The following is a 115,343-nucleotide window of genomic DNA, read 5'->3' on the forward strand; positions in this document are numbered from 1 at the left end:
TGTTTTTTGAATCAAAAATTTGTGTTTGAATTTGAATGCTTTTGGGTTGATCACTATCGTTTTTAACTGTAGTATTAACTTCAATAGTTGCTGAATTGTTTTTAACTGACGGTGAAGTAATGGCTATTCCATCATTATCAAAATGTACTTTCCCCTTTGATTCTAACCAAACGTGACGATAAATTCCAGAGCCGCTGTACCATCTGCAATTTTTTTGCTTTGAATTATCTACTCGTACTGCAATAACATTCTCTTTTTCAAAGTTCAAATAAGGTGTTATGTTATAACTAAACGAAGAATATCCGTACGGATAAATACCTAAAGATTTTCCGTTGATGAAAACTTCGGAGTTCATATAGACTCCTTCAAAATTAATGATGACTACTTTATTTTTACTTTCTTTTGGCATTTGAAATGTTTTTCTATACCATCCTATTCCTGTTGGCAAATACGCTCCATCATTTCCTGCTGGATTCTTTGGCGAAAAATTTCCTTCGATACTCCAATCGTGTGGTAAATCTAAAGTTCTCCAATTGGCATCGTCAAAATTAATTTCACTCGCTAGATTGTTATCACCTAAATAAAATTTCCAATCATAATCAAATAATTCCTTACTACTTGTTATTTTATTTTGGGCATTCAATATTATTCCTACTGGAAAAAGCACCGCAATCAGTAGCCAAAGTTTAAAGTAATTGATTATGCTGTATTTCATAGATGTTTAAATGATTGAAAGTTGAAATCTACTTTTACTTTTGAATGCCTTCAGAAGTCATAATTACTCTTTTCATAGTTCCATCTTGATTATAATAAAGTCTATCTACGCACACAGAGCGTCTAAAACTTCCTCCCTCAGTTGGAATGGAGCCATTGTGATAAATAAAATAAGACTTGCCTTTAAAATCAATTATCGCTTGATGATTGGTATTCGAATTTCCAGCCACTTCATTTAATATGCCTTTATATTCCCATGGCCCAGTAACGGATTTGCTCATAGCGTAGGCAATTTTTTCTGGAAATTCATAGGCATAGGATAAATAATACCAATCTTTATGTTTGTGAATCCAAGGTGCCTCGGTAAAATTAGGCAACTCAATAGTTTGAATTGGACCATCCATTTCAATCATGTTTTCCTTTAATTTAACATAATTACAAACGGTATTGCCCCAAATAAGATAAGCTTGACCATTATCAACAATAACCGTAGGATCAATATCATCCCAACTAATAGTTGCTTTAGTGGTCATATCATTGGTAATAATTGCTTTGCCTAAAGCATCTTTAAAAGGGCCTGTAGGACTGTCAGCAACTGCAATTCCGATAGATTTTCCGTGAATGGTTCCGTGTGAAATGGCTACATACCAATAAAATTTTCCGTTTCGTTCAATTACTTGTCCTGCCCAAGCATCTCCTTTTGCCCAAGCAAAATCGGAAGTTTTCAATGGAATTGGATGTTCTTCCCAATGTATCATATCGGAAGTTGAAAATACTAACCAATCGTTCATTCTATAAGATTGAACTCCTTTTTCGGGAACATCATGTCCTGTATATAAATAGACTTTGTCTTTGTAAACTAAAGCTGCAGGATCGGCTGTGTATTTGTCTTTAATAATGGGATTGTTGAATTGAACTTCATTAGCAGAAGTCTTTACTTTTTGCGCAATTATTGTTTTGCAAGATAATAGCAAGACAAAAAGTGATAAAATAGTGAGTCTGTTTTTCATAAATTTTAGGTTTCTTAAACCTTTTGTTTTAAAAAAATGCTCTTCCTAAAAGAAGAAAGAGCATTTTTTCTAACTAACCAAATATTAAAAAATTAATTAATTTTTTTACCCCAAATAGGAACACCCGAAGCTGTAAGTCCTGAATAGGTTAAAGTAACTACTCTAGTTGCGGCTTCCCAATCCCAAGCATCGCTTACTTTACATTTCACACCATTTACGGTAAGTGTTTTAGCGGTACTATCATAGGACCAAGTTCCGGTAACTGCACCGCTAACTTTTTTGTCTGCGGTTAAATATATAGTAGCCGATTTTTGAATAGTTGAATATTGATAATTCATTGTAATTTGTTCCCAAGTTCCAATAAAAGAAGTTTCTGTAATTGTTGTAGCCGGCACTCCTGCATAACGCTCTGGATCTACTACTGGCCAACCATCTTCTGTCCAATTAATGGCTCGAACATGTCCCATCATAAGAGCATTTGATGCATTTACACCTGGTACGTCTTTTGGCAAACGAGCCTGAGACGTATAATACCATTGCTTGGTGTCTGGATTTTGAAATACTGCACAGTGCGAAAATCCAACCCAGCCTGTGTGCCCATTAAACCCATAAGGATGTGTCAGCATTGGCCAAGCATCGGCACCATTGGTTACGTTGGCTCCGTTGATTCCTACGAAAGGTCCGGTGATACTTTTTGAACGACAAACTCTAGTGTTGTAAGGAACATCAAGACCATCATAAGCTAAAAATAAATAGTAATATTGAGTGTCTGGATTGTAAATAATCTCAGGTCCTTCAGAACCTTGCCAACGGCTGGTAGCGCTTCTCGATGCGATGCGAGTTCCGTAATCGGCCAATGTTTTTAGTTGATAGGGTTTTCCTGTTGTTGGATTTAATTTTACAGCAACAATACCTGAATGCCACGACCCATAGATTAGGTATTGATCTCCTTCGGGAGTTTCGATAAAACTTGGATCAATGGCGTTGTATTTGTAATAGGCATTTTCCCAAACTGTATTACCTGTAAAAGAAAAGGGTTTAAGTCCATCAGGTATAGAGCAGACTACCATTCCTTTGTCTGTCCAAACATTGGTGGCTAAATCGTCGGTTTCGGCTAAACCAATATAAGATCTATTGCCCCAAGTACCAGTATCACCAGCTGGATCAAAAACCACAATACTATAATACATACGATATTTGCTTCCCACTTTTCGAACACAAGGTGCCCAATATCCATAATTAGGATTAATTGCGGGTAGAGCAGGAATCATTTTTGCTCTTTGACTATTGGTAGAATCTTTTACCCAAGCAGGAGCGGCAGCCATAGATGATCCTTTAAATTCCCAATTGATTAAATCTTTTGATCTTCTGTACATAAAATGTCCGTGACCATCATGTGCATTTCCATAGGAAGCATCAGTTTGATACATATAATAATAATCGCCACATTTTTCTACAGATGGATCGTGTACATTGACTAAATTCCATTGCGAATTTGATCCCCATGAAGAAATTGAAATATAATTATCCGCATAGCTAGGTCCTGCAAAAGAAGTCGGTGGAACTACAACTGGAGGAACCACAACTGGAGGTGTTGGTGTTGGTGCTGGATCATCACTTCCTGAACAGCTAGTTATTGATACAACCAACAAAAACAATCCCAGAAAAGGAACTAATTTTAAGATGTAATTTATTTTTTTCATCACTTATATTTTTTATTTTCCTTCTAAAGTTACTACAGAAAAAGGAGGAATTACTACTTGTAGCTTGCCTTTTTTATTTTCGAATCCTTTAAAAGCAGTTATTTGAATTTTTGTTGGATTATCAAACGTATTGTGATCTTGTAGTTTTGGCGAAGCAATAATGGTACCAGTTACCGATTTGACCCCTAATTCATCAAGGTTAATTTCTACAGAATTTGAATTTTTAGTATCAATATTTACTAACGAAATATGCACTAACCCATTTTTATCTTTTGAAGCCGAAGCCGATAAAGCAGGAAGATTTTGCCCATTAAATGTGTACAAAGGCGAATTTATTGTAAGCGGTAACAATTTGGCATCTTGATGTACATTGTACATTTGCATTACATAATAAGTTGGAGTCAAAATCATTTTGGTTTTGTCGGTAAGGATAACCGCTTGCAAAACATTAACACATTGCGCTAAATTGGCCATACGAACTCGCTCGGCATGATTATTGAAAATATTAAGAGTTGCTCCAGCCAAAACTGCATCTCTCATTGTGTTTTGTTGGTATAAAAACCCTGGATTGCTTCCTTTTTCAACTTCATACCATCCTCCCCATTCATCTACTACCAAAGCAATTTTTTTCTTTGGATCGTATTTGTCCATAATGGCCGAATGTTTGGTAACCAATTCTTCCATTTTCAGGGCCTGTTGCATGGTTTTGAAATAAATTTCTTCTGAAAAATCTACAGCGTCTCCTTTTTTGCCCCAATCAATTACTGAATAATGATGCAAAGCTACTCCACCAAGCATACTACCTGGAATGTTTTTCATTACTGTTTCGGTCCAATTGTAATCTTCGCTATTGGCACCTGAAGCTACACGCATCAGTCCTCCAGAATTAGTCCAATCTGACATGAATGTGGCATATTTTCGGTATTCTCCTGCGTAATATTCGGGTGTCATGTTACCACCACAACCCCAAGCTTCGTTACCTACTCCCCAGATTTTTACTTTCCAAGGCTCTTTTCTTCCGTTTTTAACACGTAAATCACTCATTGGACTTTTGCCTGCAAAGTTTACATATTGCACCCAGTCTGCCATTTCTTGAACTGTACCCGTCGCTAAGTTTCCTGCCAAATAAGGCTCGGCTCCTAATGCTTCGCACAGGTTTAAGAAATCGTGAGTTCCAAAACTGTTGTCTTCTGTTACTCCGCCCCACCATTGGTTTACAATAGTTGGTCTATTTTCTTTTGGACCAATTCCATCTTTCCAATGATAGGTATCAGCAAAACATCCGCCTGGCCATCTAAGATTTGGTACTTTTAATTTTTTAAGCGCATCAATAATATCGTTTCTTACTCCATTCGTATTGGGAATTTTTGAAGTATCACCCACAAAAAAACCTCCATAAATACATCTCCCTAAATGTTCGGCAAAGTGCCCATAGATGTTTTTATTAATGACAGGTGCATTTTCATTGCTTTTTATGTCAACTACTGTGTTCCCTTTTTGAGAAAAAACACTTTGACTACACAAAAGTAAAACGGATACTACTAATACAATTTTTTTCATAATTACTTTAATTTATAATATCACATGGCAAGCCCTTTATTAGGCTTACCACATGATACTAACTTCTAACTAACTTCTATTTACTAATTCAACCAAACTTACTAATAACCAGTATTTTGAATTGTGCCTGGATTGTTATCCATTTCTAATTGTGGGATTGGGAAAAATTCTCTACCCGCTGCATAAGAATTAAATTCAACATCTCTTGATTTTAACCAAGCTAATTTTACTGGATCTTGTAACCAACCCCAACGACGAATGTCATCAAAACGGTGTCCTTCAAGAGGAAATTCTAAGAATCTTTCGTGACCTATTTGTTCTCTCATTTGAGCTTGAGACATTCCTGGTTTTGTTGTGGCTAAGTTAGGCAATCCTACTCTATTTCTAACCATTTGAATGTAAGTATAAGCACCAGGAGTGTCAGATGTTTCATTCAAACATTCGGCATACATCAATAAAATATCTGCATAACGCAACAAACGCTCGTTGATTCCTGAACGCCAGTCGAATTCATTGGCATAGGCTCCGTCTGAATTTTGATATTTTCTACAAAACAAATCGTTTAAATCTCCTGCATTTCCGCCATAAAAAGTAGCAAAATTTTGTCCATAAAGCATCATTCCTGGTTTGTTATAGAACATTGTTGCATCTAAACGAGGGTCGTCTTGATTGGTTGTGGTTTTTTCTAGTTTGTATTCATTAAACAAAGTGAATGTAGGTTGAACATCAGTCCATCCAAAAGCTCTTGGTCCATAAGTAATGGCTCTAGCTGAAGTTTTTCCCCAACCAGTGGCTGGAGCACCACCCCATCCTAAGTCAACACCACCTGCACTTCTACTAAATTGAACTTCAAAAAGTGATTCTGAATTGTTTTCGTTAGTATCTGTAAAATTATCGCGATAATTAGACACCAATGAATAAACACCTAAATCGATTACTTGTTTGAATGTAATTTTTGCATTTGGAAAATCTTTGGTAAACAAATAAGCTTTTCCTAAATATCCTAAAGCAGCCCCTTTTGTAGCGCGTCCTTTATCATTGGCATTTGAATATGAAACAGGAAGAAATTCAGCAGCTGATTTAAAATCGGCAATTACTTGAGCCCATCCTTCAGCTTCTGTTTTTTGTGGATAAATTGCAGCTATTTGTGTTGGAACAGGTACATTTTTGAACATATTTACTGCGTGAAACAAATACAATCCTCTTAAAAAATAAGCTTCTCCCAAGATTCTGTTTTTTAATGCAGAATCTGTTATACTAATTTTTGGTACATTTTCAAGTACTTGATTAGCACGATAAATACCTTGATAGTACGTTTCATATGCCCAACCATAAATAGCTGCGTTAGAAACATTAGAATTAAATCGTCCTACATTGTACATAGCATCCCAAGGGCTGTTACTTCTAGTATCATCTCCTTTTAAGTCTAATAGTAAAGGAGTACTACGCATATATGTTCCGTCGGTAAGTAAACTTCCATAGGCTGCATTTACACCTTCAATAGCATCTTGATCTGTTTTCCAAAAGGAGTCAACTGCATCATTGTTTGGGTCAACTTGAATTAAATCATCGTCGGTAACACAACTAGTGGTTACGATTGCTAGTGAAAAGAAACCAGCTAAATAATTATATATTTTATGTTTCATTTTGATTCGTTTTTAATGGTTTGCTAATTTTAAAAATTTACTTCAACTCCTAAAGAAATCGTTCTAGGGTTAGGGAACGAACCATTGTCATACCCTCTAGAAAAAGATCCATCGTTACTGTTGAAATCAGGATCGGCACCAGTGTATTTAGTTAAAGTCCAAAGATTTTGACCATTCACAAATACTTTTGCTTTTTGAACAATATTGTTTACAGGAATTGGAATTTCATAACCAATTTCCATAGTTTGCAATCTTAAGTAATCTCCTTTTTGAATAAATCTATTAGAATCTCTTCCGTTAGCATTAGGGTCACCAATAATTGGTCGAGGAACATCTGTATTGGTATTTGTAGTTGACCAATAATTTAACATATCAGTATGATGATTTCCATATTGTCCAGACATTAAGTTACGGTAAATGCTATTGAAAACTTTGTTTCCACCAGCTCCTTGCCAAAACATAGAGAAATCCCAGTTTTTATAATTCGCGCTAAAGTTCATACCATAACTGTATTTCGGGATTGTAACTCCTTGATAGGTTCTATCAAGATCACTAATCATTCCATCTTCGTTTACATCTCTAAATTTAATATCACCCACTCCTGCGTTAGTTTGTGTTGGTGAAGCAGCTAAATCGGCAGCATTTTGAAAAATACCCACTGTTTCGTATGCATAGATTTCGCCCATTGATCGTCCCACTTCTGTTTTTGAAGCAGCACCATAGATTGGATTTCCATTAAGACCAATTTGTTTTACTTCATTTTTTAAAGTACCTAAATTGGCAGAGATACTGTATTTGAATGCATGGTGATTGTTGTTGTAAGTGGCAGAAAATTCAAATCCTTTGTTTTCCATCGCACCTGCATTGGTTGTAATACTTGCAGGAAAAGCACCTGTAGAGTATGGCAACGGAACTCCAATCAAAAGATTGGTTGAGTTTTTTACAAAATACTCAGCGGTAAATTGCAAATCATTGTCAAACAATCCAATTTCTACAGCTACATCGGAAGTTTCATTGTCTTCCCATTTTACATTTGGATCTAATGAAGCTACAACAGTAGTTCCAGGAGCCAAAGCATTATTGAAATCGTATCCAGCGAAGCTATTAATTGTTGTTGCGAAAAAGTAAGGAGGAATTGTATTGTTTCCTAATTTACCATAACTAGCTCTTAATTTGATATTGCTTACCCATTTTGGCAAGTGAATGAATTTTTCGTTACTTAACTTCCAAGCTCCTGAGAAAGAGTAATTGTTAGAAGAGTTATTGTTTTCACTAAACAAAGAAGATTTATCTTGTCTGAAGTTAGCTTGTAATAAATAGCGATCATCAAATGAATAATTAATTCTACTAATATAAGATTTACCTGTTATTGTAGTATTGGATTCACCTGTACTTGTTGCATCAGCATATTGCAATTTGCTTATTTCGCCATAATCATATCCTACACCTCTTGACCAGTGATTGTATGAGTCGCTACGTTCTTGAACTAAACCTGCCAAAACATCAAATTTATGTTTATTGATATCCAATGAGTATGATAAGGTGTTGTTAAAGAATGTTTTATCATTACTTCCTGTCGAAACATCTAAGGATGCTTCATCTTTAGTGGTGATATAATACCAACCCAAATCACTTTGCGGAATGTATCTTCTGTTTTCATAATCCAATCGGTCGAAACTGGCATCAATTTTATATTTCAACCCTTTTACGATCTCAACTTCACCCCAAATATCTCCAATAAAACGATTTCTTTTGCCACTATTATTGATTAAGTTGTTAAAACCTATCACATTAAGAGATATAGCTCTTTGAGTCAAGTTATCTGTTCCGCCATATCCACCCAAACGGTTGGCATCATAAACTGGCATTGTAGGAACAGCACCTACTAAAGCACCAATAGCCGTTTCGCCTACATAACTATTGAAATTTTCTTTATCAGATTGAGTGTATCCAATTTTTGTTCCGTATTTGAAAATTCCTTTTTTACCATTCAGATTCAAATTCATAGACAATCTTTCATAATCTTGAGGCGATTTGATATAACTACTGTTATTGAAATAATCCAAATTCATGTTGTAAGCCATAGTTTCAGCTCCACCATTAAAAGATAAGGAATGATTTTTAATGACTCCTGTTTCATAAGCTTCTTTCTGCCAATCCGTATTTACATTAGTTATATAACTACTGCTTGTTGGGTCATTTCCAGGAGCAATTGTTAATCCTGCATTTTTTTCGGCTGCACTAGTAATTGTTTGATACCCTACTCTATCAGTTACATCCCAAGTTTTGGCTACATTTTGAAAACCTACAAGTGATTTGTATTTCACATCTAGTTTTCCTAATTTTCCTTTTTTAGTTGTAATAATCACAACACCATTTGCACCTCGAACACCATAAATAGCGGCAGAAGAGGCATCTTTCAACACTTGCATCGACTCTACATCACCTGGTGCAAAATCAAAAGGCGCATCTACAATCATTCCGTCAATTACAAAAAGTGGATTATTGTTACTAAACGAACTAAGCCCTCTAATTTTAATGTTTACAAAACCACCAGGCTCTCCAGAAGATTGTACAGTAACACCCGCCACTTGTCCTTGAAGCATTTTGGCAGTATCATAAGTAATTGTTTTTTTAGCCGATTCCATATTTACAACACTCACAGCACCAGAAAGGTCTGATTTCTTTTGTGTACCGTATCCAATAACAACTACTTCGTCTAATTTGTTTACATCCTCTTTCAAAGACACATTTATCTTATCTTGATTACCAACAGTAACTTGCTGGGATGCATACCCTATATAAGAAAAGATTAAAACTTCACCTGGATTTGCTTGAACTGCAAAGTTACCATCAAAATCGGCATTGGCAGATCTTGTAGTCCCTTTTACAATCACATTTACACCTGGCAAAGTCATTCCGTCTTTTGCAGACGTCACAACTCCTTTAATAACCTTATCTTGAGCAATAAGATTAAAAGAAGAAAATAACATTACTACCATAGTCAAAAGCCACGCTTTTCTTGGTAATAAAAAATTACAATAATAAAATAATCGTTTGTTTGTCATAATACTGTTTTTTGGTTGGTTAATAAGTGTTGATTTTACATTTGTAAATATAATTAAAAAAAAAGCATATAAACAAATTAATATCATAAAAAAAGCAATATATAACAGCACATCTCATAATTTAAGTGTAAAACAAACATTTAATAATTTGCGATTTTAGCATAAATCTTAACGTTTTCACAAATAACACGTGTAAAATCTACACTTTTTAATCAAAAATCAACATTATATCAAAATTCACTGTTTTTAAAACAAAAAGTAAAGTTGTAAAACAAAGAGCATTTTCGTCATTTTTTATTACAAAAAAACAGCGGTCAATTATATAAATACAATCAATCAACGGTCGATTATGTAAAAAAAGCTCTCGTTTAGAACTGAAAAAACGATCAAAAAACTACTAAAACGATTGAAATTAAAAAAAACTCGAAAAAAATTTCTCTTAATTATCATTAAAAAGGGAGTGATAAAGAATTAAAAAAAACTTTTAATAGATATGAATTCAACAAAGCAAACATAAAAATCTATTTTTTACTCTATGTTTGTGAAATATTTACAATAAAAAATATAGGATAACTTTTATTTGTGTTGAAATAACACTAAATAATTATTTAAAATTTAAGGAAGTTTATATATTTACAATAAAATTAAAAAACATGTTAAATAGTTATACCTCTGCCGATAAAGTGCTACTTGCGGTAGATTGCATCATTTTTGGGTTTGACAATGAGGATTTGAAAATACTTTTAATCAAAAGGGATTTTGAACCCGAAAAAGGCAAATGGTCGTTGATAGGAGGCTTTTTGAAAAAAGATGAAGTATTAAATGATTCGGCAACTAGAATACTGAATCGATATACTGGTTTTCATGACATTTATATGGAACAATTATATACTTTTAGTGAAATTGACCGTGACCCAGTTGAAAGAACCATTTCTGTTGCTTATTATGCTTTAATTAATGTAGAAAATCACAACGAAGAATTAATTCAGAATTACAACGCCAAATGGTTTAGTATTAATGAAGCTCCAAAACTAATTTTTGACCACGACAAAATGCTAAAACATGCCATTAGCAGATTGCGTTACAGAACTTCAACAAAACCAATTGGTTTCGAACTATTGCCTGAAAAATTCACCATGCGCCAACTTCAAAAATTATACGAAGCCATTTTGAGCAAAGAATTAGACAAAAGAAATTTCATTAGCAAAATCAATTCTTTGGACATTCTAATAAAATTAGACGAAAAAGACATGCTGTCATCCAGAAAAGGATCCTACTTATACACTTTCGATAAAGAAAAATACGAAGAAAAATTAATGAATGATTTTGTTTTGAATTTGTAAACCCAATTATCATATAAAAAGAAAGCCTCGCAATTACACGAGGCTTTCTTTTTAGGTAAAAATTTATAGAATTAATAAATTATTTATTGGCACTTTGCCTAGGTACAAAATTCAAAAAAGTTTTAAAACCCTCGCTGTATTTATTTACGTCAACCCTATAATAAAAAGCGCCTTTTTTGGAGTTCAATTTGTCTTTATCTTTCAATTTCAACAATAATTTTGTGGACTGCAACTTTCTATTAAAATTCCCTTTATCAAATTCGGTGTTATAAACAGCCTCATACAAACTTTGCAACTGTGGCATTGTAAATTTATCTGGTAATAATTCGAACAAGAGTGGATGCAAGGCTGCTTTGTATCTCAATTTTTCTTTAGCCAATTCGACAATTTTTGAATGATCAAAAATTAAATCAGGCAATTGATTAATCGAAAACCAAGCAGGATGATAGTCCTCATTAATTTGCTCATTGTATTTTTGAATATCTATAAGAGCAAAATAAGCTATAGAAATGGTTCTTTCGGCGGTATCTCTATCGGGTTCCGAAAAACCGTGAAGTTGCTCCATATACAAACCATCTAATCCTGTAAGATCTCTCAATACACGAACTGCGGCTGTTTCAGAGCTTTCATTTTCGTCTATCAATCCTCCAACAAGGCTCCATTTTCCTTTTTCTGGTTCTAATCCTCTTTTTATAACTAACAATTTCAATTCCTGTCCGTCATACCCAAAAATGATACAATCGACTGCAACTAAAAATCGTTTTTGTTGAGAATAAATTTGCATACTAATAATAATAAAGCTCTTATGACTTTGTGTGAAAATTGAAAACAGTTAATGTATATTAAAAAATAAACCATTAAGAAAATTAAGAAAATTAAGAGTAAAACTTAATGAACTTAAATTTCTTAATGGTTTAAAGGTAGGATACTATTATCCTGACAACCTAGATTTTAAATCACTTATTTACCAAAACTTAACATATAAAGCTGCAATAACCAATAGTGTTATTACAATCATTACAGTAGTTTGTGGTTTCACTTTAAACATTTCAGTATCTAATTCGAAAGCTTTAGGATTCACTTTTGGACCTGCAAAACTTACTGCAACCATCAACAACATTGTAAAGAAAAAGGACAATCCCATACAAATGTGGAACGGAATTTCGAATCCACCTTTACCATTAGGCCAAGCTGTATATAATAAAGTTTCGTTTCCGAATAAAGCAGGTGCAAATTCGTTGAATAAAACTGATAATACAAAACCAGCAATAACTCCAACAATTGCAGCTGTACCTGTTGTTCTTTTCCAGAACATACCCAAAATAAACATGGCAAATACACCAGGACTAATGAAACCTGTATATTTTTGGATATAGGTAAATCCTCCAACTCCACCAATTCCTAGTAAGTCATTCCAAGTAAATAAAACTGCTAAAAGCATAGAAGCAAAAACAGCAAATCTTCCTACGTTTACTTGTTGTTTTTCACCTGCCTCTTTTTGAATGTATTTTTTATGAACATCAAGTGTATAAATGGTAGAAATACTATTTACTTTTCCTGCTAAAGACGCTACAATGGCTGCTGTCAAAGCGGCTACTGATAATCCTTTTAAACCTGTTGGCAAGAATGTTAATACTGCAGAATAAGCACCATCTTTTCCTCCAACTAATTGTGGTAAATGTCCATTTTCATACAAAACAAATGCAGCAATACCTGGCAACATTACAATTACTGGCATTAATAATTTCAAGAATCCTGCGAATAAAATACCTGTTCTTGCAGTTTGCAAATCAGCTCCTAAAGCTCTTTGAGTGATGTATTGATTACAACCCCAATAATTCAAATTGATAATCCAGATACCAGCTAAATAAGACAATAACCCTGGAAAAGTAAGGTATTTATTGATTTCTAACTGTGACGATGCTTCTGTCGGTCTTGGAATAATCATTTTGAAATGCTCAGGTGCTTTCTCCATCAACACGTTAAAACCAGCAATTGCATCTTCACCAACTCCAAAATAACGTCCAACAGTAATCAAAGCGATATAAGTTGTTACTAAACCTCCAATGATTAAAACTGCTACTTGAATTACGTCGGTATAAGCAACCACTTTCATACCTCCTAATGAAATTAGTAAAGCAAAAACAGCTAGACCAATCATAATAGCATGAAAATATTCTCCTCCAGCCAATCCGTTAATGGCTACAGCTCCTAAATACAAAATAGACGTTAAATTCACAAAAACATATAAAAACAACCAAAAAACAGCCATAATCAAAGCAGTAGATTCATTGTATCTTGTTTTTAGAAACTGAGGCATGGTGTAAATCTTGTTTTTAAGATAAACAGGAATAAACCAAATGGCGATAATAATTAAGGCAATAGCGGCAATCCACTCATAAGCTGCAACTGCAACTCCAAGAAAGAAACCTTCACCACTCATTCCGATAAATTGTTCGGCCGAAATATTTGAGGCAATCAAAGAAGCTCCAATAGCCCACCAAGTTAATGTTCCTTCAGCCAAAAAATAAGCTTTGGCATCGTGTTCGTTTTTTTCTCTTTTACGATAAATAGTGTATCCATAAACGGATACAACTACAAAATAGACAATAAATACTGCATAATCTGCAAAGGCTAAGTGCGGGTTCTGATTCATTTTTAATGGGTCTTTTTAATAATTTTAGTATAACAATTAATTGATTATTTACTCGAATGTTAAAATAAATTTAAAATTTAATTCCAAATATATTATTATTTGTTAATATGACAATTATTTTTTAAAACAAATTGTTAGGAAGAAGTCATTTAAATGAATAATGCAACAAAAAAGCATTATTCATTATTTTTTTATATTATAAATCGATTTTTCTTGGTATTACAATAGAGTAATTAGCAAAATGAAAATCTATCGATTACAAGAAAAATAAAATTGACATACTAATAATCACAAAAATAACACTTCAATCTTGCATTTCATTATAAAGACAATTCTAAAACAAAAGGATTATCCATTGCCAAAAGTTCAGATACTCCAAAAGTTAAATTCTAATTCACGAAATTCAAAATTGAGATAAAAAAGATGCCAAAAACACTTAATCTACATTAAACATTTTCGACATCTCTATTGAAACTAAATCTAAAAGAAGTTCTTCAACTAAATATATTGGTTGATAATATTTTCAAACAATTCTTGTTTGCCACTTTTCAAGGTCAATTCGCCATTTTCTTTGGCAATTTCATACAAGGCTTTGAAATCTAATTTTCCTTCTTCAAATTCTTTTCCTTTTCCAGAATCGAATGAGCTGTAACGTGCTGTTCTCAATTTATCATAAGCAGATGAAGTAATGATTTTATCCGCAGTCAACAAAGCTCTTGCAAATGTATCTGCTCCGCCAATGTGTGCTAAGAAAACATCTTCCATATCAGTTGAATTTCTTCTGATTTTAGCATCAAAATTAATTCCTCCACCTTGAAGACCACCTGCTTTCAAGAATACCAACATCGCTTCGGTAGTTTCTTGAATGTTATTTGGAAATTGGTCTGTATCCCATCCGTTTTGATAATCACCACGGTTAGCATCTAAACTTCCTAACATTCCTGCTTGTGCAGCCACGTCAATTTCGTGTTGAAATGTGTGTTGTGCCAATGTTGCGTGGTTTACTTCGATATTCATTTTGAAATCATTCTCCAAACCTTGTGCACGTAAAAATCCGATGGCTGTAGCACAATCAAAATCATATTGATGTTTCATTGGTTCCATAGGTTTTGGTTCAATGAAGAAATTTCCTTTGAATCCTTGCGCACGAGCATAATCACGAGCCATTCTCAAAAATTGCCCCATATGATCTAATTCTCTTCCCATATCAGTGTTTAACAAGGACATATATCCTTCACGTCCTCCCCAGAAAACATAATTCTCCCCACCTAAAGCAATTGTAGCATCTAAAGCTAATTTTACTTGTCCACCAGCTCTTGCTACTACGTTGAAGTCAGGATTGGTAGCAGCACCATTCATATAACGAGGGTTCGAAAAGGCATTAGCAGTTCCCCAAAGTAATTTCACTCCAGAAGCTGCTTGTTTTTCTTTTAAATACTCGGTGATTGTAAGCAATCTTTTTTCAGATTCTGCAAAAGTCGCCCCTTCTCTAATTAAATCATAATCGTGAAAACAGTAATAACCGAATCCCATTTTGGTAATAAATTCAAAAGCTGCGTCTGCTTTGTCTTTAGCAGCTTGCACTGCATCTGATGATTGATCCCAAGCAAAATTTTGTGTTCCAGGTCCGAATGGGTCAGAACCTTGTCCACAGAAAGTGTGCCAGTATGCAATTGCAAATTTAAAATGCTCACGCATTGTTTTTCCAGCTACAATTTGATCTGGATTGTAATATTTGAATGCTAAAGGATTGTCTGATTCTTTTCCTTCAAATTTAATTTCGCTAATACCTTTAAAGTATTCTGTATTGCCTAAAGTTGCCATTTTTTTATTATTTATTAATTATTAATTCTAATTCATTTTTCCAAAGTTGATATGCTTCTAAATACGGTTGTTTGTCTTTAAAAGGCATATAAGTCATCACGTGATCGTTGTCTGTAATGTTTGCACCAAATTTATCAAAATCACCTTCGTGAAGTCCAGATGCTCTTGCGGCTCCGATGGCTCCAGTAGTATTGTAGATTTCAATTTCGTGTCCGATAAGTGTTGCTACGGTATTCGAAAAAATCTCCGAGCGGAACAAATTATCGTTTCCGGCACGCATCACTTTCACTTCGATGCCATCAGATTTCATAATTTCCATTCCATATACGAACGAAAAGGCAATCCCTTCCAAGGCTGCACGACAAATATGTGCTTTGCCATGATTGTTGAGATTAATGTTGACCAATCTTGTTCCAATATCTTTGCTGTTCAACATTCTCTCTGCTCCGTTTCCAAAAGGAATCATACAAACTCCGTCAGAACCAACAGGAATGTCAGCAGCGAGGCTGTTCATTTCTTCATAAGAGGAAACCGAAAGGTTATTCAGCAACCAGCGGTATTGAATTCCGGCACCATTGATGCACAACAATTTTCCAATTCTTGGGTCATTCCCTTTTTTATAGTTGACGTGTGCAAAATTATTCACTCTTGAACTTTCTTTTACCGACAAACTATTGGTCATTGCGTAAACCACACCCGATGTACCGCCTGTTGCAGCTACTTCTCCTGGATTGAAAACATTCAACGAAAGTGCATTATTAGGTTGATCACCTGCTCTATAAAATATAGGAGTTCCTTCGGCCAAACCGCTTTCTTCAGCTCCTTTTTTATCTACTTTAGATTGAAGGCAAAAAGTATCTACAATATCTGGAACAAGTTCATTTGAAATGCCATAATGTTCGAACAAGAAATTGGCGAAGTTGTCATTTTTAAAATCCCACATAATCCCTTCGGACAATCCTGAAATCGTGGTATTGATTACATTGGATAATTTATAAGCGATATAATCACCCGGCAACATAAATTTATGAATCTGGCTGTAAATTTCTGGCTCGTTTTCTTTGACCCATTTCAATTTTGAAGCGGTAAAATTCCCCGGAGAATTCAGCAAATGTTCGTTGCATTTTTGATTTCCAATGGCTGCAAATGCAGTATTTCCTATTTCTACAGCTCGACTGTCGCACCAGATTATCGATTTTCTTAAAGGTTGACCTGCTTTGTCAACCAAAACCAATCCGTGCATTTGATAGGAAATTCCAATTCCTTTTATTTGTGTTCTAGAAATATTAAATTTCTTTTTCAATTTGGCCACAGCATTGCAAGAATGTTGCCACCAATCTTCGGGTTTTTGTTCGGCCCAACCATTTTTTAAGGCTAGCATACTCATTTCGGTTTCTGGCTCTTGAACCACGCCAATGCTTTTTCCGGTTGCTATTTCTACGATAGCTACTTTCACTGAAGAGCTACCTATATCAAATCCAATGTAATACATAATTTATAATGATTCTCTTAATATTAAATTTGTCGATACATAATATTGCATCGGTTCGTCTTTCGTAATAAATTCGGCCCCTTTAGTTCCTAATTCCTTAAAATCGGTCGAAACCACCGAAATCCCTTTGTAAATAAATTTCTTCATTGGAGTTTCATTGTAGGATAAAAATCCAACGTCTTTTCCGGGTTCAAAATCCTTTTCTCGACATTGTTCTAAAAATATCCCAAGCATTCTGTCACTTACTCCTATATAGGCAATATCTTTCTCAATATCAAAGTCTTTTGGATTGGTAATAACTTTAAAATCAAACTCAAATTCTTTGCAAAATTTCTTAAAAAAAGTAACAGTCTCAATCGGATGATTGGTGAAATTGGGATATACAAAATGAATGGCTTTGTATTTTCTAAACAAATCTACAGCCTGTTTCAAAGAGTCTAAAAAGGCTATTCCAAAATCCTGAAAAACATAATTATTCTTTGGTTTTGAATGAATATTCCAATCAATCAACAACAGTTTTTCATTAGAAATATTGGTCAAAACCGAAGCCACTTCTTTGTGGTCAAAATTCATTACCACATATTTATAATATTTGCCCTTACTATTATTGATAATGGTTTTGAAATTATCTATATTATAGTGATGAAACTGTACGTCTGTAATAATATTATCGGGCAAATTGTTTACAAACGAATGATATAAAACTTCTTTATAGGCTTTAAAAGTATCTAAAACCAAAAGCACTTTTCTGGTTTCGCCAGCCACAAAATAGCCTTTATTCGGAACCGATTCAATCACTCTTTGATCTTTCAAAATAGAATAAGCCTTGAAAACGGTATCTCTTGAAAGCTTATTTTCTTTGCAAATACTATTTACCGAAGGCAACAAATCGCCTTTATTCAAAAGATGTTTAGCAATAGCATCATTAATAGAATTGACTAATTGCTGATACTTCGGAACATCACTTTCGTGATTAATACTAAAGGCAAAATTTTGTTCATTCATAACTATCGTACTGTTCTGTTCCGGTATGCTAAATTACTAATTATTTCAACATAAAAAATTATTTTTGAAAAAAAATCACCCTTTTTTACGCAACCGATTTAGTTAGAATAAAACAGATTGTATTCATCCCAAATTACAGGATTTGTTTACCAATTCAATTGTTAAAAAAAATAGTATATTTGTGTATAATATTTTATAAAATGGAAGAAAATAAAGACGTTACCATATATGATTTAGCCGAGAAATTAAAACTTGCCACCTCCACTATCTCAAGAGCTTTAAAAGATCACCCAACCATTAGTAGCAAAACCATAAAAAAAGTAAAGAAAATGGCCGAAGAAATGGGCTACGTTCCCAATACTTTAGCAGCAGGATTGCGTGGCAACAAAACCAATACTATTGGCGTTTTGATACCAACTGTCACCCAACCCTTTCTTTCATCATTGATTAGCGGTATCGAAATTGCAGCTCGAAAATCGGGTTATAATGTAATTATTATGCAATCTCATGACTCCTATGAAGAGGAAGTTAGCATGGCAAAATCACTTTACAGCAGTAGAGTAAGTGGAATAATTTGTTCGTTAGGAATGAAAACCGTTGACACTACTCATTTTCAACAATTTGTAAACAATAATATTCCAATAGTTTTTGTAGATAGGGTTCCCAAAGATTTTAATACTTTTAGAGTTATCATTGACAATCATGCCGCTGCGTACAAGGCAACTGTTCATCTTATAGAACAAGGATGCAAACGAATTGCACACATTACTGCGGGTTCTGAATTTGGAAATTTATACAACGAAAGAAAAAGAGGCTACATTGATGCTTTGACCAAATACAATTTACCTGTCGAAAAAGAACTCATTGCCGACTTAAAGACAGTTACTTACAACGAAGCTTTAAAAGCAAGTGACAAACTATTGGATTTAAAAAACAGACCTGATGGATTATTTGCTTCGGGCGATATTATGGCGGTGAGTGCCATTCAATCTGCCAAAAAAAGAGGCATTAGAGTTCCTGAAGACCTGAAAGTTATTGGTTTTAATAACGACCCTATTTCAGAAATTATAGATCCAAACTTATCGACAATTACACATCCAGCCGCAAAAATGGGACAAATGTCGGCTGAAATTATTTTGAAAAGCATCAAATTTCCTAACAAAGACGAAGTGAAAGAGATTACCTTTTTGAATACAGAAGTACTGGTTCGAGAATCTTCGAAGAAAATATAAGTTGTTATTTTAAAAAAATAAGACCTAACCCGTTTTTGAAACCTGTTAGATCCATATGATTACTTCTTTTTTACCTCAAAAGGAGTTGCTGGCAATCCTTCTTTCGAAAATAAATTAGCAGCAGCAGGATTATTGTCCCAAGCATAACGAACCACCGTTGGATTACTGATTTTTTCGTTCCAAACCTCTACTTTATTTCCTGAAATTTTGGCTTTTGCCCAAACAAAATGTATCCCGTCATTCGAAATGGCAAATGATTTTAATTCCGTTCCCTTTTTAATCGTTAATCCACCTCCCACATTGGCAAAAGAAATAATTGCTTTGTCATTTTCGAATGTAGCAGTACTTGGCATCGGACTTGAAGCCGTAATTTTAGTTTCTCCATAAGTCATTTTGCGAGCCAATAAAGCCAACCGATGTCCCACCGCTTCTTTATTCAACGGATGAATATCGTTCCATTCGCCAACGTCAATTGTAACAGCCATTCCAGTATTGGGAACACTCAAAGTTTCCAATTGAGATTGTCTTAAAGCTGCCCAATTGCTTTCTCTTGGTTCAGGATATTCTTCCATATAATTCGTCAATTGAACAAATAGAAAAAGAAAATTTCCTTGTCCCCATTTGGTTCGCCAATCTGTAATCATCGTCGAAAATGCTTCTTTGTAACCAAACGGATTTCCCGTGTTTGATTCTCCTTGATACCACAAAACACCTTTGATTTTTAAATTCAACAACGGAGCAATCATAGCATTGTACAATCCTTCGGGTTTCCAACGAATGAATGTTGGTCCTTGTAACGGCTTCATTTCGATACCTAACTTATATTTCCATTCTCCTTTCAAATCAATAGTATCATTGCCCACGGCCAAATAATAGGGTTTTTCCAATACAAATCCACCGCTGCCACTATTATTGATTACTCGAACGGCAATGGTATTTTTTCCTTCCTTTAAAACGGTTGATTTTACTTCATAACGTCGTGGCGGATATTGATAGCCTGTAGTTCCAACAAATTCGCCATTGACATACACAAAATCCTGATCAACAATGCGTCCCATAAACAATTTGGCTGGTTTTCCGACCATAGATTTGGGCACATTTATCTCTTTTCGAAACCAAACCGCTCCGTTTACTTTTCCAATGGATTGTTCTGCCCAATACCCAGGAATCGCCATTTTCGACCAATTATTATCATCAATATTCGCTTGATTCCATTGTTCATTTTTATCTAACAAACCTTTATCACTGGCGTTTACAAACGCATACCAATCGTCGTTTCGCTTTTTGTCACTGTCTTCAATTTGCTTAATCAAATCGTCATTTTTGAATTTCTGTGCTTCATCAAATGCTTTTGGAAATGCTTTCAAAGCTCTTTCGCTCATCCAAGATTCTACTGGAGAACCACCCAAAGCTGTATTGATTAACCCAATTGGAACTTGTGTTTTTTCATTAATTTCTTTGGCAAAAAAATAGGCTACAGCCGAAAATTGAAGCACATTTTCAGGATTGGCAGATAACCAATTTCCTGAATCCAAATCGGTTTGTGGCTGTTTGAAATCGTATTTATCGGGCACTAAAAATTGTCGAATGTTATCGTTTTTAGATTTTTTGATAATTTCTCCATATTTTTCTTTGACACGTTCCATTGGAAGTTCCATATTCGATTGACCAGAACAAATCCAAACATCACCAAATAGAATGTCCTTTACTTTTATTTCGTTGCTGGCTTTGAGAACCATTTCATAAGGCCCTCCCGCTTTTTGGGCTGGCAACAAAATAGCCCAATTGCCTTCTTTATCAGCTTCTGTCAAGTAATTTTTGGATTTGAAATTCAATGTTATTTTTTCGTTTGGCGAAGCCCATCCCCAAATTTTCACTTTTTCATTTCGTTGTAAAACCACTCCATCGCTAATTAATTTTGGCAATTTTATTTGAGAAAACACTCCATTCGACTGAATGAAAAACATGACAATTACTGCGATTTTTAATTTATTCATTTTGGATATTTTATACTATTTTATTGTTATTATAGCCTCTGCCATTTTTGGTGCACCCAATTCAAAACTTCTTTTCATCGGACTGGAACCACCTACATACATTTTGAATTCCCCAGACTCAACAACTCTGGTTCCATCATTTTTAACGATTTCGAATGCTTTTGGTGTCAACTGGAATGAAACTTCTGTAGATTCTCCGGGTTCTAATGTGATCCGTTTCATATTGATTAATTGAAAATTAGGCACTTCAACAGATGCTGCCAAATCCGAGACATACAACTGCACCACTTCATCTGATTTTACTTTGCCCGAATTAGTTACTTTGACCGAAACCACGAGATTGTCTTTTTTTGAAATTTTGGTTGAAGAAACTTTGACTTCACCATAAGTAAAATTGGTATAACTCAATCCAAAACCAAACGGATATAATGGATCTACGTTCATATATTTATACGTTCTTCCTTTCATCGAATAATTTTCATAAGGAGGCAATTGATCCAAAGATTTTGGAAAGGTAACCGGCAATTTTCCCGAAGGTGATATTTTTCCGAAAATTATATCCGCCACGGCAGTTCCGCCTTCTTCACCGGGATACCAAACCAATAAAACGGCATCGGCCAATTCCTGTACTTCTGCCAAATTCATTGGGCTTCCTCCTGTAACAACTGCAATTATGGGTTTTTTATTTTCGGGATTTTTGTCGGCCGATTTTCTTAATTTCCTTAGATATTCGATTTGATTTTGAGGCAAATTATAATCCAGTCTGTCTCCAGCTGTTGGCGATGCAATTGATTCTCCTTCTTCTCCTTCAATCAATCCTGAAATCCCTAAAGCAACGATGGTCGCATCACTATTTGAGGCATTTCCAGTTGACCAATCTATTGGATTCACAGGGGCTTGATTTAGCATTGTTCCCAAAGTATAATTCAATTGACTGGCTTTGTCAATTGCGCCTGCCACTCCTTCAAGAATAGTCACTAAATTGGGGTTTACACCATAATAATTTCCCAATAAAATGTCCGTATTTGTGGCATTGGGTCCCGTAACAAAATACTTTGAAAGGTCATTTTTCAGAGGTAAAATACCATTGTTTTTCAATAATACAATTCCTTTTTGTGCCACTTCCCTAGCTAGTTCTCGATGTGCTGCACTATTCACAACATTTGGAGAAATAGCATCATAAGGATTGCTACCCATTGTATCAAATAAACCTAGTTTAAATCTTGTTCGCAGTAAATTTGCTAATTGAACATCTATTTCTTTCTCTGTAATCAAGCCCTCTTTGACCGCTTGAGGTAATGCCTTGTAGGTATTTCCACAATTCAGGCTAACTCCGCTTTTCAACACTAAAACAGCAGCTTCCGCCTCAGTTTTTACAGTTCCGTGTCCACCTTTTTCTTTTGGAGTATAAAAATCGTCAATCGCTCCACAATCGGTAACAATATGTCCTTTAAAATGCCATTGTTTTCTTAAAACATCTGTAATCAGGTATTTGTTGGCACAACAAGGCTCACCATCCGTACTATTATAAGCACACATTACCGATTCTACTTTGGCTTCGACCAAGGCTTGAAAAGCAGGCAAATAGGTTTCCCAAAGGTCTTTTTGTGTTACATCTGCATTAAACTCGTGACGCAATTTTTCGGGACCGCTATGTACAGCAAAGTGTTTGGCACAAGCTGCCGTCTTTAAATAATTCGAATTATCTCCTTGCAATCCTTTTACGAAAGCCGTTCCAATAGTGGCTGTCAAAAAAGGATCTTCTCCATACGTTTCCTGACCACGACCCCATCTTGGATCTCTAAAAATATTGATATTGGGCGTCCAAAAAGTCAACCCACCGTATTGTTTATTGTAGCCTTTTGCTTTTGCTGCGTTGTGCATCGCTCTAGCTTCGTCGGAAATCGCAGTCGAAACTCTAAATGCCAGATCACTATCAAATGTGGCTCCCAGTCCAATTGCCTGCGGAAAAACGGTAGCAATTCCGGAACGACCTACACCGTGAAGTGCTTCATTCCAATAACTATAAGGAGGGATTCCCAAACGCTCTATTGCTGGAGTATTGTTCATCATTTGATTTGCTTTTTCCTCCAAAGTTAATCTTGATATTAAATCTTGAATTCTAGCATCAATAGATAATGAACTATCGTTAAATGGAAATTTTTCATTTTTTTCAACAACGTCCTGACTCTTACAGTAAAGTGTTGAAATCAACAATAAGAAAAACACAGTATTTTTCAAAACTACATTCATGTTTAGGTATTTATTGATTTTCATCTAATATTTTACGAATATAAAAAATTAGGCGAAAAAATTTTTTATTATACTTGAATTATATACTTTTACGCAACCGATTGCAAATATAATTAAAAAACAAATAAATTAGTAATCACAAGAAAAAAGTGTTTCTTGAAAAAAGAATACTTTAATTTTTACTTTCAAAAAAATGAATTTGCCTAAAGGATAACTAACAACAAAATATGAGTCGCTTAACCTATGTCTTTTCTTTATTTCTAATACCCTTGTTGCTGTTTTGTATAAATTCATCAGCACAAGCAGATTATAAATTATGGCTTCAGTACAAAAAAATTCAAGATTCAAAATTAGCATCAGAATACAAATCTAAAATCAATGGAATTTTTGCTTTAGGCAATTCTGCAACAATTCAAGCCACATCAAAAGAGTTGCAATCAGGACTTTCCAGTTTATTGGATACTAAAATTCAAACGCAACAAGATATTAACGGCGAAAACACGTTGGTTTTTGGCTCTAAATCTTCTTTAAATGAAGACATAATTAAAAATCTAAAAAATGAATTGGATCAAGTTAATAACGAAGGCTACCTTATTAAAACTTTTTCACTGAACAACAAAAATCACATTCTGATTACTGGGAATACCGACATTGGCGTTTTATATGGTGTGTTTAATTTTTTAAAATTACTTCAAACCAACAAATCTATCGAAAATTTAAACATAGTAGATTCTCCAAAAATAAATGTTCGAATGCTGAATCATTGGGATAATCTCAACGGAACTGTTGAACGTGGTTATGCTGGTTCATCTCTTTGGAATTGGCAAAAACTGCCTGATTTTATTGATCAACGCTACATTGATTATGCTCGTGCCAATGCTTCCATCGGCATCAACGGAACGGTTTTGAATAATGTAAATGCCAATGCTTTAATATTGACTCCTCAATATTTAGAAAAAGTTGAAGCTTTAGCAAACACCTTTAGACCTTATGGAATCAAAGTGTATTTAACAGCTAGATTCTCGGCTCCAATAGAAATTGGCGGATTAAAAACTGCCGACCCATATAATGCAGAAGTCAAAAATTGGTGGAAAGAAAAAGCAAGAGAAATTTACAAAAGAATACCTGATTTTGGCGGATTCTTGGTCAAAGCCAATTCAGAAGGACAACCTGGCCCACAAAATTACAAACGAAATCACGTTGACGGCGCTAATATGCTGGCCGATGCCCTTGCCCCTTTTGGCGGAATTGTAATGTGGCGTGCCTTTGTATATTCTGAACACGATGTGAATGATAGAGCCAAGCAAGCCTATAGCGAATTTGTTCCTTATGACGGACAATTTAGAGATAACGTGATTGTTCAGGTCAAAAATGGCGCAATAGATTTTCAACCTCGAGAACCTTTTCACCCAATGTTTGGCGCAATGCCCAAAACGCCTTTGATGATGGAATTTCAAATTACCCAAGAATATTTAGGCTTTAGTTCACATTTGGTGTATTTGCCTAAATTATATCAAGAAGTATTAGAATCTGATACTTATAGCAAAGGAAAAGGTTCTACTGTTGCCAAAATAATTGATGGTTCATTAGACAATCATAAACTTACAGGAATAGCTGGAGTGGCAAATATTGGCAGCGATATCAATTGGACAGGACATCCTTTTGCACAAGCCAATTGGTACGGTTTTGGTCGATTGGCTTGGAATCCTCATTTAGATTCAGAAACTATCGCCGATGAATGGTTGAGAATGACTTTTTCTAACGATGAAACCTTTGTGAATCCTATCAAAGAAATGATGCTAAAATCAAGAGAAGCAGTTGTCAATTATATGACACCATTCGGATTGCATCACATTATGGATACAGGGCATCATTATGGGCCTGGACCTTGGGTAAGCAATCTATCCCGACCTGAATGGAATCCTACTTATTATCATAAAGCCGATAAAAACGGAATAGGTTTTGACCGTTCTAAAACCGGAAGCAATGCCACAGCTCAATATAATCAAGAAGTAGCTCAAGTATTTAACGATGTAAAAACTTGTCCCGAAAAAGACTTGTTGTGGTTTCATCATTTGTCTTGGGATTATAAATTGAAAAATGGTCAAACCCTTTGGAATGGAATGGCTCTAAAATACCAAGAAGGCGTTGATGAAGTGGCTACAATGCAAACGACTTGGAAAAAAATGGGCAATTATGTGGACAAAACCCGATTTAAGGAAGTTCAAATGCTTTTGAACATACAATACAAAGAAGCCAAATGGTGGCGAGATGCTTGCCTGTTGTATTTTCAACAATTTTCAGGAAAGGAATTGCCCAAAGGAGTGGAGAAACCAACACAAACTTTGGAATATTTTGAATCTCTAAAATTCCCATTTGCACCCGGAAATAATTAAAAAAATAACTAAAAATGAATATCGCTAAACCACTCGTATTACTATCGGCAATGCTTCTAATAAGTAGTTGCAATTCGATACCCAAAAATTCAGGAGCAAGCCTTTCGCTAAAAAATACTTATAAAAAAGATTTTTACATCGGAGCTGCGTTAGACACCAATCAAATAAAGGAAACAGACCCAATGGTGACCGATTTGATTGCAAAAGAATTCAATAGCATCACTGCCGAAAACTGTATGAAATCTATGTATGTTCATCCTGAAAAAGGCAAATTTGATTTCAAAATGAGTGATCAATTTGTTGCATTTGGAGAAAAAAACAAAATGCTCATTCACGGACATACCTTGATTTGGCACAGCCAATTAGCCCCTTGGATGGCTCAAATAAAAGACAGTGTTACTATGGCAGAAGCGATGACAAATCATATTAGTACTATTGTTGAAAAATACAAAGGAAGAATAAATTCTTGGGATGTGGTCAACGAAGCATTAAACGAAGATGGCACTTTAAGAAAAACAGTTTTTCTAGACACTTACGGAAAAGACTATTTGAGTTTTGCTTTTAAATTAGCTGCCAAAGCTGACCCAAAAACAGATTTATATTATAATGATTATAACTTATGTAATGCAAAAAAACGAAAAGGCGCGGTAGAATTGGTGAAAAATCTTCAAAAAAATGGGGCAAAAATCGACGGCGTTGGAGAACAAGCCCATTGGAATTTAACCTCTCCGTCGTTGGACGAAATAGAGAAAACTATTCTTGATTTTGCTGCACTTAGCGTTAAAGTTTCATTCACTGAATTCGACATTAGTGTATTGCCAAATCCTTGGGATATTGTTGGGGCCGATGTCAATCAAAGAGCTGAAGCGAGCGAAAAAATGAATCCGTACCCAAATGGTCTTCCCGAAGCTATTCAAATTCAATTGGCTGCCCGTTATGAAGCCATTTTTAAATTATTTTTAAAACACCAAGACAAAATAGACAGAGTTACTTTTTGGGGAGTAAATGACAAACAATCTTGGCTAAATGACTGGCCAATAAAAGGAAGAACTAATTTTCCGCTTCTTTTTGATCGTGAATCTAAACCCAAAAAAGCCTATTATAGCTTATTAAGTTTAAAAAAATAATTTTTTGATTGAACCTAAACTAAAAACCTGAGCCTAAAAACTAAAACCGTTTAATGTCTCAAAATAAATTAATACAAAAATGAATTCAGCTTCACAAAAATTATCAGTAAAAGAAAAGATTGGATACAGCCTTGGCGACCTAGCTGCCAACTTAGTTTTCCAAACATTGATGACTTATCTCGCTTATTTCTATACCGATATATATGGATTATCGCCTGCACATTCTTCAATAATAATGCTCGTGGTTGGTTTAATCGCGGCCTTTATTTTCAACCCAATTATTGGAGCTATTGCCGACAGAACCAACTCAAAATGGGGGAAATTTCGCCCTTGGATTTTATGGACAGCAGTTCCACTAGGAGTTATTGCTTTGTTAGCTTTTACAACTCCCAATTTCTCCTATCAAGGAAAAGTTATTTATGCCGTTGTAACTTATTCGTTGCTACTGATGTTGTATGCTGCTAATAATTTGCCTTATTCTGCTTTGAGTGGCGTGATTACTGGAGATATGTCTGAAAGAAACAGTTTGTCGTCTTATCGATTTGTGGCCGTTATGTTTGCCCAATTCTTTGTACAAGTTTTTATGCTCGCCATCATTAAAAGTGCTGGAAACGGAGACAAAGCCGTAGGGATTGAAAAGGTAATGACCGTTTTGGCCATCGTTGGAACTATTATGCTACTGATTACTTTTTTGACTACCAAAGAACGTATTGTCCCAAAACCTGAACAAAAATCTAGTGTGAAGGAAGATTTAGGCGATTTAGTCAAAAACAAACCTTGGTTGATTATGCTTACACTTACATTGCTAGCATTCATAACATTAGCAATGAAAGGCGGTTCTTATGTCTATTATTTCGAAAACTATGTTGATAAAACGCAATTAGCCATTTTTATTCAACCCATATTAGATTTTCTTTCCAACATCGGAATGAATCCATTTGGTAACGACCCCATCTCGGCTGGTTTTGGATTGTTTAATGCGGGTGGGATTATTTTTATGATTGTTGGAATTACATTATCTAAAAATTTGGCCGACAAATATGGCAAAAGAAACGTATTTCAACTATTTCTTTTAATCTCAACCTTTTTTATCATAGCCTTTTATTTTTTTGCTCCAAAATCAATTGCATTAATGTTCTTTTCACAAATTCTTCACGGATTTTTCTACGGCATTACCATTCCACTTCTTTGGGCTATGATTGCTGATGTAGCTGATTATTCTGAATGGAAAACCAATCGCCGTGCTACAGCAATTATTTTTTCGGCAATGATGGTTGGATTAAAAGCAGGATTGAGTATTGGAGGTGCCTTGACAACATCAATTTTGGGGCATTTTGACTATGCTCCTAATTCATTAATCCAGTCAGAAAATGCCATAAACGGAATCAAATTATTAATAAGCATTTTCCCTGCAATCCCTTTTTTAATTGGAGTTGGGCTACTATTTTTCTATGAAATTAATAAAAAAATGGAAGTGCAAATCGAATCAGATTTAAAACAAAGAAGAGCTTAACTATTTTACAATAAATTAAAAATACTATCATGTCTAAAGAAAGCATCGAACATATTGATTTTGAAAAAATTAACCAAAAAGCCATTTCTCAACCTCTAGTATCACATATATATACCGCAGATCCCTCTGCTCACGTATTTGATGGCAAAATATACATTTATCCCTCACACGATATTGATGCAGGAATTCCATTTAATGACAATGGAGATCATTTTGGTATGGAAGACTATCACGTTCTTTCAATGGAAAATGTAAATGCTCCAACGATTGATAATGGTGTTGCGCTGCATGTTGATGATGTTGCTTGGGCTGAACGCCAAATGTGGGCTCCTGATGCTGCATACAAAGACGGAATATACTATTTGTATTTTCCTGCCAAACGTGCTAATGGAATTTTCCAAATTGGGGTAGCCATCAGTAATTCTCCAACTGGACCATTTATTCCAGAACCAGAAGCTATTATAGGAAGTTATTCCATAGATCCCGCTGTTTTTGAAGATGAAGATGGCACACATTATATCTATTTTGGAGGTATTTGGGGGGGGCAACTTCAAAAATACCGCAACAACCAATATTCAGATTCTAATGAAGAACCTTTAGCTAACGAACCTGCCTTAGGTCCAATTGTTGCTCGCATTTCTGTTAATATGAAACAATTTGCCCAAGAACCAAAAGAAATCAAAATCCTTGATGAAAATGGAGAGGTTTTATTAGCTGGAGATAATAATCGCCGCTTTTTTGAAGCTTCTTGGATGCATAAATACAACGGGAAGTATTATTTTTCCTATTCAACTGGTGATACACACTTTATTTGCTATGCCACTGGAGATAATCCTTATGGCCCATTTACTTATCAAGGAAGAATTCTAAATCCAGTAATTGGTTGGACATCGCATCATTCTATTTGTAAAGTAGATGAAAAATGGTATTTATTTTATCACGATTCCAGTTTGTCAAAAGGTGTGACTCATCTAAGATCTATTAAAGTTACTGAAATCACTTATAATGAAGATGGTTCAATAATTACTATCAATCCGTATCGAGAAATTTAATTCTGTTTACAAGATTTTATTCCTAATAAAGCATGAACCGTCAAAAAATAATGAATTTTGGTTTCTGGATTAGTATTGTTTTATTTACACTCTGTGAGGCTAAAGTTTATGGTCAAGAACTAAAATCAAGTTTCAAAAGAGAGCGAATTAAACTCGACGAAGGTTGGCATTTTATGCGTTATGAGAACAATCCAGACAATCTTATTTATGATGTTCGCCCTAAAATAGAGGAAGTAAACGACAACAAAGTTGCCGATTCTAAACCTACCGAAGCCGTAAAAATAGAATCAAAAGAGGACGTTTTAAAAAATTGGATTCTTCCATCGGCAAATGACTTTATAAATGATCCAACCCAAAAACACATTCGTCCTGAAGGCAATCCTGGTACTGACTTTCCGTTTGTAAAAGCAGATTTCAAAGACGATGCTTGGCAAAAAGTAACTTTGCCTCACGATTGGGCCATTAACAAACCGTTTTACACTGGAGATAAACCCGAAGTGGGTGGCGGAATGGGACGACTTCCTAGTCAAGGTGTGGCTTGGTATCGCAAAAAAATAGATATTTCTAAATCCGATCAAGGCAAAATAATCTATTTGGATATTGATGGAGCAATGTCGTATGCGATGGTTTGGCTCAACGGACATTTAGTTGGTGGCTGGCCTTATGGGTATAATTCTTTTCGATTGGATTTAACGCCCTACTTAAATTTTGGTGGAATAAATCAATTAGCCATCAGACTTGACAATCCAAACCACTCGGCAAGATGGTATCCTGGTGGCGGAATTTATCGCAATGTTTGGCTGACCAAAACAGCTCCAGTTCACGTGGCACAATGGGGAACGTTTATCACCACACCTGAAATTTCTAGCAAAGAAGCCACTATCCATCTTTCTTTAAAACTAGAAAATAAAACAACCTCAACACAACTAGTTGAAGCCAAAACTCAAATCTTTGCTGCGGATGATTTTGGCAAAGCCAAAGGAAAAGCAATAACTAATTTCCTTTCAGAAAATATTAGTTTGAATGCCAATGAAAAACAAACAATAAAAAGCAAAACCCTACTCAAAAACCCAATGCTTTGGGGTATTTACCCACAACAAAAGCAAAATTTATATGTAGCAAAAACCCAAATTTTTATAGCTGGAAACCAAGTAGATGAATACGACACCTCATTTGGAATTCGCAAAATTGAGTTTCATCCCACCAAAGGATTATTAATAAATGGGGAGAAAATCAAAATTCAAGGTGTAAACCAACACCATGATTTGGGAGCTTTGGGAGCCGCATTTAATGTTAGAGCAGCTCAACGCCAATTGGAAATGTTACGTGAATTGGGTTGCAATGCTATTCGATTATCACATAATCCTCCTGCTCCAGAATTATTGGATTTGACGGATCGAATGGGTTTTTTGGTCATTGATGAAGTCTTTGACAGTTGGGAACGAAAAAAAACGCCGCACGATTTTCATTTAATTTTTCCCGATTGGCACGAAGCCGATACTCGCTCTTTCATTCGTCGGGATCGCAATCATCCCTCCATTATTGCTTGGAGTTTTGGTAATGAAGTTGGCGAACAATATACGGATGCGGCAGGAGCAAAAATTGCTCAAGAATTACGTAACATTGTCCACGAAGAAGACTCCACAAGACCCGCTTCGGCATCGCAAAATTTTGCCAAACCCGATATGCCTTTTTCCAAAGAAATGGATTTTATGAGTCTGAATTATCAAGGCGAAGGAATCCGAGATGCTCCTGCCTATTTGCATTTAAAAGGAGGAATTCGAACTGCGCCCCTTTATCCAGCATTTCAAAAAGCATTCCCAGAGAAAATGATTGTAAGTAGCGAAACCGCTTCAGCATTGAGCAGTCGAGGTTCCTATATTTTTCCGGTTACGCTTGAAAATTCAGCTCCTGTTAGTGATGGTGTTGGCGCCAATCCTGTTACCAAAGAAGTCAGCGGATATGAACTTTATACTGCCCAATTTGGGTCTTCGCCCGATAAAGTTTTTGCCACCCAAGACCGTCATCCTTATGTTGCTGGTGAATTTGTTTGGAGTGGTTGGGATTATCTTGGCGAACCTACTCCCTATTACTCGGCTCGCAGTTCTTATTGCGGTATAATTGATTTGGCGGGTTTCAAAAAAGATCGTTTCTATTTGTATCAATCTCGTTGGAGACCAGAATTGCCAATAGCACATATTTTGCCTCATTGGAATTGGACAAATCGCGCGGGACAAATCACTCCAGTTCACATATTTACTTCGGGTGATGAAGCCGAATTGTTCTTGAACGGACAATCACTTGGCAGAAAAAAGAAAGCCGAGTTCGAATATCGCATTCGCTGGGATGATGTAAAATACCAAGTAGGAGAATTGAAAGTAGTAGCCTATAAAAACGGTAAATTTTGGTCTCAAGAAACACTAAAAACTACTGATAAGACTGCAAAATTATTGGCAACAGCCGACCGAAAAAAAATAAAAGCCGATGGAGAAGATTTGGCTTTCATAACAATTAAAATCACGGATAAAAACGGATTAATGGTTCCTGATGCCAACAACAAAATCAATTTTAGCCTCGAAGGTTTGGGAGAAATAGTCTCTACCGATAATGGCGATCCTGCCAGTTTAGTTTCATTTGCATCTCACGAACGGGAAGCCTACAACGGAATGGCACTGGTAATTGTTCGTGCCAAAAAAGGAATTAAGGGCAAGATGAAACTAATTATTACTGCTGATGGATTGGAGAAAACTACAATTGAAATAAAAAGTTATTAATTTTTATTTCAAAAACGTACCTTCTCTCTCTAAAAACATATATTTAAGTAGTAGAAAGCACATCAAATTCCTAAACAAAATAACAGTTTCAAACAGTTTTTATCGAAATAAAAAAAACATTTCTCATATAAATCAATCTAAAATATAACATAGTGAAATATTATAGAACTTTTTTTTCAAAATTTATAAAAAAATAAATTGCAACCGATTGTGTAATGTTGAAATTTATATATATATTTGTAAAACTAAACTATAGTTTATGAGAATATACTATCGTTTAAGACTAACCAAATTAACCATTTAATAAATTATTTTATGACTAACTTTTTATTTATTAAAAGCCAACGAATTAAACAGCTTGGGTTTTTAATTCTAATGTTCATGTTTAGCTTAGGCACACAAGCTCAAACGACTGTGTCAGGAAAAGTTTCAGATAAAGACGGCCCAATTCCGGGGGTAAATGTCTCTATAAAAGGAACCAAAACAGGAACAGTAACAGATATGGATGGTGTATTTACACTTAAATCAGTGCCGACAAACGGAGTTTTAGTATTCAGTTTTATTGGTTACAACAAGAAAGAAATCGCTGTTAACAAACAAAGCAAAATTAACGTAGTTCTAGAATCAGAAGTAACCACTTTAAATAGTGTTGTGGTTGTAGGTTACGGCTCAATGAAAAGAGCAGATTTGACAGGTGCAGTTTCATCTGTATCTAGCGAATCCTTCAAACAATCTGTTTCAACTACTATCGACCAAGTTTTACAAGGACGAGCTGCAGGGGTTAATATTCAACAAAACAGTGGAGCGCCTGGGGCTAGTTCCTCCATTCGAATTCGTGGAATTAGCTCATTAAACGGTTCAAACGAGCCTATTTTTGTGATTGATGGTGTAATTATTGACGGAGGTACAGGCTCTTCATTTACGAATCCATTATCCTCCATCAACCCATCCGACATTGTTTCGATGGATGTTTTGAAAGACGCTTCTGCTACAGCCATTTACGGGTCTAGAGCGGCAAACGGAGTTATTATGATCACAACCAAACACGGAAAAAAAGGAGAACTTTCTTTAACCTTTGATAGCTATGTGGGCTGGCAAGAAATTCCTAAAAATCTGGATTTGCTTAATCTTAGAGAATATGCTGTTCATAAAAACACCTTGGCAAGTTTAGGCATTGTAACACGTGATACTAATTTTATACGTCCTGATTTATTAGGCGAAGGTACCGATTGGCAAAAAGAATTGTTTACAACAGCTATGATGCAAAGTTATAATCTTTCGGCTTCTGGAGGAACTGACAAAACCACCTATTCAATGGGAATTGGCTATTTAGACCAAGATGGTATTGCTATTGGATCGGCATTCAAACGTTTTAATCTTAGAGGTGTAATTGATTCTCAAGTGAAAGATTATTTAAAAATGGGTGTGAATTTTAATTTGAGCAATGCTGAACAAAAAACAACTGTTTCTGACGATTCATTAATATTAACAGCTCTCAAACAAACCCCTAATGTTGCCGTTCGCAATGCCGATGGCACATATGACGGGCCAGCAACTAGCGAATTTGTTCAAACAAATCCTATTGGTTTGGCTATGTTAAAAGACAATCATAACACTCAAGTTGGAATGAGAGCTACTACTTATGCCGAAATAGGTTTTACAAAAGACCTCAAATTTAAAACGACCTACTCCATAGATTATGGCTTTCATAGCGATTACAAATTTGATCCGTCCTATACTTTTGGTGCAATTGTAAATGAAGTTAGAACAGGACAAAGATCAAAATCGGATAGCAAATATTGGAATTGGAATAATTTATTGACTTACAACAAAAAATTTGGAGTTCACAATATTAATGCGATGCTTGGAGAAGAAATGCAAGAATCACATTGGGAAAATCTATATGGTTCAAGAACAGGATATTTAACAAATGGCGCAACTGATTTGAATGCTGGTGATGCAACAACTGCAAAAAACTCAAATGGAAGTGGTACAAGTGCACTGAGTTCTTATTTCGGAAGAGTTTTTTATTCTTATGACGATAAGTACTTACTAACTGGAACAATAAGACGAGATGGTTCCTCTAAATTCTACAAAGACAATCAATGGGGATGGTTTCCATCGGCAGCTTTTGCTTGGAAAGTTTCGAATGAAAGCTTTTTAAAAGATAGCAAAACTGTAAATAATTTAAAATTAAGATTAGGTTGGGGTATGGTTGGTAATCAAAATGTACCAAACAATGCATACACCTCAGTTTACAACGCATCTGCTACCAATTGGGGAACTGGATTACTAGCTGCAAACACGGCCAATCAAGATTTGCAATGGGAAACTACAACTTCTAGTAACGCTGGATTTGATTTGGGACTATTAAATAACAGAATTGAATTAACAACTGATGTTTACTATAAAAAAACAGATAATTTATTGCTTCAATTGCCTTTACCTGCCTACGTTGGAACAACTGGTCAAGGAGCAACTTCGGCTCCGTGGGTTAATATTGGATCTCTAGAAAACAAAGGAATTGAATTCACTTTAAACACCATAAACGTTCAAACAAAAGATTATACTTGGAAATCTAACCTTGTTTTTTCTAAAAATATGAGCAAGGTGTTACAACTAAATACCGAAACAGGGGTGTTGAACAAAACACTTCAACAAGGGTCAGATATAACTATCGTTACTCGAACAGCAGTAGGACAACCTATTGGACAATTTTATGGCTACCAAGTGATAGGACGTTTCGAAAAAGCTACCGATTTTTATTATAAAGATGCCCAAGGAAATGTGGTGCCAACCGCTTTGCCAGAAGGGATGAAAATTGCTGAAAACAGTGTTTGGATTGGCGATTATATCTTTAAAGACCTTAACAAAGATGGCGTTATTAACGAAAAAGATCAAACCTACATTGGCAATCCTGCTCCTAAATTTACTTTGGGATTTGGAAACACCTTCTCATTCAAAGGATTTGATTTAAATATTTTTCTAACAGGTGCTTATGGAAACGATGTTGTAAATTATCAAAGACGCTGGTTAGAAAATCCTCGAGAAAGCACAAACTTATTAAAGTCAGCAACAGGATATGCACAGTTAGCATTAATCGACCCTAATGGTCCAAATGATTATAGAAATGTAGCAATCGTAGGAGGAGATCCTTATATGCCAAGAATTGGTGCTTCATCTGCCTCTTCGACTTCAAATTATAGATATAGTGACCGATTCATTGAAGATGGTTCTTATGTAAGAATTAAAAATATTTCAATAGGCTATAATTTGCCACAAAATGTAGTTTCTAAAATGAAACTAACTAACCTTAAAGTATATACAAATATGCAAAACGTATTTACCTTTACTAAATACAAAGGTTATGATCCCGAAGTAGGGTCTATCAATCAAGATGCACTTTTAACAGGTATTGATAATGGAAGATACCCATCTCCACTTATTTATACTTTCGGATTAACTGCTAATTTCTAAAAAATACTACGATGAAAACAAAAAACATATTATACAGGATCTTAATGATTGCATTACCCCTTTTTGCTTTGGGTTGTAGTGATCTGTTAGATGTAACTCCAGAAGATGTAATTACAAAGGATAATTTCTATAAATCAGAAGAAGATTTTAAAGCGGCTACAGGTCCTTTATACAATAAAGTCTGGTTCGATTTTAATGATAAATTTTATTACGGATTAGGAGATGGACGTTCTTATAACCTGTACGCACCTTTTTCGGACTATGTTTATCCGTTCAGCGACTTATCAGTAACAGGATTAACGGGGCCATTGGTTTCGGCCTGGTCTTCCTTATATAATGTGGTACAACAATCTAATAATGTTATTATTGGAATTTCAGGTAGCCCTGTTAGTGCCGATAAAAAAAACCAATATCTTGCTGAAGCCCGTTTTATGAGAGGCACAGCCTATTGGTATTTGGCCTCTTTGTGGGGAGATGTTATTATCTCTACTGATCCGAATGAATTAGTAAAAAATCCAATTGTAAACAAAAACCCAACAAAAGATGTTTACGAATTTGCCATGCGTGATTTAGAATTTGCTGCAAAATACTTGCCTAACCAAGCTGCGCAATCAGGGCGTTTAACAAAATACAGTGCTTATGGAATGTTATCTCGTGTATATTTATCGTACTCTGGACTAAGTGATAATCCAAATAGTGGAACTCGCGATCAAAAATACCTTGATTTAGCCAAAAAAGCTGCCGAAAAAGTAATCAATGAAGGGCCTTATCTTTTAATGAAAGATTATGCTGATTTATATAAAGTGGACAATAACAACAACACCGAATCGATGTTTGCCCTACAATGGGTACCAAGAGGTGATTATGGGGTTAACAATACTCAACAAGCCTATTTTGCATTAAATTCTGCTATAACTGGAGATGATGCCGCTTGGGGGTATTGGACAAGAGCTTCATATGATGTTTTAAAAGAATACGAATCAAAAGATACTCGCCGAAAAGCAACTTGGATGGGAGACGATGATTTTTATCCTGAAATAAGCAAAGCGAATGGTGGATATACAGTTGATCATGAAAAAAGCTTTCTGAATGTCAAAAAAGGTGTGGTAGGCTCTACAAAAGACAATGCCAAAACATCCCGAATGAACTCAGGTTTGAATACCTATATGTTGCGTTTAGGCGAAGTATATTTGAATCACGCAGAAGCAATTTTAGGAAACAATGCAAATACCACCGATGCAAGCGCTTTAGCGAGCATTAACGCTCTTCGCTTACGTGCAGGTTTAACTGCAAAAACAAGTCTAACCTACACCGATATCATTCACGAACGAAGAGTAGAACTTTGTATGGAAGGGCAGTATTGGTATGATTTGGTTCGCAGAGCGTATTATAAACAACAAGAGGTTATTAATTATATTAATGGACAACAAAGAGGGGTTATCGTTCCCATCCTTTATGACACGGCAACAAACACAGTTTCGGTCGATGCTTCAAAAAGTAATTCAAGTCGTGCTGTAGGTACTGCTAATGAAACTACTTTCTTATTGCCTTACCCAGATACTGAGGTTGTACAAAACCCACTTTTGAAAGAAAAAGCAGTTCCATATATCTTTACTGAGCCTAAAATAACCAATTTATTCTAAAACCAAAATGGTACCAAACCTAAAAAAAATAATAGATATGAAGAACCATATTTTAAACATAAATTATTGGAAAACAGCAATCTTTTTTGGATTAATTGTTTTTGCAATGCAGTTCACTTCTTGTGAAAGTAGCGATTCTTCTGGTAGCGAAATAACTGTTACCAAAGTATTTCTAGAAGATGTCAATTCAGCGGTACCCGACAGAGAAGTTAATTTTGCCCGATTAGGACAAACCATTCGTGTTGAAGGTTCTGGGTTTTCACATTTGAAAAAAGTATATATCAACGGGTACTCAACTTATTTTAATGTCGTTTATGTTTCAGACACTTCTTTTTTAATTAGCATTTCAAAAGACACACCAACTCTTGAAGCAGCAGCCGATATCCGAAATACAATACGCTTGGTAAATGACAATTTCGAAACTACATTTTCATTCGAAATACGTTCATCTGCACCAACAATTACCAACATTTCGAATACATTGCCTAAAGCAGGAGAAAAAATTACTGTTTATGGAACTGGTTTAACCGAGGTAAGCAAAGTAATTTTCCCAGGAAATATCGAAACAACAACCGGAATAACATCAGACAAAGATGGAAAATTTTTCACAGTTGTTGTTCCAAATGGTGTATCAGATGCTGGTGGTTCCTTATTGATTAAATGTTCAAATGGAGGTGCTTATTCTCCGGCTTATTTTAATTTCAAAAAAGGACTTTTACTTAATTTCGATGACAAAGGAGCACAAGGATATTGGAATACAACAAGTATGATTACCCCAACAGATTTAGTATCGACAATTACAGGAGTTGAAAACACTTCTCAAGGAAAATATGTTCCGCATCGTCCATCACGTGTCGCTTCTTTTGATGCCGCAAAAAATAGATGTTCCGAAGTTTGGACCTCAGGAAGTAGCCCAGAAGACAACTGGCGTTCACTACTAACTACTTACATTCCTGCAACTACACCTTTAGACCAAATAGCCTTTCAGTTCGATATTTTTGTACCTACTGCTTGGAGTAACACTGGTTTCTTAAAAATTTGTTTATCAAATGCTTTCAATGGTGGCGAATGGGCAGGAGCCTGTTACAATTATGTGCCTTGGATTGTAGATGGAAAAGTAAAAGAATTTCAAACTACAGGCTGGACAACTGTAACCATCCCGTTAAGCAAAATATATGCTTATTCTGACGCTACTAAGAACTACACTTTCGAAACCATTTTGGCTTATCGTGAAGCTGCCAACTATAAAAACTTTGGTATCTATTTTGAAAACTCTGATATTAAATTAAAAAATATTACTGGAGTTGATAGTACAACTGAATTTCCGTCAAGTGCTACTTCAATAAGTGTGGCTACAGACAATTGGAGAATTGTTTCTCTAAAAACTCCTGTTTTCAACGACTTTTCTAATTAAAAAACAGTTTCAAAAGACCAAAATAAGCAAGTAAATTGTCTAATTTAAAAATATTAAAAATGAAATACATAAAGATATTACCCCTAATAGTGCTATCCTTCTTGTTATTTTCATCCTGCGATGATCAAATAATGGAATGGGGAAAAGACCCTAGTCACGGCGAAGTAACCGGAGCTGAACTACCTCTTGAATTGCAAGAAAAAATAAGTCGATATGAACCCCTAAAAAACTACACGACCTTTATACTTGGTGGTGGCGTAGGTCTTGATTTGTATATGACCAACGAAACCTATCGTAAACTAACCAATGAAAATTTCGACGAAGTAACCATTGGATATGAAATGAAACACGGTCCAATGGTGAAAGCCAATGGAGCTATCGATTTTACTAAAGTAGATGCTTTCATTGCTAAAGTAAAAGAAGCAGGGCTAACCGTTTATGGGCACACCTTAGTTTGGCATTCTAACCAAAATGCTAGCTACTTAAACAGCTTGATTGCACCCACTATAATTCCGGGTTCAAGCGGAACAAACGTGCTTGATTTAACGAATCTAAAAAACGGAACATTTACAGGTTGGTCAAGAAATCAAGGTGCTGGAATGACTGTTGTAAATGGTGCTGGTTTATCTGCAACAACACAAGGTCTAAAAATGATCTCCAGTGCTACATCTGCCAATCCTTGGGATTTGCAACTGACAACACCTGCAATTCCAGTTGTAAGCGGACATAATTATGAAGTATCATTCTTTATCAAATCTGAAACAAGCGGACAAGGACGAATCTCTTTTGATGCTTCATTAACTAATCAATACCCTTATAAAGATTGGTATAACACAGGCGGGGCAGCGACTGCCAGTTTTGCAACCACTTCTCAATGGAAACAACTAAAAATCAAAGTAAACGCAGCCGATTTTAAAGCCGGAAGTACCACTTTCAAATTCAGTATTGATATGGGCTATTTACCAAATGTAACTTATTATATAGATGTAAACACATTGAGTGTTGTAGATCTTGATGCCGTTCCAGTAGTTACAAATTTGGTTAGCAATGGCAAATTTAATACCGATATATCTGGATGGTCAAAATACAACGGCGATGCAAACGCATTGAATCTTGCCAGTGCAGCTGAGTCCTACGAAGGAAACGGTGCTATGAAAATACTAAATTCAACTAGCAATACAGGTAGTCAATGGAAAACACAAATTCACTCTAATTTTACATCTAAATTAACTTCAGGAACAGCTTACACTATTTCCTATTATATTAAATCAGATGCGGTTGGGTCTGTAAGGTGTTCAACCACTGGAAATGCGCAATACCAAGGAGACCAAGCCACTTCTACAGCTTGGAAATTTATCGAATGGAAAATCACAGGTACAGGTGCCGAAGACGGATTTAACTTTGATTTAGGTGCCGTTGCAGGAACTTACTATATTGACAATGTATTGGTAACCCCAACAGTTGCTAGCGGAGGTGGAGGAACAAGTTCAACCACTATCGAAAAAACTGATGCTGAAAAAGCTACAATTATTGGTAATGCGATGAAAGATTGGATTTCTAAAATGGTTACTCATTACAAACCATCTGTTTTTGCTTGGGATGTTGTAAACGAACCTATGAAAGAAGATGGAACCTTAAGAAATGGGACCGAAGGGGATACAGCAACCGATTATTTTTCTTGGGTGAAATATCTAGGAAAAGATTATGCTGTAACAGCTTTCAAACTGGCTCGTCAAAATGGAAATGCTACAGACAAACTCTTCATCAATGATTACAATCTTGAATCTAGATTAGACAAATGCACAGGTTTAATTAATTATGTGAAATACATAGAAACACAAGGCGCAACTGTTGACGGAATTGGAACTCAAATGCACATTTCTTTAGATACTAGCAAAGATAAAATAGCTCAAATGTTCCAATTGCTTGCCGCTTCTGGAAAACTAATTAAAGTTTCTGAATTGGATGTTAGACTAGGCACCAATGCTCCTACAGTAGAGCAACAAGCGGCTCAAGCCGCAATGTACCAATATGTGATTGATATGTACAAAAAATACATACCTACAGCCCAACAATACGGCATAACCATTTGGGGAATTTCCGACAACAAAAACGAACACGAATTTTGGCTCCCTAATGAATCGCCAAATCTTTGGGATGCCAATTACGCTAGAAAACACGCCTACAAAGGAACTGCCGATGGTTTGGCTGGAAAAGATGTAAGTTTAGGGTTTTCTGGAGAATTACAACCTAAAAATTAGTTTTAATTCACATTCCATTTTCAATTTGGATTTAAGAATGTAATTTGGCAATCTAAATCAATAAAAAAGCTGTCTGAAACTATTTTCAGACAGCTTTTTTTAATTCCGTTAATGGTCATAAAAAAACCATTCAGAAATGAATGGTTTCTCTTAGTAGCGGGAACAGGACTCGAACCTGTGACCTTCGGGTTATGAGCCCGACGAGCTGCCTACTGCTCTATCCCGCGATGTTTCGGGTGCAAAGATACACCGAATTTTAATAAATACAAGTGATTTATATAAAAATATCTATATTTAATATATTACACTGACTTAAAAGCAGTTAATGTTATTAAATTCTTATTGTCTTCATTTAATTTCTAATAGTTCAATTTTAATAATAACTAGGTGATGCAAAGTCATTGAAAAATTACCAAACGAACCTAGAATCTAACTTATAAAACATTATTTTTCACAAGATGAATATTGACAGGTACAATGCTCTTAAACGGCAAAAAAAACTTATTTTACCTTAATCCTTTTGATAACCATTAAAAAAAGGAGTAGAAAAATTTATTTTCTACTCCTTTTTACACTAACCAATCTTTTTTTGTAAATACTTTAAAAAACTAACTTTTTACTTAGATTTATTCTTCTGATACAATAGCTGTATTTCTTTCTGTTGAAACTTTCAATGCTTGAGCAACACCTTTATTATTGATCATAGTCATATTTAACATATCCAACTTCGCTAAATCTTTAGAAACAAAACCACTGAACTGATTATATGAAATATTCATTTCTTTTAAATTATTCAACTTAGCAATATCAAATGGGACTTGTCCGTTCATTTTATTATCAAATAAACTAAGCTGTTGAAGACTAACCATATTTGAAATTTCAGCATTCAAAGTGCCTGATAATTTATTACTATTTAAATACAAAACTTTCAAATTTTTCAAACTATAAAGACTAGATGGAATTTGACCTTCAATCTCATTATTGTATAAAGACAAAGTTTCAAGATTGCTTAACTTTCCAATTTCAGAAGGAAGATTTCCCGAAAGAGAATTCATAAACATTGACAAAGTTTTCAATGAACTTAATTCGCCAATAGAAGCTGGTATAGAACCTGACAATTTATTAAAAGATAAATTTAAAACCTCCAACGATTTCAAATCTCCAATTGAAGACGGCAAAGTCCCCACTAAATTATTCATTTGCAATTGAACTGCAACAACTTTATCATCTTGCAATTTTACTCCATACCAAGAAGATACTGGAGTTTTCAAATCCCATTTAGAGGTCCAATTTGCACCATTTGTAGCATTATACAATTGAACAAGTGCATTTTTTTCAGCAACTGAAACTTCTGCTTTCATTACTAATGAAAACAAGAAAACTAAAAATAATGTATATATATTTTTCATAACGCTTGATTTTTGACAAATTGTTAAACAAATATACAAACAACTTAGATAAAGTTCTAAAATAATCGACAAAACACACAAATACATCTTAATTTAAACTATAATCTTACAAAATATTGTTTATACATTAATTCATTCTTAATTAGCTTCAAAAAAATTACCAAATAATTCAAAAAAAAAATTATATTTGATATTCTAACTCAAAAACACAAAACTATGCCATTTAACTTCTTAGCAATTTTAGTAGCCGCTTTGTCCTCTTTTGTAGTAGGATTTGTATGGTACAATCCTAAGGTTTTCGGAACCATTTGGATGAAAGAATCTGGTTTGACCCAAGAGCAATGTGAAAAAGGAAACATGTTGAAAATTTTCGGACTCACATTTGTTTATTCACTGATGCTAGCCTTTTTGATGCCTACTTTAGTTATTCATCAAATGGGTACTTTAGGAATGATTGGAGGTCCTGATTTTATTGCCACTGCAAAACCATCTTATAGTGCTTTCTTGGCCGATTATGGTGATGCTTTTCGAACTTTTAAACACGGTGCTCTGCATGGTTTTATGTCAGGAATTTTTCTTGCTTTGCCCATCATTTCGATTAACGGACTTTTCGAACAAAAATCTTGGAAATATATGGCCATACAAGCTGGTTATTGGACAGTAATTATGACCATTATGGGAGCCATAATTTGTGGCTGGAAATAATATTTAACATTTAATTATAATACAATCGCTCTACATTTGTGGGCGATTTTTTTTATTTGAAAACACCTCTATCCATAGCAATTTATTCCTCTATTTCTGAACTTCCTAGTAATTGGAATGATTTTGCTATAGACAATATTTTTCTAAGCAAAGACTATTTAGAAATTCTACAAAAATCAGCTCCAACAAATATGATTTGTCATTTTATTGGAATCTATAATGAAGGTGAATTGGTTGGAATTTCGCTTTCGCAATTTTTAGACTTAAACAAGTTAGAATCCTTTGGAGAACGAGATAAATGTGTAAAAAATGCAGTTCGAAATAGCTTTTTAAAAAACTTATGTTCCCATATTCTCATCATCGGCAACAATATGCTTACAGGGCAAAACGCCTATACCTTTTCGAACAAAATAGACGAAGTTCAGATACTACTTGCATTAAAAACAGCGGCTCAAAAACTAAAAATTATTTTCAAAAACAAAGGATTTAAAATCCACATAACAACTTACAAAGACTTTCCCGAAGAAAACTTAACCCCATTTTATCAAGCTGGATTCAAAGAATACTTTCAGTTTTCAGCTCAACCTAATATGCATTTTGAGATTCCAAATCATTGGAAATCGGAACAAGATTACATCAATGCTTTGTCTAAAAAATATCGAGATCAATACAAACGGGCTAGAAAAAAAGCAGAGGGAATTGAAAAAAAGAAAATGGAACTTGCCGATATCATACAACACGAAGAATCCATTTATGATTTGTATTATCACGTGGCTAAAAACGCCCATTTCAACACTTTTTTCTTAACTAAAAATCATTTTAGAACTTTTAAAGAACTACTTCAAGACAAATTCCTTTTTTATGGTTACTTTTTAGATGATAAATTAATTGGTTTTAATACCATTATCAAAAACGGAGCAGTTATGGATACCTATTTTTTAGGTTATGACGATAGTATTCAACGCGAAAAAATGCTGTATTTGAATATGCTTTATGATATGGTTGCCTACTCTATCAACCAAGGTTTCAAAGAAATTATTTTTGCGAGAACGGCTTTAGAAATAAAGAGTTCGATTGGCGCAAAGCCGCAAGAAATGTATGGATTTGCCCAACATAACAATCCAATTATCGACCCTATTTTTGAAAAAATATATTGCTATTTAGAACCCAAAGTAGAATGGAAAGAGCGAAATCCTTTCAAATAAATTACAAAGCGTCTATTTCTTCTTGAACAATTTCCCAGTCTAAAAGCAGTTGGTCTAAATCCGATTTTTTCTTGTTATAAGCCACAAAAAAAGCAGCGTCTTCAATGTGTTTGTCATAATTAGACGCCAACATTTTATCGTCATGCAAAAGGTCTTTTTCTAATTGCTTGATTTGACTCTCTATTTTACTCAAGCGATTTTGCAAGGCTTTCCCTTTTTTCTGATCTTCATAAGAAGCTTTACTGCTTGCTTTTTGATCTTTAGATTGAGCAGAAGCTAGTTTATCGCTATCTTTTTTCTCGACTTCACGCATGTTTTCAAGATTGCGTTGCTCTAAGAAATAATTAATATCACCTAAATATTCTTTGATTTTTTGGTCTTTGAATTCATAAACAATATTCGACATACCTTGAAGAAAATCCCTGTCGTGTGAAACCAAAAGCAAAGTTCCTTCATATTTTTGCAAGGCAGCTTTCAAAACATTTTTAGATTTAATATCCAAGTGATTCGTAGGCTCATCCATTACCAAAACATTGATGGGTTGCAAAAGCAATTTGCATAACGCCAACCGATTTCTTTCGCCTCCCGAAAGGACTTTCACCTTTTTCTCTACTTCATCGCCACGAAACAAGAAAGAACCTAACATATCACGAACTTTTGAACGATTAGAGTCAGAAGCTGCATTTTCCATGGTTTGCAACAAAGTAATTTCTCCATCCAAATATTCTGCTTGATTTTGGGCAAAATAACCTACCTGAACATTGTGTCCCAGTTTGATGCTTCCTTGAAATTCAAATTCATTAACAATGGCTTTAATAAAAGTCGATTTTCCTTGACCATTTTGTCCAACAAAAGCAATTTTACTACCTCGTTCGACCAAAAGGGAAATGTCTTTCAAAATAACTCTGTCACCATAAGCTTTGGTCACATTTTCGGCTTCAATTACCACTTTTCCGGGTACTTTTGAAACTGGAAAAGAAATATTCATCACTGAATTATCATCTTCATCCACTTCGATTCGTTCTACTTTATCTAATTTTTTGATAAGCGATTGTGCCATCGATGCTTTAGAAGCTTTGGCACGGAATTTCTCAATTAACTTTTCAGTTTCTTCAATTTTTTTGGCTTGATTCTTCTGAGTTGCCAATTGTTTTTCTCTAATTTCACCTCTCAATTCCAAATATTCAGAATAAGGCTTGTTGAAATCGTAAGCTTTTCCTAGAGAAATTTCTATCGTTCTATTCGTCACATTGTCCAAAAACATTTTATCGTGCGAAACAATCACAACCACTCCAGGATAATTGCGCAAGAAACTTTCTAACCAAATAATACTCTCTATATCCAAGTGATTGGTTGGCTCATCCAGCAGCAAAACATCGTTGGCTTGTAATAATAATTTAGCCAATTCGATACGCATTCTCCAGCCTCCCGAAAAAGTATCGGTTTGATCGTTGAAAACTTCTCTTTTGAAACCCAATCCCAGAAGAATTTTCTCAGTATCTCCTATATAATTATAACCTCCCAACAATTCAAAACGATGAGTATAATCAGACAAATCTTCTATGATTTGGCTGTATTCTTCGCTTTCATAATCGGTTCTAGTGACTAATTGATGATTGATTTGTTCTAATTTTTTTTCAACAATTTTAATATCAGTGAATGCTTCGTAGGCTTCTTCAAGAACAGTTCTTCCCTGTTCAAAATCAATGTCCTGACGCAAAAACCCCATTCGAACCTCTTTTTCTTGAGAAATCACTCCCGAATCAGGAGCAAAATCTTTGGCCAAGATTTTGAGCATTGTCGATTTTCCAGCACCGTTTTTCCCAACAAGCCCTACTCGGTCTCCGGCACCCAATCTAAAAGTTACTTCTTCAAATAAATAAGTTCCTCCAAAAGAAACGGACAAATTGTGTATATTAAGCATGTTTTGTTACTAATGTTACATTATAGAAAGGACAAAATTGTACCTTCGCTGAAAATTTTTGCAAATGTTAAAAAAAGGATCCAAACTAAATAGTATTTTAACAGGAAGTTGTCCTAGATGTCAGAATGAGAGTATGTATTCGGATAAAAATCCGCTACATTTTTCTAAAATACTCCAAATGAATGAAAATTGTAGTCATTGTGGACTTCAATATCAAATTGAACCTTCGTTTTTTTATGGAGCTATGTATGTAAGTTATGCATTGAATGTAGCACTTAGTATAGCCGTATTTGTAATTTCTTATCTCTTTTTTCATTCGAGTATAAAAACTTCATTTATTGCCATAATTCTAGCAAATATTGTTTTATTCCCATTTGTTTTGAGATGGTCGAGAAATATTTATATCAATTTGTTTGTGAAGTACGACAAAAAATATAAAAAATAAAATTCACTATTTTTTATAAAACCTTTGAATATCGATTTCCCTATCCAAAGGTTTTTGAAATTCAATATTTTCAAATAATGCTTTGGCTAATGCTGGGCCAAGCATTACACCACGAGTTCCTAATCCGTTGAGGATATGAATAGAATTGTGTTTTGAATGTGTTCCTACTAGCGGTCTTCTGTCTTTTACAGTTGGACGAACGCCTGCCAAATGTTCGACAATTTCGAAATCGCAATTCAGTATTTCTTTAATTTTTTCGATTAATTCAGTCTTTCCTTCTTCAGTTGGAACATCGGTTTTGTCAGCCCAATTATAAGTAGCTCCTACTTTGTATAAATCATTGCCAAGAGGCAAAATAAAGACACTAGTATTGATTATTACATCCAAGTCTAATGCTGCTGCTTTGATAATAAAAAGCTCGCCTTTTGTACCATCTAAAGGCAAATCTTTGAAATAAGGATTGGCATGCATTCCGAAACCTTCGGCAAAAATGATGTTTCTAACACTAATTTCTTTATATCGAATACTGTTGCCTTCTTCTTGTAAAAGAGAATAATCGAAAGATTCTTCTAGAAACCAATTGTTTTCGATTAAATACTCTTTGTATTTCTTTAACAACAATGCTGTATCAACATAACCAGTTTGCAAGACTTCACCGTATCCAAAAGGAGAATCTATCCCAGCATATTTTCTTGAAATAATATTAGTTGACAAAAAAGGAGCCAAATTCACTTTATCAGATGCAAAGAACCAATTGTTTTGCTCTTCGATTGAAAAAAATTTCCTTAAAATAGGCATTTCAAAATTCACTTTACAATTTAGTTTTTTTTCTAAATTGGAGAAAAAATCATTCATAATGGGTAAATGATTTTTAGCCTGAGATACTTCGGTAAATCTTTTTAGAATAACAGGATTATACAAACCACCCGCAATTTTAGATGAGTTTTGAGAATTATTATCTAAAACCAAAATTGATTTATTGTTTTGCAAAGCTATTTCAGAGAAAGAAATACCCGCTAATCCAGAACCTACTATTAAATAATCGATCATTTGAAGTGGAAGTTAAAAGTGCAAAAACAAAAAACTCTTACCTTGAAGTAAGAGTTTTTGTTTTATGATAATAAGAAAGTTTAGTAATTCCACATATCTTCTTCAAAATTTCGAATCTTATCTTTTACTCTTTCAGACTCTAATAATTGATTTTGTGCATTATCTTTCATATAACTTGTAATTGCCCTATCGCCATACACATTTTCTTCTTGATAAATAACCGCATTAAATCTTCTTGAATTTAAAATCTGGTCAAAAGAAACGGGCATTGCCGAATTTTTATTGTTGAATGCTTTGGCTTCGTGCAACACATCTCTTGAAGCTGGGAAAAACACCCAAAACAATTCGATATAATCTTTTTCTTCACTATTCATAGTGTAAACATCAGGAGTTACTGGACAAATACCTAACAATCTGTATTTCAATTCACTTTGACGTTTATCAAAATACCAATATCCTTTAATTTTATACTGGGTAACATCTTGAGCCGTAAGGTCTTGTTTTACAATATATTCAGGCGAAATTTTTTGACCTGCATTAATTTGTTCTCTACCAGCATCTGTGGTATCAATCCTTGTCAAAGAAGCTTGAATATCTTTATATGACTTTTTAGTATTAAAATAACTATCCGAATAGACTTCGGTCAGTTCTCCGTTTTTTATAGCTTTGGTCAATACATCATACAACGAGCGTCTGTCAGACCCAATGTTTGCTGTATCAATTGGAAAATACAAAGGAAAATTAATTCTTTCGCTTAAATCAATAATTTCCCAAACCGTTTTCCCCATCAATACATCTCTATCATCCACATAACCATATTCTAATGGTTTGTCATTGTCTGAAATGAGTTGTGCAGCAGACTTTAGTCCAATTTCTTCAGGTATTTTTGCATTTAGCAAATTCGGTTGCGCATATGTTGCAACAGTCCCAAAAAAGGAAATAACAACTATTAAAAAATTTCTCATATTCATCATATTATCATTGTAAGCTATTGAAGTAACTCTAAAACCTCTTATTTATTGTATTTCATAAATTACTGGTGCAGTTCTTGGCAATAAATAACTACCTGCTCCAACTAATTTAGTTTTAATTTCTGAAATAGTAACTTGATCTCCTCTTCCCACTTTGGAAAGAACAGATTTACATTGTGCATTCAATTTGTTTCCAACTACAACCACCGTAGGTTGTCCAGTTACTTTAAAATTGAATCCAACAACATCTAAACCAACTTCAAAATCAAAGTCAACCAATTTAGCTCCAACTGTCGAAATTTCTAAACTTGATTTAGGTCCTTTTACCACACCCATTTCTCCTCTAATTGTTCCTGTTGGGCCTGGAATTCCTTTAATTCTAAAAGTCCTTTTGTCAGAAACTTTTGAATTATCAGGAAGAGTTCCTGTAACGTTGATAACCACTTCGGTGCCTGCACCTGGTCGCATTGTATAAGAACTTGTATTACCAACACGTGTTAAACCTGCCGCAGCAGCTGAAACCTTATCAGGAGAAATACCTGCAAATGAAATTGTCATTGGGTTTACAACACCACGATATACAACATTCATTTTATCTGCTGATATTGTAGCTGATTTTGGTCTAGCTACAACCACATACGTACTCTTTTGAATAGGAAGAGGTACTAATTTCCCATTTTCTTCAAAGTTAAAAGACCCACTAATTGGGTGTTCTCCAATATTTCCAGCTCCAAATGAAAACTTGGCTTGACCTGCCTCGGCACGCAAACTTGCTCCATTTACAATTACTGATTTCGCTTTAAGTGTTGGATCAAATTTTCCTAAAATAATTTTTCCAGTCACCGCTTCTCCTTGAAAGAAAACAGACTTATCAAGAACTACAATTGGTTGATAGGCTGTAAGTGACGCTGCTGCAACCAAGTCAGATTGAAACATTCCAGTCATTACATCACTCTCAGTAGTTTTGATATCGGCTTGCAATTGCGACAATTTAGTAATGGTAGCAATTAATGGGAATCCTTTGTAGTTATAATCAATCCAATCCAATTTAGCTCCCGCTTTTTCAGAATAAACTTGATTTGTAGCAAATCTTTTCTCTATTTTTTTCATTTCAGACTCAGCAATAGAACTACCTCCAATTGCTTTTATCTGAGCTGGGTAACTATTAATTTTATCTAAAAATTCTTTACCTTGTTTAGACACTTTGTCTCCAGTAAAAAACATTCTGTCTATCAAATCGCCTTTGTCCATTTCTTCGTAAGGAAGATTTCCTTCGGCATCTCTTTCAAATTTTGCAGTAACAGTAGTTTTTATTCCTTCTATGTAATCGTTAAATTCTTTAGATAAAGCTCTAATTTTTTCAACTTTTGCTCTTTTATCGCCAAATTGACCTGGTTGATCTACTGCTTTTTGGGACAATTGTTGAAATGAACTTTCATTTCTACCATCAGTAATAGAATTCGATTCAATAATTTTATTGTTCAAAATTCCAAATGCTGATAATACTTCTTTGGACATATTTAATGCTAACATCGCGATAAAAACCAAGTACATTAGGTTTATCATCTTCTGCCTAGGGCTTAATTTTCCTCCTGCCATATTTTCTAATAATTAGTTGTTGTTTTTATAAAAAGTGGGAACTAATTATCCTTTGTTACTCATTGCAGAAAGCATTCCTCCATAAACACTGTTCAATGAAGACAAGTTTGAAGTTAATGATTGCATTTGTTCTTTTAATTTTAAATTGTTTTCAGCCACTTCTTCATTGATTTGAGCATTTCTTGAAGCGCTTTGCAATTGAACTTTGTACAAGCTATTTAAAGATTCCATTTGAGCTGCTGCCAAAGTTAATTCTTCACTATATTTTTGAGTAGATGCAATAGAATCTACAGTTGGCGAAATGGCTTTTGCTGCTGATTCGAAATTTTTAATACTATTTCCTAAACTTGACATTAATTCACCATCAATTTTAGCGTCTTTTAGCATTGCATCCAATTTTTTAGATAACATTCCTTGAGCATCTTCGGTAGGAACTTCAGTTTTTGCTACTTTTTTTCTAGCTTCACCGTTTGCCAATTCTGGATAAACCAATGTCCAATCTAATTCATTTTCTACGGGTTCAAAAGCAGAAAGAGCAAAAATTAAAGCTTCAACTACTAGACCTATGGTAAGCATTAAATTTCCAGTTATAAAACCCCATTCAATGTGGGTAATTTTGAATAAAGCTCCAATAATTACTACTGCTGCTCCCATTCCGTATGCAAAATTCATCTTTTGTTTACTTATCAATGCCATAATCTTTGTTTTTTAGGTTAATTTATTTGAATTTGGTTTTTTTATTTTTTCTTTTTGCTTTTTTCTGTTGACTGTGTTCCCATATAATCCTGAACTGTTCTAAAACCTATAAAACTTCTTGCTGAATCAGCATATTCAAAAGTTCTAGTACCCACTTGAAGGAAATAGGCAACATCTTTCCAAGAACCACCACGAACTACTTTTCGTTTATTTGAAGTGTCAGTATTATTTGGATTCATTGAAGAAACATATTCGTATGCATTAGGATCATAAGCTGATTCTGTCCATTCGGCCACATTTCCTGCCATATTATACAAATTATAACCATTTGGCTCATATGATTTTGCTTCCACAGTATATAATGCTTGATCGGCTGCATAATCACCTCTCATTGGTTTGAAATTTGCTAAGAAGCATCCTCTATCATTTTTAGTATAAGGGCCTCCCCAAGGATAAGTTGCTGATTCTAGGCCACCTCTAGCTGAATATTCCCACTCTGCTTCTGTAGGCAATCTAAAATTATTAATTTGATCGCGACCTTTCTTTTTAGATTTGATATAAGTGTTTTTGTTTAAGGTTCTCCAAGCACAAAATGCTTTAGCTTGAGACCACTTAACACCCACAACTGGATAATCACCATAAGCTTGATGCCAAAAATAATCATTGTGCATTGGCTCATTATAAGAATATGAAAAATCTTTAATCCAAACAGTTGTATCAGGGTAAACTGGCACTAATTCAGTCTTAATAAAATCTTTTCTTTTACCTACTTTAGCTTTTGCTGCAGCTTGAATATCCATCCAAGAATATCTAAATTTCAATTTATCCACATCAATAGTTCTCAATCCGTTATACGAAGCTTCAAGAGGCAAATACATTGAATCCATAACCTCAGTATAATATTCATCTGGATATAATTTAGTATCTTTTATCAGTTTTACTTTGCGGTTGAGTTTTCTTCCAGCATAAGGATCATCATCTGTTCCAATACTATAATAGTTATCATACATATATTTATCATATGCAGTCATTTTAGCTGGATCTTGATCATTGAAAGCAAAATCACCAATGCTACCTGCATTTTTTCCTTTACCTTTTGCGTTTGTAGCACCTGGTTTTATTCCAGATTCATCAGCAAGAATAGCTAAACGAACTCTCATTGTAGAATCTTTTACCCATTCTACAAACTGACGGTATTCTCTGTTGGTTATCTCGGTTTCATCCATATAGAACGAACGAACGGTGACTGTTTTTGTAGTTGCATCCCCAACACCGGCGACATCCTCATCAGATTTTCCCATAATAAAAGAACCTCCAGGAACTAATGTCATTCCATAAGGTTTTTCAGGATGCCATTTTGCACCTTTAGTACCAACTAACTCTCCTTTGTCGGATATTTTGCCACATCCAATTAGCAAGGTTATGATTGCAGCAAAAGCAATAAACTTCTTCATATTAATAGGGGTTGATTATTCATTATTATTAAGCCCGTAAACCTATTTATTATTATTTAATAAAACAATTATTTAGAGTACTATTTATTACATAGCCCAAAACTAAAATTAATTTTAATAAGAAAAAAATATTTTATCGATAAAATTCAAAAATAGACGATAAAAAACACATTTTTTAAAATATTATAAGTTTTGTCCTATAAAATAAATTAGATGAGTTTTGAATTAAGAATTCTTTAGTATTATTTCTTACTACAACAAACAAAAGTTTACACTATATTTTTACGCTGTGCTTTCCACCATCTTTCAGGAATTTCTTGATTACAAGCGCCCAAATACTCTTCATAAGAGCAAGGTAATAACGAGCTTTTCTTTAACTTATTATTGCTTGTTGAAATAAATGGTATTTCTATCCACCATCTATCGGTTTTGTTGCTTTTAAAAAAAACCAACTCTTCCTCAAGTGGAATGATATATTTTATATAATTCTCACGGCTTCCAAAAGGATATTCATTAGAACGATACTGATAACCTTCTATAAAATACCAAATAATTTGAGCAATCAAAACGGATTCTTGTTTAGAATTATTGTGATTAAAGACCCCAAAAAGCGAAACTTTATCACTAATTCCTGCATATCTTGAGAGAGCACAAATCTCTTTGCCACTAAATCCATTAGGAATAAAGGATGTAAAATTGCCCGAAGCTGCCGATTGTACAGATGTCAAATCAAGACTTACCAAATCGGCATCTCTAAAAACCGGTTCTGCTAATGCAATATTATTCGATATTTCACCTAAACGATACCCTTCAAAGAATAATTTGTCTATTAAATCTATTTCTTCTTGTGAATTATTATAAGTTTGATACCCAACATTACTATAATTAAAAAGATTGTTGGGTTCTTCGATAATTATTTTTGTTAAATAAGAGGATGCCGAAATAGATTCACTTTCTTTTCCAAAATCAAATTGACTATCAATTGAAACCAAATTGACCATTTGTTCTAAATCGTCATAAGCTCGGTAAAGTGCATAGGTCAAATCCTGTGAACCACCAATAACAATAGGAATGATTTTCTTTTTGATTAAACTAGAAACTACTTTTCTCAGCGCAAAATGTGTATCTGAAATAGAATTTCCTTCAACAATATCGCCCAAATCAGCAATAGAAGTATTCCAATTTCCTGGAAACAAACCATACAATTCTTTTCGAATGTGTGTTAAATCTACTTCCTGAGTTCGATTGGCATCACCTCTATTTTCTAAAACCCCAATGATTGCAAGACTAACTTGATTCAAATCAGGGAATTCTTCAGCAGTATGAAATACCACCTTGCTTCCCAATTGCTGAGAAGAAAATCCCTTGATAATTTCAAGAATTTCATTGTCTAGAGGTCTGAGAAAATCAAATTCCATATATTATTTCTTTTTTGCGGCTGGTTTTTTGGCGGCTGGTTTTTTGGCGGCTGTAATTTTCTTAGCAGCTACTTTTTTGGCAGGTGTTTTCTTGGCAATCATTTCTTGAGCTTCAGCCAATGTTAAATTTACAGCGTCAAAATCTTTACCTAATTCCACTTTAATCTTTCCTTTGGTCAATTCAAATCTTCCCCATCGCGCCTTTTGAAGTAAAATCCCTTCTGCTTCCCAGTTGTGAATTACCTTGTCGATGTTTTTTTGAATTTTATCTTCGATAATCGTTTCAATATCTTGTTGAGACAAATTATTGAAATTATATTTTGTACTCACATTAATAAAAATACCGCTCCATTTCAAGAAAGGACCAAATCTTCCTGTACCTTTCTGAACATCTTCACCTTTATAAACTGCAACTGGTGCATCGGCAAGTAATTTTTCGTCAATTAATTCTTGCGCTCTATCTAAATCGACACTTAATGGTTCTTCGCCTTTTGGCAGAGAAACAAACAAGGTTCCGAATCGAATAAAAGGGCCGTAACGCCCATTGGAAACTTCTATTTCTTCTCCTTTATAAGTACCCAATTTTTTAGGCAATAAAAACAAATCTAAAACTTCTTCTAAAGATATATTGCCTATGTTTTGCTCTTTCAACAAACTAGCAAATTTTTTCTCCTCATCATCTGCAGCCCCAATTTGTGCCATAGGTCCAAATTTTCCTAAACGAACAGATACTGGTTTTCCAGATGCTGGATCTGTACCTAAAATTCTTTCTCCACTTTCTCTATCAGCATTAGCCTCAACATCTTTTACATTTGGATGAAATTTATCGTAGAATTCCTGCATCATTTTGGCCCATTCGATATTTCCTTCGGCAATTTCGTCAAAATCTTGTTCGACCTTGGCAGTGAAATTATAATCTAAAATATTTCCGAAATTCTTAACCAAGAAATCGGTAACAATGGTTCCAATATCGGTAGGAACCAATTTCCCTTTATCAGAACCCGTATTTTCTTTTAAAACTTTATCCGAAACTGTACCCGATTGCAAAGTCAGTTGGGTATAATTGCGCTCTTGACCTTCAAGATTTCCTTTTTCGACATAATTTCTATTGATAATAGTCGAAATGGTTGGCGCATAAGTCGATGGACGACCAATTCCTAATTCCTCTAATTTTTTTACCAAAGAAGCTTCAGTATATCTAGCGGCAGGACGCGAATATCTTTCGGTAGCGGTAATGTAATTATTTGTCAATTTCTCATTAACTTTCATTACCGGAAGCATTCCTTCTTGCTCTTCTTCATCATCATCGTGACCTTCAAGATACACTTTCAAGAAACCTTCAAAAAGCAAGACTTCACCTGAAGCTGAAAATGGTTCGCCATGATTATTGGCTTCAATTTTTACATTGGTACGTTCCAATTCAGCATCACTCATTTGTGAAGCCAATGTTCTTTTCCAAATCAAATCATACAAACGCGCTTGATCTCTATCAATGTTTACGGTGTGTCGCGACATATCCGTTGGACGAATTGCTTCGTGAGCTTCCTGTGCACCTTTGCTTTTATTGGCAAAAGTTCTTGGTTTCGAGAATTCTTTTCCATAGGATTTGATGATTTCGGCTTGAGCGGCTTCCATCGCCTCTTTTGACAAGTTTACACTGTCAGTTCTCATATAAGTTATAAGCCCAGCTTCGTATAAACGTTGGGCTAATTGCATAGTGATTCCAACTGGCAAATACAATTTCCTAGCAGCTTCTTGTTGCAAAGTCGATGTGGTAAATGGTGCTGTTGGAGATTTCTTGGTTGGTTTTGTCTCAAGGTCTGAAACTTTATAAGTAGAACCGATATTCTTTTTTAAGAAATCTTCGGCTTCTTTTTTAGTATTGAAATTCTTTGGCAGTTTGGCTTTGAATGATTTCCCAGCTTCGTTTGTAAATTCTGCGACAACCGAATAGGAAGCAACGGGATTGAAATTCTGAATTTCTCTTTCTCGCTCAACAATCAACCGAACTGATACTGATTGCACACGTCCTGCCGAAAGTCCTCCTTTCACTTTTCGCCAAAGAACTGGCGATAATTCGTAACCCACTAATCGGTCTAAAACACGGCGTGCTTGTTGCGCATTCACTAAATTATAATCTATTTCTCGTGGATTATCAATTGCTTTTAGAATAGCCGTTTTAGTAATTTCGTGAAAAACAATTCTTTTGGTTTTCTTTTTATCCAGTTTTAATTCTTCGGACAAATGCCAAGAAATAGCCTCCCCTTCTCGATCCTCATCACTTGCTAACCAAACCGTTTCGGCATTTTTGGATAAAGATTTTAGCTTAGAAACCAATGCTTTTTTATCGGCCGAAACTTCGTATTTGGGTTTGAAACCATTTTCTACATCTACTCCAATTTCTTTGGACGGCAAGTCGGCAATATGTCCGTAACTTGACTCGACTTGGAAGTCGCTTCCTAGAAATTTTTCGATTGTTTTTGCCTTTGCAGGGGACTCTACGATAACTAAATTCTTTGCCATAGGTATATTTTTCTGGGACAAAAGTAGAAGAAATTTTTAAATATTGTGCTTTTGCAAATTTTAAAAATAAATATAATCGACAGATTACACAATAGGAACATTCAAAATTTTATTTTTTTTGAAAGATAATTCAATCGAGATTGCAATGCATTTTGCTCTTTTGAAAGTTGGGATTATAATAAGGACTAGAGGATTATTCTAAAATTCTACTCTTGACGTCTTTACTAAAATTTCGACCAATGGGAATTGTATAAGTAAGTATTTGAATTCTATTTCCTTCGATAAATTTCACTTTATCAATGGCAATGGTGTAAGATTTATGAATTCGGATAAAGCGATCTAAAGGCAATTCTTCGGATAATGAAGTCAAGGATTTATGAGTAATATAAGTTTTGTCGGCGGTCACCACCTTTATATATTCTTTCATTCCTTCGATAAAGAGAATTTCATCGATATTTATTTTTACCATTTTTTTATCTACTTTGATAAAAATATGCGAATCTACCTTAACGAGTTCGGTTTTTAGGTTGTTTTTTAAACTAAATTCGGTTGTGATTTTATTTATACATTTTATAAATCGGGGCAACGGAATGGGTTTTACCAGATAATCTAAAACCTCTAAGTCGTAACTCTCTGCGGCAAATTCTCTGAAAGCTGTGGTGATAATTACTTTAGGTTTTTTTTCCATTAAACTAATGAGTTCAAAACCCGTCATCATAGGCATATTGATGTCTAAAAAAACTGTGTCAACTGCATTGTTGTTAATGAAATCCAATGCTTCTAATGAGTTATTAAACGTGCCAACAACTTCAAATTCCGAAAAATTAGTAAAATAATTTTGCAGAACTTTTATTGCCAAAGGTTCATCATCGACCAAAACACATTTAATCTTCATTATATATAGGTATTTGCAAATGGATAATGTAAAAGTTGAATTTTATCTGATGCTCTAAAACAAAATTGTTTTTGAAAATCAATTTCAGTCGCTTTTTAGTATTGGTCAAGCCAATTCCTTTTTTAGTTTTAATACTTGGTGAAAGTACAAAATTATTTATGATTTCAAAATGCAAGAAGTCATCAACAATTTTACAATTTATCTTTATTTTGAGTTTACTGTTGTTGTATCCACCGTGTTTGAAGGCGTTTTCTAATAGTGAAATAAACAATAAAGGAGGAACTTTTGCTTCATCAATATTTGATTCAATATTTATGGCGACTTGCACGTTTTCGAAACGGAGTTTTTCAATTTCGATATAATTTTGAATATAGTCAATTTCTTTGATTAATGGAACAAATTTGGTACCTTCAATATCATACAAAACATATTCCATCAATTTAGACAGTTTTATAATTACATCAGGCACTTTATCTGAAGATTCTAAAGATAAGGCATACAAATTATTTAAAGTATTGAAGAAAAAATGGGGTTGAATTTGATTTTTCAGGTATTTTAATTTGATTTTGAATTGTTCTTCTCTCAAAGCACGATTTCTATCTCTTTCTTTCAACCAAGTTAGTGTTAAATACACAGAAGATGCCATCGCCAAAACATATAATTCGCCAATGCAAACCGCCACAATATGATTGATTTCAAAAGGTTTGTAATCTCTATTAGCTTCTGGCCAAATGTTTTCTGAAATAATATAATAGGTCATTCCAGTTTTCAGCAAATAAACAACCGTCAAACTCAACAGTAAGGCTATAGTATAATGAAAATATTTCTTTTTCAAAACATATCGTGGGACTAGAACAAACAAATTGAAATATACCAAAGGAATATGCAACGCAAATTCAATCATGTTTGACTTAAACGAATAGCCATAATCATTAAAATAAGCCCCCCAACGCAGAAAGTTCAATAAAAAATAAACACCCCAAAACCAAAAATGATTTTGAAGTTTTATTTCGAATTTCATATTCTTTATTTTGCTCACTTAGTAAAGAACTAATTAATGTTTTATCTGATGAATTCCTTTTAAAAAACTTTTACAACATTAAACAATTTGACAATTAAAAAGGCTTTTTACAAATATAAAAAAAAGAAAACATTTTCGAAATACACATCATTGATTAAAAATTGTCGTTGGTTGAATCTTTTCAACAGTTGGGAGAATTTATTTTTTCTGGAATGAACTTACTGTTAAATTTACTACGTAACTGGCTTTAACCAATAAAAATAAAACAAATTTGAATTAGTACGTTTAAAGGTCTGAGTGTTTTTTACTTCAACCTTTTATAAAAATTTATCCTTTAAATTAGTAAAAAAATAAAAGATGAAAACTGCATTAGAAATCAAACCTGACATTAGCTATAAAAGCCCTGGTAAATTTGAAGAAACCCGATTTGAAAAAATTCATAACGAAATTTTCAAAAGTTCAGCCGAAGCTTCTATTATTGTTGCTCAGGAAATAGCACAACTAATCAGATCCAAACAAGCCAAAAACAAAACTTGTGTTTTAGGTTTAGCAACAGGTTCTTCACCTATCAAAGTGTATGAAGAATTGGTCCGAATGCACAAAGAAGACGGACTTAGTTTTAGCAATGTCATCACTTTTAATTTGGATGAATATTATCCAATGACAAAAGAAAACAATCAAAGCTATTTTTATTTCATGCACCAGCATCTTTTCAATCACATCGATATTGATCCTGAGAATATCAACATCCCAGACGGAACAGTGGCTCTCGATGAATTGAACCAATATTGTATTGATTATGAAATGAAAATTAAAAATGCAGGCGGACTTGATTTTCAATTATTAGGAATCGGTCGAACTGGTCACGTGGGTTTCAATGAGCCGGGTTCTCACATCAATTCGGGAACCAGAATCATCACTTTGGATCACATTACCAGAGTAGATGCTTCTTTCGATTTTAATGGCATTGACAGCGTTCCCAAAAGAGCAGTTACTATGGGCGTTTCAACTATTCTTCGATCCAAAAGAATTGTATTGATGGCTTGGGGTCAAAACAAAGCCGAGATTATCAAAAGAACCATTCAAGGCGATATTAGCTCTGAAGTTCCAGCCACATTTTTGCAAAATCACAACAACACCACTTTTGTTTTAGACCAATCGGCAGCTACTGAATTAACTCGATACAAAACCCCTTGGCTTGTTGGCGAATGCATTTGGACACAAGAATTAAAAAGTAAAGCAATTGTTTGGCTTTGCCAAAAAACCAATCAATCTATCTTGAAATTGACCGATAGAGATTACAACAACAACGGAATGTCAGATCTTTTGGCTTCTGGTGGTTCAGCTTATGATTTAAATATCAATATGTTCAACGTTTTGCAACACACCATCACTGGATGGCCAGGCGGAAAACCCAACACCGACGACAGCAACAGACCCGAAAGAGCTAATCCTGCTAAAAAAAGAGTAATCCTTTTTAGCCCGCATCCAGATGATGATGTGATTTCGATGGGAGGAACTTTTTCAAAATTAATCAAGCAAGGCCACGATGTTCACGTTGTGTATCAAACTTCTGGAAACATCGCCGTAACAGATGATGAAGCCTTAAAATTTGCCGAAGTTTGCAATGATTTTGTTGGAGATAACCACAGCAAAATAAATTTTCAAGCCACAATAGATTTTCTAAACAACAAATCTGAAAATCAAGTCGATTCTTTAGACGTTCGAAAACTAAAAGGATTAATTAGAAGACGAGAATCCTACGCTGCGGTCAGATACATCGGTCTAAAAGACGAGAACATTCATTTCTTAGACCTGCCTTTTTATGAAACTGGTGAAGTTAAGAAAAACCCAATTGGAGATGAAGACATTTCTCTTGTAGCAGCCATTATCGACAAAATAAAACCTCATCAAATATTTGCCGCAGGAGATCTAGCCGATCCACACGGAACTCACGAAGTTTGTTTGAACACCATTTTTGCAGCTCTAAAAAGTCTAAAATCAAAACCCTATATGGATGAATGTTGGTTGTGGTTATATCGAGGCGCTTGGCACGAATGGGATATTCACGACATTGACATGGCAGTTCCATTAAGTCCAGACGAAGTAACCATCAAACGACATGCTATTTTGTTCCATCAATCTCAAAAAGATCGAGTGATGTTTCTAGGAAGTGATCCAAGAGAATTTTGGGTTAGAGCCGAAGATCGAAACAAAAAAACAGCAAAACTCTATGACGATTTAGGACTTGCTGAATACGAAGCTATCGAAGCCTTCAAACGTTTTGATTATTAAAATCCAATCAAAAAATAAGCACCCAAAATAATGAAATACATTTTTATCGTATTACTATCGACAATTTTAGCCAACGCTCAGGTCAAAACCGATGACTTAAATCTAATGCCTTGGCCACAATCCATTAGTGTAACCAATGGAACTTTTGCTTTAACCAAAAATTTCAAAGTGAATATTACTGGAAATCCAAACCCGCGAATTTTTGCAAGAACTACACAGTTTTTGGGAAGATTAGACGGCAGAACAGGGCTGTTTTTCAATCAAGGGTTTGTGACCAAAATCAATGAATTCCCTTCTGCACAATTGCAAATCAACTGTACTCAAAGCGGAAAAATTGGAATAAATGAAGACGAAAGCTATCAATTAGAAATTAAATCCGATAAAATAATCATCAACGCCACTTCTGATTTAGGAGCGATGCATGCTTTAGAAACGGTATTGCAATTGCTTCAAAACAATAGTAATTCCTATTATTTTCCAACTGTTTCTATTTCAGATTTTCCTAGGTTTACTTGGCGAGGATTGATGATTGATGCCGCCAGACATTTTCAACCCATTGATGTTATCAAAAGAAATTTAGATGCGATGGCGGCCATGAAAATGAATGTTTTTCATTGGCACCTTACCGATGACCAAGGCTGGAGAATCGAATTGAAAAACCATCCTAAGCTAATCCAATTGGCATCTGACGGCAATTATTACACCCAAGAAGAAATAAAAAACATTGTGAAATATGCTGACGAAAGAGGAATTCTTGTCGTTCCAGAAATTGACGTTCCGGGTCACGCCTCAGCAATACTCACAGCTTATCCCGAAGTAGGAAGTAAATTAAATCCCGATAAAAACACCTATGCTATCGAGAGAAATTCAGGAATTTTTACACCAACATTAGACCCTTCGAATCCAAAAACGTATCAATTATTAAGTGAAATTTTCGACGAAGTTTGTCCGTTGTTTTCAGGAAATTATTTCCATATTGGTGGCGACGAAAACGAAGGAAAAGATTGGGATTCGAATCCAAAAATTCAGGAATTCAAGAAAAAAAACAAGTTAGAAACCAATCACGAATTACAAACCTATTTCACCATGCAATTGATTCCAATGCTGAAAAAACACAACAAAACATTGATGGGTTGGGAAGAAATTAGAACCAAAAACCTATCTAAAGATGCCATAATTCATTCTTGGAAAGGAACAAATGAAGGAGTGCCAACGGATCAATCGCTTACAAATACAATAAAAGAGGGCTATAAAACCGTTTTATCAAATGGCTATTATATTGATTTAATGTTGCCTGTAGAATCTCATTATTTGAATGATCCAATGCCCAAAAACACCATTCTTACTGCCGAAGAAAAAGCAAGGATTTTGGGTGGAGAAGCCCCAATGTGGAGCGAATTGGTTACTCCAACCACCATAGATTCTAGAATTTGGCCACGAACAGCAGCCATCGCCGAGCGATTTTGGTCGGATGAAAAGGTTACTGATATGGCTAGCTTACGCAAAAGAATGAACGCTGTTTCTTTGCAATTAGAAGAACTAGGAATCACTCATATTAGAAATAAAGAAGTGCTTTTGCGAAACATCAGCAACAATCAAACGAATACTGCTTTGGAGGATTTTTCAAATATTTGTGAACCTCTAAAACTATATACCCGAAACAGCGAAGGCACAGAATACAAAACTTATTCTCCTTTCACCCTATTTGCCGATGCTTGCACAGCTGACGCCAAAAATGCTTTGGTTTTTAATGAAGCCGTAAATAATTATATGAAAAATAAAAACTCAGAAAACCAGATTTTGGTAACTGATTATTTGAAAAAATGGATTAATGTCAATACTAAATTGGTCGAATTGAGCTCCAATGCACCACTTATTCAACCCCTTTTGCCCCTATCAAAAAGTCTAAGTGATTTGTCACAACAACTGCTTTTAAAAATAGAAAAAAAACAAACTGTAAATCCAACCGCAGTGAAAGATTTACTAGAAAAATGCAATTCAAAAAATCACGCCGATGTTGAGTTGGCAGTATATAACAGCCTTAAAAAATTAGTTTCGGCTGAATAAAAATAATATTAAAAATAGTTTAGTTGATTGAGTATTAATTGGTTTTATTTAAAGTGAAATATTATTTTCTATCATTTTCGGTAAAATGGTAGTTTCAAAATAATATTTCAAACCTTGCAACCCTTTCGGAGTTTTGAACTTTGAAAGGGTTTGGTTTTAAAATCATCATTTCGTCAATAAATTTCCAACTGCATACAATGGAATAATTTTTATTTTTTCCATATCAGAAAAATTCTCTAATGATAATCGTATTCCAAAGTCTAATTTTTTTTCTTCCAAAAACAAATACAAACTTTGCATACTGCCTTTAGTGCCAGATTTCACCTCAATTGGAATAATTTTATCTTGTTTTTGAATTACATAATCCACTTCGGCTTGGCTGTTTTTTGCTTCCCTTTGCCAATAATACAGTTGTGTTTTTTCGTAGCAAGAGCTATTCTTTATCAATTCTAAACCTACGTGCAACTCAGCAATATTTCCTTTATTGACACTGTTAAAGTCATCTTCAATAAGCAATTGTGCAATATTTAAACCTTGAATTCTTTGAAATATCCCTGTATCAAAAATTAAAATTTTTCTTTTTTTAGAATTGATTTCCGCTCCAAGGGGAATACCATTACTAGCTGAGTGTGTAACAAAATAAACTAATCCAGCCATTTCTAAAAGAACCAAAGTCTCTTTAATTTGAGCGTTATTTAATGTCGCATTGGGATAAGAATAACCGAACTTAGTTCCAACTTGCAATACTACTGCGTCAAAAACCTCTCTGATTCTGATGGGCAAAACTCGAACTTTATATTTTGCAAAATCCGCCTGAATTGAAAGTATCAAATCGTCTAAAACTCGCTGAACTTCTAACATATCGCCATTGGCAATATACGTTTTTACAGCTTCCGGCATTCCTCCAATAATCAAAAACTTCTTCAAATAGGTTTTTAACTTTTGATGAAAAATTTCAGGAAATGGATTTGCTGTTGTTGCTTTATTCAAGGCTTCAATCAAACTATTTTCATTATTTGCTAACAAAAACTCTTCGAAGAAAAGTGGATACATAAAAATGGAGCGAACTCTTCCAACTCCAAAAGACGGAATTTCGGACAAAGCAAATTCCAACAATGAACCCGCAGCAATAAGATGTAAATTGGGCATTTTTTCATAAAAATACCGCAAAGAAGAAATTGCAGGAATACAAGATTGAATTTCATCAAAAAATAATAATGTCTCTCCTTCAACAATTGGCGTGTTCGAAATTACAGAAAGCTGTTCGCAAATAGCGGCTGGATTCAATCCGTTTTCAAAAACAGAGGCATAAATTGGATCCGCATCAAAATTGATCTCTACAAAATACTTGAAATGCTTTGCCAAATTTCGCACACTCGAAGATTTACCAACTTGCCTTGCTCCTCTTATTATCAAGGGCTTTCGACTTGGTAATTGCTTCCAGTTTTCTAATTCAATATCCACTTTTCTTTTCAAATACATTTCGAAATAATAAAAATCCAAGGCAATAATACAATAAAAATCACAAAAATCCAAATCAATATGAGTCCTGTTTTAATAAAAATCCAAATCAATGTCTTTTATCCAATTCATTTATGCGAGTATTTCAAACACTATAAAACGACTTTGAAACTACTCCAAAAAAAAAAAAGGAATATAAATCCTCTTGCTCCCGATAGCTCAATGTCATTAAGTTAAGGGATTTTATCGATGCTTTTGTCATTCTGACGAAGGAAGAATCTCAATCAACGTGAGCAACTAACGCGAGATTCTTCCTTCGTCAGAATGGCAAATAAACCTTAACTTAATGACATTGCCTGATAGCTATCGGGACTCTCCAAACTTTACGATAACTCCATAGTGTTGACGGCAGGTACTCGATTCCGTTCAACAGGAGTTTCATTGTTCGTGCTGCGCACGCAACGAAACTCTAGCTGTTAGGCACAGTATTTTTTATAATCGTTCTTTAAAAATTCCATAATTAGAGAACAAATTTGATTTCATTTTCGTTTTAGGAGTTAAAAAATATGTCTTATTAGATAATATTTCATTTGTCTTTTTCGACAATATTAAATCTTCAATGTCAATTGATATAATTTCGAAATTCTTATTTTGTCTTATTACTATGTTTTTCTTTTTAAGTTTTAAACTATCAAGATGTTCAGGCTCCATACTTTTTATATCATTTAAATTATAGAAAATTATGCTATCTCTTGTTTCTTTAAAATTTTCAAACTCGAATGTTCCTAGACCACTACTTCTTTTTGAAAAACCTTCGTATTGATATATTTTTGTTTTTATCTCAATTTCTTCTTCTGTTTCACTTATATTATTCAACGGAGTAAATATCTCTTTTACTTTTTTATCTATGTTTTCATAATCTGGTTCTTCACAATCGACACCTTGTATATGTTTTTTACTTGGAATATTTTCAAGATATGAGAAAGGTAAATTTTTGGAAATATCTACTTCAAAATTTTCTGTTGAATCTAATAATATATAACCAAAAGCGTGTGAATCTCTTCCACCCCAAGCATCGTATTTATACAATATTTTTGAAGTTCCTTCTATTTTTTGACAATAAAGACTTGTTTCCCAATCTCCAATTCCACAACTATTAAACAAAAATGTCAACGATGATAAAAGAATTAAATTTTTTACGTATTTCATATAATTTCAGTCGTTTACGTTTTGGTTGTGTAATATTGTGCCTAACGTACCGGCCGATTGGGCGAAGTTACTGATTTTTTAGTAACGTAGTTGGCGGTACTACTCCAATATTTTTCAATATAATTATTTTTTCTTACAAATAATCAAAAGGACTTTTTATTTGTTGAGTACATTTCGAATTTTCAGGAGTAAAAAAATAATAGTGAATGGAAACACATTAATCTTTAGCTCCTTGATAAAATACTGTTAATTCTTCGGCTGACATCTTGTCATATTCATTCAAATAATTGTACCTTTGCATCCTTAATAAAATCACACTTTTGAAAGTGACTATGGAAAAGATTATTGACGAAAACAAGCAAGGCGAAAGTCTTATTTTAGATTACAAACCTGAAAATACCAAGAAACTCTTTATAGAAAGTTACGGCTGTGCGATGAATTTTTCGGATAGCGAAATCGTAGCTTCCATCCTATCCTCAAACGGATACAACACCACACAAATCCTTGAAGAAGCTGATTTAGTTTTGGTTAATACCTGTTCGATTCGCGACAAAGCAGAACAAACTATTAGAAAACGGTTGGAAAAATACAATGCCGTCAAACGAACTAATCCGAAGATGAAAGTAGGTGTTTTGGGCTGTATGGCAGAACGTTTGAAAAGCCAGTTTCTCGAAGAAGAAAAAATTGTCGACCTCGTTGTTGGCCCAGATGCCTACAAAGATTTACCGAATTTATTATCCGAAGTCGAAGACGGTCGCGATGCTATCAATGTGATTTTGTCGAAAGAAGAAACCTATGGTGATATTTCTCCCGTTCGATTGAATTCGAATGGCGTTTCAGCTTTTGTTTCCATCACGCGTGGTTGCGATAATATGTGTACTTTTTGCGTAGTGCCTTTTACTCGAGGGCGCGAACGTAGCCGTGAGCCGCAAAGTATTATGAAGGAAATTCAGGATTTGTGGGACAAAGGTTTTAAAGAAATTACACTTCTAGGACAAAATGTGGACAGCTATCTTTGGTATGGTGGCGGACTGAAAAAAGATTTCGTTAACGCTTCTGATATACAAAAAGCAACTTCAGTTGACTTCGATCAATTACTCGAAATGGTCGCCGTTGGTTTTCCAAAAATGCGCATCCGATTTTCGACTTCCAATCCTCAGGATATGCACGAAAGTGTGTTGCACGTTATTGCAAAATATCCGAATATTTGCAACCATATTCATTTACCTGTTCAATCCGGCAGCGACAGAATTCTAAAGGAAATGAACCGTTTGCACACTCGCGAAGAATATATGACTTTGATTGATAAAATCAGAACTATCATTCCGGATTGTTCCGTTACTCAAGACCTTATTTCAGGTTTTCCAACTGAAACCGAAGAGGATCATCAAGATACTTTGAGTTTAATGGAACACGTAAAATACAGTTTTGGTTATATGTATGCCTACTCCGAACGTCCAGGAACATTGGCCGAACGCAAAATGGAAGACGATGTTCCTGAACCAACAAAATTGAGGCGATTGCAAGAAATTGTCGATTTGCAAAGAAATCACAGTGCTTTTAGAACACAGGAATTCGTTGGACAAACCGTAGAAGTTTTAATAGAAAAAGCGTCCAAAAAATCGGAGAAAGATTGGTCTGGAAGAAATTCACAAAGTATTGTTGTGGTGTTTCCAAAAGAAAATTACAAGATTGGTGATTTTGTAAATGTAAAAATCACCAATTGCACCAGTGGAACTTTAATTGGAGAAGCTGTTGGATATTCTGAAATGAATTAAGTTATTTTCTTACCACAAATTACACAAATTTTCACAAATTTTAACTTCAAAAAAAGCTAAATATGATTAACTCTAATGAGTATTATTATAAAAAAGATGAAAATTATGAGATTGTGGGTCTTTGCATGGAAGTACATCGATTATTAGGTCCTGGTTTACTCGAGATTGTTTATAAAGACGCATTAGAAATAGAGTTCAAAAACAAAAACATTCCTTACGAAAGGGAAAAAGAATACAATGTAGAATACAAGGGGATGATTTTACCTCATAAATTTTATGCCGATTTTGTAGTTTATGGAGATATTATTCTCGAAGTAAAATCAACAAAAGAAATTAGTAATGATCATCTAGCTCAAACATTAAATTATATGAAGTTAGCAGATACTCCCGTTGGAATAATCGCAAATTTTCAAAACAAATCGTTAGTTCATAAAAGATTGATAAACACATAAAAATAATTTGTATAATTTGTGGTAAAAACACTACAAAATTCTAATTTTCGCTTCGAACTAAGTCAAAAATTTTATCATGACCAAAAAAAACATAATCATCGCTATAGTTACTTTTATCATCGGATTTGGTTCTACATTCTATATTATTAGAACCTATTTCCCAAAACACAAAGTAGAAAAAACAGTTCCTGCAAAGGATACATTGACCAAAACCAAGAATTAAAAAAGTTTAAATAGTTTAAAATAGTTTAAGATTGTTTAATAGGATTCAACCCAAACAACTTTTAAACCTTTAAACAATTAAACCTTTAAACAAAATAAAATGGAAACAGTTCAATCAATAAAACAACGATTTGAGATTATCGGGAATGACCCGAAACTCAATCGTGCTATAGAAAAAGCCATTCAGGTAGCTCCAACTGACATTTCGGTATTGGTGGTGGGTGAAAGTGGCGTTGGAAAAGAAAGTATTCCAAAAATTATTCACTCGCTTTCACACAGAAAACACGGAAAATACATAGCCGTGAACTGTGGTGCAATTCCAGAAGGAACGATTGATAGCGAGCTTTTTGGCCACGAAAAAGGCGCTTTTACCGGCGCAACTTCCACTCGTGAAGGCTATTTTGAAGTAGCCAGCGGTGGAACCATTTTCCTTGACGAAGTAGGTGAATTACCGCTAACAACTCAAGTTCGTTTGCTTAGAATTCTTGAAAATGGAGAGTTTTTAAAAGTAGGTTCATCCCAAGTTCAAAAAACCGATGTGCGAATTGTGGCTGCCACCAATGTCAATTTATTTGATGCCATCGAAAAAGGGAAATTCCGTGAGGATTTGTATTATAGATTGAGCACCGTGGACATTACATTGCCTCCATTGCGCGATAGAAAAGATGATATTCATTTATTATTCCGAAAATTCGCCGCCGATTTTGCTCATAAATACAAAATGCCTCCTATCAAATTAGACGAAAATGCGATTCAATTATTGCAAAAATTCCGTTGGGGAGGAAACATTCGTCAACTGCGAAATGTGGCCGAGCAAATTTCAGTTTTAGAAACCAATAGAGACATTTCTGCCATAACATTGCAATCTTATTTGCCATCAGAATCGAGCAATTTGCCTTCTGTAATTAAGGATAAAAAAGCTGAAAATGATTTTTCGACCGAAAGAGATATTCTATACAAAGTGCTTTTTGATATGAAAAGTGATTTGCACGATTTAAAGAAGCTAACTTTGGAATTAATGAAAAACGGCTCTGCAAAAGCACAAGACATTAATGCTAATTTAATTCAAAAAATATACGGATCTAAGGAAACAGAAAGCGAAATTTCATTCGAAGAACAACCTGTAAGCACTATCTTTTCGGCTGAATCCAGAAGTTTGAGCACACCACAAATTCAAGAAAATAATTTTGTAGAAAACGAGGAAGATTTTCAATTTGCTGAAACTGTAGAGGAAGAAGAAATTCTAAAATTAGAGCAAAGAGAAATAGAAATGATTAAAAAATCATTAGAAAAAAACAAAGGAAAACGAAAAGCTGCAGCTGATGAATTGGGAATTTCTGAAAGAACTTTGTATCGAAAAATAAAACAATTTGATCTTTAAAAATTGAATATCTTTGAACCAAACTTTAGTAAACTGACCTGCACTTTTTTAAACACAAAATGAAGCACCTAAAATACATTATTGCTCTTTCGATACTTTTCACTTTCGGCGGATGCAACGTTTACAATTTCACAGGAACAGGAAAAATTGATGCTAAAACATTTCAAGTCAATTTTTTCCCCAATACAGCCGAGTTAGTGCAACCTGGAATTGACCGAACGTTTACCTTGGCGTTGCAAGATCTTATCCAAAATCAAACCAACTTAAACTTGGTTAAAAACGGTGGAGATTTAACTTATGAAGGAGAAATTGTAGATTACAGAATCACCCCCATGATGGCTACAGCTGATATTCAGGCAGCTCAAAACAGATTGACAATTAGAGTGAGTGTTCAGTTTACCAATAAAAATAAAGAAGCTGACAATTTCGATAAAACATTTGAATTTTTTAAAGATTATCCGGCAAAGGAACAACTAAGTGGATCAACTTTAGATGCCGCCGTAAAAGAAATTTTCGAAAGAATTACGCAAGACATATTCAACGAATCTTTAGCAAAATGGTAAAATAGTTGGCAATGTTCAGTTTTCAGACGAACGCGGAACACTAAACGCCAAACAATGAACAACTAATATGAACGTAACCGATTATACTTATTTAATTAACAAACCAGATACTATCAGCGAAAAGCAAACTGATGCTTTGGGAATCGTGCTGGATGAATTCCCGTATTTTCAAAGTGCTAGAGCGCTTCGTTTGAAAGGACTTTTTAATCAAAATAGTTTCCGGTATAATTACGCTCTAAAAGTTACCGCTTCACATACCACTGATAGAACCGTTTTGTTTGATTTTATCACTTCAGATACTTTTGTTGCTATCCAAAAAGGATTGTACGACAAAAAAGTCCTTGAACTTCTTGATATTAGTGTAGTTGATTGCGAAATAATTAAACCCGAAATACCTCTTGAGCCAAAAATAAATACCATAGAGCAATCTATTCTTACCACTATAAAAGAAGCTACAGGTATTGAGGAAGAATCAAATACGAAAATCGCCGAAGAAAATCTGGAAATTGGAAAACCCTTAGGATTTGCTAGAGACGAAAAACATTCATTTCAAGAGTGGCTTCAACTTTCAAGAATACAGCCCATCAATAGAGAACCTGAAACTAATAAAATCAATGAATTAGATCAAAAATCAGTAGCTAAAACAGTTCCTGTTGAAGATGAGAAAAAGAAAAAAGCTGAATTAATTGATAAATTTATTGAAGCCAGTCCGAAGATTTCACCCATAAAACAAAGTACCGAAACCGCCTTTCACATTGACCTAAATAAAAGCGACAATTCTTACTTAATGACCGAAACATTAGCAAGAGTATATTTGGAACAAAAAAAATATCTAAAAGCAATTCAAGCTTATGAGATATTAATTTTGAAATATCCAGAAAAAAGTAGTTTCTTTGCAGACCGAATCTCGGATATCAAGTCTTTACAACAAAATAACAATAATTAACAATGAGCACATTTTCGATTTTTTTAGCATTAATAACAATAGTTTGCTTCCTATTAGTGGTAGTTATAATGGTTCAAAACCCTAAAGGTGGTGGACTTTCATCCTCATTAGGTGGATCAACACAAATTGGTGGCGTACAAAAGACTACCGACTTTTTAGACAAAAGCACTTGGACCTTAGGAACCATATTAATTCTACTTATTTTACTTTCAAGTTTGAGTTTTGGAGGTTCTTTAGGAACTTCTGAATCAAAAATCATTGAAAAAACAGAAGCTATTACACCAAAAGCTGCAACTCCAGCTCCTGCAACTCCAGCTCCTGCAACTGAGCCAGCAAAATAATAGTAATCTATAAAAATATAGTAAATGCCAGCCTGTCAAAGCTGGCATTTTTTTTAGGAAAAAATGTCAGTTTTTAGGGGTTGGCACAATTTCTGAAATCTAAATATCCATCAAATTAATACTAACATTTATTATATCATTATGGCTTTAAATATTAAACCGCTTTCAGACCGTGTTCTTATTGAACCTGTAGCTGCTGAAACAAAAACTGCTTCAGGAATTTTTATTCCAGACACTGCCAAAGAAAAACCACAAAAAGGAACTGTTGTTGCTGTTGGAAATGGCACAAAAGACCACGAAATGACTGTAAAAATTGGAGACACCGTTCTTTACGGAAAATATGCTGGAACCGAATTAAAATTAGAAGGAAAAGATTATTTAATCATGCGTGAGGATGATATTCTTGCGATAATCTAAATTTGTTTCAAGTTTGCTTCGCCTGTTCACTATCGTTCGGGTCAGGTTTCAAGTTAGAATCCTGCAAAAAACTTTAAACTAAAAAAACTTTAAACTTTAAACTAAAATTAAAAATGGCAAAAGATATAAAATTTGATATTGAAGCACGTGACGGACTAAAACGTGGTGTTGACGCATTAGCAAATGCAGTAAAAGTAACTCTTGGACCAAAAGGTCGTAATGTAATTATTGGAAAATCTTTTGGCGGACCAAACGTTACCAAAGATGGTGTTACCGTTGCAAAAGAAATCGAATTGAAAGACCCATTAGAAAATATGGGAGCGCAAATGGTTAAAGAAGTAGCTTCTAAAACCAATGATTTAGCTGGAGATGGAACAACAACAGCAACAGTTTTAGCACAAGCAATTGTAAAAGAAGGTTTGAAAAACGTTGCTGCTGGAGCAAACCCAATGGATTTAAAACGTGGAATTGACAAAGCAGTTGAAGCTATCGTTGCTGACCTTGCCAAACAAGCTAAAGTAGTAGGAAGTGACTCCGATAAAATCAAACAAATCGCCTCAATTTCTGCAAATAATGATGATGTTATTGGTGAATTAATTGCCAATGCTTTCGCAAAAGTAGGAAAAGAAGGTGTAATCACTGTTGAAGAAGCCAAAGGAACTGACACTTATGTGGATGTTGTGGAAGGAATGCAATTTGACCGAGGCTATCTTTCTCCTTATTTTGTTACCAACGCTGAGAAAATGGAAGCAGAATTAGAGAATCCTTACATTCTTTTGTATGACAAAAAAGTATCTTCTTTAAAAGAATTGTTACCCGTTTTAGAACCAGTAGCACAATCAGGAAAACCATTGTTGATTATCGCTGAAGATGTTGATGGAGAAGCTTTATCGACTTTGGTTGTAAACAAATTGCGTGGTGCTTTGAAAATTGCCGCTGTAAAAGCTCCAGGTTTTGGCGACAGAAGAAAAGCAATGTTAGAAGATATTGCCATCTTAACTGGTGGAACTGTAATTTCTGAAGAAAGAGGTTATACTTTAGAAAACACAACCATCGAAATGTTGGGAACTGCCAAAAGAGTAAACATCGACAAAGACAACACTACAATTGTTAGTGGTGCTGGCGATGCCGAAATGATCAAAAACAGAGTCAACCAAATCAAAGGTCAAATGGATGCTACAACATCTGATTATGACAAAGAAAAATTGCAAGAACGTTTGGCTAAATTAGCTGGCGGAGTTGCCGTTCTTTATGTTGGCGCTGCTTCTGAAGTAGAAATGAAAGAGAAAAAAGACCGCGTTGACGATGCACTTCACGCTACTCGTGCTGCTGTCGAAGAAGGAATTGTTGCTGGTGGTGGTGTTGCTTTATTAAGAGCTAAAAATGCCCTATCAGAATTGAAAGCCGACAATGCTGACGAAGCTACAGGAATCAAAATTATTTCTCGTGCAGTTGAAGCTCCTTTGAGAACTATTGTTGAAAACGCAGGCCTTGAAGGCTCTGTTGTTGTTGCAAAAGTGGCCGAAGGTTCTGGAGATTTTGGTTACAATGCCAAAACTGACGAATATGTAGATATGCTAAAAGCAGGAATTATCGATCCTAAAAAAGTAACTCGTGTGGCTCTTGAAAATGCTGCTTCTGTGTCTGGAATGATCTTAACTACTGAATGTGCTTTGATTGACATTAAAGAAGAAAGTGCTCCACATCCAATGGGTGGTGGAATGCCAGGAATGATGTAATTCCAAGTACGAAGTACGAAGTACGAAGTTCAAAATAAAAAAACTCCGAAGTTTCAAAGCTTCGGAGTTTTTTGTATTTATAATTTCCAAGTAATAAAATTATTCTTTAGGATTTTGAAATCCGATTTTGGGGCCAAAAGTCTTCCAAAGCAAAATCTCTGTAAATCCTTCTTTGATAAAATTGGGTAATTCCCCAATAATCTTAAAACCAAAATCTGTATAAAGCTGAAGTGCTCTAGTGTTAAATGAAGAAACACAAATAAAAATAGTAGGCGAAATTTTTAAAATGCGTTCTTCGCAAAAAGTCAAAAGTTTTTTGCCAAGTCCTTTTCCTCTATAGTTCTCATTGATACAAATTGTTTGAATATATCCCTTAAAAGTCCCATCGATTTGAAGGATAACAAATCCAGCAATTACAGAATTAATTCTAATAACATAAACCTCTTTTGACGCTCCTGAAAAGGCTTGAACACATAAATTAAAGTCTATTTCTAGCGTAATCCACGGATCAGATTTTGCCATCATCAAGGCACAAAAATCAAAATCATCTTGATATGTAGTTTTCTCAATCGTCATTTTTTTCAATAGCTTTCATAAGTCTTTGAACTAGAATTCGCTCAAATATAATCATTTTTTGTAGCTTTGAAATCCTATGCATTCCTTATATGAAAAATCAAGTTTTCTCAGCTATTTTATTCGGCATTATCAGTTTGCCTCTCTTTTCTCAGACTAAAGACGAAACTATTTTTATTGAAAAAAATAAAATAGAATTAGCAACAACCCCTTCAGAAAGTATTATTAAAATTGCCAAAAGTTTTCTAGAAACTCCTTATGTAGCTTCAACATTAGAAATAAACGAAAACGAGCAATTGGTTTGTAATTTAAGCGAATTAGACTGCTTTACTTTTGATGAAAATGTTTTGGCATTATATCTTACCAAAAAGAAAAACTCCAATTCTTACAAAGATTTTCAAGAGATCTTAACACAATTGCGTTATCGAAATAACAAAATAGACGGTTATGCTTCGCGTTTGCATTATTTTACAGAATGGGTAAGACAAGCTGAAAAAAATGGCTATATCAAGGACATCACCTTAGAAATCGGTGGAGAAATCAGAAATAAAGAAGTTCATTTTATGAGTGAAAATCAAAAATTGTATCCTAAAATTAATGATGAAAAAACCTTAAAAACAATTGTCAAAAACGAGGAAAAAATCAACAAAAAACCGCTTTCACAAATAGAAAAGTCTAAAGTTGCCTCTATAGAAAGCAAGATAAAAGAAGGCGATTTTATTGCAATGACCTCAACTTTGGAAAGAATGGATTGCAATCACGTAGGAATTGCAATTCTTGTAAACAACCGAATCCACTTGCTTCACGCCTCTTCTTCACTAAAAAAAGTGGTAATTTCAGAAAAACCGCTTGCAGAATATCTTGAAGCCATTAAGAAAGATGCAGGAATTATGGTTTTGCAGGTTTTATAGAAATTGTGGATACTTTCTTTAAATAAAAGTCCAAAACACAACAACAAAAAATTCACCGCAAAACATTAAAAATTGTAACTAACATGGATAATTCAGTAACAAAATGGAGCGTATTCTTACTATGTATCATTGTGATTCCAAATAACATTGGAGGATGGCCAATTTTATTCGTTATTCTAGGCAGCATCATTTCAGCTATTACTTTCGAAAGCTCAGTTGTAGAATTGATTATTACATTTTTAATTGGGTTATCACTCTATTTTCTATTTTCAAAAAATAAATGGTTCAAAATAGGAGCCTATATTTTGATCTATTTGCAAATTTTATTTTTAGTAATACGAAGCGAGGCGAACCACGATCTAGTTTTGTTTTTTGTTTCTGCTTCACCCTATTTTTGTTGTTCAATTTATGATATTTATAAAACAAGTATTTATAGCGGCTTGAATTCAACTAATGAATGAAACTTTTCAGAAAAGAGTTGAAAACAGATTAATGTTTTTTTTATTCAAAACAAAGGTGCTATATCAGTTAATTGCGTTTGGCAACCGATGCACAACTTATTAAAAAAATCCTGCTCAAATTAAGAGCAGGATTTTACTTATAAATTCATTTTAAATTCAAAAAATATTTTGTACTTTTCTACAATCTTAAACCCCCAAAAATGAAACAACTAATTAGTGTTTTTGTATTTCTTATTGCAACAGGTTTTGGTTACTCGCAAAATGCAGATAACCAGCAAAAAATAAAAACCAATTTAGAAGATTATTTTCATTTCGAGAGAGAGAATATTCACGTACAATTCAACAAAACGATATACATATCTAACGAAAATATCGCTTTTAAAGGCTATGTTTTTAACAAACAGAGCAGTTTTCCCAACTTGAACACCACCAATGTACAGTTGGTCATTTATGATACACAAGGCCAAGTAATTCTAAAGCAATTACTCCACACTTCGCTAGGAACTTTTGAAGGAATTGTGACTTTAGACGAAAAGATAGCTTCAGGAAAATACCGTTTTCATTTTTACACCAATTGGATGAATAATTTTATGGAAGACGAATCCTTTGCTCAAAACATAGAGATAATCAACCTAAAGGAGTCTTATAATTTAAAAACAAATCAACCCGATTACAAAGCTGTTTCTATACTTTTTAACCCAGAAAGCGGTTCTTTTATTAAAGGAATCAGCAACACAATGGGTATTCAAATTAAGGATTGCAACGATTTAGGAATTCAAATCATAGAAGGATTAGTGGTAGATTCGAAAGGAAAATCCATCACAACTTTCTTTACCAACAAAATGGGTTACGGAAAATTTGAATTGACTCCAGATTCAAACGAAACCTACTCGGTAAAAATCGCAACAGACCAACTGAAAATGGAAAAACAATTGCCCAAAGTAACCAATTCGGGCCTTACCATAACCTACAATAACAATTTACCCAACAATATGTTGGAGGTTTCTGTAAAAACCAATTCGGATGGCGTGAATTTATACCAAAATAAAAATTACACTTTGCTCATTCATCAAAACGGAAAATACATTCAAAAAGAATTTAATTTTAATGACAAGAACCTAATCCAAATCCTAATTTTCGATAAAAATGAGTTGTCAAATGGGGTGAATAGCATTCGAATAATTGATGAAAATTTAAACGAAATTGCGGAAAGATTGCTCTATTTGAACAAGCAACCTAAAGAAATTCCAATATTGGAAACTCAATTTACAGCCAACGACAGCATCCACTTATTTGGGAAACTAAATACAAAAGTGGCTAATTTAAGTATCAGTATTTTGCCAATAGAAACGGCTTGTCTCGACCAGAAAAATTCAATTTTAGGAACATTAAATCTCAACGCTTATCTAGAAAAACCAGTTCTAAACAACTACATTTATTTTGACCGCCAAAACGTAACTAGGGCTTTTGACATGGAATTATTGATGCTCAATCAGACTAAAAGCAAATACTTTTGGAACAATATTATGAGCCATAAACCAATGGAATCCTATACATTTACCAAAGGAATTACCATCAATGGAACCATCGTAAAACCATTGAACCCAAAAACAAAATATAAAGTCGCATTAATCTCTTTGAAAAATAAAATTTTTGAAGAAGCAATCCTGGACAAAAACAACATGTTTAGTTTTGATAATTTTTTTGCAAGAGATTCTACAGCCTATCAACTAGAATTAATGAACGAAAAGAACCTAGCCATTGAAACAAAGATGATTGTCAACATTTTGAACAATGACCAACCTTTTTTAAAAAAACAAATTTTTGATGGTGCCAATTGTCAACCGATAAAAGATTTGAATAGAACTTTCGCCTTTTCGAATGCCGATTTAGAAAAAAAGAGAATTGCATTAAACGAAATTGTCGTTCAAAATAATTATAAAAAACCAATCTACATTCATCAAACCGAAATGAATAATCAGGCTGCAAAAGCCTATAAAATGGGAGAGACAGATTTTGGTTCGGTCTTGGACTTCATTGGCAGAAACGGTTATGTCACTGGAGTCGACCAAGAAAATTCGGCCTACGTTCGCAGTTCTAGACACGAATATTCTGGAAACGAAAGTGTAGCTACTCCAGCTATTTTTGTAGATAATTTTCAAATTTTCGATTTGAATGTTTTGTACGACCTTGATTTAATGAATGTCGATGAAATTTATATTGACAAAATAGGAACTTCCACTACTGCTACTGGAGGTTACGGAACAATTAGAATTTACCTAAAAAAAGGTGTCAATAATAGTTATTTGAAAAAGAAACATACAACTCTAATCGTGAAATCTGGTTTTGCAAAATCTAAAACATTCAAAAACATAGAATTTCCATTTTCGAGAGAATTTTATCTTTTTGGAACTTTGCAGTGGTCCCCAAGTGTGTTTCTAGATGCCAACCAATTTTTCGAAGTTTCCTTTCCTAAAATAAATCAAAAAGAGGTTTTAGTTGTGATTGAAGGGTTTACAATCGAAGGTCAATTAATCTCTGAAATAAAGAAATTAAGCACAATTGCAAAATAATAAATAACAAAAAAAACTCCGAAGTTTAAAAGTTTCGGAGTTTTTTCATAAATCTTTTATTCAATATGAACTCTTTTTTTGAATAATTTCCAAAGCACTGGAAGCGTTGTTACAAGCACAATTCCTATAACAATATATTCGATATGTTTTTTCAAATCAATACCGAATTTGTCTAAAAACATTGCTGACAAATAATGCCCTGCAAAAATCATACTGAAAGACCATAGGACAGAACCCAAAATATTATTAAACATAAATTTCTTTTTATCCATCGCAGCAATTCCAGCTACAATGGGTGCAAAGGTTCTGAAAATAGGTAAAAAACGAGCAAAAATAATGGCTTTCCCTCCATATTTATCGAAAAAATCTCTCGATTGTAAAAGGTATTTTTCCTTAAACCAAAACGTATCTTCTTTATTATAAAGATAAGTTCCGCCTTTCACTCCAAACCAATATCCTACCATATTACCAAAAACTCCTGCTGCTGAAACTAAAGCTGATAGCAATACAACATTCGCAAATTCATTGCCCACCGCAATCTGGCGAGTTAATAATTCGCTGTAAATCCCTGCTAAAAACAACAAACTATCTCCTGGAAGAAAAAACCCTGCAAACAATCCAGTTTCGGCAAAAATTATGAATAGGATTACTAACAATCCCATTTTTACTCCGCCAAATTCCATCAAAATATAAAATTCTGGATTTATTAGCTGCGTCCAATCAAAATTATTCATATAAATATTTTAAAAATTCTCGGTTGTGAAAGTAATTATAATTTAGCAAAACAGCACTATCAAGTCAATGGATTTGCAGTTTTTTAATAAATATTTAATAAAAACACCATTCAATTGAAAACTTAAACTAATCTCATAAAAAGGAATTCCAAAAATGTTGGAATTCCCTTTCTTACCTTGACTACCATCTATCATATTGACAACAACCTGGTAGTTTGTCATAACTTTCTTTGGTGGATTTAAACTCTTTAGTATCGTGTCCCACTTTTGCAATTGCAACTTCTACAGCTTTAATCGAGGTTTTCTCTTCATTAATTATCACATTTAGTTTATGAGAATCAATGTCCCAACTCGCCATTTTTACACCACTAACCGAAAAAGCTGCTTTTTGAATTCGGTTTTGACATTGTTCGCAATTGCCATTCACTTCTATGGTGTATTTTGCATTTTTATTCTTTTTAGTTTGTGCTTGTACAGAAAGTGTTACTACTAATAACATCATTCCTAAAAATAGATTTTTCATATTTTACTTTTTTAATTGTTATTGAAATTGATTTTTTGTCATTGTCATTGACATTGTTGTTATTTTATTTTGAATCGAAGTCCCGCATAGTACATTTGCCCAAAAACGGGCGCATATACAATAGATGCATCGAATGTTGAGCCAAAAGGATTTTCAGAACCTAAAATTGCTTTTTCTTGTTTGTAATTTCCAACGTTTTCTCCGCCAAAATACATTTCGAAAGTTGAAGAAAAAGTTCGAGTAATTTGAAAATTCATCAAAGAATAGGAAGGCGAATAAACCGGAAGTCTATCTTCTATTGGGTTTGATGCCGTTTCTGGCAGTTTTTGTTGTCCCATCCAGTTGTAAGTGAAATCAAATTTCCATTGTTTTCCTTTATCAGTAATATGAGTTTCATATCCTAAATTAGCAAAAAATCGATGTTTGGCTTGCAAAGGTCTTTCGCTACTTCCGCTCAAATAATCGGTTTGAATGTCATAATATTTATAAGCAGTTCGGATATCTAAATGTTTCACTAATTCTACATTAAAATCAATTTGCAAACTATTGGCAAACGATTTTCCGTTCAAATTGTAAAACAAAACTTGATGCGTTCCCGAAATTGCTGGAGCGGTATATAAATCGACAACTACTTGTTTTGTAAAATCGGTTTTGTAAAAATCAAAACCAATGTCGGAATTTCGTCCAAAAAGCTTAAACTTTTGATTAAAACTCAATCCGTAATTCCAAGCGATTTCAGGATCTAAACCATAAATTTTGCCGCTAGCATTCAAGACATCAAAGGTTCTTGAACTCGCAAAAAGCGATTGATTTTCAGCAAAAATATTGGCACTACGTTTCCCTCTACCAGCCGAAACACGTAAAGTAGCTTTCTCCCAAGGATTGTAACGAATGTGCAAACGTGGCGTAAAAAAAGTTCCCAATCGATTGTGATTATCCACTCTTCCACCCGCAATTAAACTGAAATTCGAAGCATTATCATACGTATATTCGAAGAAAGCTCCAATTGAATTATCAATTCTACTGTAATCATTCACATTGACAAATTCTTGGTATTTATCATAAGTAAAATTTAAACCTGTGGCGAATTTGTGCATCGTATTATTAATAATCGAGTTGAAAATTAAATTCGAATAAAAACTACTTTGCTTGATATTGTATTGATTTAGTCCATAATAAGAATCTTGATTATGACTGTTAAAAGCATTTTGAAAACCAAAACTTTGATACGGCATGTCTTTAAATACATAACCTACTTTCGACGAAACATCAAAGCGTTCTGTATTGATTTCAGAACCCCAAAAATTAGTTGTTCCCTTGTCTTTATTTGGGTCAAAATCGGTTTCACCTGCTTGTTTCTTATCATTCATATATCTGAAATTAATGAAACTCACCCAACCTTTCTCGGCATTATAATATTGATAACGGTTTAAAATATTGACTTGTTTTGCCAACGGATTATCCAGAAAACCGTCATCATTCATATCCTTTTTGGCCGTTCTTGCATTTCCGTGAACAAACAACGCACTTGACCATTTATCCGAAAGTTTGGCATTGAAATGCGTATTTAATTCAAACCGAGAATCGGAAGAGCCGTAAGCATTCAAGAAAAAAGGAATATTATTTATGGGTTTAATTAATTCGGTATTGATTTGTCCTGAAATACTTTCGTATCCATTGACAACACTGCCCGCACCTTTTGTGATTTGGATACTTTCAATCCAAGTTCCTGGTGTAAATGACAGCCCATAAGCTTGTGAAGCACCACGAACAGAAGGAATATTTTCCTCGTCAATCATCAAATAAGGGCTCGTTAAACCCAGCATTTTGATTTGTTTTGTCCCAGTCAATGCGTCCGAAAAATTGACATCTATTGATGGATTGGTCTCGAAACTTTCGGCGAGATTGCAACAAGCGGCTTTGAGTAATTCCTTGCTAGTTACCAATGTTGTATTTGCGGTAATCTTAGAGGATTTTTGTAAGCCTTTGCTTTTAGAAACTACTTTTACCACCTTTAATGTGTCCTGAGAATAGGATGTAAACGCACACAACAAGCTCAATAAAAGTATTGAAATTTGTTTTTTCATAAAAATTGATTTTAATGTTTTGTAATCAGAAATATCAAACCAAAAGAAGGTTTGATTTCAAAAAAAACATTAAAATCAGGCGTAGAAAACGTATTGATGGTATAATTTGAAAAGTGGTGGCGCGTTGGCATCACAATAATAAGAGAGGATGCAATTGCTTTCAAAATTTGAATATTCAGAGAAAACGATAGGATTCCATTCTTCGAATATAAAAGTAAAATCGGGCTGAAAAGAGATTGAACTTAAAGTTACTTTTCCAGATTTTTTCTGAAAATGAACTACTTTATCCTTGCAACAACTTTCTTTTTTGTTGACAATGTTTGAAGATTTTGGAGGACAACAACTTTCCTTTTTTAGACTTTGTACTTCTTTAGATTCTAAATATACGGGCTTGATAGAAGCTATTTTCCCTCCACAATAATGCACATCAATAGCAAATCCCGTATTGGAAACCAACAGGAATAAAGCCAATAAAAAACTGATGTGCTTTTTGAATTTCATAGTACAAATTTAAGTATTTAAATCCTTCCTAAAATAAAAATTATGTTAAATATCAAACTCTTGATTCATCTGTGGAATAACACATTCAAAACCGTATTTTTCAGTGATTTTTGTGCTAAGTTCCTCAAAAGCTTCCTTTTCGCCGTGAACCAAAAATACTTTTTGGGGCTTGTTTTGCAATTCCGAAAGCCAATTAACCAAATCCTTTTGATCGCCGTGAGCCGATAAACCTTCTATTTCAAGAATGTTAGCTTTTACTTCGTATTGTTTGCCGTAAATTTTAATTTCTTTATCTCCTTCTAACAATTTTCTTCCACGAGTTCCTTCGGCTTGATAGCCAATGATGATTACAGTAGTTTCAGGCAATCCAATATAACGTTCTAAATAACTCAAAACTCTACCTCCAGTAATCATTCCGCTGGCTGCAATGATTACTTTGGGTTGAGGATTGTAAATAGTATCAATTGTTTCTTGATAATCTGTATTCATTGTAAACATCTGACACATTGCAACATACTCGTGTTCGGGCAATTTGTGCCATCTTCTATTATTTTCGAAAATATCCAGCACTTTAATTCCCATTGGAGTATCAATTATATAGGGAATATTTGGAATCCTATCTTCGGTTTTGAGTTGCCACAACAAATACATTATCGTTTGTGCTCGCTCTACAGCAAAACTCGGAATGATAACCGTTCCGCCTTTTTGAATTGTATTGTTGATGTAAATTTCCAATTCGGCTTTGGCATCTGTCTCAGGATGGAGTCTATTTCCGTATGTGCTTTCAAGGAAAACATAATCGGCTTTCTGGGGTTTTGTTGGCGGATACATCAAAATATCATTATCTCGGCCAATATCTCCCGAAAAAACTACCGTTTTATTTTCTAAATTCAATTCAATACTACAAGCCCCAACGATGTGTCCCGCATTGGTGAAAACCGCTGAAATTTCGGCATCCAAATCAATTTTTTCATTGGGTTTAATCACTCTAAACAGCGGAAAAACGGCTTCTGCTTTTTTTAAATCATAAAGCGGCTCGGCAATTTCGTGTTTAGAATAATGTTCTTTATTAGCTTTATAAGCTTCTTCTTCCTGAATTTTAGCACTATCCAAAAGAATCAGTTTAGTAATGTCTTTTGTTGGACTAGTACAATAAATTTTGCCTTTAAAGCCTTGATCGACCAATCTTGGCAACCAACCGCAATGATCTAAATGACCGTGAGTCAACAACACAAAATCTATGGTTGAAGGTTGAACTGGCAAAGGCAGCCAATTGAGTTCTCTTAAAGATTTAATACCTTGAAATTGTCCGCAATCGATCAAAATTCGAACACCATTACTTTCTACTACTGTTTTTGAACCCGTTACTGTTCCTGCACCGCCAATAAATTTAATTTTCATGATTCCTATATTTTATATTCAAGAAATTATAATTGCTAACTATATTTTGCCGAAGTTCTATATATATTCACATAGTTCTGAAGCTTCTTTTAGGACGTTTTTAATACGATTTGAACTCAATCCTAATTTTTCCAAACAGTCTGAATTGTTAATTAATTCTTTAACTAAAATTACATCTAAAATCAATAATCTGTCTTTTTCAACCAAGGTCAAAGTGGTCAAACAAGTTACAGGATAAAGAAAATTTTCTGCATTTTTTGTACTTAAATTATTATTTTCGGGATAATTCCAGCTCAACAAATTCAACCCCGAGCATTTTGCAAAAGTAATTGCGTCCGAGGTAAACCGATTATTGGTAACAATCCAACATTTTGAAATTATTTCGTTTACCGAAAAAATAGTATGTCGTTTTTCTTTCAAATCATTAAATCGAGACAAAATATACATTGGGACTTTTACATCTGAATTAGTATCTTTTCCCATATGAAATTTACATTCTATCATCGAAATAATTTGGTCTTTTTTAGCCAATACATCTATTTCGTGGGTAACACATTTGCCTTGTAAAATCAAATTTGTTTTAGTTTGATAATGCTCTGAGGCAAAAAGTCGAGCGATGTATTTTTCGAAGAAAAACCCATCTGGTCCTAATAATCGAATGGCTTCTTTAATGTTATACCGTGCAGCGTGAGAGTTTGCTGCTTTTTTTAATAGCCCAAAGGCTCTTTTGTAGATTTGCTTGGTCGAAATTCCTTCGTAAAGTTCTTTTTTTATGGTTTCCAAAATAGTTTCGACCACCAATTTGTTGGCTCCTGATTTTAAGAGCGACGCTTTAAGTTTAATGGGATCAAAATCGACAATATCTCCACAATGTTTAACTACTTTCATCTGTTAGTAATTTAACAATTTACAAAATTATTTCCTTACTAAAGGTACGAAAAATAAAGAGACCACTTTGTATTTAAAACAAAATTACAAAATGAAATAAAAATGGAGATTATCGAGTTATTTAAAACAAACCGGAATGATTTCTCCTTTGGCTAAACAATATTTTTCCACCAATTCAGGAGCGATTTTATTGGTGTAATCTTCTTCGACAACGGTAAAACCAATGCTTCTTAGTTTATCAAAATAATCGCGACCATAAATGCGAACGTGATCGTATTGACCAAAAATTTTGGCTCGTTCTTTTTGATCTGTAATCGAATCATCGGCAAAGGTTATTTCGCGTTTTAAGTCTTGAGGAATTTGTAGAATTGCCATTCCGCCTGGTTTCAAAACTCTATATAATTCCTGCATCGCTTTCGTGTCATCCGGAATGTGCTCCAAAACGTGGTTGCACAAAATCACATCGTATTGATTGTCTTCGAAAGGCAAATTGCAAATATCTGCTTTTACATCGGCCAAGGGTGAAAACAAATCAGTGGTGGTATAATCTAAGTTTTTTTGGATGCGGAACAGTTTGTAAAATGCTTGCTCTGGTGCAAAATGCAGTACTTTCTTTTTGGATGTAAAAAAATCGGTTTGATCGTTGAGATATAACCACAACAAACGGTGTCTTTCTAAAGAAAGTGTACTTGGCGAAAGCACATTATTGCGCTGTGTTTCGTATCCATAAGGTAACATCGATTTGAAACTTTTCCCATCTATTGGATCAGTGTACTTGTCTCCTTTTAATGAAAAAGCAATAAATGGACGAACTACATAACTCAGTCTTATTAATAATGGACGAGGAACGATATTAAGAATTTTTTTAAAAGCTTTTTTCATAGTTGTTAAGCGGAGATTCCTAAAAGTTTTTTATGTGTTTTCTTAAATGACCTTAAATATCTTATATGGTTAAATAATTCGTCAACTATATAAGGCATTTAAGGTTATTTAAGTTTTCTATTTGTTAGACAACCAAAGGCACTTTTCTAAATTCATCCTCTTCATTACTCACAATGCCAAGTTCTTTGTAGATATAAGCAAAAGTCGATAAAATCTCTGGTTTACCATCAATAATGGCTACATCGTGTTCGAAATGGGCCGATGGTTTTCCGTCGGCAGTGGTGATGGTCCAACCGTCTTTGTGCTGTTTGATGTTTTTGGTTCCCATATTAATCATTGGTTCGATGGCAACCACCATTCCTTCGATTAAAAGTTTGCCTCGACCTCGTTTTCCGTAGTTAGGCATTTCTGGATCTTCGTGCATTTTTTGTCCAACACCGTGACCTACTAATTCACGAACCACGCCATATCCGTGGGCTTCGGTATATTTCTGGATCGCATTACCTACATCTTCTACACGGTTTCCGATTCTTAATTCTCGGATTCCAACATATAGTGATTCTTTGGTAACTTGCAATAATTTTTTGGTTTCTGGAGCTACTTCTCCAATTTCAAACGAATAAGCGTGATCACCGTGAAATCCGTTTTTAAAAGCACCACAATCTACCGAAATGACATCGCCATTTTGTAAAGGCGTGTTGTTCGGGATTCCGTGTACCACTTGAGCATTTGGACTCATACAAAGCGAATTTGGAAAGCCATACAGACCAAGAAAACTTGGAACAGCTCCGTGATCTCGAATGAATTCTTCGGCTCTTTTATCTAAATATAATGTAGTAACGCCTTCCTTGATTTCGGAAGCTATCATTCCTAATGTTTTGGATACGATTAAGGCACTTTCGCGCATTAATTCTATTTCTTCTCGTGTTTTTTGGATAATCATTTTTCGTAAAATAAGGCGCAAAAATACAACTTTTAATAGTAATTAATTTGGATTCGCCATAATTTTAAAAAGTTCAGAATTGGAGATGTAAAAACGATTGGCCAAATTGATTTGAGCCAACTGAGCGCTAACCAAATTATTCTCGCGAGTATTGATTAAAAACAACGAGCTTTCGCCAAATGAAAATAAACGTTCCTCAGATTGCAACATCGTTTGATTGTCTTTGGATAAATCCTTAATTAATTTTAACTGTTTGGAAAGTGAATTGATTTCTGTTTTTTGAGCTTCAATTTTATTCGTAAGTTGTGTTTTTTCTACGCTCAAAGTATTTTCTGTTTCCAGAATTTTATATTTCGTTAGTTTTAATTTGCCTCGTTCTTTTCTTAAAAACAGTGGAAATGCAAAATCCAAGCCTATTTTATAATCTTGATTGGTCTGAAAATCGTTGAAGTATTTGGGTTCTGCCAAATAGGAATAGCCCACATCTATTTTAGGCAATAAATCATTGGCGTTTAATTTTCGTTCTACATTCAAAATGTCGATTTTGCTTTGTAGGCTATTAATTTTTGGATGATTGTCAATCGAAAAACCTTCTGCAGTCAAATTATTGGTTTTTAAAGTTTCTTGAATCGTGTTTTCGAGTTGTGTTTCGGGAACCAAATCGTCCGAAATTTCCATCGGCACGGAGTTTTCCAGCCAAAGAAAATTAGACAATTCAAGTTTGGCTTTGGCTAATTTAAGTTTAGAATCTTCTAAACTCAAAAGTCTGTTTTTTACAATAATTCCTGCTTCAATACTGTCGATGGCAGGTTTGTCGCCTTGTTCAATCAAAGACTGAATTCCTTTATTTCTTATTTGAGCATTTCGACTGTAGTTTTCATACAATTGAACTTCTTCATAGTTTTTTTTCCAATTGAAATACGCTAAAGAGGCGTCGTATAAAACCGCAATCGCTTCCAGTTTTACTTCGGCTTGACTCAATTGAATTTGCATTTTTGCTTTGCGCAAATCTGCCATTCTTTTATTAATCCAAAGTCCTTGTCCTAAAGGAACGCTAATTCCTAAAGAAGTCAACCCTTGGGCAGGCGTGGTGTTTTGCGGATTCAAATAATAACCTTCGCTGTCGTCAAAACCAGCTTTAATTTCGACTCCATACCAAGTTGGAATTTTGAAACTACTGTTTAAAATAGAATAATATTCTTTGCCTTTGAATTGTTTTTGGTCGTAATTGGCTTCTAGTTTTGGGTCGAAACTACCTCTTGCCATCATCAATTCCGCTTGGGCTTTGTTGAGTTCCAATTGGGCATTTTTTACCAAAGGATGATTTTTTTTCACATACCCCAAAAACTCATTATAACTCAATTCTTTTGAGACCGTTTCTTGTGCATTTATAACTGTCGAAAACAATAACAATATATAGAAAAGTCGTTTCATTATTTCTTTTCTTTAGAAGGTTTTGTGTCTTTTTTGTAATAATTAGGAGGAAATCCGTTTAGGGTCCTCCAAATTTCAAACCAAATCGGAACAGTGTCTAGCAAAGCCAATGTTTGTGCACCTGAACCAATGCTTAATTGTTTCGGCCATTTTGCCTCATTTTTATCTGGGGCAATCAATACACGGTATTTTCCGTTGTCGCTAATGAAGTTTTCGATGGCAACAATTTCGCCACCAAAAGTACCGTAAGACACATCGGGCCAACCCGAAAAAACAATTGTTGGCCATCCGTCAAACCAAATTCGCACTTTTTCGCCTTTGTTAATTAATGGTAAATCAACAGGATTGACGAATGTTTCAACAGCGATATCGTACTCGGCAGGCATTATGGTTGCAATGGCTGTTCCTTCCTTAATGGTTTCGCCAATTCCGGATTGCAAAGCCCTATTGATGTAACCACTTTGTGCCGCTCTGATGTAGTACATCTTGTTGCGAATGCTGTAATTGACATATTGATTTTCGAGTTTATTTACTTGTGCGGCAGCATCATATTGACTGCTTCGGGCGGTAAATTGGTCGCTCTCGGATTTGGCTGCTTTTTCTGAATATTCGGCCATAATTCGGTTAATTTCAACTTTTGAATTGATGTATTCATTTTTGCTGCTCAATAATTTATTTTCTTGATTGATAATTTTGGCTTCAACGTCTTGTAGTTTCAAGCGTTTTTCTTCGAGGTCAGTCAAGGGTTTCAAGCCTTCTTTGTTCAATTGCAAAGCACGATTGTATTGAGTATTGGCAATTTTTAACTGGGTGTTGACCGCAATCAAATCGATACTGTCGCTTTTAATTTTCAAGCGGGCTTGTTTGATTTTGTTTTGAGCTTGTTCTAATTTCAGTCTTTTTTCAGCTTCAATCGCTCGCAATTGATCGTCTAAACTTCCCACTTTTGAGGCATAGGATTGTGTGGCTTGTTTTTTGGCTTCCACTTGGTTTTTGGTGTTTTCAACCAAATTCGGATCCATATAATCTTCTTTTATTTCAGAAATATAAAGGATGGTATCGCCTTTTTGTACAAAATCGCCTTCCTGCACATACCATTTTTCTATTCGACCTGAAATGACACTTTGAATCGATTGCGGTCTTTGGTTGGGTTTTAGCGTAGTTACCGCTCCCGAACCCGAAATGTTTTGGGTCCACGGAAGAAACAAAAGGCAAAAACTGAATATGGAAACACCGATTATAATTTTATTTAAAATTTTATAATGGGTTTTGTTTTCAATCGTATATATGGTTTTGAAATCAGTAAACGATTGCTTAATTTTATTATTTTCAGATATATTTAGCATCTTCTTAAATTTTGGAGTCTAGTACAATTTTACCGTTTTGCATTGTGATGATACGATTGCTTTTATCTCTCCAATACGGATTTTTAGACGAAACAATAATAGTCCACAAATGCTCTTTGGCGGTTATAAAATCGATAATTTCATTCGAAACATCATTATCCATTTTGTCTGTTGGATCTTCGTAAAAAAGGATTCTAGGTTTGTGAATGATACTTCTTGCCAATAAAATTTTCTGAATATTAGAAGAGGACAATTGCTTTCCTTCTGGAAAAACAATCGTGTCTAATCCTTCGGGTAATGATTTGATAAAACTTGCCAATTGCAAGCCATTAATTGCCCATTTTAAATCTTCTTGTGTAATAGACAAATCTTTGAAAGTGATATTGTCTAAAATACTGCCTTCAAAAAGGGTTTCGCCATAAATGATGCTACCAATTTGGGCGCGATATTGTTTGAGATTAATTTTCTTGAAAGTATCATCATTAATATAAAACGAACCAGAACTAGGCTGTAAAAGTCCCGAAAGAATTCGGATTAAGGTTGTTTTTCCCGAGCCGTTGATTCCATCAACAAAAATGCGTTCTCCTTGATTTATTTTTAAATCGATGCTCTTCAAGGTGTTTTGTTTGGTATCTGGAAATTTAAAAGTTAAATTCTCAGTTTCCAAACTGATATTAGTATAGCAATTGTCATAAGACTCTTCCGTTTCTTCTTCTAAATCCAAGTCGGTTACTTGCCCAATTTTTTCGACAGCGGTTAGTACGTCGTAGAAAGTTTCTAAACCAATGATGATTTTTTCGACAGAATTTATAACGAGCAAAATAATGATTTCTGCTGCCACAAATTGTCCAATGTTCATTTCTTGCGACAATACTAAATAGCCTCCAATAGACAACAAACTGGCAGTTATAATGACTTTAAAAAGTATTAATTGAATGAATTGTCTTTTGATAACATTGAAATGTTTTTCTCTGTAATTTAAATAGTCATTGGCCAATTCGTCGTTTTTTTGCAAGGCATAATTGTAATTCAATTCGTTTCGAAAACTGAAATTATTTCTCGCAACTTCCTGCAACCAAGTCGCTACTTTGTATTTGAATTTGGATTCTTTTAAACTGGTTTCTAAACCTGATTTGTATGAGAATTTAAAAATAAAGTACAATAGAAAGAACAACAAAATTCCAAAAACGATGAAAAAAGGATGGTAGAGCGAAAGGAGTATAATTCCGAAAGCAATTTGAAGCAAGGCTGCCGAAAAATCAATCAGTAATTTCGAAGTTCCTTTTTGAATGGTTAAAGTGTCGAAAAAACGGTTGGCCAATTCGGGCGCATAGTGACTATACAATTCCTCGAATTTTATTTTAGGCAATCGGCTTGCAAATTCAAAAGACGAACGAACAAATATTTTTTGTTGTAAATTCTCTGTGATTCGAAGCTGCATTAACGATAAGATTCCCGCAAGTGCAACGCCTATAACAACTAGAAAAATTAAAACAATCCAAGAAGCACTAACTCGTCCTGACTGAATAAAATTGATAATCGCTTGAATGCCTAAAGGCAAAGACAAGCTGATGAGTCCTGCAAAAATAGCATAGAAAAAAATCTGTAGCACATCTTTTTTATCTAATTCGAGTAAGTTGTAAAAACGCTTTAATGGTGTCATAATAAATACGAAGTTTGTTTTTATTTTTTTAGTGCTCTATTCATTAGATCTAAGTAAAAAGCAGTTACGCTAATGCTTTCGTTGCAATTGGTAATGGTTTTTAAATGATCATTAAGAAAGTGCTGGTGCAAACTTCCCTCAACAATGGTCGAAACCAAACTTCTGGCAAAAGGATAGTCAGGATTTACTTCTTCTACAATAGCCACAATGCGATTGATGACATTTTTGTAGGCCAAAAAACAGCCTTCTTTATTGTCTTCATCAACCTCTTTGGTATAAATTGCTTTGTTGAATTCCGAGATGATAATTTTATTCAAAACAGCTTCGTCAATATGTTCTGTGCTGCTATCGTCTTTTATCTTTTCGGTCACAATAGTTATGGCTTTTTCTAGCTTTTCAATAGTGTTAGAAATGTTTGCTGTTGTAAAAACCAATCGATATTCAATCCAACTCCAATACCAAGCCGACAAATACATTACCAGTTTGTGCTTGTTGTCGAAATAACGATAAATCGAACTTTCGTTGGAGCCAATTTTTTCGCCTAATTTTTTAAAAGTAAAATGTTCTAATCCAACTTCGTCAATTAGAAGAATACTGTTTTTAATAATTTTCTTGCCCAAATCAGAAGTCTCAGGGTCTTTTACATACAAGTTTTTGTTGACCTGTATTTTTATGTTTGATAATATTAATTGCATAAATAATTTATTTAAGCGCAAATATAATAGTAAAACTATTGATTTTTGATTTTTTAACTTTCATTTAATAAAAAAAGCTGCCCGAATCGGACAGCTTTCTTAAAAAAATTTTTTTTGTAACTTGCTACAAAAGAGAATGTCTTGTCATAACTGCTGGTTGTTCTATTTTCATTAAATCAAGAATCGTTGGAGCAATATCGCCTAATACTCCATCCTGAATAGATTTCAATTCTTTGTCAACTAAAATAATAGGCACTGGATTTGTTGTGTGTGCTGTATTTGGAGACCCATCAGGATTAATCATCGTTTCGCAGTTTCCGTGATCGGCGATGATTAATGTTGTGTAATCATTGGCCAAAGCTGCAGTAATTACTTTTTCTACACATTTATCTACAGCTTCACAGGCTTGAATTGCAGCACTCATTACTCCTGTATGTCCTACCATATCACCGTTGGCAAAATTCAAACAAACAAAATCAACCTCGCCTTTGTTCAATTCTGGAACCAATGCATCGGCTAGTTCATAAGCACTCATTTCGGGTTGCAAATCATAAGTAGCTACTTTTGGAGAGTTTTTCAAGATTCGTGATTCGCCTTCAAAAGGCAATTCTCTACCACCAGAAAAGAAGAAAGTCACGTGAGGATATTTCTCAGTTTCGGCAATTCTGATTTGTTTTTTGCCTGCTTTTTCTAATACTTCACCAAGAGTTTCCGTAACATTATCTTTATTGTAAACCACTTTTACATTCTCATAAGTTTCGTCATAATTGGTAAGCGTAACGTAGTACAAATCAAGTTTGTGCATGTTTTGCTCATGGAAATCCCTTTGCGAAAGTGTTTCGGTCAATTCACGACCTCTATCGGTTCTGAAATTAAAGAAAACAACAACATCACCTTCTTTAATTGTAGCCAATGGTTTATCGTTTTCATCCACCATGATAATCGGGTTGATAAATTCGTCGGTCACATTATTTTCATAACTTTCCTCGATGCTTTTCACGGCATTTTTAGAATGTGTTCCTGTTCCGTTTACCACTAAATCGTAGGCAATTTTAACTCTCTCCCAACGTTTATCACGATCCATTGCATAATATCTTCCCACTACCGAAGCAATTTTTGTAGAAGTATTGGCAATATGATTTTCTAAATTTTGAATATCTGTTTTTGCTGATTTTGGATCTACATCTCGTCCATCAGTAAAAGCGTGAACGAAAACTTTTTCTAATCCGAAAGCTTGAGTTGCATCGATTAATCCTCTCAAATGAGAAGTGTGTGAATGCACACCACCATCAGAAACTAGACCCAAAAGGTGTAAATTTACATTTTTGTCTTTGGCATATTGAAAGGCGTCAACAAGCACTTGTTCTTGTGCCATTGAATTATTTTCGACAGCCAAATTAATTTTAGCCAAATCTTGATATACAATTCTACCCGCACCAAGATTCATGTGTCCCACTTCGGAATTTCCCATTTGACCTTCTGGTAAACCTACGTTCAAACCATCTGTTCGAAGTTGTCCAACAGGATATTTTGTATATAAACTTTTGATGAAAGGAATGTTTGCATTGTCTATTGCAGACACTTTTGGGTCAGGAGAATTTCCCCAACCGTCAAGAATCATAAGGATTACTTTTTTGTTCATTTTGATAAATTTTTAGACAAAGATAAAGCTTTCCAAAAAAATATAAGTACGTCAAAACTACTATTATAGATAAAAAAGAGAACTGCAACAAATACTTAAAAATCTGTTGTAAAATATGGTTTTTTATACAATATATGCAACAAAAAATCTTCGAAAACCATGTAGAAAAAAGATGGTTTTTGAGGACTATTTTGAAAAATTTAAGGGAATTAAATCTCTAACAGCTTGTCTTGGATATTCTACTATTTGAGAGACTATTTTTCAAGTAAAATTTATTATTTTCTTTTCAAGGAATTGTAATCAATATAATAACGGATACTAACAGAAAAAATAGTAGTCAAGTTGGTATCAAAAACATTATTAAGATTGGTTGATATACTTTTTTGCACAAGGTTTGTACTCTCTAAAGCATAATTTCTATATAAAACTGAGATTTCGCTTCCAGGAGCAAACCACCAAGAATAGGAAAAGTCGAAATTCCAAGAGTTAAAATTTCTATTTCTATTTTCTGAATAGGTAGAATTAGCAATTAATTTTCCATCGTCTTGAAGACTGAAGAACTCGTGATTTTCGGCATAAGACCAATAATATCTTGCTATTAGATTTAATGACATCTTATTAGATATGGAATATTTTCCTGTAAAATAATGATCTACTATTTCGCGATTGCGTTCCGCAAAAATGATATCGTCTGCATCAAAATCTACCCAACCTCTATCATTCACTTTTCGGGTATATATAAGATTGTAAGACAACGAAAATTTATCGTTGAATCTGTGTTTTAAACCTGGCGAAATGGCATATACAACTCTACCATCTTCATCAAATTTTTCGATTGAACCATCAATATCCAAACTAAATTTATTGTTTTGATTCGTTGAATAGCGAAAATAACCCGTTACACTTTTAGGAACATAAACGTATCTACCATAAACACGAGGCTCATAAAAATTGTACCTATCTACGGGATTAATTTGAAATTTTCCTTCCAGATAATTATTTTTTAAGGTTATAGCTGCCAATTTTGCCTGATACCAAGCCTCTTGTGCTTTTCCTGTTGTGTTTTGAATTTCTACATTTATATTTTGAGAAAATTTCAAAGAGTTAAAAGTCTTTGTGGGATTGATGATTCTGTAACTCATTTCTCCATAACCCGAATGATAATTATTCACAAAAATAATCCCTAAATCATTGACATCATACATCTCTGATAAATATTTCCCAGAAAACATATATCTATATTTTCCACTTGTTTTGGCAAAACTTAATTGTGTTTTGAAACCATCATAGTTTTCTAAACCGTAAATAGAACCGTAATTGATGTCGCTATCTTTTACTGCACTGTATTTAAAATCTCCTGATAATTTGTAAGTATTTACTTTTGTATTCAAATCGAATAATAAAGCCGAAACATTGGCATCCCGAAAATTTCCATTTCTAAGGGTATTGGTATTCACAAAAGTCACTGATGAGTTTTGATTGAATCGTTGGTCTAAAACCAAAACATTGTAATTAACCAATGGTTCGACAATTTCTTTTCGGGTTGCTCCTGAAATAGTATCTTGAATTTTAGCGTATGTTTTTTCGGTAATGGCATTCAAAAATCCTATTCCAAGTCCTTTTTCTGTTCTACCCGAAACTTTTACTGCATTCAACAAATCGGTCGAACTTGGATATTCAGTAACTACTTCATTGTCTCCTGTTGTAGGTTCTATTGTTGGTGCACCACCAATTCTTCGGGAATAAAAAAGGTTCCCCTTTGAAAACAAATCAGCAGCTTCGGTAAAGAAAGATCTATTTTCGTCAAATTGTTGTTCGAAAGGTTCAAGATTCAAAATGGCATTATCAAATTTGGTTTGACCAAAATCAGGAACCAGAATAGCATCGAGTGTAAAGGCATCATTTATTCCATATTTAATATCCATTCCTGCTTTTAAAGTTTTATCAGAAGCAAAATCATCTTGCTGATAATACGCTGAAGTATAAGGTATTAAAAATAGACGTGTTGGGGTTTTTATGTTTTCGATTCCTTCTAAAATTCCTTCTTGAGTAATTACAGCACCAATTTTTGTATCGACAAAATTCCAAGTATAACTTTGGTCTTTATCATCTCGTTTCAAATCACGTCTAAAATTTAAACCCCAAGTTTGTTTGGTTGCTTTCGAAAATCGCAATGCGGCATAAGGTATTTTCATTTCTACAACCCAACCAAAATTGGTCATTGTTACTTCGCTATCCCAAATAGCATCCCAATTAAAATCTTCATTATCCTCAGTTGCCAAACAATCTAATTGAACTCCAGCTGCTGTAACAAAAAATCGAAAATCTTGTTGCCCATCATTATTTCCATTGATAGAAACCGAAAAAACATCAGAAACTCCATATTCGTCTCTATTGGTTAATTCTCTAGAAATTTTATTAGGCTGATTGTCATATAAAACTGCCGAAATATAAACAGCATTATTATCATACAAAACTTTTACATCTGTCTTTTTGTCTTCGCCAATTGGCTTTCCGTTATCAGGCTCATACATAACAAAATCAGTCGCAATTGGAGCAGTTTTCCATGCTTCTTCATTTATTTTTCCGTCAATAGTAATGCTTTCCGTAATGTTTTTAGCCCGAAGTGTCTTTTTTTGTCCATAAGTGCAAAAACTTATAAAAATGAAAAAAAGAATAAAGATTGAACAATATTTAGGCATAATTTGTGAGAATGGTTAGGCAAAAATAGTAAAATTAACACAAAAAACAAGTTGTGCATAGTATTTTTCAACATCATTTTAGAACTAAAAAGTAGCCAAATCATATTTTTTTCATAAAATTCTAAAAAAAAAGCTCAAACCTGTTGTATATTTGCAACCCCAAGCCTTTTGTCTAACCTAAACGTTATCAATGATTTATAAGATATTTCCCGTTAGTTTATTTTTGCTGATTTCTATATTTCTAAATAATACTAATCCCGTAAAAACTCAAAAACCAGTAATTGCGAGTGTTCTAACTCCAAATGCCGATTTAGACATCGAAACTAAATATAGCGCCCTAAATTCTAACCAATTCTCATTACCCAATATTGAAAGTTTTAAAGAAGCCCTAAAAGGTTTTTATGAACTTAAAGAGAGAGGATTAGTCCAAAAAGATATTTTGACTTTGGTAGATTTCAGTTTATCTTCAAACGTAAAAAGGCTTTGGGTAATCGATTTGGACACCAACACTATTTTATACCATTCTTTAGTTGCACACGGTAGAAATACTGGGGAAGAATATGCCAACAGTTTTTCGAATTCCAATAGCTCTTACAAAAGTAGTTTGGGATTTTATTTAACTGGCGAGGTTTATAACGGAAAACACGGAATGTCTCTTAAACTTGACGGATTAGAAAAAGGAATTAATGACAATGCAAGAGAAAGAGGTGTGGTAATGCATTCGGCCAATTATGTTTCAAATTCTTTTATAAAATCCAACAAAAGATTAGGCAGAAGTCAAGGTTGCCCTGCTATTCCAGAAGAATTACTTAAAGACATTGTGAACACAATCAAGAATAAATCTTGCCTTTTTATTTACCACCCATCGAGAAGTTTCGAATACAAGAAGCCTTTATTTTCATAGCATTTGATACAAATCAGCATCCAGATTATAAATATCATCTCTAAAAATTAGCGTATTCCCTTCGCTCCAAGCGGTCCAATATAAAATATGAACTTTGACATCGTCATTCATTTTAATGTACTTTGTCTTTTCACTTTGAAGTATTTTAGTGATTTTTTCTGTATTCCAATTATCGGCATCATTCAATAAAGTTTCGGCCAATTTTAATGGATTTTCAACTCTAACACAACCCGAACTCAAAGAACGTTTTTGTTTTACAAAAAAATCTCTATGGTTGGTATCGTGCAAATAAACCGAAAACCGATTTGGAAAATTAATTTTAACCATTCCTAACGAGTTTGATTTTCCTGGACTCTGAACATAGCGATACTTTTTGGCTTTGGATGGTTTCCAATCATTAGCAGAAACTAAATTTCCGCTACTGTCATATATTTTGATATTGGTTTGTGCCAAATAGTTTCGATTTCTTGAAATAGCAGGAATCATATCTTCTTTCAAAATAGTTGGCGGTACTGTCCAAGTAGGATTCAAAATAATCTGATTTATTTTTGAAGAAAGAACCGGAGTGGGTCTTTTATCACGACCTACAACAACTTTATGTGTTCGTACCGTATCATTTTCTTTTACTAAACTCAACTTATAATCCGGAATATTTACTATTACATACTCCTTTCCCATTTCTTTTGGAAACCATTTCCACCGCTCGAGATTGGCAAGAATTTGCTCTTTTCGTTTTTGTTTTGAAAAATTGAGCGCATCAACAGTTCCCTTTCCAATAACGCCATCAGCTGCTAATCCGTGTCGGATTTGGAATTTTTTCATCGCTTCATTCGTTTCGCTGTCGTAAATAGCAGACAAACTATCTTTTGGCTTCATATCTTTCCAATAAATTAATCGTTTTTTAATGGCTATTAAAGAGGGATTTGTATCATTTAAAACAATTTTATTGGCTATTTCAATGGTAGTAAAATCATCATTTGGAAAAGAATTGATGATTTGGAGTGCTTTTTTCAAACTTTTATACACAATGTGATTGGGCTTAAGTTGTTCAATTTTAAATGGCAAAGAATCACTTTTTAACATTGAAGCAATAGTTTCGTTTACATCAACATTATTCTCTTTCAAATCCCAATTTTTATACAAATACTTATGATGAATTTGCCCATTACTCAAATGCGAAATGTATTTTTGAAAGCTGTGCGTTAATAAAATATCATAACTTACCCTTTCTTTATCTTTTAGAACGGCATATTTTTCTTCAAAATTCTGCAATTTATTTACATTATACCGCTCTGGATTTAAGCCCTCTTCATCAGAATTCAAGAAACTCTTCAATATAAATTTCCTATTTTCTTTGGATTGCCAAACCGATTTATAGCTAGTAGCCCGATAAAACTCTTTTAATACTTTACTGCGAAAAGGCTCTAACAAAATACTATCTATAAACACCGATTTTCCTTCTACTTGAATAATAGGAATTGCAGCGGGAATTGGCTTTACTTCCTTTTTGCAACCAAAAGCCACAAAAACCAATAACAAAATAAAAATTTTATTCATTTTCAGTTTTTTTTAAACATTACGATATGCTCACCAACATCGGGTATTTCAAAAATCTTGCCTGTTTTCTGATAGCCCATTTTTTCATAAAACCCTACTGCTTCTACCCTAGCGTTAAACCAAATTAAATCAACCTTTTGGGTATTCAAAAACGCTTCACTATAAAGGATGAGCATTTTGCCAAAACCTGATTTTTGATACTGTTCCAAAACTGCCATTCCTCGAATTTGATATTGCTTTTGTTCCTTAAAAACAAGGTTTTTCGTTAGGAACAATGATATAATACCTACCAATTCTTCATTCAAATAAAGACCAAAATGATGAGTAGTTATTAAATCATCACCATCAAAGCGGCAACTTTCAATAGGTTTTCCTGCTCGAAGAACAGGATGTCTAACCGAAAAAGTTTCTAAATATGGTATTTCTTTTATAATAGTCGTCATAATATAAAAATAATGAATTTATAATGATTTAATTTTAAAACGGTTATAAATAAAATCTGTTTTTTTCAAAAAAAAAACTTGCAATGAAACGAACTAATTGCATATATTTGCACCGTTGTAATGCGAAAGTAGCTCAGTTGGTAGAGCTCCAGCCTTCCAAGCTGGTTGTCGCGAGTTCGAGCCTCGTCTTTCGCTCTATAAAACCTCAAACGAAAGTTTGGGGTTTTTTATTCAAAGAAGCAAATTTGGTTTTTACAAAAATTTGGATAAACCCTGATTCTTTTTTACATTTACACCATTCTAATGCGAAAGTAGCTCAGTTGGTAGAGCTCCAGCCTTCCAAGCTGGTTGTCGCGAGTTCGAGCCTCGTCTTTCGCTCTAAAAACCTCAAACGAAAGTTTGGGGTTTTTTATATATAAGTTATGGCGAGAAGTTTATCCCGAGCGAAGCAATTCGGGAAGCCTCGTCTTTCGCTCTAAAAACCTCAAACGAAAGTTTCTTTTTTTATTTCAAAAAACTCAGGTCAGATTCGCTATCCATTTCAACCGGAATTTGGTTTTGTCTAAAAAGTCGAGCTTTCAAACCACCTTTCAAAACCACTTTTTCTCCTTTTACCTCTAACCAGCTTCCTTCTCTCAATCCTAAAACTGGGATAGTATTAAACGAATGAAACTCTGCAATCCTTGTTTCACGGGTTTCGCCCATATGTTTAGATTGCATATCAGCATCCAGATAATGAGGATTCAAATTGAAAGGAATCAAGCCCAATGTTTTAAAACTTGGCGGATAAACAATTGGCATATCATTGGTAGTTTGCATCGTCAACCCACAAATATTGCTACCAGCACTGGTTCCTAAATAAGGAGTTCCGTTTTTGACAGCTTCGGCAAGTGCAATCATACAATCCTTTTTATACAATTGAGTGACTAATAAAAAAGTATTCCCACCACCAGTAAAAATCCCTTCAGCCTTTTGAATAGCATCCGAATAATCATCAACCTCGTGAATGCCTTTTATTTCTTTTCCAATTTTAGCGAAAGCCGAAGCAACTTTAAACGCATATTCCTCATGTGAAATGCCACTTGGACGAGCAAAAGGGATAAACAAAATCGTTTTACAATACTCAAAATGTTTTTCTAATTCGGGTAATAAATACTCTAAATATTCACCTCCGTGGAGTGTTGATGTACTGGCTATAATTAAATTTTTCATTGATGTTTTAGCAAAAAATGTTTGGGATAAAGGTATGAAATCGCACTACTAATATTGCAGTTCAAGAATTTTAATTAACATTTTCTTACCAAGTCCTTAGTATTTAATTTGGAATACATTAGGATAATTTTACATCATTAAATAATTGATTCACCCATTAATGAAATTAGGCATTTGCATGTTTTTTGTTTTGATTGCCAATACTGTTTTGGCTCAAGAATCACCAAGAAAAATATTAAATGGTAAAATCAATGCCAATACAATGGATCTTGAAGGTATTTATGTCATCAATTTAAAAACTGAAAAATCAACCATTACCGAAAAAGAGGGTTATTTTTCAATATCAACCATGCCGGGCGACACGCTCTTATTTTCGGCTATTCAACTAAAAGAAAAGAGAATTGCATTGGAGTCGAAAGATTTTAAAGAAGAATTACTTCAAGTAAAAATGGAAACCAACATAACTACATTAAAAGAAGTTGTAGTAAAAAGATACGACAATATCAATGCTGTTTCATTAGGGATATCACCAAGTGGAATTAAACATTTAACTCAAGCAGAAAGGCATTTGAAAACTGCAAGTGACCTTGACCCAACAGCAAATGCAGGCTCTATGACGGGTGGTTCTATAGGACTAGACCCCCTTCTGAATCTAATATCTGGACGCACCGCAATGCTAAAAAAAGAACTTGTAGTAGAAGGCAAATTATCTTTTATTAATCAAATGGAAAACATGTTTAATGAAGATTATTTCAAAAAAACATTGAAAATTCCAGCGGAATACATCAAAGGATTTCTATACTACATTGTTGATAACGATAGATTTACAAATATTCTAAAATCCAAAAACAAAACTCAAATAGAATTTGCCATGGTTTCTTTAGCAGAAAAATACAACCAAATCCTATTGAATGAAAAGTAAAATCCCTTTACTTGTTATGCTTTTATTCAGTCCGATTATTTTGGGGCAAACTGCTGCCGAAAAAATAATTCACGGAAAAATAATTATCGAATCACACCCTATTTCTGGAGTTACTATCATTAATTTGGTAAACGAAAAGAGCACAGTGAGTGATAGTAATGGCGAATTTTATATTTTGGCGAAAGCCGATGATTTATTAGTTTTCACTTCGGTGAATTTAGAATACCACCGCAAGCAAATCGAAGAAGAAGATTTGAAACAAGATATTATAACAATAAAAATGACTGCCAAAATCACCGAGCTTGACGAAGTAATCATCAACAAACACCCAGAAATCAATGCAGTTGCCTTGGGGATTTCGCCAGCAGGAATAAAAAAATATACTCCAGCTGAAAGAAGATTGAAAACTGCGGGCGAATTCAAGCCCATTCAATTACTTGGATTACTCGGCGGATCTATGCCATTAGACCCTTTAATTAACTCTATTTCAGGAAGAACAGCAATGCTAAAAAAAGAACTTGAAGTAGAGAAAAAAGAGTTGTTATTAGTGCAAATTGATGCTCTTTATGATAATGAATATTTTGTACAAAAACTAAAAATCCCAGAGGATTACATTAACGGATTCAAACATTATATCATTGAAAACGAAAAATTTACTGCAGTTTTAAAATCCAAAAATAAAAAAATGGGAGGTTTTTTGATGATAGATTTGGCAAGAGAATACAACCAAATTATATTGAATGAAAAGTAAAATAGGTTTCAGTTTAATTAATTTTTAATTACACTACATCTTTGTAACTTTGCAACTTAAATAAATAGATTATGTTTGGAATAGGCGGCGGCGAATTAATTTTTATACTGTTTATAGTTTTAATGCTTTTTGGTGCTGACAAAGTGCCCGAAATGGCACGAACCATGGGAAAAGCCATGGCGCAATTAAAAAATGCCACAAACGACATCAAAAATGAAATTCAAAAAGGAGCCGAAGAAAATGGTTTCGACCAAAAAATGCTAGACAATTTGACTGGCAATATCACTTCCGAAATCAATAAAACAAAAGCCAGTTTACTTGGCGATTCAAATCCTTTAAAAGGAATTTCGGATAATTTTTCATCAGAAGTTGACAAAGTCAAAAGTAGTATCGTAAATGAAACTTCGACTCAGACTGTGTCAGAATCTGAAAACACCAAAGAAAATTCAATCTCTGAAACAACTCCAAAAACTAATGAGATTGAAGAAATAACTGGGCCAATAAAACGCACCAAATAATGCTGGACAAGATACAAACTCTCGATACCAAACTATTTATTTATCTCAATGGTTTAGGCTCAGAAAACTTCGACGGACTTTGGTTAATTATCACCAAACAAATCTATTGGACTCCACTTTTCTTACTCCTGTTTTATATTATTTTCAAGAAATTAGGAACCAAACAAAGCCTATATTTGCTTTTGTTTGTGGCGGTTTTACTTGTTTTCACCGATCAAATCACCAATTTGTTCAAAAACGGATTTCAAAGACTACGCCCTTGCAATAATCCCGAGATAAATACTATAATAAGAATCGTTCAATCCCGAAAATCATTTAGTTTTTTCTCTGGCCATGCAGCCAACACAATGGCGGTTGCTACATTTTTGTACCTCATTTTCAAGAAAGATTTCAAATACTTTGGCTTGCTATTTCTATGGCCATTGATCTTCGCTTATAGCCGAATTTATCTCGGATTACATTATCCAATAGACATAATTTCCGGCTATTTCTGTGGAGCAATATTGGGTTATTTGATGTTCAAATTATATAGAATAGCACAAAAAAGAAATTTTTCGGTTAAATTAAAGAAATAAAACAGTTTCAAGTAATTACAAAACCCGAGAAACCGTCAAACCATCACGAATGGGCAATAAAACTGTTTCTACTCTAGAATCGTTTTTCAACAAAAGATTATATTCCAGCAATATTTTAGTACTGATGTCTTTTGGACTCAAGGGTTCAAGCACTTTTCCGCTCCACAACACATTATCCGAAAGAATAATGCCGCCTTGATTCATTTTTGGCACAATCAATTCAAAATAATTGATGTAATTTTCCTTATCAGCATCAATAAAAACTAAGTCAAATTTCATGTCTAAAGTTGGAATAATATCCAAAGCTTCTCCAAGATGTTGCACGATTTGATTTCCCCAAGGTGATTTGTCAAAATGTTTGCGCTGAAAATCAACCAATTCTTCTTTGATGTCAATCGTGTAAAGCGTACCATTTTCCTGCATTCCTTCGCACAAACACAAAGCCGAATAACCCGTATAAGTACCAATTTCGAGAATATTTACAGGACGAATTAATTTGGACAACATACTCAAAACGCGTCCTTGAAAATGACCACTCAACATTCTTGGCAACAACACTTTCTGATAGGTTTCTTTGTTTAAGGCTGCTAATAATTCGGGTTCTTTTTCAGAATGTTGCTCGATATAATTTTCTAAATCTTGGGAAATGAAGTGCATTATTTTAATTTTTGTCAAAGTTATCAAATTATCAAAACAACACACGAGCAATTATTCGAATTGATGAAATAAATCAACAAATAGTCCTTAAATTTGCAGCATGCAAATCGAGAAAAAAGACATACGAGCATTATCAAAAGAACAATTACGAGAATTTTTTGTTGCCAATAATGATAAAGCGTTTCGTGGAAATCAAGTATATGAATGGTTGTGGAGCAAAGGCGCACATAGTTTTGAGGATATGACTAATGTATCAAAATCTACTCGCGAAATGCTAGAAAACCACTTTGTAATCAATCACATCAAAGTAGATAAAATGCAACGAAGTGAAGACGGAACGGTCAAAAATGCGGTTCGTTTGCACGATGGTTTGGTAGTAGAAAGTGTTTTGATTCCCACCAATACTAGAACGACAGCTTGTGTTTCTAGCCAAGTGGGTTGCAGTTTGGATTGTAATTTTTGCGCCACAGCAAGACTGAAAAGAATGCGAAATCTAGAACCAGCCGAAATTTACGACCAAGTAATAGCCATTGATAAAGAAAGTCGTTTGTATTACAACCATCCTTTATCGAATATTGTTTTTATGGGAATGGGCGAACCGCTTATGAATTACAACAATGTAATGAAAGCCATCGAAATGATTACATCCAACGAAGGATTGGGAATGTCTCCAAAACGAATTACAGTTTCGACTTCTGGTGTGCCAAAAATGATTAAAAAAATGGCCGATGACGAGGTAAAATTCAATTTAGCCGTTTCTTTACATTCAGCAATTGATGAAATTCGTTCTAGAATTATGCCTTTCAGCGAAAATTTTCCTTTGGTCGATTTAAGAGAAGCATTAGAATATTGGTACCGAAAAACCAAAAGCAAAGTTTCGTATGAATATGTGATTTGGAAAGGGATTAACGACAATAAAGCCTCGGTTGACGCACTAGTAAAATTCTGCAAATATGTGCCTTGCAAAGTCAATTTAATCGAATACAACCCGATTGATGATGGCGAATTCCAACAAGCTTCGGAAGAATCTATTAATGCCTATATCAAAGCTCTTGAAGCTACAGGAATTGTAGTAAAAGTGAGAAGAAGTCGTGGCAAAGATATTGATGCTGCGTGTGGTCAATTGGCAAATAAAGAAGCATAAAAAAAACGTCCTGACAATAAAATCAGGACGCTTATTAGGTTTGTTTAGTCTTTTATTTTCTTAAAGTTATTACTTTTGAAACGCCTTTTACAGTCATAGTGGCTAATTTATCACAATCACCATTTCCATAATCTAAAGTAGCAATAGTATCGACATTGTCGTTTTTCTGAATGCTAACCACTCCTGAAACAGGAAATGGCATTTTGCAACTCAATTTAACTAAAAGTGGTGTTGTAATTTTAGAAGTATATTTTGAACCATTCGGAAAAGTAGTGATATTGTATCCCCAAACTTTGAAAACATTGTCTTCCCAATTAGTAAGTGTTGCAAAACCTTCAACCATTTCTCTAACTCGTGTTCCAATTCTAGTATAAATTTTACCATCAGGATAAGTGATTTTCACATCAACTGAGTGTGTTGTAACAGGATGGATAGTTGCCAATAAATCAGAAGTTTTAAGTTCGTGAGTAATGGTTTTATTTCCTTCAATTAATTTATCGTTATGATAAAATCCTTCTAAAGTATAGGAAATCGTTCTTATTGGAGTTGTAAAATTCTTAGAGAAACTAATGATAATTTTTCCCTTTACGATATTCCCGTTTGGCAAAGCACAACCTTGAGTTCCAAAATCAATAGTTCTGGTCCAAGTGTCATTTGTCAATACTTTTGTAATTGTTGCGCAAGCTGGCAACATACTTACCATTCCAGCAGTTGTTTTTGCAGTTGAAGACGCGCTTTTTTGAACGTCATACTGATCTTCTGCAATGATAGAAACATCATCAACAGTGGCGTCAATTTCTGAATTTACAGCAGTTTCATCAGCCGTAATTGCAGCAGAGGTTGTTGACTCATCTACAGTTTCATTGGAATTACAACCAACAAAAGTTACAATGGACAACATGGTAACGAATAATAAAATTTTGGTTTTCATAAAATTCATTTTTTAGGTTTAATAATTTGATTATGAAATCAATAAAAGGTTTAATTTGGGATTCTAAATTTATAAATAAAAATGCAAAAAAGGACAACATTTAAGCCAATATTCGATGAACTACACTCTCAAAAGAATTTTTTATTTGACTAAATATCAATTATGTAAGAATAATAATCTCTCAATAAAAGGCCGCAAATTCTGAAATCATAACACATTTAGACCGAAAAGAAACTCTAATCTAATTTCATTTTAGGTAAAATAAAATGTTTCAAAAAACACATTCAATAACAAAAATTTGATGCCATTATATTATTCGAAAATAGTATATTTGAATCCTAAATGAACATCACTTCTCAAATAAAGCAGCCTATTTTTAACGAGATGGAACTTTTCGAAAAAAAGTTCTATGAATCGATGACTTCAAAAGTGGCTTTGCTGAACCGAATCACCTATTATATAGTGAATCGAAAGGGAAAACAAATGCGTCCGATGTTTGTTTTTTTGACAGCCAAAATGGTTTCGGCTGGAATTGTAAACGAAAGAACCTATCGTGGAGCTTCGGTTATAGAGTTAATTCACACCGCAACTTTAGTCCATGACGATGTAGTAGATGACAGCAATCGCCGAAGAGGTTTTTTCTCCATCAATGCGCTTTGGAAGAACAAAATTGCTGTACTAGTTGGTGATTATTTACTTTCAAAAGGATTGTTGCTTTCCATTGATAACGGCGATTTCGATTTATTGCGAATCATTTCGGTAGCTGTTCGCGAAATGAGTGAAGGCGAATTATTGCAAATAGAAAAAGCCAGAAGACTCGATATCACCGAGGATGTTTACTACGAAATCATTCGCAAAAAAACAGCAACACTTATTGCTGCTTGTTGTGCTTTGGGAGCGAAATCGGTGATTGAAGATGAAATTCAGGTAGAGAATATGCGAAAATTTGGCGAACTCATCGGGATGGCTTTTCAAATCAAGGACGATTTGTTTGATTATACTGAGGATGCCATTGGCAAACCTACAGGAATTGACATCAAGGAACAAAAAATGACTTTGCCATTGATTCATGTTTTGAATAATTGTACTCCAAAAGAAAAATCTTGGGTTATCAATTCCATCAAAAACTACAACAAAGACAAAAAACGAGTTAAAGAAGTGATTGCTTTTGTAAAAAACCATAACGGCTTGTTCTATGCCGAACAAAAAATGGCCGAATTTCAACAGGAAGCATTGTCACTTCTGGATAATTATGCACAATCCGAGTTTAAAGACGCTTTGATTTTGATGGTAAACTATGTTATCGAAAGAAAAAAATAATTTTTTTAGTAAAACACACCCTCTGAAACCTTGATTTTATTGAGGTTTTTATTTTTCATACTGTTTTTTTTATTTCTGATGCAACCTTTTTGCAAGCAGTCTCGTCTTACTTATAGCAACACTTTATAAAACAAAATTGAAAGTCATTCACTTTAACCAAGAAGAAAATGAAATCATTCGTTTGGCAATCGAGAACAATCGAGCTGCCCAGCAAAAAATTTACGCCAAATTTTCTCCAAAAATGTTAAGTGTGTGCCGACAGTATATAAAGGACATTCACCAAGCCGAAGACATTATGATTACGGCTTTCATGAAGGTATTTACTAATCTGAAAAATTTTGAGCAAAAAGGAAGTTTTGAAGGTTGGATTCGAAGAATTATGGTTAACGAATGTATTTCGAATATCCGAGTTCAAAAAAAAGTAAGTTTTGTTGAGGATGAGAATTATTTTGAAGAAAGTTTCAATAATATAGAAAGCCAATTTTCGGTAGAAGACATTCAGTTTTTGATAGACAACTTGCCCGATGGTTACCGAATGATTTTCAATTTGTATGCGATTGAAGGCTACAAACACCAAGAAATTGCGAGTATGTTGGGCATTAATGAAGGAACTTCTAAATCGCAATTGTCTCACGCCCGAAAAATTTTGAAAGAGCAAATATTGACGCTAAAAAATTACAGTAATGGAACGGAATAAAGTAGAAAAACAGTTCAAAGAAAAATTGAATTCTCGTGAAATCAAACCAACAGATATGGCTTGGGATCGATTGGATGCAATGTTGTCCGTTGCCGAAAATAAAAAGCCTAATCGCAAATTCAATTGGGTTTATATAGCGGCAAGTTTTATTGGATTTTCACTATTTGGAACTCTATTTTTCAATCAAACTGAAACCGAGTTGGAAAATCATAAAGACAAAATAGCAAATCAACAATCAATTTCGACAAACACACACACAGAACCTTCAACTAATTTAAATACAATTCCCGATAATAAAAGGATTGTCAATATTCAAAAAAATATTTCAAAAGGCAACAAAAAAGTAGTTTCAAAAATAGATTCATTATTCAATAAAGAAAATTTAAATCAAAATCCTGTAGCTGAAGTTTCAATCATCAATCAAAAAAAAGAATCAGAATCCAATACCACACCAACTAAGACCCTCACTGTTGACGAACTGTTGGCTAAAGTTGACAAATCCTCAAGATTGACAAATACAATTAATCCAAACTTGAAAATAAAAGTAAATCCAAATCAATTGTTACAACAAGTTGACAACGATTTAGAACCTACTTTTCGCCAAAATGTATTTAGCAAAGTAGCAACTAATTTAAAGGCTGTAAAAGAAGCAGTCGCAAATAGAAACAAAGAATAAATCATCAATCCATTAAAAAATCAAATCATTATGAGAAATTTAACCGTTTACTTAGTACTGTTGCTATGCTTTTTTGCTGGCAAAATGTTGGCACAAGAAACCTATGAACAAGCACTTGAAAAAACCGAAATCAAATTTGAACAAATTAAGCAAGAGGAAGAAAAAGCATATAACGAAGAAGTTGAAAAACTAAAAACTCAACAAAAAAATGGAATTATTTCCAAACAGGAATTTAAAGACAAAAAAATAGTTTTAGAAAAGAAAAAGGAGTCGAATATAAAAGAAAGAGGCCATTTAGAGGCCAAAAAAATAAGGCAAAAATTTCCTGAATTAGGTGCGAAATCATATACCGATAGAGCAGAAAGAATTACCGAAGGAATAAAAAACGATATTGAAGAAGAAAAAAAACTTCTCAAAACGGAAATAGAAACTGTTGATAAACAATTAATAGATGGTGTTATTACTAAAAAACAAGCCGAAGAACAAAAGTTACAATTAGCAGAAACAAGAGCAAAAATCATCGAGTCTAAAGTGGCAGATAGACAAAAAGCTTTGAGTATATTGGCTCAAGATGAAATAGACGGCAAACTATCTAAAGATGATAGTAAAGGAGGTACAAGAATTACAATTGGAGGAAATAACAATTCAAATTCAGATATTGGAAATCATAATGACTTTGTTTTTCCAGCAATGAAAGCGTATAATGGTCAAAAAGATAAAGATCGCCAACAAAGCAAAAGAACCACTTCGCAATTTGTATTTGCTATTGGAAATAATAATTTAGTTACCGAAGGAGCTGTTGCGAATTCTGATTTTAGATATTGGCAATCTCGTTTTTACGAATGGGGTTTTACATTTAACTCTAGAATTTCTAACAATCATAATTTATTGCATGCAAAATACGGATTGTCCTTGATGTATAATGACTTAAAACCAACAGACAATCGCTATTTTGTTGATAATGGAAATCAAACAAATTTGGAAACCAATCCAGTGCGTCAAGATGATTCTCGTTTTCGAAATGTAAATTTGGTTATTCCTTTTCATTTAGAATTTGATTTTACAAAACCAACAATTAAAAATGGCACAACCTATTTTAAATCACACGATAGTTTTAGGCTTGGAATAGGTGGTTATTTTGGAGCCAATGTAAAATCAAAACAAATCCTCAAATATGATTTAGACGGCTATCATTCAGAAGAAAAAACCAAAGGCGATTTCAACACCAATGGCTTTGTCTATGGTTTAAGCACCTATCTAGGTTACAAAGCAACCAGTTTGTATTTGAAATACGATTTGAATACATTGTTCGAGAATAATCCAGTAGATCAGAATAATATTTCATTAGGTATTCGATTTGATTTTAATTAGAGTTTTACGATAGTTTCATACAGAGAAAAGGTGTTCCAGCAATGGAACACCTTTTTCATTTTAATAATCCAAAATTAACTTTGTATCTTTGAAGCTTTCCAACATTTAACATCATAAAAATTGATTTCAAAAGCCACCATAGACACTGTTTTCGAAACCGCTCGAGTTGAGGAAGTTATTGGCGATTTTGTACAATTAAAACGTGCTGGAAGTAATTTCAAAGGATTGAGTCCGTTTTCAGACGAACGTTCACCATCGTTTATGGTGTCGCCAGCCAAAGGAATTTGGAAAGATTTCAGCTCTGGAAAAGGAGGAAATGCCATAGCTTTCCTAATGGAACACTCCCATTTTACTTATCCTGAAGCCATTCGATATTTGGCTAAAAAATACAATATCGAAATCGAAGAAACCGAACAAACCGACGAAGAAAAAGCCAATACCGATGTTCGCGAAAGTATGTATTTGGTTTCTGAATTTGCCAAAGATTATTTTCACAACACCCTTTTACATTCAGAAGAAGGCAAAGCCATTGGTCTTTCCTACTTCAAAGAAAGAGGTTTTACTGGCGAAACTATAAAGAAATTTGTGCTTGGTTATTCGCCCGAAACCTGGGACGCATTGACCAAAGAAGCCTTGGGAAAAGGTTATAAATTAGAATTTCTTGAAAGTACTGGATTGACAATTCCTAGAGATGACAGGCCATTCGACCGTTTCAAAGGACGAGTGATGTTCCCCATCCAAAGTATGTCAGGAAGGATTTTAGGTTTTGGAGGTCGAATTTTGACTAATGATAAAAAAGCGGCAAAATATCTCAATTCGCCCGAAAGTGAGATTTACCATAAGAGCAAAGTTTTGTACGGAATTTTTCAAGCCAAACAATCCATTGCCAAAGAAAACAATTGCTATTTAGTTGAAGGTTATACCGATGTCATTCAGTTTCATCAAGCGGGAATCGAAAATGTAGTGGCTTCCTCAGGAACGGCTTTAACGCCCGATCAAATTCGATTAATCAACCGATTGACCAAAAACATTACGGTCCTTTTTGATGGAGATGCTGCAGGATTACGCGCTTCTATTCGAGGAATCGATTTGATTTTGGAAGAAGGAATGAATGTAAAAGTGTGCGCTTTTCCAGACGGAGAAGATCCAGATAGTTTTTCTAAGAAAACACCTTATGAAGAATTAGTGAAATATTTAGACGAAAATTCTAAAGATTTCATTCAATTCAAGGCATCAATGTTGATGAATGAAGCCAAAAACGATCCTATCAAAAAAGCCGATTTAATTCGAGATATGGTGGTGAGTATTTCAAAAATTCCGGATAGAATTCAACGCGAAATTTATATTCAAGAATGTTCTCGAATTATGGATATTTCCGAGCAAGTCTTGGTGAGTACTTTGGCACAATTAGTTCAAAAAGACGTCACTGAACTTGGAAAAAAACAAAAACAAGAACAAAAAGCATTTGAAGTTGTAAAAAATGAAGCGCCAGTAGAAGTCCGAAAAGTAGATATTCTCTATGGATTAGAACGGAAAATTATCGAGATTTTATTATTGTACGGAAATAAAACCGAAGAATTTGAAGACATTCTTTTGAAAACCAATGAATCTGGCGAAATTGAAAATGTTTCTGAAAAGAAAAGCTACAAAGTATTTCAAAGAATTTATCTGAGTTTACAAGAAGATGAAGTAGAATTAGCAAATCCTTTGTTTAGAGATATTTACAATAATCTGATTGCTTATTTTCATCAAAATGAAACCTTTAGTATTGAACAGTATTTAATGCACTTGAACCCCGATTTTGCTCAAGAGGTGACCGATATTTTGATGGCAGACGAAAGAGTAGTTTTACACAATTGGGAAGGACAAAACATTTTTCCAAAAACGAAAAATGAAACAATAAGTCAATATGTTTCGGAAACAATTCTTACCCTAAGATGGTATTTAGTAGATAAAATCATCGAAGAAATAAAAAGCTCAATATCATCAGAACCAGATTCTAATAATATTGAGCCTTTGTCAATGGCAATGGATTACTCAAAATTAATTAATTCATTTTCGAAAAAATTAGGACGAGTAATGTCTCGTTATAGCAATTAAAATAACTTTTTATGAATTGGTAGTAAAATAGAAATTTTAGTCCCTTCATTTTCTTTAGAGAAAATACTCATAAGACCATCTGATTGTTTTACTATTAATTTACTTAAATAAAGGCCTAACCCTAATCCTTGTTGTTCATATTTATCTCGGTGAAATTGGACTCCAGCATCAATTATTTGCAGCTCTTCTTCTTTGAATCCAATACCTGAATCGAATATTCTAATTTCATATAGATTATCGTCATAACGACTTCCTTCAATAATAACTTTTTTATTTTTTGGCGAGAATTTTAATGCGTTGTCTAATAATTCAAATAGAATGAAAGATAAATTTTTTTCTGAAATTTCTAATTTTGAAGTTCTGAGTTTTGATACAATCCTATTTTCTTGTTTTTTATAATTGAGTAAAATTTTACCTAATACGTTCCTGAAAACACCTTTTATTTCAGAAATATCAATATTAAATAATTCAATTTTATTGTTTTTAATCTCTTCTAAAAGAACTATATTTTGAGTATTTCTATACAATCGTTCCCCAGATATTTTTATTGCTTCATAAAAATCATTAATTTCACTTTGTTCAAAATTATCTGAATTATTTATTAATAAATCAATAGACTCTAAGATACCGTTAAGGGGAGTGTTGATTTCGTGACAAAAATATTTTTTTTCACCAAGGTATAGATTATTGGAATTTTTTATTTTATTGAATCTTTCTATTTTGATTTCTATGGTTTTTAATAACTCATTTATCTTAAAAGGTTTTGTTAAAAAGTCATCGGCTCCTTCGTTAAAACATTTTCTAATTAAGCCTTCTTCGTTCATGGCTGTCAAAAATATAAATGGAATGGTACTAAAATTTTTGTTTCCATAAATAATTTTTTGAAAAGTTTCTCCGTCCATTACTGGCATCATTATATCACAAATAATCAAGTCAGGAATCCACAGGTCTAAAATATCTAGCGCTATTTGCCCATTTTCTGCTGTTCTAGTTTCAAATTTTTCGAGTATTAGCAATTCATTAATTGTTTCTCTAAGATTTACATCATCGTCAACGAGAAGGATTTTCTTTTTATTCATAAGGGATCATTAATTTTATTGTAGTTCCATTTTTTGTCTAAATATGTATCTTAATGTTTTTTATTTGTATTAAGCTTTTTAATTTTCATGTCTATTAGTAACATTAAATCTTCTAACTTAAAAGGTTTTGAGATAAAAAGTTCAACTCCTTTTTGTATAAATTTATCATTTGCCTCTTTGTCATTTTTTGCTGAAAAAAAAACAAAAGGTATTTGGTTTAGAACTACGAAATCTTTGATTTTTTCATAAAATGTATAGCCATCCATTACAGGCATCATTATGTCACTAATAATTATGTCTGGAATCCAATCCTCCAATATTGCTAGAGCTTCTTCACCATTAGCAGCTGTTAATATAGAATAGTTATTAAGAGTAAGCATATCTGTTAAAGTATTTCTTAGAATTATTTCATCATCAACAAGTAGTATTTTCTTTTTATTCATAAGGTATTGTCAATAACACTGTAGTTCCTATATTTTCTTCGCTTAAAACAACTATCTCCCCGTTAAGTAGGTTAATGAATTGTTTTACAACTGTTAATCCTAATCCAGAACCTACTATAGTGCTAGTATTTGTAGCTCTAAAAAAGGAAGTAAATAAATGTTGTTTTTCATCGTTTGGAATTCCAATTCCATAATCTATTATTTCTACTTTTATTTTTTCTTTCAAATAGTTAATTACCAGTTTTGGTTCCTTTCTATTTACTGAATACTTAAAGGCATTGCTTACTACATTTGTAATAATATGAATTAACAAGGTTTCATCACTGTTTAATTTTTGTTTTTTTCCTTTAATTGTAATTCTAATTTTACGTCCATCAGGTTCATTGTCAAAATAAGTTTCGATTATTTTATTTATGAAGTGGCCAAAATCTATTTCTTTTATATTTTTTTTAGTCCCCTCTGATTCATATTTTCCAAAAATCAGGATATTGTTCATTAATTCCGTAAGCCTTTCGACTTCATTTTTTATTCTATTCGAGATTAATTTAACACTATTAGCAATTTTGTATTCTTCCATTTTGCTTTTAATTTCTAAAAGTTCTGCATTGGAGTATATAATGGTCAATGGTGTTCTGAATTGATGTGATGCCATTGAAATGAAATTTGATTTCAATTCGTTGAGTTCTTTTTCTTTTAAAAGATTTAATTTCATCTCTTCTGCCGCTTTTATCGTTTCGCTGATATCTCTACTTGAGGATTGCATACCAATGATTTGATTTTCGTTTTCGAGGATGACTTTTGTAACGCTTTCCATCCAGATATAACTCTTATCTTTTTTTCTAAATCTAAATGTTAAGGGTTTTGTTTTTAATTTTTCAGCGATTTCTTGATGTGCATTTTGGATTATTTGCAAATCATCGGGATGTATAAAATCATAAAGACTTCTATAAATTAATTCTTCAGGTTTATATCCAATAATTTCTTTGGAAGAGTTTGAAACATAGGAGAAAGTCCCGTCATTAAAATGCTGAGTTATAAGATCGGTTGTGTTTTCTGCAATAAATCTAAATTTTTCCTCGGATAATTCTAATTGGCGTTCAGCTTCTTTGATCTCGCTAATATCGATATGAGTTCCTATAACCTTAATGGGCACTCCAACAATGTTTTTAATGACCAAACCGGAATATTTTATCCACACATAATGTCCTTTTTTGTGTTTCATTCTCACCAACCCTTGATAACTATCCGTTTTTTCTTGAATGTAATTCATCCAGTTAAGTTCTATCTGATCGACGTCATCAGGGTGAATATTCTGTCTCCAAAATTCAACAGACTGAACTATTTCATCTAAATTATATCCCAGCATTCCTGCATAATTATATGAAAAAATGGCTTTGTCTGTTATGAGATTTAGTTCCCACATGCCTTGATTAGAGCCCTTCAAATAAAAATCAAATTGCTCTAAGTGGTTTTCCAATTTTGCATTGGTTTTGTCTTGGTTCAATCTAATTCCTATGTTTTTAGCAACTGTGTGTAAAACATTAACCTCTTCTTCAATCCATATCCTCTCTGTCTTGCAATCATCATAACCAATCCAACCCCAAAATTTATTTTCAGAAAAGATGGGTGTAAAAAGATAGGATTTAATTCCCTGCATTTCCATCGTCTCTACAAATAATTTATTGTCACTTTCTTTAACCAGACCATATAATGGTTCATCGTTTACCAAAGTTTTATATAACCCTGGAAAATCGTCATAAGAAACCCCATTCAATTCTGGGCTACCTAAAAAAGAATCAACTCCCTCATTGCACCATTCGTACACATAATATAATTTAAGAATTCCGTCCTCAGTTTCATTTTTGAAAATATAACATCTATCAATTTCTTGGCTTTTACCAATTGATGCAATACATAAATTCAAAGCATCATCAATTGAATTTTCTTTCAAAAGATGATTATTGGCATTTGAAATTCCTAATAGGAGATTCTTCATAATAATTTAGTAACTTTATGACGTGTATTAATAATTACAAATGTATTTTGATATAAATAATCATAAGTCGTAAATACTCATAATTTGAAATTTTTAAGTTATAGATTAAAATATGGATACTTACATTCGTACAATGAGAGAAAAAAAGGGCCAAATATTATTATTAGAAGATGACTTGGCATTAGGTGGTTTGATTTCGGAAGTTTTGCAATTGAGTAATTTCAATGTGCATTGGCTTGTTGACGGAGTAAAAGCGCTTGAGTATTTGCAAAATAATTTGCCAGATATCATAATTAGCGACTTGATGATGCCTAATATGGATGGAGAAGAGTTGTTTGTAAATATTAGAAAAAACAATAAATTTAATACAATTCCCTTTATTATAATTACTGCTAATATGGATGATGGGGTTAAATATAGACAACTTGAAAATGGAGTAAATGACTATATAATGAAACCTTTTAAATCTAGGGAACTGATTTTAAAAATCAAAAATCTATTGGTTCTGAGACACAATATAGAAAAAAAATACAAACCTGATCCTTTCTCTAAGGTTACTATAAAATTATCTGAAAAAGATTTTTTATTGTCTGTAAATGAATATATATTAAAAAATCTAAAATCTAAAATTGATATGGAAGAGTTGGCTACTCATCTTTTTATCAGTAGGTCAACACTTGACAAACGAATTAGAAAACTTGCTAATAAAAACATCTCACAATATGTAAGAGAGTTTAAATTA

At 33.9% G+C, this 115,343-nt stretch carries 87 protein-coding genes, 3 tRNA genes and 1 pseudogene (2 of these 91 only partly in view); 41 read left to right on the forward strand and 50 right to left on the reverse strand.

The window, feature by feature from the left end; all coding sequences use genetic code 11:
• The 6 genes from C3L50_RS02175 to C3L50_RS02200 form a co-directional block, all read right to left on the reverse strand.
• Positions 1–715, reverse strand: partial view of a glycoside hydrolase family 2 TIM barrel-domain containing protein gene (locus C3L50_RS02175; RefSeq protein ID WP_103804492.1) — the 5' portion only. 1,712 nt of this gene lie to the left of the window's left edge; the window shows 715 of its 2,427 coding nt (coding positions 1–715); the start codon lies at positions 713–715; its stop codon lies beyond the left edge, outside the window.
• 34 nt (positions 716–749) lie between these two features.
• Positions 750–1,724 (reverse strand): glycoside hydrolase family 43 protein, encoded by a 975-nt coding sequence (locus tag C3L50_RS02180; RefSeq protein WP_103804493.1) that lies wholly within the window; start codon positions 1,722–1,724, stop codon positions 750–752.
• Positions 1,725–1,816: 92 nt separating this feature from the next.
• Entirely contained in the window at positions 1,817–3,427 is a 1,611-nt protein-coding gene (locus C3L50_RS02185) for an arabinan endo-1,5-alpha-L-arabinosidase (RefSeq protein ID WP_103804494.1), read from the reverse strand.
• Between the two features lie 12 nt (positions 3,428–3,439).
• Complete coding sequence (locus C3L50_RS02190; RefSeq protein ID WP_103804495.1) at positions 3,440–4,987, reverse strand: alpha-N-arabinofuranosidase; 1,548 nt, start codon at positions 4,985–4,987, stop codon at positions 3,440–3,442.
• Positions 4,988–5,088: 101 nt separating this feature from the next.
• Positions 5,089–6,633: a RagB/SusD family nutrient uptake outer membrane protein gene (locus C3L50_RS02195; protein WP_103804496.1), complete on the reverse strand. Its 1,545-nt coding sequence runs from the start codon at positions 6,631–6,633 to the stop codon at positions 5,089–5,091.
• A 29-nt stretch (positions 6,634–6,662) separates the two neighbouring features.
• Positions 6,663–9,701: a SusC/RagA family TonB-linked outer membrane protein gene (locus C3L50_RS02200; protein WP_165783953.1), complete on the reverse strand. Its 3,039-nt coding sequence runs from the start codon at positions 9,699–9,701 to the stop codon at positions 6,663–6,665.
• A 653-nt stretch (positions 9,702–10,354) separates the two neighbouring features.
• Between C3L50_RS02200 and C3L50_RS02205 the strand changes: the two genes are divergently transcribed.
• Complete coding sequence (locus tag C3L50_RS02205) at positions 10,355–11,044, forward strand: NUDIX hydrolase (RefSeq protein ID WP_103804498.1); 690 nt, start codon at positions 10,355–10,357, stop codon at positions 11,042–11,044.
• Positions 11,045–11,123: 79 nt separating this feature from the next.
• Here C3L50_RS02205 and C3L50_RS02210 read toward each other — a convergent pair whose 3' ends face one another.
• The 5 genes from C3L50_RS02210 to C3L50_RS02230 form a co-directional block, all read right to left on the reverse strand.
• Positions 11,124–11,828 (reverse strand): NUDIX hydrolase, encoded by a 705-nt coding sequence (locus C3L50_RS02210; protein ID WP_103804499.1) that lies wholly within the window; start codon positions 11,826–11,828, stop codon positions 11,124–11,126.
• Positions 11,829–12,008: 180 nt separating this feature from the next.
• Entirely contained in the window at positions 12,009–13,700 is a 1,692-nt protein-coding gene (locus C3L50_RS02215) for a sodium/sugar symporter (protein ID WP_103804500.1), read from the reverse strand.
• A gap of 498 nt (positions 13,701–14,198) precedes the next feature.
• Positions 14,199–15,524, reverse strand: coding sequence for a xylose isomerase (xylA, locus tag C3L50_RS02220; RefSeq protein ID WP_103804501.1), 1,326 nt, complete (start codon positions 15,522–15,524; stop codon positions 14,199–14,201).
• 7 nt (positions 15,525–15,531) lie between these two features.
• Positions 15,532–17,016, reverse strand: coding sequence for a xylulokinase (locus tag C3L50_RS02225; RefSeq protein ID WP_103804502.1), 1,485 nt, complete (start codon positions 17,014–17,016; stop codon positions 15,532–15,534).
• A gap of 3 nt (positions 17,017–17,019) precedes the next feature.
• On the reverse strand, positions 17,020–18,021 hold the full coding sequence (locus C3L50_RS02230) for a GntR family transcriptional regulator (RefSeq protein WP_207764292.1): 1,002 nt from the start codon (positions 18,019–18,021) through the stop codon (positions 17,020–17,022).
• A 200-nt stretch (positions 18,022–18,221) separates the two neighbouring features.
• Between C3L50_RS02230 and C3L50_RS02235 the strand changes: the two genes are divergently transcribed.
• Complete coding sequence (locus C3L50_RS02235) at positions 18,222–19,253, forward strand: LacI family DNA-binding transcriptional regulator (RefSeq protein WP_103804504.1); 1,032 nt, start codon at positions 18,222–18,224, stop codon at positions 19,251–19,253.
• A gap of 59 nt (positions 19,254–19,312) precedes the next feature.
• Here C3L50_RS02235 and C3L50_RS02240 read toward each other — a convergent pair whose 3' ends face one another.
• Together C3L50_RS02240 and C3L50_RS02245 are read right to left on the reverse strand one after the other, a co-directional pair.
• Positions 19,313–21,250 carry a sialate O-acetylesterase gene (locus tag C3L50_RS02240; protein ID WP_103804505.1) on the reverse strand — a complete coding sequence of 646 codons (1,938 nt, stop codon included), beginning with the start codon at positions 21,248–21,250 and terminating at the stop codon, positions 19,313–19,315.
• A 15-nt stretch (positions 21,251–21,265) separates the two neighbouring features.
• The gene (locus tag C3L50_RS02245; RefSeq protein WP_243400314.1) at positions 21,266–23,527 is read right to left on the reverse strand and encodes a glycoside hydrolase family 3 N-terminal domain-containing protein; all 2,262 of its coding nucleotides are present in this window, start codon (positions 23,525–23,527) and stop codon (positions 21,266–21,268) included.
• 203 nt (positions 23,528–23,730) lie between these two features.
• Between C3L50_RS02245 and C3L50_RS02250 the strand changes: the two genes are divergently transcribed.
• The 9 genes from C3L50_RS02250 to C3L50_RS02290 all read left to right on the forward strand — a co-directional run bounded on the left by C3L50_RS02250 (position 23,731) and on the right by C3L50_RS02290 (position 41,160).
• Positions 23,731–25,899 (forward strand): alpha-glucuronidase family glycosyl hydrolase, encoded by a 2,169-nt coding sequence (locus C3L50_RS02250; protein WP_103804506.1) that lies wholly within the window; start codon positions 23,731–23,733, stop codon positions 25,897–25,899.
• A 14-nt stretch (positions 25,900–25,913) separates the two neighbouring features.
• Positions 25,914–27,026 carry an endo-1,4-beta-xylanase gene (locus C3L50_RS02255; RefSeq protein WP_243400315.1) on the forward strand — a complete coding sequence of 371 codons (1,113 nt, stop codon included), beginning with the start codon at positions 25,914–25,916 and terminating at the stop codon, positions 27,024–27,026.
• Positions 27,027–27,105: 79 nt separating this feature from the next.
• Positions 27,106–28,539: an MFS transporter gene (locus tag C3L50_RS02260; RefSeq protein ID WP_103804507.1), complete on the forward strand. Its 1,434-nt coding sequence runs from the start codon at positions 27,106–27,108 to the stop codon at positions 28,537–28,539.
• Positions 28,540–28,568: 29 nt separating this feature from the next.
• A complete protein-coding gene (locus tag C3L50_RS02265; protein ID WP_103804508.1) occupies positions 28,569–29,591 on the forward strand; it encodes a glycoside hydrolase family 43 protein in 1,023 nt (340 codons plus the stop codon).
• A gap of 50 nt (positions 29,592–29,641) precedes the next feature.
• Positions 29,642–32,365, forward strand: a complete 2,724-nt coding sequence (gene galB, locus C3L50_RS02270) for a beta-galactosidase GalB (RefSeq protein ID WP_207764293.1) — start codon at positions 29,642–29,644, stop codon at positions 32,363–32,365.
• A 381-nt stretch (positions 32,366–32,746) separates the two neighbouring features.
• Complete coding sequence (locus C3L50_RS02275) at positions 32,747–35,842, forward strand: SusC/RagA family TonB-linked outer membrane protein (RefSeq protein WP_243400316.1); 3,096 nt, start codon at positions 32,747–32,749, stop codon at positions 35,840–35,842.
• An 11-nt stretch (positions 35,843–35,853) separates the two neighbouring features.
• Positions 35,854–37,485 carry a RagB/SusD family nutrient uptake outer membrane protein gene (locus tag C3L50_RS02280; protein ID WP_103804511.1) on the forward strand — a complete coding sequence of 544 codons (1,632 nt, stop codon included), beginning with the start codon at positions 35,854–35,856 and terminating at the stop codon, positions 37,483–37,485.
• Positions 37,486–37,522: 37 nt separating this feature from the next.
• Complete coding sequence (locus tag C3L50_RS02285) at positions 37,523–38,899, forward strand: glycan-binding surface protein (RefSeq protein WP_103804672.1); 1,377 nt, start codon at positions 37,523–37,525, stop codon at positions 38,897–38,899.
• Between the two features lie 59 nt (positions 38,900–38,958).
• Positions 38,959–41,160, forward strand: coding sequence for an endo-1,4-beta-xylanase (locus tag C3L50_RS02290; RefSeq protein WP_103804512.1), 2,202 nt, complete (start codon positions 38,959–38,961; stop codon positions 41,158–41,160).
• Between the two features lie 154 nt (positions 41,161–41,314).
• On the opposite strand, the gene C3L50_RS02295 is transcribed toward C3L50_RS02290, so the two are convergent.
• Both C3L50_RS02295 and C3L50_RS02300 read right to left on the reverse strand, forming a co-directional pair.
• Positions 41,315–41,387 (reverse strand) — tRNA-Met (locus C3L50_RS02295).
• Between the two features lie 399 nt (positions 41,388–41,786).
• Entirely contained in the window at positions 41,787–42,569 is a 783-nt protein-coding gene (locus C3L50_RS02300) for a leucine-rich repeat domain-containing protein (protein ID WP_103804673.1), read from the reverse strand.
• A 216-nt stretch (positions 42,570–42,785) separates the two neighbouring features.
• On the opposite strand from C3L50_RS02300, the gene C3L50_RS02305 reads away from it, so the two are divergent.
• Both C3L50_RS02305 and C3L50_RS02310 read left to right on the forward strand, forming a co-directional pair.
• A complete protein-coding gene (locus C3L50_RS02305; protein WP_103804513.1) occupies positions 42,786–43,274 on the forward strand; it encodes a DUF1761 domain-containing protein in 489 nt (162 codons plus the stop codon).
• 56 nt (positions 43,275–43,330) lie between these two features.
• Positions 43,331–44,479 (forward strand): GNAT family N-acetyltransferase, encoded by a 1,149-nt coding sequence (locus C3L50_RS02310; protein WP_103804674.1) that lies wholly within the window; start codon positions 43,331–43,333, stop codon positions 44,477–44,479.
• Position 44,480: 1 nt separating this feature from the next.
• Here the strand turns inward: C3L50_RS02310 and C3L50_RS02315 are convergent, their stop codons facing one another.
• Positions 44,481–46,403, reverse strand: coding sequence for an ABC-F family ATP-binding cassette domain-containing protein (locus C3L50_RS02315; protein WP_103804514.1), 1,923 nt, complete (start codon positions 46,401–46,403; stop codon positions 44,481–44,483).
• 64 nt (positions 46,404–46,467) lie between these two features.
• Here C3L50_RS02315 and C3L50_RS02320 point away from each other — a divergent pair, with 64 nt between their 5' ends.
• On the forward strand, positions 46,468–46,848 hold the full coding sequence (locus C3L50_RS02320; protein ID WP_103804515.1) for a DUF983 domain-containing protein: 381 nt from the start codon (positions 46,468–46,470) through the stop codon (positions 46,846–46,848).
• Positions 46,849–46,854: 6 nt separating this feature from the next.
• Here the strand turns inward: C3L50_RS02320 and C3L50_RS02325 are convergent, their stop codons facing one another.
• The 9 genes from C3L50_RS02325 to C3L50_RS02365 form a co-directional block, all read right to left on the reverse strand.
• Positions 46,855–47,898: an NAD(P)/FAD-dependent oxidoreductase gene (locus C3L50_RS02325; RefSeq protein WP_103804516.1), complete on the reverse strand. Its 1,044-nt coding sequence runs from the start codon at positions 47,896–47,898 to the stop codon at positions 46,855–46,857.
• Between the two features lie 80 nt (positions 47,899–47,978).
• Positions 47,979–48,869 (reverse strand): type IX secretion system ring subunit PorN/GldN, encoded by an 891-nt coding sequence (gene porN / locus C3L50_RS02330; protein WP_103804675.1) that lies wholly within the window; start codon positions 48,867–48,869, stop codon positions 47,979–47,981.
• Positions 48,870–48,914: 45 nt separating this feature from the next.
• Positions 48,915–50,468, reverse strand: coding sequence for a type IX secretion system motor protein PorM/GldM (gene porM / locus C3L50_RS02335; RefSeq protein WP_103804517.1), 1,554 nt, complete (start codon positions 50,466–50,468; stop codon positions 48,915–48,917).
• 45 nt (positions 50,469–50,513) lie between these two features.
• Positions 50,514–51,164: a type IX secretion system motor protein PorL/GldL gene (porL, locus tag C3L50_RS02340; RefSeq protein ID WP_103804518.1), complete on the reverse strand. Its 651-nt coding sequence runs from the start codon at positions 51,162–51,164 to the stop codon at positions 50,514–50,516.
• 41 nt (positions 51,165–51,205) lie between these two features.
• Positions 51,206–52,618: a T9SS ring complex lipoprotein PorK/GldK gene (gene porK / locus C3L50_RS02345; RefSeq protein ID WP_103804519.1), complete on the reverse strand. Its 1,413-nt coding sequence runs from the start codon at positions 52,616–52,618 to the stop codon at positions 51,206–51,208.
• A 269-nt stretch (positions 52,619–52,887) separates the two neighbouring features.
• On the reverse strand, positions 52,888–54,036 hold the full coding sequence (locus C3L50_RS02350; protein WP_103804520.1) for a formimidoylglutamase: 1,149 nt from the start codon (positions 54,034–54,036) through the stop codon (positions 52,888–52,890).
• Between the two features lie 3 nt (positions 54,037–54,039).
• Positions 54,040–56,559, reverse strand: coding sequence for a type I DNA topoisomerase (topA, locus tag C3L50_RS02355; RefSeq protein WP_103804521.1), 2,520 nt, complete (start codon positions 56,557–56,559; stop codon positions 54,040–54,042).
• A 193-nt stretch (positions 56,560–56,752) separates the two neighbouring features.
• Positions 56,753–57,454, reverse strand: a complete 702-nt coding sequence (locus tag C3L50_RS02360) for a LytR/AlgR family response regulator transcription factor (RefSeq protein WP_103804522.1) — start codon at positions 57,452–57,454, stop codon at positions 56,753–56,755.
• Entirely contained in the window at positions 57,444–58,475 is a 1,032-nt protein-coding gene (locus tag C3L50_RS02365; RefSeq protein WP_243400317.1) for a sensor histidine kinase, read from the reverse strand. Before C3L50_RS02365 ends, C3L50_RS02360 begins: the two co-directional genes overlap by 11 nt.
• Before the next feature lie 357 nt (positions 58,476–58,832).
• Between C3L50_RS02365 and nagB the strand changes: the two genes are divergently transcribed.
• Together nagB and C3L50_RS02375 are read left to right on the forward strand one after the other, a co-directional pair.
• Positions 58,833–60,770 carry a glucosamine-6-phosphate deaminase gene (nagB, locus tag C3L50_RS02370; RefSeq protein ID WP_103804524.1) on the forward strand — a complete coding sequence of 646 codons (1,938 nt, stop codon included), beginning with the start codon at positions 58,833–58,835 and terminating at the stop codon, positions 60,768–60,770.
• A 30-nt stretch (positions 60,771–60,800) separates the two neighbouring features.
• Positions 60,801–62,837, forward strand: coding sequence for a beta-N-acetylhexosaminidase (locus C3L50_RS02375; RefSeq protein WP_103804525.1), 2,037 nt, complete (start codon positions 60,801–60,803; stop codon positions 62,835–62,837).
• 165 nt (positions 62,838–63,002) lie between these two features.
• On the opposite strand, the gene C3L50_RS02380 is transcribed toward C3L50_RS02375, so the two are convergent.
• Positions 63,003–64,319: an ATP-binding protein gene (locus C3L50_RS02380; protein WP_103804676.1), complete on the reverse strand. Its 1,317-nt coding sequence runs from the start codon at positions 64,317–64,319 to the stop codon at positions 63,003–63,005.
• A 471-nt stretch (positions 64,320–64,790) separates the two neighbouring features.
• Positions 64,791–65,507 carry a hypothetical protein gene (locus C3L50_RS02385; protein WP_103804526.1) on the reverse strand — a complete coding sequence of 239 codons (717 nt, stop codon included), beginning with the start codon at positions 65,505–65,507 and terminating at the stop codon, positions 64,791–64,793.
• Positions 65,508–65,839: 332 nt separating this feature from the next.
• Here C3L50_RS02385 and miaB point away from each other — a divergent pair, with 332 nt between their 5' ends.
• From miaB to groL, 9 genes are all read left to right on the forward strand, one after another.
• Positions 65,840–67,285 carry a tRNA (N6-isopentenyl adenosine(37)-C2)-methylthiotransferase MiaB gene (miaB, locus tag C3L50_RS02390; protein ID WP_103804527.1) on the forward strand — a complete coding sequence of 482 codons (1,446 nt, stop codon included), beginning with the start codon at positions 65,840–65,842 and terminating at the stop codon, positions 67,283–67,285.
• A 62-nt stretch (positions 67,286–67,347) separates the two neighbouring features.
• On the forward strand, positions 67,348–67,737 hold the full coding sequence (locus C3L50_RS02395) for a GxxExxY protein (protein WP_103804528.1): 390 nt from the start codon (positions 67,348–67,350) through the stop codon (positions 67,735–67,737).
• Positions 67,738–67,813: 76 nt separating this feature from the next.
• Positions 67,814–67,960, forward strand: coding sequence for a hypothetical protein (locus C3L50_RS16260; protein WP_165783954.1), 147 nt, complete (start codon positions 67,814–67,816; stop codon positions 67,958–67,960).
• Positions 67,961–68,059: 99 nt separating this feature from the next.
• A complete protein-coding gene (locus C3L50_RS02400; RefSeq protein WP_103804529.1) occupies positions 68,060–69,340 on the forward strand; it encodes a sigma 54-interacting transcriptional regulator in 1,281 nt (426 codons plus the stop codon).
• A gap of 59 nt (positions 69,341–69,399) precedes the next feature.
• Entirely contained in the window at positions 69,400–69,903 is a 504-nt protein-coding gene (locus C3L50_RS02405; RefSeq protein WP_103804530.1) for an LptE family protein, read from the forward strand.
• 67 nt (positions 69,904–69,970) lie between these two features.
• On the forward strand, positions 69,971–70,849 hold the full coding sequence (locus tag C3L50_RS02410) for a tetratricopeptide repeat protein (RefSeq protein WP_103804531.1): 879 nt from the start codon (positions 69,971–69,973) through the stop codon (positions 70,847–70,849).
• Between the two features lie 2 nt (positions 70,850–70,851).
• Entirely contained in the window at positions 70,852–71,190 is a 339-nt protein-coding gene (gene secG, locus C3L50_RS02415; protein ID WP_103804532.1) for a preprotein translocase subunit SecG, read from the forward strand.
• Positions 71,191–71,331: 141 nt separating this feature from the next.
• Positions 71,332–71,607, forward strand: a complete 276-nt coding sequence (locus C3L50_RS02420; protein WP_103804533.1) for a co-chaperone GroES — start codon at positions 71,332–71,334, stop codon at positions 71,605–71,607.
• 113 nt (positions 71,608–71,720) lie between these two features.
• A complete protein-coding gene (gene groL, locus C3L50_RS02425) occupies positions 71,721–73,346 on the forward strand; it encodes a chaperonin GroEL (protein ID WP_103804534.1) in 1,626 nt (541 codons plus the stop codon).
• 99 nt (positions 73,347–73,445) lie between these two features.
• On the opposite strand, the gene C3L50_RS02430 is transcribed toward groL, so the two are convergent.
• Positions 73,446–73,922 carry a GNAT family N-acetyltransferase gene (locus C3L50_RS02430; RefSeq protein ID WP_133158841.1) on the reverse strand — a complete coding sequence of 159 codons (477 nt, stop codon included), beginning with the start codon at positions 73,920–73,922 and terminating at the stop codon, positions 73,446–73,448.
• 89 nt (positions 73,923–74,011) lie between these two features.
• On the opposite strand from C3L50_RS02430, the gene C3L50_RS02435 reads away from it, so the two are divergent.
• Together C3L50_RS02435 and C3L50_RS02445 are read left to right on the forward strand one after the other, a co-directional pair.
• A complete protein-coding gene (locus C3L50_RS02435) occupies positions 74,012–74,830 on the forward strand; it encodes an N-acetylmuramoyl-L-alanine amidase-like domain-containing protein (RefSeq protein WP_103804536.1) in 819 nt (272 codons plus the stop codon).
• 661 nt (positions 74,831–75,491) lie between these two features.
• On the forward strand, positions 75,492–77,864 hold the full coding sequence (locus C3L50_RS02445) for a hypothetical protein (RefSeq protein ID WP_103804538.1): 2,373 nt from the start codon (positions 75,492–75,494) through the stop codon (positions 77,862–77,864).
• A 56-nt stretch (positions 77,865–77,920) separates the two neighbouring features.
• Here the strand turns inward: C3L50_RS02445 and C3L50_RS02450 are convergent, their stop codons facing one another.
• The 14 genes from C3L50_RS02450 to C3L50_RS02515 all read right to left on the reverse strand — a co-directional run bounded on the left by C3L50_RS02450 (position 77,921) and on the right by C3L50_RS02515 (position 95,305).
• Entirely contained in the window at positions 77,921–78,598 is a 678-nt protein-coding gene (locus tag C3L50_RS02450) for a DedA family protein (protein WP_103804539.1), read from the reverse strand.
• 181 nt (positions 78,599–78,779) lie between these two features.
• Positions 78,780–79,121, reverse strand: coding sequence for a heavy-metal-associated domain-containing protein (locus tag C3L50_RS02455; protein WP_103804540.1), 342 nt, complete (start codon positions 79,119–79,121; stop codon positions 78,780–78,782).
• 59 nt (positions 79,122–79,180) lie between these two features.
• Positions 79,181–81,208 (reverse strand): TonB-dependent receptor plug domain-containing protein, encoded by a 2,028-nt coding sequence (locus tag C3L50_RS02460; protein ID WP_103804541.1) that lies wholly within the window; start codon positions 81,206–81,208, stop codon positions 79,181–79,183.
• 75 nt (positions 81,209–81,283) lie between these two features.
• A complete protein-coding gene (locus tag C3L50_RS02465; RefSeq protein ID WP_103804542.1) occupies positions 81,284–81,709 on the reverse strand; it encodes an HYC_CC_PP family protein in 426 nt (141 codons plus the stop codon).
• 45 nt (positions 81,710–81,754) lie between these two features.
• Positions 81,755–83,110 (reverse strand): MBL fold metallo-hydrolase RNA specificity domain-containing protein, encoded by a 1,356-nt coding sequence (locus C3L50_RS02470; RefSeq protein WP_103804543.1) that lies wholly within the window; start codon positions 83,108–83,110, stop codon positions 81,755–81,757.
• 57 nt (positions 83,111–83,167) lie between these two features.
• Complete coding sequence (locus tag C3L50_RS02475) at positions 83,168–83,998, reverse strand: restriction endonuclease (protein ID WP_103804544.1); 831 nt, start codon at positions 83,996–83,998, stop codon at positions 83,168–83,170.
• A gap of 117 nt (positions 83,999–84,115) precedes the next feature.
• Positions 84,116–84,880, reverse strand: coding sequence for a class I SAM-dependent methyltransferase (locus tag C3L50_RS02480; protein WP_103804545.1), 765 nt, complete (start codon positions 84,878–84,880; stop codon positions 84,116–84,118).
• Between the two features lie 124 nt (positions 84,881–85,004).
• On the reverse strand, positions 85,005–85,823 hold the full coding sequence (gene map, locus C3L50_RS02485) for a type I methionyl aminopeptidase (RefSeq protein ID WP_103804546.1): 819 nt from the start codon (positions 85,821–85,823) through the stop codon (positions 85,005–85,007).
• A gap of 42 nt (positions 85,824–85,865) precedes the next feature.
• Positions 85,866–87,257 (reverse strand): TolC family protein, encoded by a 1,392-nt coding sequence (locus tag C3L50_RS02490; RefSeq protein ID WP_103804547.1) that lies wholly within the window; start codon positions 87,255–87,257, stop codon positions 85,866–85,868.
• Positions 87,257–88,603: an HlyD family secretion protein gene (locus tag C3L50_RS02495; RefSeq protein WP_103804548.1), complete on the reverse strand. Its 1,347-nt coding sequence runs from the start codon at positions 88,601–88,603 to the stop codon at positions 87,257–87,259. The genes C3L50_RS02490 and C3L50_RS02495 overlap by 1 nt, the downstream gene beginning before the upstream one ends.
• Before the next feature lie 4 nt (positions 88,604–88,607).
• A complete protein-coding gene (locus tag C3L50_RS02500; protein ID WP_103804549.1) occupies positions 88,608–90,266 on the reverse strand; it encodes a peptidase domain-containing ABC transporter in 1,659 nt (552 codons plus the stop codon).
• A gap of 20 nt (positions 90,267–90,286) precedes the next feature.
• Positions 90,287–90,961 carry a TetR/AcrR family transcriptional regulator gene (locus C3L50_RS02505; RefSeq protein WP_103804550.1) on the reverse strand — a complete coding sequence of 225 codons (675 nt, stop codon included), beginning with the start codon at positions 90,959–90,961 and terminating at the stop codon, positions 90,287–90,289.
• A 124-nt stretch (positions 90,962–91,085) separates the two neighbouring features.
• The gene (gene gpmI / locus C3L50_RS02510) at positions 91,086–92,603 is read right to left on the reverse strand and encodes a 2,3-bisphosphoglycerate-independent phosphoglycerate mutase (protein ID WP_103804551.1); all 1,518 of its coding nucleotides are present in this window, start codon (positions 92,601–92,603) and stop codon (positions 91,086–91,088) included.
• Positions 92,604–92,878: 275 nt separating this feature from the next.
• Positions 92,879–95,305, reverse strand: a complete 2,427-nt coding sequence (locus C3L50_RS02515; RefSeq protein WP_103804552.1) for a DUF5916 domain-containing protein — start codon at positions 95,303–95,305, stop codon at positions 92,879–92,881.
• Positions 95,306–95,495: 190 nt separating this feature from the next.
• Here C3L50_RS02515 and C3L50_RS02520 point away from each other — a divergent pair, with 190 nt between their 5' ends.
• Positions 95,496–96,209, forward strand: a complete 714-nt coding sequence (locus C3L50_RS02520) for a murein L,D-transpeptidase catalytic domain family protein (RefSeq protein ID WP_103804553.1) — start codon at positions 95,496–95,498, stop codon at positions 96,207–96,209.
• Here the strand turns inward: C3L50_RS02520 and C3L50_RS02525 are convergent.
• Together C3L50_RS02525 and C3L50_RS02530 are read right to left on the reverse strand one after the other, a co-directional pair.
• Positions 96,204–97,766 (reverse strand): L,D-transpeptidase family protein, encoded by a 1,563-nt coding sequence (locus C3L50_RS02525; protein ID WP_103804554.1) that lies wholly within the window; start codon positions 97,764–97,766, stop codon positions 96,204–96,206. The genes C3L50_RS02520 and C3L50_RS02525 overlap by 6 nt on opposite strands.
• 2 nt (positions 97,767–97,768) lie before the next feature.
• Positions 97,769–98,209 (reverse strand): GNAT family N-acetyltransferase, encoded by a 441-nt coding sequence (locus tag C3L50_RS02530; protein ID WP_103804555.1) that lies wholly within the window; start codon positions 98,207–98,209, stop codon positions 97,769–97,771.
• A gap of 122 nt (positions 98,210–98,331) precedes the next feature.
• Here C3L50_RS02530 and C3L50_RS02535 point away from each other — a divergent pair.
• Both C3L50_RS02535 and C3L50_RS02540 read left to right on the forward strand, forming a co-directional pair.
• A tRNA-Gly gene (locus C3L50_RS02535) sits at positions 98,332–98,404 on the forward strand.
• A gap of 110 nt (positions 98,405–98,514) precedes the next feature.
• Positions 98,515–98,587, forward strand: a tRNA-Gly gene (locus tag C3L50_RS02540).
• Between the two features lie 126 nt (positions 98,588–98,713).
• Here C3L50_RS02540 and pepE read toward each other — a convergent pair.
• Positions 98,714–99,421 (reverse strand): dipeptidase PepE, encoded by a 708-nt coding sequence (gene pepE / locus C3L50_RS02545; RefSeq protein WP_103804556.1) that lies wholly within the window; start codon positions 99,419–99,421, stop codon positions 98,714–98,716.
• Positions 99,422–99,581: 160 nt separating this feature from the next.
• Between pepE and C3L50_RS02550 the strand changes: the two genes are divergently transcribed.
• From C3L50_RS02550 to C3L50_RS02565, 4 genes and pseudogenes are all read left to right on the forward strand, one after another.
• Positions 99,582–100,343: a carboxypeptidase-like regulatory domain-containing protein gene (locus C3L50_RS02550; RefSeq protein ID WP_103804557.1), complete on the forward strand. Its 762-nt coding sequence runs from the start codon at positions 99,582–99,584 to the stop codon at positions 100,341–100,343.
• On the forward strand, positions 100,333–101,094 hold the full coding sequence (locus C3L50_RS02555) for a carboxypeptidase-like regulatory domain-containing protein (RefSeq protein WP_103804558.1): 762 nt from the start codon (positions 100,333–100,335) through the stop codon (positions 101,092–101,094). Before C3L50_RS02550 ends, C3L50_RS02555 begins: the two co-directional genes overlap by 11 nt.
• 71 nt (positions 101,095–101,165) lie before the next feature.
• Positions 101,166–101,486 (forward strand): annotated as a pseudogene (locus tag C3L50_RS16610) (Sec-independent protein translocase subunit TatA/TatB); the annotation flags it as partial.
• Positions 101,487–101,611: 125 nt separating this feature from the next.
• Complete coding sequence (locus C3L50_RS02565; RefSeq protein WP_103804560.1) at positions 101,612–102,187, forward strand: phosphatase PAP2 family protein; 576 nt, start codon at positions 101,612–101,614, stop codon at positions 102,185–102,187.
• A 15-nt stretch (positions 102,188–102,202) separates the two neighbouring features.
• Here the strand turns inward: C3L50_RS02565 and C3L50_RS02570 are convergent, their stop codons facing one another.
• Positions 102,203–102,844, reverse strand: coding sequence for an O-methyltransferase (locus C3L50_RS02570; protein WP_103804561.1), 642 nt, complete (start codon positions 102,842–102,844; stop codon positions 102,203–102,205).
• A gap of 100 nt (positions 102,845–102,944) precedes the next feature.
• Here C3L50_RS02570 and rlmN point away from each other — a divergent pair, with 100 nt between their 5' ends.
• Complete coding sequence (gene rlmN / locus C3L50_RS02575) at positions 102,945–103,988, forward strand: 23S rRNA (adenine(2503)-C(2))-methyltransferase RlmN (protein WP_103804562.1); 1,044 nt, start codon at positions 102,945–102,947, stop codon at positions 103,986–103,988.
• A 52-nt stretch (positions 103,989–104,040) separates the two neighbouring features.
• On the opposite strand, the gene C3L50_RS02580 is transcribed toward rlmN, so the two are convergent.
• Positions 104,041–104,919 (reverse strand): hypothetical protein, encoded by an 879-nt coding sequence (locus tag C3L50_RS02580; RefSeq protein WP_103804677.1) that lies wholly within the window; start codon positions 104,917–104,919, stop codon positions 104,041–104,043.
• Positions 104,920–105,261: 342 nt separating this feature from the next.
• Here C3L50_RS02580 and C3L50_RS02585 point away from each other — a divergent pair, with 342 nt between their 5' ends.
• From C3L50_RS02585 to dnaG, 5 genes are all read left to right on the forward strand, one after another.
• Positions 105,262–106,239: a polyprenyl synthetase family protein gene (locus C3L50_RS02585; protein WP_103804563.1), complete on the forward strand. Its 978-nt coding sequence runs from the start codon at positions 105,262–105,264 to the stop codon at positions 106,237–106,239.
• A gap of 136 nt (positions 106,240–106,375) precedes the next feature.
• Positions 106,376–106,936, forward strand: a complete 561-nt coding sequence (locus C3L50_RS02590; RefSeq protein ID WP_103804564.1) for an RNA polymerase sigma factor — start codon at positions 106,376–106,378, stop codon at positions 106,934–106,936.
• Complete coding sequence (locus tag C3L50_RS02595) at positions 106,923–107,612, forward strand: hypothetical protein (protein ID WP_103804565.1); 690 nt, start codon at positions 106,923–106,925, stop codon at positions 107,610–107,612. Before C3L50_RS02590 ends, C3L50_RS02595 begins: the two co-directional genes overlap by 14 nt.
• Positions 107,613–107,642: 30 nt before the next feature.
• On the forward strand, positions 107,643–108,983 hold the full coding sequence (locus C3L50_RS02600) for a hypothetical protein (RefSeq protein WP_243400318.1): 1,341 nt from the start codon (positions 107,643–107,645) through the stop codon (positions 108,981–108,983).
• A 120-nt stretch (positions 108,984–109,103) separates the two neighbouring features.
• Positions 109,104–111,083, forward strand: coding sequence for a DNA primase (gene dnaG / locus C3L50_RS02605; protein WP_103804566.1), 1,980 nt, complete (start codon positions 109,104–109,106; stop codon positions 111,081–111,083).
• On the opposite strand, the gene C3L50_RS02610 is transcribed toward dnaG, so the two are convergent.
• From C3L50_RS02610 to C3L50_RS02620, 3 genes are read right to left on the reverse strand one after another with little or no spacing between them, the layout of a single operon-like run.
• Positions 111,080–112,162, reverse strand: a complete 1,083-nt coding sequence (locus tag C3L50_RS02610) for a hybrid sensor histidine kinase/response regulator (protein ID WP_103804567.1) — start codon at positions 112,160–112,162, stop codon at positions 111,080–111,082. The two genes, dnaG and C3L50_RS02610, sit on opposite strands and share 4 nt — an antisense overlap.
• A gap of 50 nt (positions 112,163–112,212) precedes the next feature.
• Complete coding sequence (locus tag C3L50_RS02615; RefSeq protein ID WP_103804568.1) at positions 112,213–112,605, reverse strand: response regulator; 393 nt, start codon at positions 112,603–112,605, stop codon at positions 112,213–112,215.
• Positions 112,598–114,601, reverse strand: a complete 2,004-nt coding sequence (locus C3L50_RS02620; RefSeq protein WP_103804569.1) for a PAS domain-containing protein — start codon at positions 114,599–114,601, stop codon at positions 112,598–112,600. Before C3L50_RS02620 ends, C3L50_RS02615 begins: the two co-directional genes overlap by 8 nt.
• A 112-nt stretch (positions 114,602–114,713) precedes the next feature.
• On the opposite strand from C3L50_RS02620, the gene C3L50_RS02625 reads away from it, so the two are divergent.
• A protein-coding gene (locus C3L50_RS02625) for a response regulator transcription factor (protein ID WP_243400319.1) crosses the window boundary here: on the forward strand, positions 114,714–115,343 show its 5' portion. The gene runs 147 nt beyond the window's last position; the window shows 630 of its 777 coding nt (coding positions 1–630); it begins with the start codon at positions 114,714–114,716; its stop codon lies beyond the right edge, outside the window.

The sequence above is a fragment of the Flavobacterium alvei genome, from assembly GCF_002920895.1.
Classification (GTDB): domain Bacteria; phylum Bacteroidota; class Bacteroidia; order Flavobacteriales; family Flavobacteriaceae; genus Flavobacterium; species Flavobacterium alvei.

What these genes read in the sequence shown, in the direction of transcription:
- C3L50_RS02180 (WP_103804493.1), bottom strand. Translation starts at nt 1,724, where the DNA reads ATGAAAAACAGACTCACTATTTTATCACTTTTTGTCTTGCTATTATCT.
- C3L50_RS02185 (WP_103804494.1), bottom strand. Translation starts at nt 3,427, where the DNA reads ATGAAAAAAATAAATTACATCTTAAAATTAGTTCCTTTTCTGGGATTG.
- C3L50_RS02190 (WP_103804495.1), bottom strand. Translation starts at nt 4,987, where the DNA reads ATGAAAAAAATTGTATTAGTAGTATCCGTTTTACTTTTGTGTAGTCAA.
- C3L50_RS02195 (WP_103804496.1), bottom strand. Translation starts at nt 6,633, where the DNA reads ATGAAACATAAAATATATAATTATTTAGCTGGTTTCTTTTCACTAGCA.
- C3L50_RS02200 (WP_165783953.1), bottom strand. Translation starts at nt 9,701, where the DNA reads ATGACAAACAAACGATTATTTTATTATTGTAATTTTTTATTACCAAGA.
- C3L50_RS02205 (WP_103804498.1), top strand. Translation starts at nt 10,355, where the DNA reads ATGTTAAATAGTTATACCTCTGCCGATAAAGTGCTACTTGCGGTAGAT.
- C3L50_RS02210 (WP_103804499.1), bottom strand. Translation starts at nt 11,828, where the DNA reads ATGCAAATTTATTCTCAACAAAAACGATTTTTAGTTGCAGTCGATTGT.
- C3L50_RS02215 (WP_103804500.1), bottom strand. Translation starts at nt 13,700, where the DNA reads ATGAATCAGAACCCGCACTTAGCCTTTGCAGATTATGCAGTATTTATT.
- xylA (WP_103804501.1), bottom strand. Translation starts at nt 15,524, where the DNA reads ATGGCAACTTTAGGCAATACAGAATACTTTAAAGGTATTAGCGAAATT.
- C3L50_RS02225 (WP_103804502.1), bottom strand. Translation starts at nt 17,016, where the DNA reads ATGTATTACATTGGATTTGATATAGGTAGCTCTTCAGTGAAAGTAGCT.
- C3L50_RS02230 (WP_207764292.1), bottom strand. Translation starts at nt 18,021, where the DNA reads ATGAATGAACAAAATTTTGCCTTTAGTATTAATCACGAAAGTGATGTT.
- C3L50_RS02235 (WP_103804504.1), top strand. Translation starts at nt 18,222, where the DNA reads ATGGAAGAAAATAAAGACGTTACCATATATGATTTAGCCGAGAAATTA.
- C3L50_RS02240 (WP_103804505.1), bottom strand. Translation starts at nt 21,250, where the DNA reads ATGAATAAATTAAAAATCGCAGTAATTGTCATGTTTTTCATTCAGTCG.
- C3L50_RS02245 (WP_243400314.1), bottom strand. Translation starts at nt 23,527, where the DNA reads ATGAAAATCAATAAATACCTAAACATGAATGTAGTTTTGAAAAATACT.
- C3L50_RS02250 (WP_103804506.1), top strand. Translation starts at nt 23,731, where the DNA reads ATGAGTCGCTTAACCTATGTCTTTTCTTTATTTCTAATACCCTTGTTG.
- C3L50_RS02255 (WP_243400315.1), top strand. Translation starts at nt 25,914, where the DNA reads ATGAATATCGCTAAACCACTCGTATTACTATCGGCAATGCTTCTAATA.
- C3L50_RS02260 (WP_103804507.1), top strand. Translation starts at nt 27,106, where the DNA reads ATGAATTCAGCTTCACAAAAATTATCAGTAAAAGAAAAGATTGGATAC.
- C3L50_RS02265 (WP_103804508.1), top strand. Translation starts at nt 28,569, where the DNA reads ATGTCTAAAGAAAGCATCGAACATATTGATTTTGAAAAAATTAACCAA.
- galB (WP_207764293.1), top strand. Translation starts at nt 29,642, where the DNA reads ATGAATTTTGGTTTCTGGATTAGTATTGTTTTATTTACACTCTGTGAG.
- C3L50_RS02275 (WP_243400316.1), top strand. Translation starts at nt 32,747, where the DNA reads ATGTTTAGCTTAGGCACACAAGCTCAAACGACTGTGTCAGGAAAAGTT.
- C3L50_RS02280 (WP_103804511.1), top strand. Translation starts at nt 35,854, where the DNA reads ATGAAAACAAAAAACATATTATACAGGATCTTAATGATTGCATTACCC.
- C3L50_RS02285 (WP_103804672.1), top strand. Translation starts at nt 37,523, where the DNA reads ATGAAGAACCATATTTTAAACATAAATTATTGGAAAACAGCAATCTTT.
- C3L50_RS02290 (WP_103804512.1), top strand. Translation starts at nt 38,959, where the DNA reads ATGAAATACATAAAGATATTACCCCTAATAGTGCTATCCTTCTTGTTA.
- C3L50_RS02300 (WP_103804673.1), bottom strand. Translation starts at nt 42,569, where the DNA reads ATGAAAAATATATATACATTATTTTTAGTTTTCTTGTTTTCATTAGTA.
- C3L50_RS02305 (WP_103804513.1), top strand. Translation starts at nt 42,786, where the DNA reads ATGCCATTTAACTTCTTAGCAATTTTAGTAGCCGCTTTGTCCTCTTTT.
- C3L50_RS02315 (WP_103804514.1), bottom strand. Translation starts at nt 46,403, where the DNA reads ATGCTTAATATACACAATTTGTCCGTTTCTTTTGGAGGAACTTATTTA.
- C3L50_RS02320 (WP_103804515.1), top strand. Translation starts at nt 46,468, where the DNA reads ATGTTAAAAAAAGGATCCAAACTAAATAGTATTTTAACAGGAAGTTGT.
- C3L50_RS02325 (WP_103804516.1), bottom strand. Translation starts at nt 47,898, where the DNA reads ATGATCGATTATTTAATAGTAGGTTCTGGATTAGCGGGTATTTCTTTC.
- porN (WP_103804675.1), bottom strand. Translation starts at nt 48,869, where the DNA reads ATGAATATGAGAAATTTTTTAATAGTTGTTATTTCCTTTTTTGGGACT.
- porM (WP_103804517.1), bottom strand. Translation starts at nt 50,468, where the DNA reads ATGGCAGGAGGAAAATTAAGCCCTAGGCAGAAGATGATAAACCTAATG.
- porL (WP_103804518.1), bottom strand. Translation starts at nt 51,164, where the DNA reads ATGGCATTGATAAGTAAACAAAAGATGAATTTTGCATACGGAATGGGA.
- porK (WP_103804519.1), bottom strand. Translation starts at nt 52,618, where the DNA reads ATGAAGAAGTTTATTGCTTTTGCTGCAATCATAACCTTGCTAATTGGA.
- C3L50_RS02350 (WP_103804520.1), bottom strand. Translation starts at nt 54,036, where the DNA reads ATGGAATTTGATTTTCTCAGACCTCTAGACAATGAAATTCTTGAAATT.
- topA (WP_103804521.1), bottom strand. Translation starts at nt 56,559, where the DNA reads ATGGCAAAGAATTTAGTTATCGTAGAGTCCCCTGCAAAGGCAAAAACA.
- C3L50_RS02360 (WP_103804522.1), bottom strand. Translation starts at nt 57,454, where the DNA reads ATGAAGATTAAATGTGTTTTGGTCGATGATGAACCTTTGGCAATAAAA.
- C3L50_RS02365 (WP_243400317.1), bottom strand. Translation starts at nt 58,475, where the DNA reads ATGAAATTCGAAATAAAACTTCAAAATCATTTTTGGTTTTGGGGTGTT.
- nagB (WP_103804524.1), top strand. Translation starts at nt 58,833, where the DNA reads ATGAAAACTGCATTAGAAATCAAACCTGACATTAGCTATAAAAGCCCT.
- C3L50_RS02375 (WP_103804525.1), top strand. Translation starts at nt 60,801, where the DNA reads ATGAAATACATTTTTATCGTATTACTATCGACAATTTTAGCCAACGCT.
- C3L50_RS02380 (WP_103804676.1), bottom strand. Translation starts at nt 64,319, where the DNA reads ATGTATTTGAAAAGAAAAGTGGATATTGAATTAGAAAACTGGAAGCAA.
- C3L50_RS02385 (WP_103804526.1), bottom strand. Translation starts at nt 65,507, where the DNA reads ATGAAATACGTAAAAAATTTAATTCTTTTATCATCGTTGACATTTTTG.
- miaB (WP_103804527.1), top strand. Translation starts at nt 65,840, where the DNA reads ATGGAAAAGATTATTGACGAAAACAAGCAAGGCGAAAGTCTTATTTTA.
- C3L50_RS02395 (WP_103804528.1), top strand. Translation starts at nt 67,348, where the DNA reads ATGATTAACTCTAATGAGTATTATTATAAAAAAGATGAAAATTATGAG.
- C3L50_RS16260 (WP_165783954.1), top strand. Translation starts at nt 67,814, where the DNA reads ATGACCAAAAAAAACATAATCATCGCTATAGTTACTTTTATCATCGGA.
- C3L50_RS02400 (WP_103804529.1), top strand. Translation starts at nt 68,060, where the DNA reads ATGGAAACAGTTCAATCAATAAAACAACGATTTGAGATTATCGGGAAT.
- C3L50_RS02405 (WP_103804530.1), top strand. Translation starts at nt 69,400, where the DNA reads ATGAAGCACCTAAAATACATTATTGCTCTTTCGATACTTTTCACTTTC.
- C3L50_RS02410 (WP_103804531.1), top strand. Translation starts at nt 69,971, where the DNA reads ATGAACGTAACCGATTATACTTATTTAATTAACAAACCAGATACTATC.
- secG (WP_103804532.1), top strand. Translation starts at nt 70,852, where the DNA reads ATGAGCACATTTTCGATTTTTTTAGCATTAATAACAATAGTTTGCTTC.
- C3L50_RS02420 (WP_103804533.1), top strand. Translation starts at nt 71,332, where the DNA reads ATGGCTTTAAATATTAAACCGCTTTCAGACCGTGTTCTTATTGAACCT.
- groL (WP_103804534.1), top strand. Translation starts at nt 71,721, where the DNA reads ATGGCAAAAGATATAAAATTTGATATTGAAGCACGTGACGGACTAAAA.
- C3L50_RS02430 (WP_133158841.1), bottom strand. Translation starts at nt 73,922, where the DNA reads ATGACGATTGAGAAAACTACATATCAAGATGATTTTGATTTTTGTGCC.
- C3L50_RS02435 (WP_103804536.1), top strand. Translation starts at nt 74,012, where the DNA reads ATGAAAAATCAAGTTTTCTCAGCTATTTTATTCGGCATTATCAGTTTG.
- C3L50_RS02445 (WP_103804538.1), top strand. Translation starts at nt 75,492, where the DNA reads ATGAAACAACTAATTAGTGTTTTTGTATTTCTTATTGCAACAGGTTTT.
- C3L50_RS02450 (WP_103804539.1), bottom strand. Translation starts at nt 78,598, where the DNA reads ATGAATAATTTTGATTGGACGCAGCTAATAAATCCAGAATTTTATATT.
- C3L50_RS02455 (WP_103804540.1), bottom strand. Translation starts at nt 79,121, where the DNA reads ATGAAAAATCTATTTTTAGGAATGATGTTATTAGTAGTAACACTTTCT.
- C3L50_RS02460 (WP_103804541.1), bottom strand. Translation starts at nt 81,208, where the DNA reads ATGAAAAAACAAATTTCAATACTTTTATTGAGCTTGTTGTGTGCGTTT.
- C3L50_RS02465 (WP_103804542.1), bottom strand. Translation starts at nt 81,709, where the DNA reads ATGAAATTCAAAAAGCACATCAGTTTTTTATTGGCTTTATTCCTGTTG.
- C3L50_RS02470 (WP_103804543.1), bottom strand. Translation starts at nt 83,110, where the DNA reads ATGAAAATTAAATTTATTGGCGGTGCAGGAACAGTAACGGGTTCAAAA.
- C3L50_RS02475 (WP_103804544.1), bottom strand. Translation starts at nt 83,998, where the DNA reads ATGAAAGTAGTTAAACATTGTGGAGATATTGTCGATTTTGATCCCATT.
- C3L50_RS02480 (WP_103804545.1), bottom strand. Translation starts at nt 84,880, where the DNA reads ATGAAAAAAGCTTTTAAAAAAATTCTTAATATCGTTCCTCGTCCATTA.
- map (WP_103804546.1), bottom strand. Translation starts at nt 85,823, where the DNA reads ATGATTATCCAAAAAACACGAGAAGAAATAGAATTAATGCGCGAAAGT.
- C3L50_RS02490 (WP_103804547.1), bottom strand. Translation starts at nt 87,257, where the DNA reads ATGAAACGACTTTTCTATATATTGTTATTGTTTTCGACAGTTATAAAT.
- C3L50_RS02495 (WP_103804548.1), bottom strand. Translation starts at nt 88,603, where the DNA reads ATGCTAAATATATCTGAAAATAATAAAATTAAGCAATCGTTTACTGAT.
- C3L50_RS02500 (WP_103804549.1), bottom strand. Translation starts at nt 90,266, where the DNA reads ATGACACCATTAAAGCGTTTTTACAACTTACTCGAATTAGATAAAAAA.
- C3L50_RS02505 (WP_103804550.1), bottom strand. Translation starts at nt 90,961, where the DNA reads ATGCAATTAATATTATCAAACATAAAAATACAGGTCAACAAAAACTTG.
- gpmI (WP_103804551.1), bottom strand. Translation starts at nt 92,603, where the DNA reads ATGAACAAAAAAGTAATCCTTATGATTCTTGACGGTTGGGGAAATTCT.
- C3L50_RS02515 (WP_103804552.1), bottom strand. Translation starts at nt 95,305, where the DNA reads ATGCCTAAATATTGTTCAATCTTTATTCTTTTTTTCATTTTTATAAGT.
- C3L50_RS02520 (WP_103804553.1), top strand. Translation starts at nt 95,496, where the DNA reads ATGATTTATAAGATATTTCCCGTTAGTTTATTTTTGCTGATTTCTATA.
- C3L50_RS02525 (WP_103804554.1), bottom strand. Translation starts at nt 97,766, where the DNA reads ATGAATAAAATTTTTATTTTGTTATTGGTTTTTGTGGCTTTTGGTTGC.
- C3L50_RS02530 (WP_103804555.1), bottom strand. Translation starts at nt 98,209, where the DNA reads ATGACGACTATTATAAAAGAAATACCATATTTAGAAACTTTTTCGGTT.
- pepE (WP_103804556.1), bottom strand. Translation starts at nt 99,421, where the DNA reads ATGAAAAATTTAATTATAGCCAGTACATCAACACTCCACGGAGGTGAA.
- C3L50_RS02550 (WP_103804557.1), top strand. Translation starts at nt 99,582, where the DNA reads ATGAAATTAGGCATTTGCATGTTTTTTGTTTTGATTGCCAATACTGTT.
- C3L50_RS02555 (WP_103804558.1), top strand. Translation starts at nt 100,333, where the DNA reads ATGAAAAGTAAAATCCCTTTACTTGTTATGCTTTTATTCAGTCCGATT.
- C3L50_RS02565 (WP_103804560.1), top strand. Translation starts at nt 101,612, where the DNA reads ATGCTGGACAAGATACAAACTCTCGATACCAAACTATTTATTTATCTC.
- C3L50_RS02570 (WP_103804561.1), bottom strand. Translation starts at nt 102,844, where the DNA reads ATGCACTTCATTTCCCAAGATTTAGAAAATTATATCGAGCAACATTCT.
- rlmN (WP_103804562.1), top strand. Translation starts at nt 102,945, where the DNA reads ATGCAAATCGAGAAAAAAGACATACGAGCATTATCAAAAGAACAATTA.
- C3L50_RS02580 (WP_103804677.1), bottom strand. Translation starts at nt 104,919, where the DNA reads ATGAAAACCAAAATTTTATTATTCGTTACCATGTTGTCCATTGTAACT.
- C3L50_RS02585 (WP_103804563.1), top strand. Translation starts at nt 105,262, where the DNA reads ATGAACATCACTTCTCAAATAAAGCAGCCTATTTTTAACGAGATGGAA.
- C3L50_RS02595 (WP_103804565.1), top strand. Translation starts at nt 106,923, where the DNA reads ATGGAACGGAATAAAGTAGAAAAACAGTTCAAAGAAAAATTGAATTCT.
- C3L50_RS02600 (WP_243400318.1), top strand. Translation starts at nt 107,643, where the DNA reads ATGAGAAATTTAACCGTTTACTTAGTACTGTTGCTATGCTTTTTTGCT.
- C3L50_RS02610 (WP_103804567.1), bottom strand. Translation starts at nt 112,162, where the DNA reads ATGAATAAAAAGAAAATCCTTCTCGTTGACGATGATGTAAATCTTAGA.
- C3L50_RS02615 (WP_103804568.1), bottom strand. Translation starts at nt 112,605, where the DNA reads ATGAATAAAAAGAAAATACTACTTGTTGATGATGAAATAATTCTAAGA.
- C3L50_RS02620 (WP_103804569.1), bottom strand. Translation starts at nt 114,601, where the DNA reads ATGAAGAATCTCCTATTAGGAATTTCAAATGCCAATAATCATCTTTTG.